Source organism: Vibrio sp. D417a (assembly GCF_030248595.1).
Taxonomy (GTDB): domain Bacteria; phylum Pseudomonadota; class Gammaproteobacteria; order Enterobacterales; family Vibrionaceae; genus Vibrio; species Vibrio alginolyticus.
This window is the reverse complement of the sequence record NZ_JAHGAM010000004.1, coordinates 115344-230686: the sequence shown is the minus strand read 5'-3', so window position 1 is coordinate 230686 and position 115343 is coordinate 115344. Positions and strand designations below refer to the sequence as shown.

The following is a 115343-nucleotide window of genomic DNA, read 5'->3' as shown; positions in this document are numbered from 1 at the left end:
CACGAAGTGGGTGACATTCACTACCACGATTTAGACTACGCACCGTTCTTCCCAATGTTTAACTGTATGCTTATCGATCTTAAAGGCATGCTGACGCATGGTTTTAAAATGGGTAACGCTGAGATTGATACGCCAAAATCAATTTCGACTGCAACAGCGGTAACAGCACAAATCATTGCTCAAGTCGCGAGTCACATTTACGGCGGTACAACCATCAACCGTATTGATGAGGTTCTAGAACCGTACGTAATCACAAGCTACGAGAAACACCTAGAGATTGCAAAAGAGTGGAACATTGCTGAGCCAGAAGAGTTCGCAAAAGCGCGTACTGAGAAAGAGTGTTACGACGCATTTCAATCTCTAGAATACGAAGTAAACACGCTGCATACAGCGAACGGTCAAACCCCATTCGTTACGTTCGGTTTTGGTCTTGGTACAAGCTGGGCATCACGCCTGATCCAGAAATCGATTCTGAAGAATCGTATTGCAGGTCTAGGCAAGAACCGTAAAACAGCGGTATTCCCTAAACTTGTATTCGGCATCAAAGATGGTTTGAACCACAAATCAGAAGATCCAAACTACGACATCAAGCAACTTGCGCTTGAGTGTGCGTCTAAGCGTATGTACCCAGACATTCTTAACTACGACAAAGTAGTGGAAGTAACCGGTTCATTCAAAACGCCAATGGGTTGCCGTAGCTTCCTTGGTACTTACGAAGAAAACGGTGAGCTGATTCACGAAGGTCGTAACAACCTTGGCGTCGTGAGCTTGAACCTTCCTCGTATCGCTATCCGTGCAAACGGAAGCGAAGAGAAATTCTACGAGCTTCTAAATGACCGCCTACGTCTTGCTCGTAAAGCACTAGAGACACGTATCTCTCGCCTTGAAAACGTGAAAGCACGTGTGGCCCCAATCCTATACATGGAAGGCGCATGTGGTGTTCGCTTGAAAGCAGACGACTCAATCGCAGATATCTTCAAGAACGGTCGTGCGTCTATTTCTCTTGGTTACATCGGTGTACACGAGACAATTAACGCGCTATTCGGTACAGAAGCGCACGTTTATGATGACGCTGTTTTGCGTGAAAAAGCGGTCGCGATCATCAAGCATCTAAAAGATGCTGTGAATCAATGGGCTGACGAAACAGGTTATGGCTTCAGCTTATATGCAACGCCAAGTGAAAACCTATGTAGCCGTTTCTGCCGCATCGATGCGAAAGAGTTCGGCGTAATTGAAGGCGTAACAGACAAAGGTTACTACACCAACAGCTTCCACCTAGATGTTGAGAAGAAGGTGAACCCATACGACAAGATTGACTTTGAGATGCCTTACCCAGAAATCTCAAGTGGCGGCTTTATCTGTTACGGCGAGTTCCCGAACATGCAACGCAACGTTGAAGCACTAGAAAACGTATGGGACTACAGTTACACCCGAGTGCCTTACTACGGAACTAACACGCCAATTGATGAGTGTTACGAGTGTGGCTACAACGGCGAGTTTGACTGTACAAGCAAAGGCTTCACTTGCCCAAGCTGTGGTAACCATGACTCAACTAAAGTATCAGTAACACGTCGAGTTTGTGGCTACCTAGGCAGCCCAGATGCACGCCCGTTTAACTTCGGTAAGCAAGAAGAAGTGAAGCGCCGAGTTAAACACCTGTAAGGTTAACTACCACTCGTTTTACACTTTGAAAATCAACTTTAAACAGGTTGATTTTCTCTTTCTCGATAACACAGAGACGCATTATGAATTACCACCAATACTATCCAATTGACGTTGTTAACGGACCGGGTACGCGCTGCACGCTGTTTGTGTCGGGTTGTGTGCATCAGTGCCGTGGCTGTTATAACCAGTCGACGCAACGTTTGGATTCTGGTGTACTTTTCACGCAAGAAGCGGAAGACAAAATCATCGCTGACTTAAACGACACGCGTATCAAACGCCGTGGCTTGTCGTTGTCGGGTGGAGATCCGCTTCACCCTGCTAATGTGCCTCATATTTTGAAGATAGTGAAAAGGGTGAGAGAGGAGTGCCCAGGTAAAGACATTTGGGTTTGGACTGGCTACACGCTGACGGAACTGAATGACGCGCAAAGGGAAGTGGTGCAATACATCGATGTTTTGATTGATGGTAAGTTTGAACAAGACAAGAAAGACCTCAATCTCGAATGGCGTGGCAGTTCAAACCAAATCATTCATCGCTTTACGGACATCTAATCAAGCATTCTCCGCACATAAAAAGGGCTCACGCGTGCATAACGGGTGAGCCCTTTTGGTGTGAGTTCGTTAATGTCTTTTTGGTTACGCTGTCACCGATTGGTCATCTTCAACCATATTATTTATCCAACGTTTAGATTGAATACGGTAAGTCGTCAGTACGCCTTTCACTAACTCTTCCGCGAGCAGAGACATCAAGACAAAATGCAAAGGCAGCCCTAGCACCATGCCTGTGTAATAAGTAAGGGGGATGCCAATAGCCCACTGACCGAACGTGTCGATGAAAATGCTATAGCGAATATCAGCGCCACTCTTTAGTACGCCGCCAATCCCAACCATGTTAAACACCCTCAAAATCATACCTAGCGCCATGACTAAACATACGTTAAGTGCCATGTCTGCATCGGTTAACGGGCTCAGTACCAATAGGTGATGAATCATGGGCGAGCTCAACCACACTAGGAAAAACAGCAAGGTGGCTAAGATTGCGCTGGTTAACACATACCACCACGCCGTTTTCTCGACTCGGTCATAATGTTTTGCACCAATATCATTCCCAAGAAGAACGGATGCAGCGACCGCAAATCCCATAAAGGTTGAAATCAGTACCCCTTCAATCGGTGATAAGAATGAGATGATCGCCAGTTCTGAAACGCCCAATTGCCCATAGATGATGCTGTAAACGATCAATCCACCAGTCCAAAGCGCATCGTGGACCAACATGGGTAAAGAAACCTTAAAGTACTTTTTTCGATACTGTTTTAGGCGGCCTTGTACCCAATCGAACTTAGTCGGAATTAGGTAAGCATATCGTTTGTAGAAAAAATAAATCAAGACGGCGGTTTGGAAAAATCGAGAAACAAAACTACCTACGGCTGCACCAAATACGCCCCATTGAGGGAAACCAAATAAACCAAAAATCAAAACATAATTAAGCGCGACGTTAACGACAATGGCGGAGATACTAACGTTGGTTGCCAGTTTGGTTTGGCCCACGGAGCGCAATACCGCTTCAATCGGTACTACTATCGCCGTAGCAATGAGGCTAAAGCCCGTAACCACAAGATAATCACGTGCATAAGTGACGTATTCAGGATCGTCTGACATAAAAGAGACGATCTCTTCATCAAAAATCGCATAAAGAACGATAAACGGCAGCGTCACCAAAATGGAAATAAACCAAGATTGCGCCAACGTTCTGCGAATTCCGGCTAGGTTTCCTGAGCCGTAGTATTGAGAAGCAAGTATGGTAACTGCACCGCACAGGCCAAAGACAACCGCTAGGTTGAAGAAAAAGATACGATTTCCAACACCAACTGCTGCCGTTGCAGATTCACCGAGTAGGCTTACCATGAAAATATCCACGACGCCGAGCAAAGCAAAAAGCATGGACTGAAGTGAAACAGGTAGGCCAATCGTAATCAGCTTTTGCCAAAATGCTTTATCGATGTATTCGCGTGTTAAGAGCATCGCATTTCTCCTTAAAGATTAATGCGAGTAGTTTATCCTCATGATTTGGCGGTGTATTTTTCAAAGGAATCCAAAACCTTTGTAAAACTCTCTACTAACGCACATGTGAGCCAATAAATCATGGAAGATAAACAAGAACGCTACGCGATTTCAGAAAAAACTTATCAAGAGTTTATTGATCACAGTCGAGTATTAGCACTTGAGGAGAGAGGCATTGTGCAGTGCGGCATTGCCACTTGTCGTGACTTCTTCTCTGTTTATCGTAAAAACCAAAAGAAACACATGCTGCTCTATACGGTGCGTGGTAAAGGGTGGCTAGAGAGTGGGACTTATCGATACGATTTGGAACCGGGCTCGTTGATTACAGTACCCGCAGGTGTTGAAAACGGTTTTGGTATAGAAGAAGAACCTTGGCAGATCGCGTGGCTTTTTCTTGCTCCTGATAGAGAGTGGCCGATATTAGAATGCGATGTTCGCTACCAGCTTTCATCTACACCTGAAGTGATGTATGCATGTATCCAAACGTTACTACGCAGCATTAACCTTCCAATCGATTATGGTGGTGCGGTAGGTGAGCATAGTGTGGCTCAGTTAGAGCTGATGTTAAACATGCCGCCCTCAGAGTCGATATCACGCAGCCAATTGAGGCTTCGGCGTGTATTTGACCTTGTCCAACGTCAGCTCCATAAGGATTGGAGCGTTGAGCAGGTGGCGGCTCTATATCCATGTTCGGAGCCTCATTTGCATCGACTGACTCAAAAGCAGTTTGGTCGAAGCCCAATGGCACATTTAACGCGTATGCGCATGGAATATGCTGCTAGGTTACTTCGTTCAACAGAATGGCCAATTCAGCATATTGGAGAAATAGTCGGATATCCGACCAGCGCTAACTTTAGTACACGTTTTAAAGCGTGGTCGACCATGACACCAAGAGAGTTTAGAAAAAACGGTAGAGTGGATTGGTACAACGAGGAGTGAATCGTTCTTTTTCTGAACGATAGAGCGCACAAAACTCACCGCAATCCAGAATTTTGTTCTCTAATTGATGAAATAAGTGAAAAATCATTTCGTCATTTTTTGCGATGGTGTTAACGTGAGGTTCGGTACTTGAATTTCAAAGGGTTATGACTTTCATGTTTTCTAATCTCCCAACTCCCGTATTAGATCCTATTTTATCTCTATCCGTTGCATACCGTAACGATGAACGTCCAAACAAGGTTGACCTTGGCATTGGCGTATACAAAAACAGCGCAGGCGAAACGCCGATTATGAAAGCCATTCAAATGGCGCAGGATGTCGTTGTTGAAACTCAAAAAACCAAGTCTTATGTTGGTCTTGCAGGTTGCGAAGAATTTAATAAAAGCATGATCAATTTGCTACTGACGGGAACGTCTGCAATGGATCGTGTTGCAGCTATTCAAACGCCAGGTGCAAGTGGTGCGCTGCGTATGCTCGGTGATCTAATGAAGATCGCACAGCCAGATACGACGGTTTGGATTTCCAACCCAAGCTACGTAAACCACAAGCCAGTGATGGAAGCAGCAGGCCTTAAAGTTAAGTTCTACCACTATTTCTCTTCGGAAACGAAACAAGTAGACACCGAAAAAATGATGGATGATCTTGCGAAAGCTGGGCCTTCAGATGTGGTACTTCTTCATGGTTGTTGCCACAACCCAACTGGTGCGGATATTGACTTCTCTGCTTGGCAAGCCATTACAGAATTGTCGCAGAAGAACGGTTTCATCCCATTTGTGGACATTGCTTACCAAGGCTTCGGTGATGGCCTAGAAGAAGACGCAAAAGGCCTTCGTTTTATGGCAGATAACGTTGAAGAGATGTTGATTACTACTTCATGTTCGAAGAACTTTGGTCTGTACCGTGAACGAACTGGTGCAGCGATTGTGGTTGGTAAGAACATGCATGATGTAACCAATGCAAAAGGTAAACTCCTCACTCTAGCTCGCTCGACTTACACGATGCCACCCGACCATGGTGCAGCTTTAGTTAAGACCATTCTGCAAGATGACAATCTCACTTCCGTTTGGAAGCAGGAATTGAGTGAAATGCAACATCGTTTGGTTAGCCTTCGTCAAAGTTTGTGTAACGAGTTGAGAAACAACCATAATACAGATCAATTTGATTTCATTGAGGGTCACAAAGGCATGTTTACTGTGCTAGGCTTTAGTGGAAACCAAATGGCGCAACTGCGTGAAGATTATGGCATTTATGGTGTTGGCGATGGTCGAATTAACATTGCCGGACTTACCGAAACTCATATTCCATACGTAGCGGACGCAATTAAGAAAGTATCTCAAGCTTAATTGGAGTGTGGATGAAAAACTGGAAACTGATTCTGCCGCTTATGATGAGCGGCAGTTTAATTGCTTGTACGTCAACTCAAACGACGCAGGAACCTGTTGAGCCAGAGTCGCCAAAGGTCGAAGAGCCCGTTAAAGTCGAGCCAGAAGTGAAACCTGATGTAGATCCAAAGCCAGAGGTGGAGCCCAAACCAGAAGCGAAACCTGAGAAAAAGCCGGAACCAAAGCCTAAGAAGCCAGTCAAGGTCACAAAAACACCCGATGGCATGTTAATTCTTGGTTCTGAAGAATGGGTTTATGTTCCTGAAATTGACCAGACTTTCAAGGCTAGAGTCGATACAGGTGCGACAACATCATCAATTAGTGCGACTGACATTGTTCCGTTTGAGCGTGATGGTAAAGACTGGGTTAAATTTAAGATAGATTTAGGTGACAAAGACACTAAAGAATTTAAAGTACCCGTTGAGCGCTGGGCTAAAGTTAAGCAGTCTTCGTCAGAAGAGGTGGATAAACGAGCGGTGGTAAAAGCCTACATTACCGTTGGGGATCACAAAGAAAAGACAGAGTTTACGTTAGCGGATCGCGGACATATGACGTTTCCAATTTTGCTTGGTCGAAGCTTTTTTAGAGATATCGCCGTTGTAGATGTATCGAAAAAATATGTGCAAGATAAACCTAAAAAAACCGCTAAAAACTGATGTATTAAAGCTAGTTTCTGCTACAAGCTAATAATTCGTGATTAACAAAAAATGGCCTCCAAAATCGGAGGCTATTTTTATTGAATCATATGCTTGCTTGTGATGCCCTAGTAGTCATGTCCACTAAAATGCAAAACGAGCAGACATTACAATTTGCTGGCCATAGACACCATTATTTTTGAAATCTGCACCAAGCGATAGTTGCTGAGTTGAGTGGAATCGTGCGCCCAGATTGTAAATGGTGTTCGAATCGTCATTATCTATGATTTGGCCGATACGGCCATGTAGCTCAACATTTTGCATAAACCAAATACGAGTGCCAATATTCACTTCCGTGCGCCACTCGTCGCCCACTTTATCACTGCCGTTCTCTTTAATGTTGTGTACCAACATTTGGCCATAAATATCTGCAAATTGGCCTGCTGGCCCATTAAAGCCTATACCACCAGCAATGTCCCAGTCTCCGCTAAACTCACTGTCTGCGCGAGCAATGAAATGGGTATTCTCTGTAAAGTAGGTATTGAACTCGCCACCAAATGTACCAGGGCTAGTACCCATGCGAAATTCCATCGTGTTGTAGTTGAAATTATTTGCATGTGCGGAAAGTGGCAAAATAGCACACAAACCAAAGGCTGCAACCTTTAGAGCTTTACCTAGCATGGTGTCTCCGGGCAAGATGATTAAAATGAACAAAAAAATGGTCTGCAAAAAGCAGACCAAGATTGATAAAGCTATCATTTTAAGTGCTTGCCGTCACTATTTAGCTGTAATCGTCACTACATCATGTTGATATGCACAGCAATCGGGGTTTGTTTTACATGACCACGAGTTGTTCGACTTCAATCTCTGGTTTGTTCCCGCCTTCAAATTCGCCAAACAAACGGACTTTAGTCTTGTGATCAATCGGAGTATTTAGCTGAATATCATCATCGAGTTCGACCATCACTTCACCGGAACCATCGCTAAAGACAAACTTATCCGCGCGAACTTGACGCAATAAGTTACCTTCAACGACCACATCTTTTTCAGTAAACATATTGGAGTCGTTTAGCAAGGCATCCAATTTTTCCACAGTGACAGGACCGTTAAACTGCAAGTTTGATTGGTTTTGAGCGTTATCTTTCGCGAACGCGATAGAAGGAGCAATAGCTAAGGCGGCGATTGTTGCGATAATTGTATTCTTTTTCATGTTACATCCTCATCGGTTTGTTTTGATGGGGCCATTAAAACAGGGCTTGTTTGAACCAATGATGATTTCAACATTCATATTCTATTCATTTGCTTGAGTAAGTGGGGACGATGACGTTATGATTGTTCATCTTCCTCTATTCCTTACAAATGTTCATGAAATCAGCGATCCCATCTTTAATGGTTCAAGGCACCACTTCGGATGCCGGAAAAAGTGTCCTTGTGGCAGGTTTATGCCGTGTATTAGCAAGAAAAGGGATAAATGTTGCCCCATTTAAGCCACAAAACATGGCATTAAATAGTGCGGTAACCAAAGATGGCGGTGAAATAGGTCGAGCACAGGCCGTTCAGGCACAGGCGTGTAATATTGAGCCAACCGTACATATGAATCCGGTTTTAATTAAACCTAACAGTGATACAGGTGCTCAAATCATTTTGCAGGGTAAGGCGATTTCCAATATGGATGCGGCTGGCTTTCATGATTACAAGAAAGTGGCGATGGACACGGTGTTAGATTCCTTCTCTCGTCTGACTCAAGAATTTGATTCGATCATTATCGAGGGCGCGGGGAGTCCTGCTGAAATCAATTTACGAGAAGGCGATATTGCAAACATGGGTTTTGCTGAGGCCGCTGATGTACCAGTGATCATTGTCGCTGATATTGATCGTGGTGGAGTGTTTGCACATTTGTACGGAACACTTGCGTTACTTTCTGAATCTGAACAAGCGCGAGTAAAAGGATTTGTTATCAACCGTTTTCGAGGTGATATTCGTTTATTGCAATCGGGCCTCGATTGGCTAGAAGAAAAAACAGGTAAATCTGTACTTGGTGTACTTCCTTTTCTTCATGGTTTGAATTTAGAAGCAGAAGACGCGATCACTGCACAGCAAGAGTTGCACTCTGAGGTAAAACTGAATGTTGTTGTGCCTGTTTTAACCCGGATTAGTAATCATACTGATTTTGATGTGCTGCGATTGAATCCAGACATCAATCTACGTTATGTAGGTAAAGGCGAAAAAATAGATAAAGCCGACCTGGTTATTTTGCCTGGGACCAAATCGGTCAGAGACGATCTGGAGTATCTAAGAAGCCAGGGGTGGGATAAAGATATCTTGCGTCATATTCGTCTTGGTGGAAAAGTGATTGGTATCTGTGGCGGCTACCAGATGCTTGGAAACTTGATTGATGATCCAAACGGCGTCGAAGGCCAACCAGGTCAAAGCGAAGGACTTGGCTTGCTTGATATCACTACGACGCTAACTAACAGCAAACAGCTTACAAACACACAAGCACAGCTTTCTCTTAACGGCAAAACAGCCAATGTAAAGGGTTATGAAATCCACGTAGGGCGAAGTGAAGTACGGGGCCTGCAACCTCTTACATTCAGTTCCGGTGAAGCGGAGGGGGCGATCAGCGAGTGTGGCCAAATCATGGGAACCTACCTTCACGGGTTCTTTGACGAGGCAGCTGTCTTAAGCCTGGTATCAGAATGGGTAAACGGCACCCAAATCAAACAACAAGACTTTGAAGAGTTAAAGGAGCAAGGCATTAATCGCATCGCAGATGCGATAGAACAACATGTGCGCCTTGATTTTTTGTTTAAATAGCCCATTAACTGATTGAACTTTATATTTAAATAACCTGTTCTTTCGCTTGCCTTGTATTGGAGTATCTCTATGAAAGCATGGAAACAGTATGCTTGCCTTACGGTAGTATTAAGCATTTCATTTTCAGCAAACGCATCAACGAACCTAAAAGTGTATGCAGCCTCTTCTATGACGAATGCGATTAACGAGATCGCGCAAAACTTTGAAGAAAAGTATGACGTTTCTATCACTCCCGTTTATGGTGGTTCTTCTTCTATCGCTCGACAAATTATCAATGGCGCACCAGCGGATGTATTCATTTCTGCGAACACGAAATGGATGGATTATTTGGTCGATAAAGACGTCATTTATCGTGACAATGTCACAAATCTAGTGCGCAATAGCTTAGTGTTGATTGCTCCTCAGTCTTCAGAATTAACCTCATTTAACTTTTCTGATGCAAAGGTATGGGAGAAGGCATTGCATGGAAATCGTCTTGCTTTAGGCAATCCGACGTCAGTACCTGCTGGTATGTACGCGAAAGAGTCATTGACTACACTGGGTGTATGGAAAGCGGTTCAAACTCACGTCGCACCAGCAAAGAATGTGCGCTTAGCTTTGGCGTTGGTTGAACGTGGAGAAGCGCCTTTAGGTGTGGTCTACAAAACCGATGCTCAGTTAACTGATAAAGTCAAAATTGTCGGCGAATTTGCGAGTGATACGCATGCGGCTATTGTTTACCCGGCTGCAATTGTGAATGATTCTACTGAGTCGGAGCAGTTCTTCCAGTACCTAAAATCGGACGAAGCCGCACGCGTTTTTGCTCAATATGGCTTTCAGCAATAAACCGGCCTTCAATTATAGGAACGAAGCGTGACAGAACTGGAATACCAAGCCTTAATGTTAAGCCTCAAAGTAGGCGCGTACGCAGTACTTTGGCTGATTCCTCTCGGCGTTTTTCTTGCTTGGCTACTTTCTCGAAAAACGTTCTTTGGTAAATCGATTCTCGATAGCTTAATTCATTTACCACTGGTATTGCCGCCAGTGGTAATCGGCTATTTGTTGTTGATTTCTTTAGGACGACAAGGGTTCCTTGGAAAGTGGCTCTATGAAAACTTAGGGGTAGTCTTTAGCTTTAATTGGAAAGGGGCAGTAGTCGCTTGTCTTGTCGTGGCTTTGCCTTTGATGGTTCGTTCAGTACGCTTAAGCTTAGATAGCGTCGACCCTAAATTGGAGCACGCAGCCTCTACGTTAGGCGCTTCTCCTTTAAAAGTGTTTCTCACCATCACGTTACCACTGACCATTCCCGGAATTATTACGGGCACGATGCTGTCATTTGCTCGTAGTCTTGGCGAATTCGGGGCGACGATCAGTTTCGTCTCTAACATTCCGAGTGAGACCCAAACGATTCCGCTGGCAATGTACAACTTTATTGAAACGCCAGGTGCAGAAATGCAGGCGGCTCGTCTGTGTATCATTTCTATCGCGTTAGCCTTGTCTACATTAATGATCTCTGAATGGCTAAATCGTAAAGCGGCAAGCAGATTGGGTGCGAAGCAATGACGATTAAAGTCCAATTTAAACAAATGCTTGGTGAGACTGACTTCGACATCAAACTTAAGTTACCCTGTAACGGAATTAGTGCCTTGTTTGGACGATCTGGTGCTGGTAAAACGACGTTGATTAACATCATCAGCGGATTGGTCACTCCAAGGCAAGGGTATGTTGCGGTTGGTGAGCATGTTTTGTTTGACAGTGAACAGGGAATAAACCTACCAACGCACAAGCGTGGCATTGGTTATGTGTTTCAGGATTCACGTTTGTTTCCTCACTATTCGGTTCAAGGCAATTTGTTGTATGGCGTTAAAGAAAAAGATGACGAGTATTTTGATGCAGTCACCGAACTCTTGTCTATCAAACCGTTACTAAAGCGCTTTCCGGTATCACTTTCTGGTGGTGAAAAGCAACGTGTTGCGATTGCGCGCGCATTGCTATCTAAGCCCAATTTGCTTTTGATGGATGAGCCACTTGCCTCACTCGATATGCCAAGAAAGCGTGAGGTAATGCCTTTTCTCGAGGAGTTGTCGGAGAAGGTAAATATCCCTATTATCTATGTCACACACAGTCTCCAGGAAATTTTAAGGCTTGCTCAGCACCTTGCAATTATTGACCAAGGTAAAATTTCGAGTTCAGGTAAGCTCGAAGAGGTGTGGGCTTCTCATGCTATGCGTCCATGGCAATCTTTCTCAGATCAAAGCAGCTTATTTGAAGGCCGGATTGCTGAACATCATGAACGTTATGCACTGACTTGTATCAGCCTTGCACCTAATGTATTCCTGTGGGTGCAAAAGATTGACGGAACACCAGACACGCCAATACGCTTGCAAGTGCGTGCCAACGACGTTTCTATCACGCTCGAGCAGCCCAAGGCGACGTCGATTCGAAATATTCTGCCTGCTATTGTCGATTCCATCGAAGTGTTTAACGCAGCCGATGACAAACAGAGTATTAATGTATCACTCAAGCTAGACGAGAAATGTTATTTGTGGGCAACGATCACACCGTGGGCCCTTGATGATCTCAACCTAAAAGTTGGTAGCCGTGTTTTTGCACAAATTAAAGGTGTCAGTGTGACACAAAAAGATATGGCACTAGCGCCTCATTAACCGTTTAGACTGATTTACGCTTCATGATCAAAAAAGGCCGCAAAGTGCGGCCTTTGTTACTAGAAGAATGTCGGAATTACTTCGCGAATACTTCTTTGAATTCACGCTTAAGAAGTGGGTCACGACGTGCTTTCTTCAGTTGCTTAACCATGTCTTTCACGCAGTTGTGAAGCACATTATCAAGTAGTTGAGCACGGTATTCTTCTTTATCTTCATCTGTCATGTTTTCTGGCAGATTAAGAGTAGGGAACTCTTCCATCACATTAATACCAGCGAATGCTTGGCCTACAGAAACTAGAGCATGAAACTGTTCAAAGTTGTCTAGAATGTTCTGTGCACTTGCTGGCATTTCGTCCCATGATTCACGTACCGCTTCTTCAGACACTTCATGGATAGAGGTAACCATTTCGAACATTTGCTCTGGAACTTCGTCAAATTCGATAACTTTACGTAGCTCTGGAGAAATGCTGGCTAGATCGATTTTTTTGCTTTCGCTGTTAGTTGCTTCTGACATGGTGTGTCTCTCATTACAAAAAGGCGGGAATATTAATACCAAATGCATCAAATAGCTATACCCATTAGTCCGCAAGATGACCAAAGTGAATGAGTTTGTTGAACTTCTGCTCACAGGCCATGATTAGATAGGGTAACGTTCAGTCTAATTGCTTTATGCAATGGATTCCGTGATATTCAAACAAAAATATAGCACTTAATTATGAGTCGAATGCAACAACTCTATGAGTATGGTATATGTTTAATAAAGACATAATTAAAAATGGAACGCGTTATGCAACCGATAGGGACATCGATGCGAATCCTTCTGGTTGACGATGTTCAGCTAGACAGGATGCAGCTGGCTATTCGTCTAAAGCAACTTGGACATATTGTAAAAGCCGTAGGTAGTGGACTAGAGGCGTTAAATACCTATGAGAGTTTTGATCCGGAACTGGTGTTACTCGATATATCAATGCCAGATATGAACGGTTTTGAAGTCTCTCTTCATATAAGAGAAACGTTTCCGGATTGGATCCCAATTATTTTCTTGAGTAGTCACGAAGAGCCAGAAATGATTGCTAAAGCCATAGATGCGGGCGGTGATGACTATTTAATTAAGCCGGTAGATAAACTGGTACTGAACTCTAAACTTATCGCAATGCAGCGTATTGCTCATATGAGACGAGAGCTTAAGCAAGCGACAGCTCAATTGGAGCAGGTTAATCAACTTTTGACTCAGCAAGCGAATGAAGATGGCCTAACCAAACTCTATAACCGCCGTTATATCGACCATAAGTTGGAATCGATGGTTGCATGGCATGGCCGTCACAACATGCCAATGGCTTTGATTCTATTGGACGTCGATTTTTTTAAACCGTTTAATGATAATTACGGTCATATTGAAGGCGATCGTTGCTTGCAAGCGATTGCGAATCAACTCAAGGCTACTTTTTGTCGCTCTGGGGAATATGTAGGTCGATATGGTGGAGAAGAGTTTGTTGTGTTGCTAGGGTGTACCGACACTCAAACAGCAGAAAGAGAAGCCGAGCGTATACAAGAGGCTATGTATTTTCTCGATTACCCACATGATTATTCTAGTGTGTCAAATAGAGTGACAGTGTCACAAGGTGTTTTTGTTTTTCAACCGACAGGGAAAGAAGTGCAATCAGACTTGTATGCAACCGTTGATAAAGCACTATATACCTCGAAGTCTTTGGGAAGAAACACACATACTGTAGTTAATTCTTTTTAAAAACAAAATCTTATGAATGCTACTCTTTTTGTTGCGTTGTCACTTTTTAGTGGTTATTTTAAAGCTAACTCAAAGTAAGATAGGCAAACAGTGCGAACGGAATGTCGCAATCGGGCGTATACCTTATACCTTTGATTAGATAGATGACATCGGGATAGTGGCAACGATGAGTGCAGTTATTATGCTGATGGGGAAGTTCGGTTTTGTTTTAAACCCAGACAAGCTTGTTAACTTTCACGATTGGTTAGGGCCTAACGAAGCTTTATGCAGTTACGTCCCGCCTTTTTCGCTTTGTAAAGTGCTTCGTCCGCTGATTTAACAACGTCCAGAGGAGCTTGCCCATTCCGGCTATCAGCAACTCCGAAACTTGCGGTAACAAAAACCGACTTTCTTTTCGAACTGTTGCTACCACGACGTTTTTGTCCTTGTTTATGGTTCTCAGGGCGAGATTCTTCATCGCGTAATATCATCTCGTATTCTGCAATCGATTTGCGAGCTTCTTCCAAAAAGTTCTTACATTCGTCAGCGTATTTGCCTTTAAAAACGATGGTAAATTCTTCTCCGCCAAATCGATAAACTTTTGCGCCGCCTGGGGTTTTAGTGAGGCGCGAAGCGACCATTTTTAGAACGTCATCACCAGTATCGTGACCGTAGGTGTCGTTAAACTTTTTAAAATGGTCAACATCAAGCATTGCGATCGTGAACTTCTTACCCATGTGTTTTAGATCGAGATCAAGTGCACGTCTGCTCGGAATCAGCGTTAGGCTATCGGTGAAAGCCAGTTGATGGCTAGCGGAAGCGGCATAAATAATGATAAGCAGCCCTGTTAGCGTAAACATGGTGCTTGATATGTACTGCACATCAAAGAAAATGAACGTCGCAGACGCCAATACCATGGCAGAGTAGGTCATCGCATGGATAATTTCATTCTTCTTTAAAACAAGGATTCCAAGAAAACAGACAATACCCACGCAATATAAAACAAGAATTAAAGGCAGTTTAGAGACGGTCGGTACAATAAATAAAATACCGCTTGTCCATTGTTCAAACCCTCCTTCAACGTAATATGCTAGCGTTAGATAAGACCAAAGAACGAACATTGCTAACATCAAGATATAAGTCAACATGGCTCTGGAGTCAAAACCTTCTTTACTAAACAAAAATACCGTAAGAAACGAGACAGGAAGTAACGTGGCTAAAATGGTTAGCTCAAGTAAAGCGGTACCACTTTGAAGCGGGACTTGTAGGCGGTGCTGTATCACGAAGTAGGCTAGCAACATTGCCAAGCACACCATGGACTCTCTGCCTTGCTTAAATGAATAACAAAGGAGTAGCGCACAACCTAATAGTATGTACGGCAAGTTTGCGGCAATGCCCCAGTTTGCCTGAGTCATCTGAATAATGCTGTCCATGCCCGAACTCACTATGCCCAGTAGCAAAAAAGGGAATAAGAATCTGAAGCCTGATGAAGTCATTGACGATGAGGACATCTATTACAAACTGCCTGAAAATAGTTGACTATATAATTGGTTAGGTAAATCGTTTTATCAATATGGATATTTATCCGTTATTGAATTTCGAACTTTGAGAACTAGCAAGAATACGTCTATTTGTTCCTTTTCCCAAGTATTTTGGAAGACATTACGGCAAAAAGAGAGAGATTGATTAAATTAAGAGCAATCAATAAGTTGTTATAAACAAGTCGTTGCTATACTCATTTCATAGGAAAAAGGAGATTTACAGATGCAAATAAGCTCAGATGTGCACAACTACATGGAAACATTAGTAGGCCAGGTTCTCAGTTTGCCCGAATTTTTAGAACAGTATGACAACGAACAGTTAGCCGATATTGCTTGCCTTGCGCTTATCCAGCTCAAGCCTGTCTATATCCGTCATGATATTGATTTTTTGTCTTCACTTCCTGAACAAAAATTAAGCCAGTTTAAGCAAAGCGCGGATATAGCGGTGAAAAACGCCGCAGAAATGGTGAAAGAAGACAGGCGTAAGAACCGAGAGTATGATGTGCCTGTAATTTTTTCCCATACTAGTTATGATGATGACAAAGAGTTGGATTGGTATGAAAAACCGATCCTTAACGTTAATATTAAGTAAGAGTCGCTCAGTTGACTAGTGAGCTGACCCAAGGAGGAATCGTGGGATTTTTTTCGCGTTTGTTTGGTGGTAGTGAGAAAACGGTTGAAGCCAAAAATATCGAACCAGTTGAGTATAAAGGTTTCCTTATTTACCCAGAGAGCCTTTCAGAGGGCGGACAATATCGCATCGCTGGTCGAATAGAAAAGCATGACAATGATGAAGTGAAAACACATCGGTTTATTCGCTCCGATTTGCTTGGCTCAGAGCAAGATGCCAATGACCTTATGTTGAAGAAATCTCAAATGTTTATTGATCAAATGGGCGATAAAATCTTCGACTAGCAATTTACTGCAATTTGATTCCAGTCATCTTAAAAAGAGCCATTAGTGTATATGCTAGTGGCTCTTTCTTTTTAACGCTTAAATCTCTGTTAAGTCAGTATTTAATCGTTACCTGGTTAGACCTCAGTCTAGTACGGTGTTGCGTTGTTATTTTTCGTGCACAGAGCGACAATAATTCATTACTTAGCGTTATATGTAATGAAATTTAGTATTTAAATTACAAAACACTTGAAGTAATGAGACGCGTTCGATACAAACAGAATAATAACAGGGCTGTTAGTCAAGGTGTTATTGTGCAAATGGGTGTCCCCAAACATCATCTTTCGTTTGCAATTGTCTTGCGTGGTAAACAGATAGAAATAAAAAAGAATTAGAGTAGAGCGACGCTCTGTTTTGGGACTAATTTATTGATATGTATACAAGGAGTATGCGTTTTGCAAATCGGTGTACCTAAAGAGATACTCGCGGGTGAATCGCGAGTGGCTGCATCGCCGAAGTCGGTTGAGCAGTTAATAAAATTGGGATTCGATGTCGCGATTGAATCCCAAGCGGGGGTGCTAGCGAGTTTCGATGATGCCGCTTATGAAGCAGCTGGTGCGAAAATCGTTTCTAGTGAAGAAGTTTGGGCATCTGGCCTTATTTTAAAAGTTAATGCGCCAATTGTGGATGATGAGCAAGGCATTGACGAAATTGCGTTACTGCAAGATGGAGCAACACTGGTTAGCTTTATTTGGCCGGCTCAAAATGCTGAGTTGATGGAACAACTTTCCAGTAAGAACATTAACGTTCTTGCCATGGATTCCGTTCCTCGTATCTCACGTGCACAAGCCTTAGACGCGCTATCTTCGATGGCTAATATCGCTGGTTATCGTGCAGTGGTTGAGGCAGCTCATGAGTTTGGTCGTTTCTTTACAGGTCAAATTACGGCTGCCGGTAAAGTACCTCCAGCGAAAGTATTGGTTGCGGGGGCTGGCGTCGCTGGCTTGGCGGCTATCGGTGCTGCAGGTAGCTTAGGTGCCATTGTCCGTGCGTTTGACGTCCGCCCAGAAGTAAAAGAGCAAGTTGAATCGATGGGCGCTGAGTTCCTGACCGTTGACTTTCAAGAAGAGTCAGGCTCTGGGGATGGCTACGCAAAAGAAATGTCTGATGACTTCAACAAAAAAGCGGCAGAGTTATACGCAGAGCAAGCTAAAGATGTTGATATCATTATTACGACCGCGCTCATCCCTGGTAAACCTGCGCCGAAGTTGATCACCAAAGAAATGGTCGACAGCATGAAAGCGGGCAGTGTAGTTGTCGACTTGGCAGCTGCTAATGGCGGTAACTGTGAATATACAGTGAAAGACCAAGTTATCATGACGGATAACGGCGTAAAAATTGTTGGTTACACTGACATGGTTGGTCGTTTGCCAACACAATCTTCTCAGCTTTACGCGACAAACCTTGTCAATCTTCTAAAACTGCTGTGTAAAGAGAAAGATGGCAACATCAATATTGATTTTGAAGATGTTGTTATCCGTGGCGTTACCGTGGTGAAAGCAGGTGAAGTTACTTGGCCAGCGCCACCAATTCAGGTTTCAGCTCAGCCGCAAGTGAAACAAGAACAGCCTGTAAAGCCAGAGCCTAAAGTAGAAGAACCTACGTCTCCAACGAAGAAAATTATTGGTGTGGCAGCGGCTGTTGGAGCCTTTGCATGGGTAGCATCGGTTGCTCCGGCAGCGTTTCTTTCTCACTTTACTGTATTTGTTCTAGCGTGTGTTGTCGGATACTACGTAGTATGGAATGTTACCCATGCACTTCATACTCCACTAATGTCAGTAACGAATGCTATCTCTGGCATTATTGTCGTTGGTGCATTACTGCAAATTGGACAAGGTAATGGCGTCGTTTCATTCCTATCTTTTATTGCCGTATTGATCGCGAGTATCAATATCTTCGGTGGTTTCACCGTCACCAAGCGTATGCTTGAAATGTTCCGCAAAGATAAATAGGAGTCACAATGTCTGCAGGATTAGTACAAGCAGCTTACATTGTTGCTGCATTATTTTTCATCATGAGTTTGGCGGGGCTTTCAAAGCAAGAGTCTGCTCGTAATGGTAACTACTACGGTATCGCTGGTATGACGATCGCGCTAATAGCGACGATCTTTAGCCCAGATGCGCAAGGTTTTGGTTGGATCATTATCGCGATGGCGATAGGTGGTGCGATCGGTATTTTCTATGCGAAGAAAGTAGAAATGACCGAGATGCCAGAACTGGTTGCGATTCTACACAGTTTTGTAGGTTTAGCTGCGGTTTTAGTTGGCTACAACAGCTACCTAGATGCGCCAGAAGCAGCAACACATGCTGAGCATGTTATCCACCTTGTAGAAGTATTCTTGGGTGTGTTCATCGGTGCCGTAACTTTCACCGGTTCAATTGTCGCATTTGGTAAGCTGCGTGGTGTGATTTCTTCGTCGCCACTTAATCTGCCTCATAAGCACAAAATGAACCTCGCAGCGGTTGTTATTTCTACGCTTCTTATGATCTACTTCGTAAAAGCAGATGGCAGCATGTTCGCTCTTATTGTGATGACTTTGATCGCGTTCGCATTCGGCTACCATTTAGTCGCTTCAATCGGTGGTGCAGATATGCCAGTTGTTGTCTCTATGTTGAACTCATACTCAGGTTGGGCAGCAGCGGCAGCAGGTTTCATGCTAGCAAATGATCTATTGATTGTAACAGGTGCTTTGGTAGGTTCATCAGGTGCGATTCTTTCTTACATCATGTGTAAAGCAATGAACCGTTCGTTTATCAGTGTTATTGCCGGTGGTTTTGGTCAAGAGATAGTGATTTCAGGTGACGAAGAGCAGGGCGAATATCGTGAAACAACGGCTGAAGAAGTTGCAGAGATGTTGAAGAACTCAAAATCAGTAATCATCACTCCAGGATATGGCATGGCAGTAGCTCAGGCACAATACCCTGTTCATGAAATTACTGATGTACTTCGTTCACAAGGTATTGAAGTTCGCTTTGGGATTCACCCAGTAGCGGGTCGTCTACCGGGGCATATGAATGTGTTACTCGCTGAAGCAAAAGTACCGTATGATATCGTTCTTGAAATGGATGAAATCAATGATGACTTTGCAGAAACCGATACCGTATTGGTTATCGGTGCTAACGATACGGTCAACCCAGCCGCACTGGAAGATCCGAACAGCCCAATCGCTGGTATGCCCGTATTGGAGGTATGGAACGCGAAAAACGTAGTGGTATTCAAGCGCTCAATGAATACTGGTTACGCAGGAGTACAGAACCCACTGTTCTTCAAAGAAAATACATCAATGCTATTTGGTGATGCGAAAGAAAGTGTTGAGTCTATTTTTAAAGCACTTTAACCATTCTTGATTTAAAACTATACAGGGTCAGCAATCGCTGGCCCTTTTTTGTTCCGTTTCAATGTTATAGTAATGCAAATCCTTCTGTTAGCAGATGTCAATTGCTTGTAGATTGATGTATAGTTTTGGCTAATGTAACAAGTGACGGTAACAGTTTGATTAAAAAGTTTTTGCTCGGTTTTGCAACTGTATTGCCGCTTTTTTCGGCACCTGCATTTTCCGATTCACTACCAGAAAGAATAGATACGTTTACAGAGCTATTTAACTATGAAGTAGCTCTTAAGTCGTACGATATTCGTATTCTGCAATCAAATTATCCTACCAAGTTACTTGCGCCAGATTCGCTTCTGCCGCAAACGTCTGACTATCCGTTAAAAGATATCCAACAGCTTTACAGCTTGGCGAATACTTGTCGTGGCAAATTACCATTAAGTCCTTTAATTACTGAGCCTTTAGTATTTACAAGGGCGATTTGTAAAGGGACGCAGCTGACACCTCGTTGGTTCTCGCGTAGTGGTCTCATTCACCCTGGTGGTGGGACGTATGCGGCACGTTATGTGGATAAGTATCCAGAACTCAAACCCAAACTATCTCAGTACATGCATATAAAAGAGCGTGATAACGAGGAAGGGGATGAGTTGCTAGAAAGCTTGAAAAACATGGATGACGACGCCATTAATGCTTTGATTGCGGGCGCGAGCATGTTTATTGAAGGTAACGAACTTTGGCTAAGACGTGGTGACCGTTACTTTGTTTTCGAGAAAGATATCTGGCAAGAGAACGTAGCGAATGCGGGTCTGTCATACGCTCTAGCCTCTCAAAGCAAAAGTTGCTTTGTTAAACGAGGCAATATTTGTTGGGATGTAGAAGATCACTCGCAAGTTTTGCGGATCAGTATGATCATACTGGTAATCGCCAATATTCTTTTGGTGATTGGTTGGGCGGTGTACCGTTGGAATAGCAAGCGAGAAGAACTACGTAGTAGAATGCTCGTGTTGCAAATTTTAACGCATGAGCTCAGAACACCGATTGCATCTCTGTCACTAACGGTTGAGGGCTTTCGTCGAGAGTTCGAGCATTTGCCTGAAAGTGTGTATGACGAATTCCGCAGATTGTGTGAAGATACGCGCCGCCTGCGTCAATTGGCAGAAGCGAGTAAAGATTATTTGCAATCTGATAACCAAATGCTTGCAACAGACTGGGTACCATCCGTTGCAGATTGGTTAGAATTTAAGATCGAAGAAGAATTTGATAGTGCCGTGCTTTTTAACATCAATGAAGATGTGGCTGCTAAAGTTAATGTGTACTGGTTAGGAACTTGTATCGATAACTTGCTTCGTAATGCGCTTAAGTACGGTGTCGCACCGGTTGAATTAGATGTCTCAACTAGTGAAGAAAAAATAGTATTCCAAGTCCGAGATGCAGGAGGCCTAACGGCTAAAGATTGGGCAAATTTGAAGAAACCGTTCGTAAGTAAGAGCGGGTTAGGACTTGGATTAACAATCGTTGAATCTATGGTAGGCCGCATGGGCGGAAAAATGTCCTTAATGGGACCACCTACAACTTTTATATTGGAGATACCTTGTGAAACAGACACTGCTTCTCGTTGAGGACGATAAAAACTTGGCTGACGGCCTGTTAGTAAGCCTGGAACAAGCAGGATATGAGTGTTTACATGTGGAGCGTATTGCAGACGTAGAGCCACAATGGAAAAAAGCTGACTTGGTAATTCTCGATCGCCAACTCCCAGATGGTGACTCTGTACAATGTCTCCCAGAATGGAAACAGATTAAAGACGTACCAGTTATCTTGTTAACGGCACTTGTTACCGTAAAAGATAAAGTTGCAGGCCTTGATTCCGGCGCGAACGACTACTTAACAAAGCCTTTTGCTGAAGCGGAGCTTTTTGCGAGAATCCGTGCACAGCTACGAGCACCGGATTCAGCAGAACAAAGCAACGCTGATAAAGTGATTACAAAAGACTTAGAGATTGACCGCTCGACTCGTGAAGTGACTTATAAAGACGAGCTAATTACGCTTACTCGAACAGAGTTTGATTTGCTGCTATTTTTGGCGTCAAACTTAGGTCGCGTGTTTACTCGTGATGAGCTACTTGACCACGTTTGGGGTTACAATCACTTCCCGACAACACGTACGGTTGATACACATGTATTACAGCTTCGTCAAAAACTGCCAGGACTGGAAATTGAAACACTTCGTGGTGTTGGCTACAAGATGAAAGCATAAGTCGTAATGAAAATACTACTCCCTGTAGTTGTCTCATTAGCGTTAGTGAAACCAGTCCATGCGATGGACTGGTTTCAAACTAACACGCCTTTAACACAGGCACATCAACACTTACTTGAAGATGATCTTGCGGGTATGTTCAACTCTCTTGTTGAACTCTGGCAAACGGAACCAAGTAAAGATTTGACTCCTCACCTTAATGATCTTCTTGGTCAGTCACTATCTAAAAACTGTGGCAAGGCTCTCACTGGTGTAACGCTGCCTGATTGGATAAGTGGTGTGAACGTTATTCGTCAGACTATTCAAAGCCCTGGGCGAGATACATTTAGATTGGTGATCAAGCTAAGAGCTACAACTGACATCGAAAATATTTCATTTAATCGATGGGTGGATGATTCTATATCCGCGGACAGTTCATTCAGCTATGAACAACAGCCGAACGGGACAGAACTTGCCAACGAGCGTAGTTACTCGAAACGCTATAACTTAACAGGTAAGCTTGAAGCTGGTTTATATCACTTAACCGTTGTTTCTACTGATAAACAAGAGTATCGAACTTGGGTAATACTTGGAGATTCAAACTCTTCTCAATATGTTCGTTGGACATCTAAAGAGAATTGGAAAGTAGAAAAGAGCGCACTTCGTAATCCCCATTGTCCATTACCGCAACTTGAAGTCGGTTTGTATGACTACATTGATGGCCAGTACGAGCAAATGTGGAAAAAGACTTACGAGTCTAATTATCCAAATTCATTGGAGCTAGCGGGTGTCCCAAACGATAGATACGTATTGGCGGTAAGTATCAATAGTCGCCGTTGGCAGGGCGATATAATTGTTGAGCAGGCTCAAACTATTAGCCGAACCTATGATCTTTCCCAGGAAGAATAGTTAAAGAAATACTACTTGTGCCGATAAAGGTTCAGGACGAACTAAAATCACAAGTGTAGTATGAAAAACAAATATAAAATTCTTGCCACTTCTGTTGCTACTATTCTTTTCGCTAATGCTGCCTCTGCTGCTACTTATGCGATAGAGGCTCGTAGTGATGCAATGGGTGGCGTTGGTACCGTATCAGCAACTTATCTAACTGCGTCTTTTTTCAACCCCGCTCTTACTGCGATTTATCGCCGAAATGACGATGCAGGCATGATCGTGCCAAGTTTTGGTGGCAGCTACGATGATCAATATGATCTAGTTGATGAGATCGAACGCATCAGCAAATTGACAGACGTCGATGAAATCAAAAAATCGATGGATGCTATCGATGGGAAAAAGACAGACTTTGATCTTGGTGGTGTCGTTGCCATTGGTATTCCCAACAAATTCTTATCTGCAACTGCATACGGTAAGTTATACACTGAATCATTCGTACAACCAAATGTTGATACCTCAGGTACTAATCCATTAGATGATAGCTATGTACAAGGTGTTTCTATTGGCGTGGCTGAAGCTGGTATTTCACTTGCTAAATACACTAATTTCATGAACCAACACCTTTCTTTTGGTGTTACTCCTAAACTTCAGCGTATATACACATACTCATACGCCACGAGTTTTCAGAATTTTGATACTAAAGACTTACGTGAAAATGAGACCGCGGAAACGATGTTCAACTTAGACGCCGGCGCACTTTGGTTCTTTGGCCCATATCGTCTCGGTATTTCAGCGAAAAATTTGATCGGAAGAGACGTTAAAACAAAATCATTCCAATATGGCAGCGATACGATAAAATCATACGAATATAGCATGCGTCCTGTATACACCGTTGGGGCAGGGATTGTTGCCGATTACTTTACGATGAGTGTTGACTACGATCTTAACGAAGAAAAACGTTTTTCATCCTTTGATGATAATACGCAAATGATTCGAGCTGGTATTGAATTTGATATTTTGCGTCAAATGGCATTACGAGCAGGGTATATGAAGAACTTAGCTCGAAGTAATGACGAAGGAACCATTACTGCTGGTATCGGGTTGTCTCCACTTAAGTTGTTCGAATTGGATATCGCAGCTCAGTACACAAACGAGAACGCTATGGGTGCATCCATTAATTTCCTTGCTACCTATTAATTGAATCGTTATAGTCAGCTCCTCAAAATGAGGAGCTTTTTATGTTTGACGATTTACCCCCTCTATCTCACCAAGAACAACAACAAGCTGTAGAGAGAATTCAAGAATTGATGGCGAAGGGCACAAGTACTGCAGAAGCTATCAAAATTGTTGCCGAACGGATTCGTTCTGAGTACGCAGAAAAACAACAGCAACAAAACTAATCAATTCATGGACAGGGCATACGCCCTGTTTTTTTGCCTTTCTATTTTCTATTCCTTTACACTCCCAAACACCACCCTGGTTACGCTGTAACTAAAATTTACTATACCTCTATGATTTTAATCTTGTTCAATTACCTTTAAAACTAAATAGCGGGTTAGTAAAATTTTACCTCATCATATTAACCTTGGCTTACACAGTGCAGGTAGTTAGGCATTTTTTAAAGAACTTATAAGTTAAACTCTATTATATCAATTGTTTACCTCGGTCTTTTAATCTGCCAACCATATTGGTCGCGATTGATCTTGTAATTTAATTACAAAACCCAAGAGAGCTTCGTTCCCAGGTAGAGGATTATGCTGAAAAAAGAAAAAAGATACACCGTAACTTATAACGGTAATTAAACTAGACTTATTAAATACGCGATATAAGAACAGTAAGCACTCGCAGACATATGTAATAGATGAATCGAAATTCATCTTATTTAGCTGCTTTTTTAGCCGAAATACGTCTCCTGGATTTGAGCGGAGCGTTACATATTGAACACGCTTAACCTAAAGTAGTTTTACTAAACTAGGCGACGTTGAAGTGGGTAATATGAAACCTCAAGAGTAGTAGAAATCAAGAGCAGTAACGCCTATTACAACGTAACGTTTCCTGACGTCCTTCCTGTTAAATAGTCCGATAATTAGAGAAGAAATTGGAAAAACATCGTTGATCTTTGGATGAGAGGAAGCAACAAGGTTGTAATGAAAACTATTTGCCTGTTTTACACTAAACTCCTTTAACTATCATGTAGCAGTAGTTTTGATGTTGTGTTCGCTCTATGTGGACTAGACTTAATATGAGAACAAAAACTAACCAAGGGAGGAATGATGGGTTACAAGCACGTTTTGGTTGCTGTCGACTTATCTAAATCTAGCCAAGCCGTTATCGAAAAAGCAATAATGCAAGCGGATAACTCAAGCAGCAAACTCTCATTTGTTTACGTAGATGTTGATCGCATAGTCATGGAAGCGAAGGAAGAGCAAGAATTGGAAAGAAGGCTGCAAGAGCTCGCTGATAAATGCTTATGCCCAGTAAACGAGACCATGGTAGTAATCGGCGATCTTCATATAAAACTATCGGGAATCGTCAAAAAAGAGGGGATAGATTTAGTTGTCTGTGGTCATCATCACAACTTATTGAGTCGCTTTTTTTCATCGATACCAAAGGTTGTGAACGAAGTTGAAGCTGATTTATTAATCGTCTATTTAGACGAGTGATCGACAACTCTTGTTCGCACTCATCATTTTTTGTCACTAAAAAGCCGAACGTTTATGTTCGGCTTGGTGTATCGGTGATAATAAAAGTTTTTAGCCAGGAATGATTGATGCCTCATGAGATAAAACAGATGCAGACTCCGCGTTTGACTGCAGATCAAAATGTACGTTAACTTGCACGCCTTCTCGCTCAAAAGTGACATCATCAAAATCGGTCATAGCGATTTTGAATCCATTTCTAGCAAAAAAGCCAGTCACCATAGTTCGCTGCTTAATTTCTAATGCAGACGCGAGTAGCTTATCCATGGCATTCTCCTTGGTTATTGTGGGGATATGGGTAGAAGATACACACAGATTGGTATGAAATCAATTTTATATAAAGTTGCTTTTGATGAAAATTTTAATGTAAGTCAATCTATCGTTTACCCCACGTGATTTATTCCACGCAAAACCTTGATAACAAGACGGCAGAGCATCTCACATTGTGATAGCAAGCATAAAGATGGGGGAGTTAATAAATACCGCTGAAACAATATGTTACAAAGATTAGCGTTAGGCCTAGTTGAGTAGACAACGCAAAATTCTAAATCTGAACAACCGCCCTAAAATGACTCACTCTTCAATACTTGTGATAACTCAGACCTAATAAAAGTAGATATCTCGGCTAGCTTTCTTGGCAAAGGGTTTTGATAAGGGTAGGCCATATACATGGAACGTTCTATATCAAAAGTTTGCGATATTCGGATGTTTTTGTCTATATAGTTACTTTTAACAAGATAGTTTGGAATGACACCAACCCCAACTCCCTCAGAAACAAAGTTTATTAAAATAGAGGTGTTATCAACTTCGATAACATCAGTATATTGACTTTTAATTGATTCCTTATTCGAATGATGTTTGTAGATTAATAGTGTTTTGTGGTTGGCATTACTTACCCTAGATATCAAAACATCACTATAATCACCAAGTTTATGTGCAATAAGAGTGTCATCAATAACATTATTAAGCCTAATCGCTAAATCTACATTGCTTTCTAATAAATTTTCTACATTGTTACTTGACGATATTTCAAAATCAACTTTTGGATATCGTTCTTGTAAGTCTTTAAGAACAGAACCAAAAATAGAAGAGGCTATAGAGTTGGGCATTGTGATTTTAAACTTTCCATCAATGCATTCACTCAACGAGCTAGCTCTGTAATTTAACTCGTGCAAACCCTCTAACGTCTTGATAGCAAGCTCTCTAATGCTTTCGCCATGATCAGTTAAAACGAGTTTCCTTGTTGTCCTGTGGACGAGTGTTACACCAAGTTGTTTTTCTAATGCTGCTAGCTGCCTGCTGACTTGAGCTTTCGACTTTCCAAGTTCTTTTGATGCCTCTGTAAGAGAGAGGTGTTTACAAATGGCTGCAAAGCAGATCAGCTCATTGTTCATCAATTCCATGATTGTTACCTTTTTGCAACTCTGAGTCACGTTGTCTTTTAACTGGTGGGAAAGTATAACTTGCTTCATCGGAGGGGGACAATGATATTTAAAAGCCGCCATGAAATAAAGGCAGACTACTATCTTAATAAAATCATATTGGATATTAAGTTAAACCGATATCCTGAAGAAATTAAATCAATCGGATTAAATATAAAAAATAAAGATTTAAAAATAAAAAATTTGTCTCGTGAAATTACTAAGTTGGATCGGGTGATTTAATTCTTGATTGTGCATCATTGATAATGACTCATTCCATATCGGAAAAAGTAATAATAAAAGTTGAAATTGACACTTTAAATTATAAAGTTAAACGTGTGAGGATATTTAAATATGAAGACTGCAATACAAAATTCGAAAAGATCTGTTTATCAGAAAGATACATTGTATAGAATAATAAATAATATTAGTGCTTTGTATACCAAATCACTAGTAAAATTATTTGGTGAAGAGTTGAGAATCCATCATTGCAAACATAAGATTAATGTAAGAACCACTAACGAGTTGAGTGAGCATATGAAGAAAGATCTAGGTATAGATTGAAAAGTAGAGAGTTTACACCTGTTAGATTCCTTGTTCCTATAAAGATAATCTAGTACTTACACGTTTGGGTTAAGCAAATGCGTGTCCATGTTGACTCATATCGAATGAGCAAGATGCAGAACCAACGTGTACAGTGTTGAACGTAACCCAAGATACAATGAAGGAACTTAGTCAGCCACACGGTTTTAAAGTTGATGACTGGTTATTATCAAGTTGTCGCTGTGGTGAAATCGAAGTTCACGGTCCATACAAGACAGCTGATGAGGCTTGCAAAGCAGCTACAGCCAAATACGGTGTAACTAAACTGACTTCACCAATGCTAATCTTCTAACTCTTAAGTTCGCATTATGGGCGCTTATGTTGAATACGATTGCATATGCGTATCCTATAAAATGTCTCTCTTTTGAGGGACAATTCAATGAAGTATCACGAAATGACTAAAAACTATATTTTTCGTGAATTTGAATGTGGTTTAACCGTCGAAGAAGCTGCCAAACTTTGTTTAAAAACTGTGAGAACGGTCAAAGAATGGGATAAAGGAAAATCCATTCCGCCAGAGTGTAAACGCTTGATGAGGATGAATAAGGGTAGGGAATTGAGCTCTTGTGAAGATTGGGAAAACTTCGTAATGAGGCATGATCGATTAGAGCTTCCAACAGGGCAGTTGGTTACTGCGCAGCAAGTATTGATTGGGGTTGCTTTACTTGAGTTAGGTGCATCGAATGATATAAAGGTTGCTCACCAAATATTGAAGTATGCAAGAGTGCTAAAGAAAATAGTGTGATTTAAGGCTCCAGCAGGAGCCTTATTTTGTCTATTCAACCTCTAATGACTCTGGCCAGATAAAGTAAGGACCAAAACGTTTACTGTACTTGAACTCGCCACCCAACGATTTCCCTTCTTCGGTTAAAGAATGTTTTCCATCATCGAAAGATAAGTAGCCTTTGCTTACACACATCTGAAGAAAGTCATCTGTTTTAATTTTGTGCTTCTTGGCTAGCTTGGATGAAGTTAGCTTGGCTTTTTCTGGTTCTGAGTCTTCAATTTTAGAAGGGTCATTGGTAGATGATGTAACCTTCTCTAATGAAATACGAACCTCATCGCTAATACGAATAATACGTTGCGCTTCTTCATAGGAATCTTTGTAGACATTGGGGTCTTCGTCACGGTCAATGAAGATACCCATTTCGTTATTGTTTACTTGGCTGAACTCGTAGAGGTTTAGGCTTGTAATGATACAAGCACTTTCGTTCATGTAACACTTTGCATGGAGGTTTTTGCAAAAACTGGTACGCACAAAGGAGAGACCTTTAAGCCAGTTAATCTCATCGGGTTGTAGCTCGCTTTTCCCATAGACAATTCGAATGTCGATTTTTAATCGGTCTTTGTCTTCCAAAAGCTCTCGAATCCGATCGTTAAGCTTGAGAAAAGGGCTGATGAGAATCAGCCTTTCAGAAGCGTTCTTGATCAGTTCTTCGAGGTAGTAGTTTGTTGCACTTGTGTTTAAAAACTTAGCCATTTCATATCCTTGACATATAAAACCTAGCACATACAGGCTACGACTAAGTACCAGTTGGATCAAGAGCCACAAATACAAAACGCGAAGCATAAACATACTAGCAAGTCTTTACATCGTTTAATAAAAAGCGATAGTAATGCCTTTATGAAAGAGTTTGTGCTAACTCAACATAGTTATAGTAACAATCTATTGTTAGGCACTCATCATGCTCAAGCATATTTGAGGCGTTATCAATGTATGAATTAAAAACAGTACCTATGAAACTTAGTGCCCTAACAGCATCTGTGTATTCGTTAGGCTTATTGCTTTTGAGGTTGCCTATCAATTTTGATTTTTTACGTATACCTTTGCTGTCCGTAAATCCGAAAGCAAACTTCCATGCCACTTCATAATATTCTTGCACTCTAATGGTTAGTTCTGAGTAACCCCATGGATAAACATTCTTATCCTCTATTTGATAAAGACTATCTTCGTTGTTAAGTTTTAAATCTGAATACTTTTTATTTAAAAACGAACAATCTCTAAGTACCCAAGTATGATAGTTTCCATTGTAGTCATAATCTTTTGATACTTTTTTTGTTGCCATCCCATATTTCTTCCTCGCGGAATATACATCATGATATTCATTATTTTCGTATTCGCAGAGTAATTGGATAAGTATATGGGAATCGAAATAACGATTTTCATTCTCCATTTCAAAACTAATTATAGACATGAACTTATGAAAAATCTGTTCTAATCTTCTTAGCGAAAGTGAGTATATTACTGAACATTCAAAAAATACGGCAGTTACAGTATTGGTATTAGACTTAGTGATGTACTTATCTATTAAATTGGCTGATTCAATGAGTTTCTTTGCTTGATTTTTTTCTATTAAATACTGAACAAAGCTAGACTCGGAAACTTTTGGTAGCTCAGCCCTTCGATTAAAAAATCTAGAAAGATATTCATTTCCATCAAATGAGTTTCCATATACAGATTTAATAGAATGGCTCAACTGTTCTGTATCAGTCGCAATGATAAAAATGAAGTTGTCAATATCAAAAAAATGCTTAATAACTTCTAGCATTTCTATAGCATAAGTTGGTCTACATCTATCCAGTTCATCTACGAGGACTATAATATTTCCTTTATTGTTATCGCGTATGTATTCCGAATATCTAGATAGTAGCGCTCTTGTATCTTTAATAGCATTTAACTGCTTTTTATAATTATCAGTTAATGATTTTCCTAATACTGGCTCAGATACTGAACCAATGTGTGTACTATCTTCAACTTTGATATGCTCAATTAACTTTAAAAGACCTGTTGAATCATAATCATCTAATTTCGATGCTGTGTAAACTGCACCTATATCCAATGCTCCATTGTATGTTTTTTTTGTTAACCGCCATAAATTCTTAAATATTTCATTTTTTGTTCTTATTTTATCGAATGAGGATGAGTCTTTTTCAGATATAAATAGCGCTTCTAACTGCTCAAGAAACTCTGAAATAATAACTAAAAGAGGGTCTTTGCTAAAATCAGAGCTCCAAGCATCTATATAAATTGTTGGCAAAGAGTGTGATTTTAAAAATTCAGTATATAACTGCTTAAGAAAGTATGTCTTTCCGGTCCCCCAAGAGCCATTTAAGTTTAAAACCATTGATGTATTTTGCGATCTAACATAAGAAGATAGAAACTTTCCATAATCTCTTCGATTCATTCCGCAATTTATTAAATCCCAGTTATAAGTGTCAAACCAATAACTGTACACGGCATTATTAACATATAACATATTTCAACTTTAAATAAATTTCATTAAATATAGTGTAAAGTGGTTAAAGTGAATAATTTAAATATAAAATCATTCACTTTCATTTTCTTAATCTTCTCCTACATCAAACTACTGAAGGGTAACTCTTTGTGGAGCAGCCTCTATAATATCAATAAGTTCAAACTTTGTTTTGCTCGAACAATTAGTAAGATGTAGTGTACAGCCAGAGCTTATTGACTGGGCTATCTCAACTAACTCAAACTTGTTGTACTTGGAAGCGTCCAACACGAGGCTTGCTCCTGCCTTTGCAATATCAACCAATTCAAACTTATTTTTATTCATTGTTTAACCTTCTGATGTTAATGGACTAATAGCTCAATACCGAGCATGTAAAAATGTTTTAATACTAACAGAGTTGATTATAACTAAAACCCACAACGATCAAACAGATTGCATATTATTTGGGGAGATCTGTCGGAAATAAAAACTAAGAACAGTTTGTCTCAGAGCATGAGGTTAGTACTCAGTGGGAATTTACCCCCGTAATACAGATTCGGGGGTTTGACCTCCCGCCGCACGTCGCGCAATCGTCCTAGCCCGTCCTCACTTGCTCCGCGCGTCCGTCGGAGAGAACCCATAAAAGAAGAGTAAGCATTGCTCGACACTCGCAAAGCTTTGATGTTGTGGGTATGCAGCGTTCCGGTAGGTTAACGCGCCTTTGGTGTGGATAGTCTCTGCGAGGCTGGTCTAGCAGGAAGGAGGGCGGCAGCATCCAAGTAGCTTTGGGCGGCTAACCGCGCCGATTAAGTAATGAGGCTAGGTTTTGCTAAGGTGGGCGGCTTGGTGCCTCGTCGTCGCTCCGCAACTCCTTATCCCTTCGGGGCTGGCACCGTGCCTTTAATTGAAGTAGTCGACCAGTTTCCCTAGGAGGTATCTCGCAAGGTCATACACGAGCACCACAATGACTGCATTCACTATCGAGAGATGATCAAACAGCTCGACGATTTCAACCAGCTGCCCATGCGTTACGTATTCATTCATTAGGTTTCGTCTCCACTAAACAAACCGCCAACGGGTTTGAGTTCAATATCTTGCTCCTGCCGTTGTGCATATTGCTCATACGGCGAACACGTGACATAGAAGTTGGATGCGCCGCGAGACAGCTGGACGAGGCAATCGTCCAGATATTCCATCTTGACGCCCAACTTGTTTAGGAATCCGTCATCGAGGTAAGTCACACCGCGTGGTGTGACAACCTCAAAATGCACGTTGACGTGTATCGAGGTGGCTTTGTGCCAACGTTCCACGGCAGAGACATAGATACTCTCTGAGTTCGCCAGTGGGAACCAAGCCGGAACGGTGCCTACGTCATGATAAGACTCATTCCCGCAACCAGAACCCGTACAGCCAGAACCACTAGAACCCATGACAGAACCAGGCGAACCACTTTGACCAGGACGTGCTTGACCTTGCGAAGTCGAAACGCCACTTTGCTGCGAAGTTTGATGAAGCTGCGTTCCTTCCGCAGTTGTCGTCTCAGAATCAGAAACCATACCAATAAGCGCATAAACTAAGTACCCAAATGAAAGCACGACCAGTGCCATAGCTGCTAAGAATTTCGGGTTAAGAAAGATGTTCTTTCCAAGTCCCGATTTGGTGATTTGCCCCGTGACAGTCGAGGCGTAGAGTAGGTGGACATCAAGCGGCACCTTGAGGTTATAAACCACATCGTCTTTGCTTGGTTTGGTGACCGTTCGCGTCGGGTCATGTTCCAAGATGCGCGGTTTACGGTTGGAAAAGAAGATCCCATCTTTACCCTTATGTTGCTTGGCCAACTCCGCGACACCTTTTAACTCTTTCGGGATTTGAGCAAAGTCAGGCGTGAGCAACACAATGTCCCAGTTGTAGTGCCGGTGCTCCATAAAGGCGTTGTTAAAGTTCTCGGGATAGATGATGCGCCCTTGCTCATCAAAACGTGTGCGTTGGCAATCGTCTATCTCGCCATTGTCCAAGCTGGACGTATCAATCGTTAGCCAACGAGAGTGAAACAGCTCAGAGAATCCTTCCGGTAAGTGAGGCTCAAACTCAGTGAAAGGGCGCTTGTGTATGTTCGCCATTTTGAAACCTGCATTGACCGAGAAGATTTGCTGACACTCATCAATGAGGATGAACGCCCCAATGGGCGCCCAACAGAAAAAGTATTTCCAAAGCTCGAAGCCTTCAGGATTGCGAGAGCTAATGCGAATGAGCCGAGCTGTATCAGGGAACTTCTCACCAAGGCGTTGTTCAATCACTTCAAGTGGCTGCATGCCATGAATGTTGGTAATGCAAATTCGACCTTCACGCAGTGCAGGCAGTAAGTCAAACCACACGGCGCAAGCCGATTTGTAAGAGCCACCGTGACCGTATCGAAATGAAGTAGCCATTCAATCACCAGTTAAAGAAACGCATAACTAAAGACGTAGCGAACGCATCAAAGATGACACGTAGCCCAGAGGTGACGCCGTATTCGGTCAAGATATAACGGACGTCAGAGGGAAGCGCATTAAAGCGGTCTTCGACAAGCGTATAGACGCCATATTCTTCGAGCAGCAGCTGCGCAATCTTGAGTGCGATTTGTATCGAGGCAATCTTGATATCGAGCCATACTGAGATAAGCCACATCGCGCCATATTCAAACGCGTTCTTTATCCATTCAATCGCCACATCAAAGAAGTCGAGAAAGGTTTGCCCAATGTTGGCAATAAACTCTAATGCTGAGTAGATGTATTCCATGTTATTTACTCCGATTACCAAACAGAACCCAAAGGGCGATTAAGGCACAAATGAACAGCACGACAGGGCGCACATAACCCGATACCGCATCAAAACGCTGTAGTCCTGATTCAACGGTTGCGCCTTTGATATTGAAAGACTTGTCGCTTAATGTTCCGTTGTTGAAGTTGGTGCCGATAGTGATTAAGCCTTTGATGTCGTCCACATAGCCTTGAATGGATTCGGCTTTTTCATCTATCGTGGTTTGCAGGTTGGCAAAGTCTTCTGCTGTGAAGATTTCGCCAGTGATAGCGGTGCCCGTAGGTGTACCAAACTCAGAGCCAGTCAATAGACCCTCAATCGCATTTAAGCTGCTATCGAGTTCGCCCACAGAATCACCAAGCCCTTTTAAATCGTTACGAATACCAATGGTGGCGTTGGTATTGTTGTTCACCGCCGTAGTGATATCGCCGTTGGCTTGTTGGATGAGTGCCTTGGTGTTTTTATAAATTTTGTTGTCATTGATTTGCTGCTCTTGAATGGCTTGGGTGTTATCGACCAAAGAGCCTTTCACATCAATCACCGCGTTGGTGATGTCCGCGTGTGACTGGTTGATATCGACGTTAAGATCATGAATGCCTTTGTTCACATCCACGTTAAGCCCTTTAATAGCAGAAAGGACTGCCGTGTCTGTCGATTCATCCGTGTCAGGGTCTTCTACATCCGGCTTATCATCAACGACACCGGGATTAACCGTGTTGGTTGAATCATCGGGTAGGACACTTGGGTCTTCAATCTCGCCTGTTGGGTCGTCAGGGTCATGGGTTGGGTCTTCCGGTTCATCAGGTGGAATGATGGGTTCATCCGGTCCCTTATCGCCCCAAAACAAAGTACCACCTTCACACTGACGACCAGTGAACGCGAACTTGAGAGAACATTGAGAGTCGGGCGTGTACTGTCCATCAGGAACGCCAGTACAAATAATGGTAGATTCGTTTTTGGTCATTTCGCATCGAGTGGCACCGTAGTCACCGTAGCAAGCGCCCGTCACCAGTTCGCCGTAAACCGCAGGGTGCCAATGCAATTTCACCGTATCACCAATGGACTGTTTGAACTGGCAAGCATCCATACATGAGCCGTCAGGGTTTTCGCCAAGTTCACATTCAGGAACGATAGGTTCACAGGTGTAACCATCACCATCCTCTACTTTTTCATGGTCTGCTGGACATTTAGCGGTACGATGAAGAAACGTTGCAGCGTGATACCTCGGGTAACTGGGACTGGTTGTGTTGCAAATAATCATCAAAGAGAATTTACTACTCTCTATAGAGCATGATGTCGTATAGAAGTCTTTGTAGTTAACAAACTTATTTTCATAACAAGAAACATACGAGTAAGGGTTAACCCTTTTACCCAAGGACAAGTTACAGTTAGGATAAGCGGCAACATCGCTAGCGCTGTAAGTTGGTTGAACTGCGCTTGCATTAAGTGATAAGAACAAGCACGAAAACAAAAGTAAAAAGAGTGACTTATTCACATTTTCACCATTAAAAAGGGAGCCGAAGCTCCCTTTATCCGTTGATTAGTGAGTATTGATGCCACTCACAAAGCCGTGGAGGAATGCCCCCGCAAAGGCAACACCTAGAACGATAGCGAGAACATCTCCAAGTAAATTACCCGATAAAGGAGGCATAGAGGTGAGCCGTTATTTACGCAAGAAGCCAACAACCATTGTCACACCAAAGCCCAGTGCAGCCATACCAATCAGACCCGCCACAACCAGTGATACGTTAGCTTGGCCACCGGATACCGCAGAGTTGATTGCGCCCGTGATATCGACTTCAGCGAACGCTGGAGAGACAGACGCAACCATAAGAGCAGCGCCAGCTGCGGTTTTTTTGTTTACGACTGCGTGTTTTACGTTAGTTACAACAAGTTCTAGTTTTTTCATAAGATTTACCTTTTACTCATAAGGCGAACAACACGACCCACCCAGTGACCAACGACCATGTTGATCAAGAGCACGCCACTGACATACAGGAACAAGTCACCGTTGAATAGGACTGGTTCCTTATATTCTTGGTAGTCCACCGCCGAAATCAGCACGTATTCTTGGCAATCCGCAACAGGCGTTTTCGTTGCTTTCAAATTGCCATACTGGTTAACGACGGTGACGCATACAGACATTTTTTAGCCTTGAACGGGTTTCATTGAAGCCTCGAAGTGCTTCTTAATTTCTTGGTCGACTGGAATAAGCTCAGTCACGATAGCGCCTGCCAATGGGTCTTCTGGGTTAATCTCCAAGCGCAATTGGTATTCACGGCGAGGAACGAGAGCACCAGTGCGCTCAAGAAGCAGGGCATATTCATGGTCAATCATCAAAGGTTGATCCCATTGGGGATTCACATCACCGGATTCACCGATAGTGCGGCGTTTGAATTTCTCTGAGTTGATTTCACGTAGAGGACGCGACACGTTCAGTTGAGCACTGTCACCACGTGCTGAGTTCCAAGTGATATCCATGCCAAGTACAAAAACGGATTTAGCCATTTGTTAAGTCTCCAATATGTGAGTCACCAACTTGCCGTAGGTATCGGGGAAGGTGAATTTCGTTCCATCACGGACAAGGGAACCGACCACGGTTTCAATGTCGCCCTCATGGAACTCGATAAGTGAATTAAGGATTTTCCCGTACTGGCGGCGCATCCAATGCGCAGAGGCCAACAGGTCTAACGCCGCGCGTTTGGTCGGGACGGGTTTGGTATTGAATTTCTTTGCAGTAGAAATCGAGGCTGCGAAATCATTGAGCGCGGCATACGCGCCAGCCGGATTCAGCAATACATCAACATTCCATTTTTTAAGCTCGACCTCAGAGCGATACCAGACAAGACCCGTGTTTGCGAGTTTCTGCTCAAGAGCCTTGTTGTAGATACGCCAGTAAATGCGCGAGGTACGCGAACCAATCGAGTATTGCTCTTTGGTGTAAATCGGTTTGCCGTCTTTGCCGATACTGGCAATGGTCATATCTTCATGAAGCACAGGACCACGACCACGTTCAGCCGTTCTGAAACAGTCGTCACGCCACGCCTTGTAAGCGTATTCGCAATCAAAAATCCCGTCGTAATCGTCATAGGCCAAGTCAACACGCGCCAAAGTTTGCACACCAAGCACATTGGTCAGCCAGTCATGCAGCGACCACGTAGGACGACGGGCAAATACATGCTTGCATCCCGTTCCGTTGATTTGGAAATGCACCGTGTCATTGTTACCGCCGATACCAACGAAGCCACAGAAGTCTTCACCATCTGGCGAAGTCAGTTTCATGGATTCGGTGTAGAACTGGAAACCCAAACCGCGAGGCGCAGACAGCGACAAACCAAGCACTTGATTGGTGAAGATACGCAAGCAATCTTCTAAGTAGTTGCGGTAACAGATATCAAAGGCTTTGTTGTACGCTTCAATTTCTTCAGACGTCTTAGCGACGGTCGGATTAAACACAGGTGGAGCAGGGAACTTAGGCGCACGACAGTGACGCTGTAACAATCCCGATTTGGCAAAGCCTTTGTATTCTTCATGCTTGTGCAATCGACGAACCGCATCATGACAATGGCGTAAGTCTTTCACGGCAAACGTAAAACACAGGTAATCAATATGAACGCTTTGCTCATCGAAACTTTTAAGGATGTTAGTTGCAGTAGTCATCAAACACCCCCAAATTGATACGTTGTTCAACGGTCGTGTTGGTGATGGACACCAACTCATAAGAAGCGAACTGAGACGAAGCCCAAGACTCAAGATGAGACATGGATTTAAGCAAATCCCATTCGTCGCAACCTTTGACCAACACAGACACCGTGTAGTCAGGCAGCAAGTCGTAATAGATAATTTGAGCTTCGTTCATGGGTTAAGCCTCTGAACTAGGCTTCGTGACGCTGTCACAGTTTTGATTGTTTTGGTTTTCAATCTGTGAGTTAACTGTGTGAATCAATCGACGAGTCATTTCACAATCAGCCAGTGCACGGTGCGCCGTTAAGTCAGACACATCAACATTCTGTTGAGCGCAAGCGTTGGAAAGTGATTGCCACTTGTAATCTTCATGGTGTTCATTCCAAACACCAAAGAACTCTGCATACCAAAGCATTGCGCACTGAGGAATACAGAACTTGAAAAACAAATCGTGAACGGATTGGACGTAAGCAGCGTTACAGTGCTTATCCAAAGATTGGATAATTAAGCGCGTATCAAAATCTGAGTTGTAGATGATGATTGGGCGACCGTTAAGAAGTGGAAGAAAATGGTTTGAGAAGACTAAGTGAAAGTCGAGCGCATCCTTAACGTCTTCATCGGTGATGCCATGAATAGCCGTTGCTTCAGCAGGAATCGAACAAGTTGGTTTAACAAGTTCGTTCACGATAACTTTGCCAGTGTGAGCACAGATAGCAGTGAACTCAACAATTTCTGCGTCAGCGCCTAAGCCAGTAGTTTCTGTATCGATAATGATCGCATTTTCAGTAGAAAGTTTTTTCATTGCAACACCTTGACTAGTTGAGAGAGCGACCGCCAAAGCCTAGCGCGAAAGCGTCAAGGGCAAACGCCCAAAGCTAAGGCGGTCTGATACAGTAAATTCTGTAGTGATTAAATACAGATATTTCTGTACCGTCAACACAGCAAAATCTGTACTAAAAGACTAAAATCAGTCCAATAGCGTGATTAGAGGAAAAGCAGAAATGTACACAAACAAGCTCATTGATGCTTACAAAGAGCAAATGAACTACATTCAATACAAGCAGATTGCTCATGACCTAGGTGTAAGCCCTCAAATGCTCACAGAAGTAAGAAAAGGTCGAAGTTATCTCAATGAAAATCAGATACTTATGCTTGCTGAAACTATTGGTGAAGACAAAGAAAAGGCTCTGATTGGCTTAGCGATGGATAAAGCAAAAACGCACGAAGCGCAGACACTATGGCAGAACATAGGAAAAAAGTTTAACGGACTTGGATTATCAAGCATTTCAATGGTTTGTGCTGGATTAGCCTTAGTGATTGCAAGTCCACAGGAACCACTATATCAGTGCGCATTATGTATATTATGTTAAATTGTATATCGCCGTACGCTAAATGTTGTCTGAGTATGCTCCTATTCCCCTGCAGATTTTAAATTTAAGGGCCTTACTGTGAGCATTAAACATAATGGTTATTTACCATAAAATAGCTAATGTCGATCTATCAATCTACGATTGCTTGCTCTTCAATTAGCAACTTATAAAAAATGGCGTCTATTTCTTTAGACGCCATTTTTGTTTACTGGAAATATTAAATTAGCCACCGGCTAATTTGACTGTCATGCCTTTCTTTTCAAGATGTGCCTTGATCTTGTCTCTAGCATCACCTTGAATCTCGATATTGCCATCTTTTACAGAGCCACCACAGCCACAGACTTTTTTGAGTTCTGCCGCTAATAACTTTAAAGGTGCATCATCCAAGTCTAAACCTGTAACAATGCATACGCCTTTACCTTTACGGCCTTTCGTTTGGCGCTGAATCCGAACAACACCATCACCTTTAGGGCGAGATACTTTTTCTTCTTTCGGTTTAATTCGACCGGTTTCTGTTGAATATACCAGAGTCATTCTATTGTTTCTTTTGTTGTTGAGCTTGCATCGCTTTTTGCTTTGCAACCAAATAAGCTTCGATATGGCGTTGAATAGCGGCTTTACTGCCCTTAATCAGTTTACCATTAAACATACAGTACCAAGAGTTAGGTTGGCCTGTATCGTTTTGAATAGTATAGCCGTTAAAGACCTCTGATTTTGCAACACCAGTTTGCTGCACTCTTTGTCCGAGTGAAGCAAACTCTTTGGGATCAATAATCGATGCGGTGTCACACCACCAATCAATGCTTTTCTTTACCGCCGTCAAACTGCCCTGTAAGACGTGGTTCTTGATTTTAACCTTCCAAACACTGCCATCTGATCCGACTGACTGCAGGTTAAAACCTCTATAATTTGAAATCGCCATACCACTGAGTCATCTGTTTAATGCTTTGATATAATCATAATTGCTACTGAGCAATATTCAAATACGGCTTGAATAATCCTTGCTCTAGAAAACAACTTGTATCATAAAACGCGTCTCGATAACGTTAATCACTTTGCACTGTTTATACAATCTTCCAAGAACTCATGAAATTTGTGCCCGTTGTTTTGAAGCATTTTAGGGAACATTGAGATCGGAGTCATTCCTGGAAATGTGTTTACTTCGTTTAAGTAAATCTCATCATCTTCCGTTAGGAAAAAGTCGATACGAGATAAATGACGAAGATTCATTTGTTTAAATACCGTCTCTGACGCATGTTGGATGGAATCTAATTGTACTTGAGTTAGATTCTTCGCCTCAACTTCTGTGAGCGAGTGACTTGAACTGCTGTACTTTTCATCGTAAGAGTAAAAAGCACCATCAGGCGCGATGACCTCGCCTGGCTTAGTGATATGTAGTTGGCCATTCATCTCATATACAGCAACTTCAAGTTCTCGAGGTTTTACTGCTTTCTCAACCAACACTTGGTCAGAAAACCCAAAAGCATCATTTACTGCATTAGAAAGCTTGTCTTTTTTTGTGACACTGTAACAGCCAACGGAAGAGCCTTGGCGAGCGGCTTTAACAAAAACTTTTCCCCACTTTTCAAAGGCTTTATGAGCTTGAACGTGAGCTTCTTCATCGTTTCGCGTTAAGAATAAGTATGGCGTATTGGGTATGCCGATAGCGTCGTACCAAAGCTTAGATGTGATTTTATTGAAACTATTGCTACTCGCTTCTGGCCCGCAGCCAAGATAAGGAATACCTGCGATTTCAAACAGAGATTGAATGTCGCCTGTTTCGCCAGGAAAACCATGTATACAAGGCACGATGAAATCAATGGTTTGATTAGATTCACTTGAGCACAACTGCTTGGTATTGAGATCCAAGTAAACCAACTCACCTTGGTTGGTCATCCAACCTTCGTTTTTTATTTCTACGCGTGTAACGTGAACATCTTCAATAAGATTTAGTTGTTGTTCGACAAAGTTTGCAGACAATAATGAAATCTCGTGCTCAGAAGAGCCACCGCCGCATAGTAAAAGAATATTTTTAATCATGAATCCATCTTTCCGTGACCTACAAAAGATACTATTTATTATGATAAACCTTTGAAGTGTGACGTACAGTAATTTTAATGTGAGGAATGTTGTTCGAATAGGATTTGAGCAAATAAATAAGGGAGCTATTCGCTCCCTTATTTGATGTGTTAATTTAATTTGTTAAGCGTTGGGTAAGCTGAGTTTTTGATTGCATCAATGCTTTTAACAAATGGTCTTAACTGCTGAAATTGAGCTGGCAAAGTCGAAATCGCTTGCTTGGCTTCTGCGCTTGTTGCGTAGTCTCCGTATAAAACTGAGAACCACTTAGTACCGTTTACAACTTTGTAGTTTTCCCAAATTGGCTGACCGTTCCGTGGCAGCTTATTTGCAAACTGATCGACTTTAGCTTGGCTACCCACAGCTGCGACTTGAATGGTATAGCCGAATCGTTGAATGCCAGCTTGCTTTTTACTTGGTGGTACGATCTTAACTGGCTTCGCCTGCTCTTTTGGCGTTAGCTTGACTACTTTCTTTTCTTCAGGCTTTGCCGTCATTTTCACAACAGTTGGTTGTACGTCTTTTTCTACTACAGCGTTTTCAGACGCCATAATTGGTTTAGAGATACGATCTGATTTGTAGTCCTCTCGGTAACTTTCTGAGGTCACATCCGTGATGTAAGTTTCAGATGCACAAGCAGAAAGCAGAACTGACAAGCCGATGATTGCGATTTTTTTCATGAAGTAACAAATGCTCTGGATAAATATTACGATAAATCATGCCGATAGCAGGGCCGTTTATCAAGCATCAAATACAATAATCTGTGATTTTGATGTGATGAATAACACAAACTCCATAAGCATCGTACACATTTTCTGCAATGTCTGGTCTGAAGATGTTTTATCAGTAAATTATTCGTTTATGATTGATATGAAACCGAGAAGCCAACGTGACTTACAAACGGCTAGGAGTCAGCATGAATAAACTACATAAACTCTTTAAACCCAACTCTGTGGCCGTTATTGGGGCATCTCAAAAAGCATTGCGAGCAGGACATGTTGTGATGCGCAACCTTCTACAAAGTGGATTTGGTGGCGCGATTATGCCAGTAACACCGCGATATAAAGCCGTATCTGGCGTGATCGCCTACCCTAATGTAGCTTCACTGCCCTATACGCCAGATATTGCAATTTTGTGTACGAACGTTTCACGTAACGAGCAATTGCTTAAAGAGCTAGATGAGAGAGGCACACCGTTTGCGATTGTTATCTCTGATGACCCTAGGCCTTTAGATATCTCATCATTGAACATTCGACTTTTAGGCCCAAACAGCTTAGGTATCATTCTTCCTTGGCACAATTTTAACTGCACGTTTTCCCCTGTTGCAGCTAAACCCGGAAAAATTGCTTTCATCTCACAATCCGCGGCGGTTTGTACCACGGTTTTAGACTGGGCAAATGATAAGAACATTGGTTTTTCTTCGTTCATTTCGATTGGGCGTGGACAGGATATCGATTTTGCAGATTTGCTCGACTATTTGAGTATGGATGGAAACACAGAAGCTATTCTGCTTTATGTTGATAATATCCAAGACGCTCGCCGATTTATGTCTGCTGCGCGCGCCGCTTCACGTAACCGACGTATATTGGTGCTAAAAGCGGGCCGCTCTAAAGAGATGAATACTTTTGAGCAGCAAGACGGAGATACACTTGACGTAATTTACGATTCTGCTATTCGCAGAACTGGTATGTTACGAGTCAGCAATACGCATGAGCTTTTTGCCGCGGTAGAAACACTCACGCATTCTGTGCCACTTCGTGGAGAGCGTTTAGCGATCATCACCAATGGCGGCGGCCCTGCTGTTATGTCCGTTGATACTTTGATTGAACGTGGTGGCCAACTCGCAACGCTTGATGACGCTTCCATTGAGCAATTACAAGCAGTACTTCCATCCAACTGGCGTGCTCGAAATCCAATTGATCTGTCTGGTGACGCAACCCAAAAACGCTATATTGATACCATTAACGCACTGATGAATAACGACTGTGCAGATGCGATATTGATTATGCATAGTCCTTCTGCTGTTTCTGATCCTCTTGAAACTGCTCAAGCCGTTATTAATGCCATCAAATCTCACCCTCGGCATAAGCATTTTAATATCTTGACCAACTGGTCAGGAGAACAAACGTCGAGAGAAGCGCGACTGGCATTTACTCAAGCAGGTATTCCAACCTATAGAACACCTGAAAGTGCGGTTGTAGCATACATGCACTTGGTCGAATACAGACGAAACCAGAAACAACTAATGGAAACGCCAACGACGGCAGAGCCATTACATTCAGGAAGTGTGAGTTCAGCAAAAGAATGGGTAAACGAACGACTACTGGATAAAAACACAGTCACCTTAGATACGCATCAAACTAGCCCATTATTTAAGCTGTTCGGGTTTAACGTTTTGCCGACGTGGATTGCATCTGACGACATTGAAGCCGTTCATATGGCAGAAAATATTGGATATCCTGTTGCGGTTAAATTGCGTTCTCCAGACATTCCTCATAAATCTGATGTTCACGGTGTCGCTCTAAATTTAAGAAACAGTCGAGAAGTTTCCAACGCAGCGCTATCCATTTTAGATACCGTAAAGCTCAGTTACCCTTCCGCCAATGTACATGGGCTGTTGGTACAAGGGATGGCAAAGCTCGGCAGCGCTGAAGAGCTACGGGTTAGTATTGCAGTAGATAAAGTCTTTGGACCAGTGATCTTGCTTGGTCAAGGCGGCTCTGAGTGGAATATCGCCCAAGATGCCGTCGCTGCACTTCCTCCTTTGAACATGACGCTTGCGCGCTACCTTGTCGTTGTTGCCCTAAAGTCTGGAAAGATTCGCCTGCAGAAACACAAAGATGCGCTCGATGTTTCTGAGTTGTCGAAGTTCTTGGTTCGTATCTCCCAAATGGCAGTTGAGTTACCAGAAATACAAAAACTGGATATCCATCCAGTACTAGTGTCCGGAAGCGATTTAACCATCCTTGATGCAGATGTCACACTGTGTAAATACGAAGGAGACGCCCAAAAACGGCTAGCGATTCGCCCTTTCCCGGCAGAGTTTGTCGAAACGGTGACGCTTCGAGATGGCCAACCTATCCTGCTTCGCCCTATCTTGCCTGAGGATGAGCCGCTGCATGCTCAATTCATTAATAGCGTATCGAAAGAAGATCTCTATAAGCGTTTCTTTTCTGAAGTTGGAGAGTTCAACCATGAGGCTTTGGCAAACTTTACTCAAATCGACTACGACCGCGAAATGGCGTTTGTTGCGGTAGCGTTTAATACTGACGGACCGTCTATCATAGGGGTAGCCCGCGCATTGATTACACCAGACAATAGTGACGCTGAGTTTGCTATTTTGGTTCGTTCAGATTTGAAAGGAAAAGGTTTAGGCAAAGTGCTGATGCAGAAAATAATCAGCTATTGCAAAATTAAAGGCACAAAGCAAATGTCTGGAATGACCATGCCAACAAACAGAGGAATGTTGATGTTGGCTCAGAACTTGGGGTTTGAGATCGATGTCCAGTTTGCAGACGGTACGGCAGATATGGTGCTCCCTTTAAATTGAAAAGCGCAGCATTAGCGATGACTTTTACTTCTTACATTCGATAATCAATGGGAATCTAAGAAGTAAAAGTTACGTTGTTACTTTAGTTTCCAATTCTTTTTTAAGTACTGAATACACCAGGATTTTGCCTCACCCATAGTGTTCCGGCGCCATGCCAAAATAATATCCATCGGCTGTTCTTCAGTGCCTTCGATTCGTTTCAATACACCACTATCAATAAGAGGTTGTGCAATTTGGCTTGGTAATGTACCAATACCCAAACCTGCAGTGAGCGCTTCTACTTTTGCCGTAAAGTTGGTGACGGTCAAGCGAGGCTGTTTTTGAATGATATTAATTGAGAGCGCTGGTTGCTCACGTGCGGTATCTGCAATAGCAATAATCCGATACTTTTCTCGCGCTGCTTCATCAAACTTACCACTACGCTTGTGAACATAGTGATCAGCGGAAGCTACCCAATACATACTCATTTTACCAATTTTTTCTGACTTAACTTCTTGAGGAAGCGTATCCAGTGATGGGCAAATCAGTAAATCAGCTCTCCCCGTATTCAACGACTCCCAGCTACCAGCCAGAATCTCCTCTTGCAGCCTGACTCGAGTTGAGCTGACCTCGGCCAGCGCATCAACCATCGGGAAAAAGTTGGATATAGGAATAATGCCATCGAAGGCAATGGTAATATCCAGTTCCCAGCCATTCGCCAATAACGTTGCATCGTTCACTAACTTTTCACTGGCTTGTAAAATGGCTCTTCCTCTTTCAAGAATAAGCTTACCTGCTTCAGTAAAATGGGCTTTGTGACCAGAGCGATCGAAGATAATAATGTCTAAGTCTTGCTCGAGTTTCTGGATTTGATAGCTCAGCGATGACGGGGCTCTGTCTAACTCATTCGCAGCAGCAGCAAAACTCCCTCTTCGATCAATAGCATCTAGAATATGGAGTGCTTCTAACGTAATTGGACTCTGCACACGGCCTCTCTTAATGTGATATCCATCACATTCGTTGTATTTGGATGAACTTATCAAGAACTAACGACAAATAATATAACATATTGATAACTAAAGACTAGGAATGCTCATAGCCAAAGAAGAAGATTCAATACAAACCAATAAATGACAATGGTAATGATAGTAATTACCATTTAGATCCATTAATATCCGCGTGTTGTTACCTATTATGGATCTAAGGTATTGAAGCCAATGTATAAAAAATCAATTTTGTCAGCCTCCATTTTAGTTGCCCTTTCCCATACTGCTTATGCGGAAGAAGCTTCTAAGTTTGAAGAAGTCGTTGTGTCGGCCACCCGTACCAACCAAACCATAAACACTGTTGCTGCTTCTGTTGCTGTTGTATCAGAGAAAGACATCGAAGAAAACATGGTAAAGGACTTGAATGATCTATTCGAGTATACGCCAGGTGTTACTGTTAATGGCACTCAACGCCAAGGCGTCCAAAGTATTAACATTCGCGGGATGGAAGGTAAACGAGTTAAAATCTTAGTAGACGGTGCATCTCAACCAGGTGTATTCAGCGGTGGACCATATTCGTTTATCAATTCTAGTGCCGTTACTGTCGACCCCGATATGCTAAAGAGTGTCGAAATTGTTAAAGGAGCAGCTTCTAGCCTCCATGGTAGTGATGCAATTGGCGGTGTTGTCGCATTCGAAACAAAAGATCCGAAGGATTTCCTCAAAGATGGTAAAGACTTTGGTGGTCAAGCTAAACTCTCTTATTCATCGGAAGATAACTCTTTTAGTGAGCATGTAGCTTTAGCAAAGCGTTTCGGTAATACAGAAGCACTTATAGCCTTTACACGCCGTGATGGTGCAGAGCTACAAAATTTCTCTAAGGCGCCTTACGATAACTATTCTGTGGACAACCAAGATTATTACAAAAACGATCTATTGGTAAAACTTGAATCTCAATTGAATGACGCTCATCGCTTGGAGTTCTTGGGAGAAGTTATTTACAACGAGACTGACTCAGAGATCGCACATAAAAGTTACAAAAACTTCAACGCTGAAGACACAACCAAGCAAAATCGCATTGGGCTCAAGCACATTTGGTTTGCAGATGCAGCTATCTCGGATACGATCACGTCCAAGCTTACATGGATTGGTAAAGAAGAAAACGGCGTCTCTAATCGCTTTATCGAAGCCAGCCCTGGTTACCCACCTTACGTACCGCCTAGTGGTGACAACCAACAGAAAAAAGATTACGAATATACTGAAGACAAATTTGAATTCGAAACTCAGTTAGATAAAGAGATTCAAAATCACTATATTGTTTACGGAATATCGTACAAACATAGTGACATCAGTAATACCAATCGCGAGTTTAATTCCGATCCTGGCACGCCAGATACTGTTTACGTTTACACACCGGATGCAAAAGAAGAAAGCTTTGGTTTATTCTTGCAAGATGAAATTTCGCTTCTTAATGACAAGCTAATTCTGACTCCAGGTGTGCGTTACGATTACTTCTCTACTAATCCTTCAAATACTTCTGAAGAGTCATTCGAGAAGTTTAGCGACTCTGCATTAACTGGTCGTTTAGGAGCGACTTACTCTGTATCGCAACCTGGCACGATCTTCGCGCAAGTGAGCCAAGGGTTCCGAGCGCCATCGTTCGACGAGCTTTACTACACTTACGATAATCCGGCTCATGGCTATACCAACCGCCCTAACCCAAATTTGGGATCTGAAAAGAGTTTGTCTTATGAACTTGGTTACCGTCATAACACTGCAGCGTCTGCAACTGAAGTAGCGTTCTACTACAGTGATTACAGTGACTTTATTGAGCAAACGTCATCAAACAATGGTGGTTTAACTGAATTCACAAATATCAATATTAGTGAAGCAAACATTAAAGGGGTTGAGCTCTCTAACCGTCTTGATTGGCATGCCATTGCTGGTCTTCCATCAGGCGTGACAACTCGCTTTGTTGCAGCATACACAGAAGGTGAAGATGGTGATGGTAATCCTTTGAACAGTGTAAACCCATGGAATGCCGTAGCTGCTGTAAATTACGATTCACCAAATGCACTTTGGGGGACAAGCCTAAAAGTAAACTACACGGCTAAGAAATCGAACAGTGATATCAACTCTGATGGTGATAAAGGCGGAATCAAAGACCAAGTTGCTTTGCCGTCTGCGACAGTCGTTGACTTAACGGCGTACTACAAACCAATGAAAGATATAACCATTCGTGCTGGTGTTATGAATCTAACGAATGAAGAATACCATCTTTGGAACGATGTTCGCGGTAAGACTGAGTTAAGTCGAGACAAAACGCAAGCTGAGCGTAATTATAACATTAGTGTTAAATACGAGTTCTAAACCTTAAAAACACAAAAGCCAGCGTAATGCTGGCTTTTTTTATGGCTTTCATTTCAAAAATGTAAAGAAAAGTATGAAAAATGAAAGTTTACTGTTTTGCCATCTCTTTTTTCACCATTACTGCTGCTGCAATGATGAAAGTGATGATCAGACCGAGTTCCATGAACTACCCCAATAGCTATGAGAAAATTTATAACCCAAATTAAGAGTCGGGCATAGTTTAACAGCTCTATATATACTTGCTACCTTTTAACCAGTAATTTACGATTTTTTCCGATTTGGATCAAAAAAGACGCAATTATGCGCCTTTTTGTTACTATTATGTAAATTAAAGATTAGGCATCTGGATAACCTTGAGGGTTAGTAGACTGCCAGCGCCATGTATCGCCAGTCATTTCTTCTAGAGTGCGAGTTGCTTTCCAACCTAACTCATTCATCGCTTTTGATGGATCCGCCCAACACTCTGCAATATCACCTGGACGACGCTCAACAAGTTGGTATGGGACATCTTTACCACTTGCGGCTTCAAATGCTTTCACCATGTCCAGTACACTGTAGCCGTTACCAGTACCGAGGTTATAGATATGAAGGCCAGCTTTGCTACCTACTTTTTCTAATGCAGCAACGTGACCATCGGATAAGTCCATTACATGAATATAATCACGTACGCCTGTGCCATCTTTGGTCGGATAATCACTACCAAACACAGAAAGGAACTCTCTGCGCCCTACCGCAACTTGAGAAACAAACGGCATTAAGTTGTTGGGAATACCTTGAGGATCTTCACCTAGCTCGCCTGTTGGATGTGAACCTACCGGGTTAAAGTAACGAAGAAGTGTAATGCTCCAGTCAGGGTTCGCATTTTGGAAGTCGGTTAAACACTCTTCTACCATTAATTTGCTGCGCCCATATGGGTTAGTTGCGCTAGTTGGAAAGTCCTCTGTGATGGGTACAGAAGCAGGATCACCGTATACAGTCGCTGATGAACTAAATACCAACGATTTAACTCCGGCTTCACGCATTGCATCAACCAATACTAAAGTGCCATTAACGTTGTTGTCGTAATACTCTAGGGGTTTTGCTACAGACTCACCGACGGCCTTTAAACCTGCAAAATGGATAACAGCTTCAATATTGTGTGACTTTAGTGCTTCTACCATCGCCAATTTATCTCTGATATCGGCTTGAATGAAGGTTGGCTTTACACCACATATCTTTTCAATTCGATCTAATACCGTAGATTTACTGTTGTACAGGTTGTCTAGAATCACTGGCGTCATGCCAGCTTCGATCATTTGAATACACGTATGACTACCGATATAGCCCATACCACCCGTAACGAGTACTTTCATTTTATTATTCCTTCTGACGCGAATTGGGTTAGTTTAAAGCTTTGACGTTACGATTTAAACTGTCTCTTGTAATTCGCATCCCATTAATATTGCTTGGCCTTTTCCGGCTTTCTTTGCTTGATACATTGCCGTATCCGCACTTTTTAAAACTCGAGTAGCATCGCGCTCATTTACGCCGACTAATTTTACGCCGATACTAACGCCAACTTTGAGTAAGTGACCTTTGTACTCAATTGGAGCACATATGCTCTCGAGCAACTGTTCTGCTATTCGGGTGACCACTTTTTGATTGGCGGGATTTACCAACATGACAAATTCATCACCAGAAAGTCTTGCGATTAAATCACTATGTCTCGTCGCAGATGTTAGACGCTCGGAAACTTTTTTCAAAACTTCATCACCTGCATCATGACCGTAGGTATCGTTAACTTCTTTAAATCCATCCAGATCGAGGTACAAAACTGCAAATTCGTCACGCAAGTATCCAGAGCGTTGTACTAGTTGTTCCAACTCTAAATGGAACTTAGATCGATTGGCTAACCCCGTTAAAGCATCGTGATGAGCTAAATGCTCTAATCGTTCCATCTCTTTTGCGCCGGAAAGGTCGGTAAGAACAATAACCAGATCATAGAAACCATAGTCTTCACACTTAACGATACGATTGACTCGAGCAAACATCGGTACAAACTGACCAATATGGTTCTTCTCGATAACTTCACCTTGCCAAACGCCATAATTTTCTATCGACTCGATGATACTAGGCATCATTTCCTGTAACTTGCGCCACTTTAGCGTTTGGATGAATGACTTCCCAATAAGCTGATCCACCTCTAAGCCGACTAACTTAGTGACGGCAGGGTTTACCATCGTAATGACACCGCGATGATTAAGAACAATGAGACCATCTTGGCTGCTTTCAAAAACACGTCCCGCAACACGTTGCCGGTTTATGGCTTCTTCAATTTCGGTGATATCTTGAATCGAAAACAGTAAGTATTCATGTGTCGAGAGGCGACGACTGGTTAGGCTCAACTGCTGTTCATTATCTGCATTTTTGAGGTGAATATCATCGCACTCTAGGCCTCGACTCAGGATCTGACTCAGCTCATTCGGTGTTTTAGTTTTAATTAGATCACGAATATTGGCATGTTTAAGTTCATTTAATTTTTTTTGAAATATTTGCTGGGTCGCCGTATTACAATGAATAACACGTCCGGAATTGTCTGTAATAACTAATGCATGCTGAACAGATTCGATAACCTCTTCTGAAAATGCGCGCTTTTGTTCTAGTGTGTCTAGCGAATGTTGCCGCTGCTTCTCACGTACTGTTAACCTATTCATCATTTGATTGAAAGAGCTCGCGAGGTCTCCAATTTCATCCTTGGCGTAATAGCGAGCTTGATTTTCCGTGTTTCGTCCGTGTGTCACATTCTCTATTACGCGGTTGAGTTCCATCACGGGCTTGAGAACAAGCCTCTCGATACTTATGTAAAAAACAGTGCCACCAGCGATCAGAAACAGAAGAAGTAAAGCGCCATCTTGAAGTAAAGATTGTATGGCTTCTACAATTGGGCGATGAGAAAGCGTAACTCTCATGCTACCAATGACATAGCCATCATGGATAATCGGCTCTAGAACATAAAGAAATTTGGTTGATAAGGCATACCCTAGAGCGTGCAACCTACTTCTTTCGGTTTGACTTGGAACGGGTGCCAGTGCCCCACTTATCTCCATAACAGCGAATGGTTGGTCATCTTGGTCATAAAGTTTGACCCGCGTTACATTTGGCTGGTTTAAAAAGTTGGCGAGAATAGTTTGAGCTTTTTGCTTGTCCTTTGTCGTCAGCGCATCTTTAATTGAGAAAGAAACGTTGTTAATCAACTTTCTTGTCTGCTCGACCAGTTCATGCTTAGACGATTGGTATACAGTATACGAGGTGTAACCTTTTGAGATAACAAAGATAGCCGTTAAAAAGACCAGAAGAGGCCAAATAAGCTTCGCTCGTAATGACATATATATTCCTGTCGCAGACAACCACAAAAATGACAGAAGAACCATTATGCAATCTATCACCCATGAAGGGCGACAAGATTAACACGATGCTAATGCAAAATAACCTTAAATTCTCAAAAATTGGATGGAAAAGAAACGAAATACCTTAAAATTCGGATCAACTCAAATAACGGCAACATCTTTATGGACTAACGTGATCTTTTTCGTCAGCTATCTGCTCAAAAAGCTTCGTTTTCATGATAGAAGAATGAAGTGAGTCACTGAACCTAGATGCATTTTCCTGCATCGTAAACCCATTGCTTGTGTAGAAATAAAACGTATGGCATTGAATAAACAGCAACTTACATTGAACTGTGATATGGGCGAGAGCTTTGGCTCTTGGAGTATGGGCGCAGATGAAGACGTGATGCCCCATGTTGATATGGCGAACATCGCGTGTGGTTTTCATGCCTCCGACCCTAATGTCATGCACGACACCATCACCCTAGCGAATGACAACGATGTTGATATTGGCGCACACCCAGGTTACGCCGACCTACAAGGCTTTGGCAGACGAAGCATAAGCATGACGGGTGATGAAATTACGAACATGGTTATATATCAGGTTGGTGCTTTACAAGCATTATGCCGGGCGCAATACACAGACATCAGTTACATAAAGCCTCATGGTGCTCTATACAACGACATGATGAAAAGTGATGCGATATTTAGAGCGGTAGTAAAGGCGGCAGCACTGTTCAAAGTACCGTTAATGATCCTAGCTTCACAGGAAAACGAAAAATACTTAGAAATCGCAGACGATTATGATGTTCCCTTGCTATTTGAAGCATTTGCAGATCGTTTATACCAAGATGACGGCTTACTGACTCCTAGAACACAGCCCAATGCCGTGTTAAAAAGCGAGCACGCGATACTTGAGCAAGTCCGGACCTTAGCTGACTCTGGGCGTGTCAAAACCGCTTCAGGCGGTTACATATTATTGGAAGCCGACACAATTTGTGTTCATGGTGACAATGAAGAGTCGATCGCGCTGATCCAAAAGATCCGCCAAAGCCTATACGCTGGAGGAAATTAATGCATAAAGAGAAATTTAATATCTCTTTGATCTCCGAGTGCAGTATTTTCATTAAGTTTGATGAGAGTATTTCTGAAAATGCAGTCGGAGAGCTTACTCGCAGCATAAGAGAAACTTTCGCTTCAATTGTTATGAACGTTGTCCCCTCCTATCAAACTATTCTCATTGATTACTTACCTTTTCGAATCAACGAGAAGAACTTAGTCAATGAGCTGCAACAAATCGTGAGCCAGTTTGATACTCAATCACTTAAGCTTTCCCAGCCGAATCACATTACTATCCCTGTATATTACTCTGAAGAAACCGCGTTAGATCTATCTCGTTTTCAAAAGCGAGGTCTGTCATTAGACGATCTTATTACCCTGCATACGAAAACCGAGTACGCGGTTTCTGCAATTGGCTTTGCTCCAGGCTTTGCATTTCTCTCTGACGTTGATACTCAATTGCACATGGCAAGGCTTGCCACACCAAGAATTCAAGTGCCGGCCGGAAGTGTAGGAATCGCAGACTCTAAAACGGCCGTCTATCCATCAGATAGTCCTGGCGGATGGAACATTATTGGTAAAAGCCCGCTTGCGCTCTTCTCCGACTCTCCTCCTTTTATACCGTTTGAAGTGGGTGACAAGGTCACCTTTAATGCTATTTCAAAACAAGAGTTTATCGATTTAGGAGGCGTACTATGAGTTACGGTGGATTACTGGTGGAAAAGCCAGGACCGCTCTCTTTAGTTCAAGACTTTGGTCGTTTTGGCTTAGCGCATGTCGGTGTGACTCAAGGTGGCCCGGTCGACGACTATGCTTACAGTTGGGCCAACCATTTGCTTGGTAACGTAGTCAATTGCGTTGCGATTGAAATTACTCTGGGTAACGCTTGTTTTATTGCATTGCATAACTGCCACCTTGCTATATGTGGCGGTGATTTAAATGCAAAAATAGATGGTGAACCTATTTCAAATTGGTCTGACTTTACGTTGAAAAAAGGACAGAAGCTTCAGTTCGGAGTCGCAAGGAATGGACTTCGCTCCTACCTAGCGGTTAAAGGTGGGTTCAATGTTGCTCAGCACTTAGGAAGCGCATCGACCGTCTTGCGAGAATCTCTAGGTGGTTATGATTCAAATGGTGGCGCTTTGAAAGCTGGCGATATTCTTCCCTTTGTCCCTCATAACTTACCGAAACGTAAACCAAGGCAAATGACGTTTCGCTTTAAGCCAGATTACAACTTACCCATTAAGTTGAGAGTGATTGAAGGCTATCAGAACGAGGACTTTGATGAAGACGCTCGCCAAGCATTTTACAACAAAGCATTCATCATCTCCCCCAATTCGAATCGCATGGGCTACCGTCTTGAGGGCAATAACATTCGTCCACCTTACGAAGGCGTCCTATCAGAGGGAATTGCATTAGGTTCAATTCAAGTACCTAGCGATGGTAACCCTATTGTGCTGCTCAACGATCACCAGACTATTGGCGGGTATCCTAAATTTGGCTGCGTAGCTCGTATTGACTTACCTAGACTGGCACAGGCGAAACCCGGACAAAAAGTCAATTTTGTGAAAGGAGATAGACTAGGCTTGCAAGAAGTATGGTGCCAATGGGCTCAGTTTTTTGGGTATTAATACAACCACTGAGCCCAAACACAGCCGATTATGCAGGCATACCATAACGCACTGCTAAAGCTTGTGGATAGCCTCGCTCTTGAGTGAGTTTAATCGCGTACTGCTCGACCTCTTGTTCAGACCACTTTACAGCGACCGGATGCTGTGTTTCCACATTTTGGTTAGGATCGATATCAAACCAGAATTGAAGCATTTTTTGCGCTGCGAGTAGTGTCGATGACGCTTTTACCACCTCTATTCTCGCGTAGTGGTTATCTTCAAAAGTCACATCTGCCGCTCTGAGTACTGGATCTGTGCCGGGAATTTGCTGAGCGCCAAATAATGCTTTTCCTCCTTTTACAGCAGAGTGATAGTCGGGAATGAACTGTGCCATGTGTTTGATGGCGTTGTTCGTTCGCTCTTCTAACACTTCTTCTCTCCAGCCGTTACGGATCTTCGAGAGTAAAGGCATAGGCAGTTCAGGTTGAGCAGATGAGTTCGTGCTCTCCACTAAACCATCTTCAAACAGCGTGATTCCTTTTGTCATACCATGAAGTTGAAAGTAACCATCGCCATAAGGCGTCAATTGAGCCATTCCTTTATCGGTTCCACGCGGGCCATGAAAAATAACTTCTGGCCATTGTTGTTGACAGTCTGCCCACCTCGTAACGTAAGCGGCTTTAAACTCCACCAACCTGTCTCGCTTGGCACCAACTGTGTTGTCAATTGAGCCTGTTTCAAAGCCACACGCGTTAACCAAGTAGTCGCATGTCATAAGGTAATCGATACCTTCACGTTCATAGCCAAGTTGCCAGTGTTCCCCCATCCAATCGGCTTGCTTGAACGTTGCTTGTGTGAAGACTGAAGCATTAGGAAGCGTATCTAGTGTTAAGTTGGCAATTGCAGCGAGGCGAAAAACACTCCAACCATATTCTTGAACTGCGACAACAGGATACTTTAGCGCTTCAAGATCAGCATGTTGAGCAAAAGGAATACACCACTCATCGAAGTTTGTAGGATGACTTGGTTGAGTACGTTGCGCGAGAGCTTCTAGCTCCGCTTTTGAATACAGTTTGTAGTATTCGCTTGGTTCGCCGAGCACTTTATTACTCTGATCTTTATCAACGAGCGTCTGATAAGCACTTTTCACAACCTCTAATCGCGGAATTAGTGTGGATGGGTCTCCACCATCGGAATGAGGAACCGCGATGATTGTCGGACGAATATTCAGTGAAAGCGGATACAGGCGAACAGTATCAATAGATTGTGCTAACAAGTCTAAGCATTGTTGCTCGGAAATCTCTCGATATAAATTACCACCAGCATGCAAATGACAAATGGGTGGACCATTTACTAGTGATACGCCCTTCTCTATTACGGAAACTTTAAAACCCAGCTCCGCAAAATGAATTGCTGCTGTTGCACCTGCTACACCGCCACCAACAACAGCGATATGCTTATCTTTATAACTTGGAAACTCAGACTTCATTGCTTCACTAAAAATTTTATAAGGAAAATTCTTTACTAACGGTGGATTCTACTCGTGTTTGGACTTGATTAAAATCACAAAAAGTTCATGGGTTTGCGAAATATCCAACAGCGCCTGTAAAGTGCATTAAAGTAGAAAAAATTTGCGAAAAAGTACTTGACTACATGGTTAAGAAGACACTTTTTTGTGTCTATGTGAATAAGAATTTCACTGTAAGACCCATGGCGCAAAGCCTGCAGAAACACCCCACTTTTTACCCCATTTAGTTATCCCAAAAGTTATCCACTGTTTTTGTGGATAACTAAAATAAAAGTGTCATGGAGTGTTCCAAATTTGATAACACTCGCTGCGATTAAGTGTTTACTGGCGTTAACAATCTTTTCAACAAACTCATCACTACAAGTGCTAACGTAACAAATGTTGCAAGCGGTAAAGCTATCCACAATTCGGGGTGAATTTGTGCATTGAGATCGAATCCATATGTCATGACTGCGGCCACACAAACTTCCGCAGCGAATACCGCAACACCACTAGCAATCAACGCCATAATTCCGTACTCGGCCCACAGGGTTGTGTTGATCCGTTTCTTACTTGAACCTAATGTGCGATACAAACGAATCTCTTGTTGACGTTGGGACAAGCTTAACCTCAGTAGAGTAAAGATGAGCAGCAGACCAGCAACAACGCCTAAAAGAGCAAGGATGGTGATTGCTGATACGATTTGCTGAATCAAAGCCTGAATTTTCTCGCCCATAGTTCGGATATCTAAAACAGAGACCGTTGGGTGAGCACGTGACATTGACGTCAACAACGCTTCATTTCCTTCTTCAATCCTATAACTGATGAGGTAAGAACCAGGTAAATTAGCCATCACGTCAGATGAGAAAATAAAATAAAAGTTAGGCTTCATGTCACGCCATTCGACATAACGGATGGTATCCACTACTGCATCGTAATTCTCACTGTTTATTACAAAGCGCAGCGTATCACCGAGTTTGATGCCTAAGTCATTTGCTACATCCGCTTCTACAGATACACTCCCTTTGTTTGTCCATTCACCCGAAAGCACATCATTATATTCTGGTAGGCTGTCTCCCCATGTCAGGTTTAGCTCTCGACGTATCGCGTCAGAACCTTCTCCTTCGTACCCAACCTCTTTGACGTTTTGACCGTTGATCTCTGTTAGTCGTCCACGAATTATTGGATAAGCTTGTGACCGCGTAACTCCATTTTTATCTAGGGTTTCTAGGTAGTTATCGAGCTCATAATCACCAATGTTTAAAGCGAACACATTTGGCGCGTCTGCAGGTAAGGTTCTCTCCCAATCAGCGAGAATATCGCTGCGCACAAGCCAAATGATAGACAGCAACATCAAAGATAATGCCAAAGCACCAAACTGTAGACCGCTGGTTACTGGCGTCCGGTTGATACGACTCAACGCAAGCTTCATTGCAGGATGGGTTGAAACACGTGCAAACAGTTTTGTGAGTATGACGCTAACTGCTGCGAGTACCACAAACAGTACCGCTATACCAGTGAGCACGATCCAAACTAAGGTGTTGTCTGCATACAGTAAAAGCAATGGAACAACGGGAACTAGAACAAGTAACATTCGCTTCCAAGAACGTTGCGCTTTGCCCTGCTGTAGCACTTCTAACGCGGGAGTTTTAATCAAGCCTAACAATGGTATACCGAGAGCGGGAACAGTAATCAAGACTGCAGAGATAAATGCCACCAAAAATGGTGTGACGCCGTAACTAGGGAGTGGATCGGGTAATAAGTCTTTGAGTGGAATGCGTAATAAATACTCCAGCCCACTCCCTAGCAGTAGGCCGACGACACTGGCACTAATGAGAAGGATTGTGACTTGAATAAATAACCACTTTTCAATCCATCGGCGGCTCGCACCAAGACTTTTCAACATCGCAATAGTTTGTGTCCGGCTGTTCACGTAATTTTGACAAGTAAGAACCAATGTTGTCGCCGCCATAATGATGACAATCGCTACGGTCAAAGACAGATACTGCGTCGTACGTTCAAAAACCTCATTACTACGACTGGCAGTATCTTGCGTGCGCCAGCGATCGCTCGGAGAAAGCCGCGTATCATCTTGTAAGCTCTTTAGTGTTTTATCATCGGCTTGTAAAAACAGACGGTATTGAACTCGGCTCCCAACTTGAATTGCTCCTGTTTTATCTACGTCACTTTGATGAATGTATGCAGAAGGCATTTGCTGAAATGGATTAAAGCTCAAGCCAGGTTCCATCAATACTGCGCCTGATACAGTAAACTCGGCATCGCCTATCGTGACACTGTCACCTGACTTTACGCTTAGTTGAGTCATAATCCGCTCATCAAGCCAGAGTTGGTTCTCTTTAACGCGACCGGCTGGATTATTTTCAAGAACGAGCTCCCCCATTAAAGGGTAATTATCATCCACCGCCCTTACAGAAATAAGCTGCATACCATTATCGCTAAATGCCATAGTGGCAAAGCGTGTCATCGTCGAACGGTCAAGGCTTTCTGTCGAGGCTAACAACGTGTCCGGAATGGGATTAGCAGACACAAACACCGCATCTGCCGTTAATGCGTCCTTCCCCTGCTTGACGATCACCTGCTCCATTCGTTCTGCTAATGCAGAAAGCGCAAAGATACTCGCAATCACGAGAATAAGAGCAACGCTAATAGGCCAAAGATTCCCCTGCCTTATTTCGCCGAAACTCCAGCGTATCAAACTTTTATTCGACGAGTGCTGTGTTGTACTGTTTTGCTCTGTGGATGTTGCTTCACTTGATGATACTGCAGACATTATATCTCCTCCTTAAGCTCACCCGCCTCCATACGATAGATACGGTCACATCGGCTTGCTAGATGACCATCGTGTGTTACTAAAATCAGAGTTGTCCCGTGCTGTTCATTAAGATCGAATAGCAGCTCAATCACTTTGTCTGCGGTTTGATGGTCAAGATTGCCGGTAGGCTCGTCTGCGAACAACAGCTCAGGCTGTGTCATAAATGCGCGCGCTAGTGCAACTCGCTGTTGTTCACCACCAGATAACTGGCTTGGTAGATGGTCGACACGTTTTTCCAATCCAACAGCAGCTAATAATTCCGCTGCTCTTGCTTCATCTTCGGCTTCACCACGTAAAAGACAAGGAAGCGTGACATTACGTAATGCACTCAAACTCGGGATTAACAAGAAACTTTGGAAAACGAAACCTAAAGAGTCAGCCCGAATTTTCGCACGTGCTTCATCGTCCAGTTTTGATAATTCATGACCTAATAAAGTAATTTCGCCTGATGTCGGCGTATCAAGACCAGCTAGCAACGTCATCAATGTTGACTTACCTGCACCGGAAGTTCCGACGATGGCGATTTTTTCTCCTTTTCGGATGTCAACATTTACATCTTTGAGGATTGTTAATTGTTCTTGATTAGTAGAGACTTGTTTAGAAACCAAATTGGCTTGAACAATAGGTGCATTAAGTACAGGTGTTTGCATGATTCGTATACTTTCCTTAGTTCTATTTTTTTGTTTTTCCGCTACTGCACATGCGAGCGAAAAGCTACTTGTCTTGGGTGATAGCTTGAGTGCAGGCTATCAAATGCCGATCGAAGAGAGTTGGCCTAGCTTACTCCCTGATGCGTTGTCAGAACATGGTCAAGATGTAACAGTTATTAATGCCAGCATTTCTGGCGATACCACTGGCAATGGCTTAGCACGGTTACCTCAGTTGCTAACTCAGCATAGCCCTGACATGGTACTTATTGAGTTAGGTGCCAACGATGGCCTAAGAGGTTTCCCTCCTAAACTTATTACGTCAAATCTTTCAAAAATGATTACCATGATAAAAGATTCTGGTGCGGACGTTGTCATGATGCAAATTCGGGTTCCGCCTAATTATGGTAAGCGCTATAGCGATATGTTTTACGATATCTACCCTAAGCTTGCACAGCATCAACAAGTTGCCTTGATGCCATTCTTCTTAGAGCATGTTGTCACCAAACCAGAATGGATGATGGATGATGGCCTTCACCCAAAACCAGATGCACAACCTTGGATCGCTGATTTCGTTGCTCAAGAATTAATTAAACATCTCTAATTTTAATGGTCTAGCTCAATAAGTTTTACGTAACTTTACGTTAATCTATTTTCAATTCCACTCATCGAGGATAGATAACAACATGCGAATAGAACCGTTAATTCAAGGTGTTGTTGCTCGCTCTGCGCACCCCAAAGGGTGTCATGCATCTATTAAAGAGCAAATTGAATACGTAAAGCACGCCCCACAGATCAAAAAAGGCCCAAAACGGGTTTTGATTATTGGTGCCTCCTCTGGTTTCGGCCTAGCGGCACGAATAGCCCTAACGTTCGGTGGCGCTAACGCCGATACCATTGGCGTCTCATTTGAGCGTGGACCTTCAGAGAAAGGGGTTGGGAGTGCGGGTTGGTATAACAACGTCTTTTTTAAGCAAGAGGCAAATCAAGCCGGGCGTACCGCAATAAATATTGTTGGCGATGCATTCTCTGGTTCGGTGCGCAATCAAGTGATTGAAGCCATTGAAACGTACTTTGAGGGTGAAGTTGACTTAGTCATCTATAGCTTGGCAACCGGTGTTCGACCTAAACCTGAATCTGATGAGTTTTGGCGCAGTGTCATTAAACCGATTGGTGAGCCTGTCACTGGCGCTTCTATCATGCTGGAGAACGATAAGTGGATAGAAACCACCTTAACGCCTGCAACAGAAGAGGAAGCCAATGCCACCATTAAAGTAATGGGCGGCGAAGACTGGGAAAGCTGGATTGACACACTCATCAATAACGACTCTATCGCAAACGGCTGCAAAACCATCGCCTTTTCTTACATGGGCCCTGACATTACGCACCCAATTTATCTCGATGGTACGTTAGGTCGAGCGAAAATCGATTTACACCAAACCAGTCATTCATTAAACCTCAAACTCGCCAACTTTGACGGCGGTGCTTACGCAACCGTGTGTAAGGCGTTGGTGACGAAAGCCAGTGTATTCATCCCTGCTCTAAGCCCTTACCTGTTAGCGCTTTATCGAGTGATGAAGGAAAAAGGTACTCACGAACGATGTATTGAACAAATGCAGCGACTGTTTACTACGAAGTTATACGATCAAGAGAAAGTGCCAGTTGACGGCGAACGCTTGATTCGAATAGATGACTTGGAACTTGAACCGCAAGTTCAACAAGAAGTCCACGCTCTTTTAGAACAGATGAATGCTGATAACTTTAAAGAGATTGGTGATTACCAAGGTTTTAAAGATGAGTTTATGAAGCTCAATGGCTTTAACTTTGAAGATGTCGACTATTCGCAAGACATTTCTATTGAATCGTTAATGTCGCTTAAGCCTTGATGCTTGTTACCTGTTTCAAGGATGAGATATGTGACAACTATTCCTAGTCCTGAACACTTTTCAGGACTTTTTTTTGTTTCGAGCCCTAGCCACCCTATACTTAATTAAAAAGCGAGAACAAAATAGAGCAGTCTGCATTTTTAATTCACAGGAAGTGAAACCACGTAAAGGATGACCTATATGGGGAGATTGCAAACATTAGACTACGAAATCCCTGAGTCTATGCGAAGAAGTTGGCAGGAAATCGTCAACTTACTGGCTCAAATAACGCACGTACCCACCACATTAATTATGCGTATCCATCCAGATCGCATAGAAGTAAATACATCCAGCGAAACTATAGGTAATCCTTATCGTACTGGCGATACTGAGCTGCTTGGCAACGGTTTGTATTGTGAGCATGTCATAAAACACAAAAGTGAACTTATTGTCCCAAACGCGCTTGAAGATGAAGAGTGGCAAAATAATCCTGATATCAAACTAGGTATGATCTCTTATTGCGGCTTACCGCTATTCTGGCCAAATGGAGAGACGTTTGGAACTATTTGCATGCTTGATTCTAAGGAGAATGAATACTGCGACACTTACCGGCAATTGCTTGGGACTTTTAAAGATTCAATCGAAGCGCAGCTTTCCATCGTGCATCAGCAACACAAACTTCAGCGTCTTAACAACGAACTCAAAAATAGAGTTGAGAATCGCACTACAGATTTGGCGCAGTTAAGTTATTCCCTAACGCAAGAGATTGATCGTCGCAGAGCCGCTGAAAAGCAGGTGAGCTACCAAAAAACACACGATCAAGGAACTGGATTCCTAAACCGAGCAGCACTCGAAAATATAGTCAGTGACACACTCAGAACGTTAGATCACAGTCAGCAATCATTAATCGTAATAAACATTGGTTTTAGCAATGCACGCAGTATCCAAACCCGTTATGGCTTTGAAACTTTCGACGAAATATTGAAAGAGTTTCGGTATCGTCTTGGTAAGCGGGAGTCCAGACATTTTGTTACGGGGAGGCCTAGCTCCAATGACCTCGTATTGCTCGTTTGGGGCACAGACATCGATATAAAATTGCATCAGCTACTGAATGATATTACCGATATTGGTATGGGAAGTTTTTATGTAAAAGACACAGAGGTTCACCTAAACTCTTACATTGGTGTTGTACAAGCTCACCGAACCAGCAATGCTAAACAACTACTCCAGAACGCATGTTATGCCATGCTTTTGTGTAAAGAATCTGGCGAAGCGTATAGTTATTTTTGTGAAAGCCATTCAAATGAACTCAACAACCACAATCAACTGGAAAGCTACTTATTGCAAGCGGTAAGAAACGACGACCTAATGCTCTACTTTCAGCCCAAAGTGCACCCTCAAACCCACAAGTGGATTGGCGCAGAAGCGTTACTACGCTGGAGGCATCCAATACTTGGCGACGTATCCAACGAAGCATTAATACATATGGCTGAACAAAACGGGCTTATCTTTGAAGTTGGCTCTTTTGTTCTTCGAACCGCGATAGACAAAGCAAAACAATGGTCTGAGTTAATCGATAACTTCAAAATGGCCGTCAACGTTTCTCCCATTCAATTACAAAACGTAAATTTTGCAGAACAAGTGCAACACCTACTCGAGTCTTTTCATTTGCCAGCACACTTTCTCGAGCTCGAGATGACCGAAAGCGCCTTAATTGCCGATGAGGTCGTAGCACGCACTACATTAAATAAACTGCACAAACTTGGCGTGACGTTGTCACTTGACGATTTTGGTACAGGATATGCCTCGTTCAGCTATTTAAAGAAATATCCATTTGATGCCATCAAAATTGATAAAAGCTTCGTCCAGCAAATGGAGAAGTCGGACGATGACCGCGCGATCATTTGTTCTATCATACACATTGCGAAAAAACTGGAACTCCAAGTCGTGATCGAAGGCATTGAATCTCCCCAACAAGAACAGTTTCTCATTGGTGAGGGCTGTGATATCGGACAAGGTTTTCTTTATGGTAAACCTATGCCTTGTAATGAATTTGAGCAAAGTTTGTTTAATCAGCGCCTTTCTGGCGGGCAATACGCCTACTCTTCCTAAGCATTCTCTTTACTATGAGGGCGGTGGTTTCTATAATCACCGCCCGCTTCTATTAAAAGGCCAATATCTTCATGGATCAGTTGACTGCCACGCTTAAGAAAATTGAAAAGCAGAACTACCGAGCTTATCAGCAAATCAAAGGTCAATACGACTTCACTGATTTCACTTTGTTTATCGATCATGTACAGGGTGACCCTTATGCATCGGCGTCACGTTTTCGTGCGACTCGCGCATGGTCTTTGACTGGTCTTGAGTGGCTAAGAGACGAGTCTCCTGCATTTCAAAGAGGTGCACGTGATTTTATTGCGCGTAGTTTTGAACAGTTTGCTAAACAAGAAAACTCAGTATCAATTTCACTGACAGGCCAAACTGTACTGGATAGCACCGCGGTGTTGTTTACTGAAGAAGGTATTGAACTGCGTTTTCGAGTTAACTTACCGGCTGAAGGTCGTTCAGTATTGGGGAAAAAAGCCAACAACATACTGACTTTCCACCTGCCTAAGTTTATCCGTCGAGCAACTTTAGAGCGTGAACTCGACAAAGCCGCTTTAATTAAGCACTGCCAAGTTGTTGAAGACCAAGATGCCCTGCGAGAACAGTTAGAGGCCAATAACTTAGTCGCGTTTGTCGCAAACGGCAGTATTCTTCCTCGAATTGCAGGTAATTGCGACCTTCCAATGAAAGAAGCCGTTGAGTTTAAAGCTCCTGAATCTCTACAAATCACTTTACATGCGCCAAACAAGGGCCATGTCACAGGATTAGGAATTCCAAAAGGTATCACACTGATTGTAGGTGGTGGCTTCCACGGTAAATCTACCTTATTAAATGCAATAGAGCGTTCAATTTACGATCATATTCCAGGAGATGGTCGCGAATACATTGTTGCCGATAACAAGGCTATGAAGATTCGTGCCGAAGATGGCCGATGCGTACACCACTTGAACCTCTCGAACTACATCAACCATTTACCGATGGGTAAAGATACGGCGGACTTTTCTACTCAAGACGCATCAGGCTCAACGTCGCAAGCCGCTTGGCTTCAAGAGTCTATTGAAGCGGGTGCAAGCACATTATTGATTGATGAAGATACTTCTGCTACCAACTTCATGATTAGAGATGAGCGTATGCAGGCATTGGTGGCAAAAGGTGATGAGCCAATTACTCCTCTCGTCGACCGCATTGGTCAATTACGAGATGATCTTGATATCTCTACCATTATCGTTATGGGTGGGTCAGGCGACTACTTAGACGTCGCCGATACCGTCATTCAAATGCACGACTACCAAGCCGTTGACGTGACTGAAAAAGCGAAAGAAGTTATCGCTCAGCACCCTACTCAACGTCATAACGAGTCGGAAGAACGTTTACAGACCTTCCCACCTCGAGCACTGAACCGCGTTGCGTTGATGAATATTCTGACTGACGGCAAGTTCCGTGTGAATGCGAAAGGCAAAGAGTCACTTCGATTTGGTAAAGAGTTTACTGATCTTAGCGCTTTGGAACAGATAGAGTCAGCCGATGAAGTCAACACAATTGGCTGGTTATGGTTCCAAATTGCTCAACTTCCAGGTTGGTGTAATCATCCGGCGAAGGAGATTGAAGAAATGCTATCTGGTGAGTGGCATGCCGCTCTTCCTAAGCAAGGCGACTTAGCCAAACCACGCACACTAGACGTTATGGCTGCCCTCAACCGCATGCGAAAATCTCAGTTTAAGTCATCATGCTAGTTTTGATACGCTGACAGAGACAGTTCAATCAAAAGGCAGCTATAGTTAGCTGCCTTCCTTTATCTTTATTCTTAGCGAATCATTCGTTTCTCAGTACATTCCACGCTTCACAAAGAACTCTAAATCTTTCTGCATCGCCATTTTCTCGATCAGGATGCCAACGAAGCGCCAGTTTTCGCCATTGTTTTCTAATTTCCGCAGGCGTAGCGTCAGTGTTAAGTTCAAAGAGTGACAGTGCCTTTGTCTTATCTACGCTGGCTACTGACGAACCACCTATGAACTTTTGATAAGTTGTCCAAAATTCATTCAACAGTCGACGCACTTCATCTTCGTCCGCTTCGTAATTGCGCCAATCTAAGTAATACTCACGCAAAGGATCATGAATATCGATCTTATGCCTCAAAGCTTCCATCGAAGACATGAGCTGAATATCCATGGCTTCGACTTGAAGCCAACTATCCGGATACAGAGTGTCTTGCAGTTGATATAATGCATTCATGATCAGGAAATTTCTTTTGAATAAATCCTTATCGGGAGAGTCGTCCAGCTTTGAAATATAACCTTGTTCACCCAACGAGCTTGCCAAGGTGTGCACTTTCCAATTAGAGGGCTGTTTTCTCAGAATTTCTAGCATTGGCCAAAGCAGCGGATTTTCTATTGCATGAGGCTCAATACTACTGACAGTACGTTGTCCTTCCATTCATCATCTCTGACACGAGTTTAGGGCCCCATTCTCGGCACAAAAAACATAGCTTCCATTTTGTAGCATAAATGCAAAAAGGCCGATAGTCATTCACCATCGGCCTTTGTAAGGAGATCACGTAAAGGTTAAATAACCCCTAGCTCACGTAAACGTTCCATAAGGTAGCTATGTGCAGTGTAGCGCTCAGATAACACCACTTCCGGCTTTGGATGCAGGAACAACGGTAATGAGATACGTGACTTTTCTTGACGGCCACCCGTAGGGTTGATTACACGGTGAGTCGTTGAAGGGAAATAACCACCTGACGCTTCTTGAAGCATATCACCAATGTTGATGATTAAGTTTCCGAAGTCACATGGTACATCGATCCAATCACCCTCTTTACTCTTTACTTGCAGTCCAGGCTCATTGGCAGCAGGCAAAACCGTTAACAGGTTAATGTCTTCATGCGCAGCAGCACGAATAGCGCCTGGCTCTTCTTCGCCTGTCATCGGTGGGTAGTGAAGCACGCGTAGTAATGTTTTGTCACTGTTATTGATCATTTCTGACAACGCGATAGAGAACTTCTCTTGAACGTCCTTAGGTGCGTACGCTTCAACCCAACCTAATAGCTCTTGAGCAAATGCATTGGCACGCTCGTAGTACTCTAAGATTTCAGCTTTAAGCTGCTCTGGGATCTGCCCCCAAGGGTAAACATGAAAGTACTCTTTGATGTCTTTCACTTTGTGCCCTTTCGCCACTTCAGACACAGAAGGTGGGAAGTAGCCATCTTGGGTGTCTACGTTAAAGTGAAAATCATTCTTTTGATCTGAACAGAAAAACTCATGCCAGTTTTTGTAAATTGACTCTACAAGCTCTTGTGGAATCGGGTGGTTTTTCAACACACCGAACCCCGTTTCGCGTAGAGAGGTAACGAACTGTTGAGCAGCATCGTCAGCAAGATAATCGACAGTTTCCAGTTTCATGGCTTTACTTCTTTTTTATTAGACTGAATCATGGATTCTATGGATGGGCATGTTGTAAATCAAACTTTAATGAAAAGTGCACGCGCAAACGTTTTAATGTTGAGCAGTTTGCCAATAAATCAACATTTTCAGTGATCAAAAAACCCATTAAAATATCAATTGCACACTGTTCAATTAAGTGTAATCATTAACACAATCTATGGAGTCCCACTGTAAGATAAATTGAAGGATCAAATAACTCTATGAAAAGCACCTCGACACTCTTAGGATTAACGATTTTTTATGCCATCGTGTTTTTATTTTCTGCGTTGGAACCTAACTCACGTGCAGTTTGGTTTGCGGAGATTATCCCGGCGATTGGTATTCTTGTTGCTATTTGGGCGATTTCGATTCGCTATCAGTTCAGTAATACGGCTTACTTTTTAATGTTCATCTGGCTCTGTTTGCACACTATCGGTGCGAAATATACGTTCTCCGAAGTGCCGTTTGACTGGTTTAACGACATGATTGGTTCAGAGCGAAATAATTTTGATCGCGTTGCGCACTTTTCAATTGGCCTTTACGCATATCCGATCGCTGAATACTTGATAAACAAAAAACGGTTCAACAAAGCGTTCTCTTGCTGGTTTGCTTTGTTTGCTATCATGTCACTTGCTGCTGGCTATGAGATTATCGAATGGTGGTATGCGGAGTTGGCTGGTGGCGATGAGGGAATTGCCTTTCTGGGCTCGCAAGGTGACATATGGGACGCCCAGAAAGATATGTTGTGCGATACCGTTGGTGCAGTGTTGTCGTTATTCTTAATGTCGGCTCAACGTCGATTCTCTCAACCATTCTAAATAAGGGTTAAACCCATCAACAATTGGAACCTGTACGATTTGAGCGACCTCGTATTCGTGCAGGTTTTCTATTTTCTCTTCCACCAATTCATAAAGTTCTCGACGAGTTTTGATGACTAGCAACCATTCGTTGTCAGTACAAACCTCCCCTTTCCAAACGTAGTGGCTTTCAATAGGCATTGTTTGAATACACGCGGCTAATTGGGCATCTAGCAAACCTTTAATGATCTGATCTCGATTTTTTTCATTACTGGTTGTACTTAAAACCATGCAATAGTCATGTTTCATACTCATTTTCTAGCCCTTTATTATTTCATCGTCACTTTGCCGCCAATCATTTTGTAAGCGGGGGTTCCTCTTACTAGGGTATCTCTTGCAAACTCTTGTCCGCAAGCGGGGCAAATACATGGGGTTTGTGTGAAATCGTCAACAATGCGCTCTTTGAAGCATTTAACCAGTGCTCCTTTCCCGCCTTTACGGTACTTAAATAGTTGAGTTTTACATTTAGAGCAAAAGATATCGACGGTTTTCGTCGGTTGTTTTTTATTCGGTTTCGCCATGGTTACTTTCTATATCCGGTTTGACCCATACATTATTAAAATCAAACCAACCTAAGGCATTACACTTTGCATTTTGTAACGCACCGCTGTGGTCTTTATTCACGCCTAGCCAGCAGTGAAACATAGGAATCACCTGACAGCTTTTTACTAACTGTCGTCCTAGCTCACGCGCAGGAAAGTCTGTGTGCATGCCGGCACGCCATTGATCGACAAGTTTAGCCCATTCACTAAAATCGTAACCTGAACTGAACTTCTCAATATCACTGTAATCCAGGAGCCAGCCCGCCAACGCGTCATTTCGGTTCGTTGCAATGCCCATAGCTTTCACCCAGATATCCACTTCCTCCGGTGCGGGCGGTTGAGAATCATAACGAATAAACTCAACCTCTATACCGTGCGGTTTTAAGAGTGTCTTGATGGCCTTGGCAACTACTGGAAACATCGGATGCTTTTTCTGATACGCTACGGAAATTACCTTATTAGCCTGTGGTACGCTGCCCGCTTCTGCTGGCCTAAGATCAATCCAACCGGGCTTAAGGCCAAACGCTTGCAATACTCCCAGTTCCATCACTTTATCTTGTGGGACATGCGCGTAAATCTGGTGACTGTTGAGGGTTTGCGAGAGGAACTCTGCCCAACGTGGATCTTTTGCAATCCCGGTGTTTTTGTTTAGTAATAGGAATGTACAGCCAGGGTCCAGCTCGACTTCATCGGATGAACCTTGTTTATCCATCTTCGGTTTTGACAGGCTTGGATAAACCATTGAGGAATAGGCTTCATCGATTACCCACACCTCCACCTGGTCAAGTAAAGGGCGAAAACCAAAGTAGCCATCAAAAGCAGTCAAAATAAGACGCTTATCATCATTCATTTTAACTTGGAACGGCCCTGTCCCTATCGGTTGTCTATCGAAGCTTTCAGAACGCAAAGCACTCGGTAGCAAAATTTTTGCTTGCGACTCACTCAGAGCCAGAGGAAGGTAGCGATCAGGACGGACGAGCTCAATATCAACGGTCCACTCTTGTGGTGAAGACACCCGCTTTATGTGAGAAAACAAGTTCAAGCCATTTAACGCAAGCACACTCTCAAGAACACAACTGGTTGTTAACGGTTCACCATTATGAAAGCGTACTCCACGACGAAGATAAAAACGCCAATGTGTATCAGAAATTGCTTCCCACGTGTGGGCTAAATCTGGTTGAAGTTGTTCATTTTCATCAAGGCGAGTGAGTCCGCTAAAAATTTGTCTGGCGATGTGCTGTTCAGAACGCCGCATCGGTTTCTGCGGGTTTAACATCGACAATGGTCGATAATAAGGCAAACGCACGACCTGCTCGCCCTGTCGATGCTGAAGCCCTAAATAACCTTGGATAACCTGCGTCAATCGTGCCGCATCGTTATCAAGCGCATCTAGAGCCTGACCGATTTTCCCTTCATCGAGATAACGCCTGGCGAGGTTTTCGCTGACGTCGCTTCGATTACGTTTAAAAACGAGTTTCGAAAGTTTTCCTCGACCCGCTGCCGGATGCCACTCAATCCAGCCCTCTTCTTCAAGTTTATTTAGAACAATACGAGCATTACGACGTGTACAAAACAACGCTTCGGTGATGTCTTCGAGCTGAACGTCCGTATCGTGACCGGAAAATTTTTCAAACAGTGTTTCGAACTGAACACGTAAACGAGGGCTACTCATAAAGAGGAAATTCTTATCTTGTTGTCGATAAGCTAAGTTTCCTCATTTTTTCCAAAAAGTGCAAACATCACACTATAAATTATTGAATATCGATACCAATTTCTCGCGAAAGTTCAGCCAGTTGTACCTCGTTGTCCAGCTTGATAGACCATTTGCACTCTGCTCCATGAGATAAAACAACGTTCGCTCCTCTACCCAGCAACTGAATTGCATCGGTTTGCGCTTGCAAGGTTACCATTGCACTGCCGGAGAGCTTAATCACTATTTCACGCTGGGTTGCAATGATTTTTCCTAATGAAAACTCAATCACCATCTTAGTTTATACCGACTTTGTTTTGTGTTGTTTCACAGCGATGGTCAAGCGACTGGTACACACTAAACGGCCTCGCTCATCAGTGATATCGATTTGCCACACTTGCGTTGAAATACCCAGATGAAGCGGTTTTGCCGTACCAATCACATGACCACTTCGCATGGCTCGCACATGGTTCGCGTTAATATCTAAACCGACGCAGTAGCTGCCCTCATCGACAGAGAAGTTTGCAGCCAATGAGCCTAATGTTTCTGCGAGCACGACTGATGCACCACCGTGAAGCATTCCTAAAGGTTGATGAGTAAAGCTGCATACGGGCATGGTTGCTGTAAGGGAGTCGTCAGTGAAATCTGTATATTTAATTTGTAGGTGCTCGATCAGGGTATTTTTTGACGTGGCATTCAGAATCTCTATGCTTACGGGCTTTTTCCATATACTCATTGTTTTACTCTTAGTTTCACAAACTGGTTTGTTAGGTTGTAACGATGTGCTAGGAAGCTAGCATAGACGCTACTTGGGCATAACTTCAACACGTAACATCTCACCTTCTTTATTAATCAGATGAATAACTTGATCCATGCATCATGTTACTATTTGGGTATATACTATTGCTTCAAAACAAAAAATTAAATGGAGCCTGTTATGAAGGTATGGATGAAAGCCTCTGCTCTTTTAACTATCGCGGGTTTAACAGCGTGTAGCGCATCACCGACGGGTCGCAACCAGATCCTGATGTTTTCAGATCAGGAAATGTCATCGCTTGGCGCTAAATCTTTCGAGCAAATGAAGAAAGATATCCCAATCAGCAAAGATCGCAAAACGAATGCCTACGTTCAATGCGTTGCCAAACACATCACTGACACCATTCCCGCTCAATCTGGATTTAAAGACTGGGAAGTCGTTGTTTTTGATAGTGAACAAGTCAATGCGTTTGCTCTACCAGGTGGGAAGATCGGCGTGTATACCGGGCTTTTAGATGTCGCGAAAAACCAAGATCAGTTGGCAACAGTTATTGGTCACGAAGTCGCTCACGTCCTCGCTGACCACAGTAATGAACGTCTTTCACAAAGTCAGTTAGCAAATGCAGGGTTGTCTCTAGCAAACGTTGCCATTGGAGCTTCCGAGTACAAACAGTATCAACAAATGACGATGGCGGCACTTGGTGTCGGTGTTCAATACGGTGTTATCTTGCCATACGGTCGTACTCAGGAATCCGAGGCTGATATTGTCGGGCTGGAATTCATGGCAAAAGCAGGTTTCGACCCACGTCAAAGTGTCGATTTATGGAAAAATATGAGTGCTGCATCAGGTGGTTCTCAACCACCTGAATTCTTCTCAACCCACCCATCGCACAGTACGCGCATTAAAGATTTACAAGCAACCATAAATAAGCTGCCTGCGTATAACGCGAAAGCACCAAGATGTGGCTAATTCATTGCTACTATCGTCTACTACTTAAGCTTGCCAAATAAAAAAGCTCCCTAGGGAGCTTTTAATGATTCTAATCAAGTGCCCAATATCTGTAGCGGCAAACTTAACAAACTATCTCCGAGAGTGGCAAAATACCAGATGATAGAAACAAAACCTCCGACAGAGACCAAGTACCAAGCCAGTGAGAATAGCTGCCCATAACGGGTTAATGGCAATAAATGGCTTTGATGTCGAGCTCTCCATTCCATCACCACTTCCAACATTCCCATTAACAATAAAAACCCTAGCAACGTCAGACCGAAATAGTAACTGATAAAAATGCCCAATAAAGCGGTCGCAATACTGCCAACTAACCCGACCCAAGTATTCATTGAGAAGGTAATACTTTTGAGCACATGGCCACCATCTAATGGTAAAATAGGCAGCAGATTAAATAGGTTTAGCAAGGCGTTAAACACAGCAAGCCCAGCGAAGATTACCTCACCAGTCATCCAATAAAGCAAAGTAAAAACAATACTAAGTACTAAACCGAAAAATGGTCCCATGATTGAGATAACCACATCCTGCCAGCGCGTGTTTATCTTTTCGTCACTTAGCGCCAAACCACCTAGGAATGGAATCAAATAGATTCCTTTGGTCTTCATTCCAAAATACTTCATCGCTCTAATGTGACCATATTCATGAAAAACCAAGCAAGCGATCAACGCTAGCGCGAACTCGATGGAAAATAGCCAAGAATATGCAGCGAGACTTGCAGACGCTAACGCCACTTTAATAACTTTCGCACTTTTAAGTGCTTTCATCCCAAGAGATACGAGGCCTATTACACTTAAACGCTTTTCGGATGGTGGCGTAACTTCTGGCACTTGGCGCTCGATGTCTTTTTCATTTCGACAACCTTCGTTGACGAGCTCACCGTTAATTGTGACCTTGTAACTCAATTCAAACGGTTGCCATGTTAAAGAACACTCTAAATGACAGTTCAGGATTTCCTCACCCGCAGAGAGCTTAAACTGGTGTAGACAAGTCTCTGCGGTATTGTCACTGGCATCGATTTGAGACACCAACGTATTATCCCAATATAACTGCTGCCACCCAGCCATCGATCCTTCGAGCCTTAGCGAACGACCTAAAAATTCAACATTCAGTAATTCCAATGCGGTTCCTATTGCGTCTATTGAATAACTACATAGCGAGCGCGAATTATGCCTGTGAAGTGAAGAAACAGCAAAGCGAGCTATCTCTTGATTTGATCGTTATTTAACTATAAAGCTCGCAAAACAATTCTGGTCGTACCATTCTCTTCAAAAATATAACGATAATACATGCCCTTACAAGCCATCGTTTGACCTATGCATCATATTTAAAACGCAAAATACGCTCAAACTTTGACAAGTTATTAAACATACAATTAACATTACATTTACATCACCGTTGTATTTCGCGTATTAACAATTGGTGTAAGTACCACACAACAATTACAAGGACTTCGGTCCAGCATTATGACACCCTAGGAGGGTCAAGGATGAACAAGAAGCACTGCTCTCTGCTTACAATTTCAATATTGTTTGCGTGTAATGCCCACTCAGCGGGCTTCCAGGTAGCTGAACATTCGGCATCTGGTCTTGGTCGAGCATTTTCAGGTGAAGGGGCTGTCGCAGATAATGCCAGCGTCCTTGCTCGTAACCCTGCAGCAATGACACTTTTCAAAGAAGCTCAATTTTCGGGCGCGTTATCTATCATCGACCCTGAAGTCGATGTGTACGACACTGTAAACAATGAACACGCGAAAGATGTCGCCCCTTTACAGATCGTGCCAGCAGGTTATTACATCAGCCCTATCAATGATAACTGGGCTTGGGGTATCGGTATGTTCACAACATACGGTGTTGCTACTGACTATCCAAATGATATTTCCGCAGGTGATATGGCGGGTGACACTTCCCTACTTTCAGTAAACATCAACCCTAATGTCGCTTACCGTATCAACGAGTCTTTCAGTGTCGGTGGTGGTATCAACCTCGTATACGCTGAAGCAGAGCTGACTCGCCACAAAGGCGCACTCGCCGGTATTTTAGGTGGTAATAAGTCCGATAACCTTGTCGGCATGGAAGGTGAAACTTTCGCTTGGGGTTGGAATGTCGGCGCTTTATTTGAGCTAAATGAAAACAACCGTTTTGGCTTTGGCTACCGCTCTAAGGTTGATCTAGATTTTGATGACGGTGAGTTTAGTAGTTACGACTCTGGTCGAGCTTCATCACCAAAAGTTGATGGCCGTTTAAAAATCTCTCTCCCTTCAATTATCGAATTATCGGCTTTCCATCAACTGAATGAACAATGGGCTGTACATTACGGCTGGCAACAAACCGACTGGAGCACATTTAAAGAACTAAAAGCGACCAGTAACGAATGTAATGACGGAGTATGTTTCTTTAAACCTGAGAAATATGAAGACAACAATCGCTACTCCATTGGTGCAACTTACATACTTAATACAGACTGGACATTCCGTGCAGGCTTTGCGTACGACGAACAAGCAGGTGAAGCGACATTGAGTATCCCTGACAGTGACCGTTTTTGGTACAGCGCGGGCCTAACTTACGCAATGAATGAGAATTTAACTTTCGATGCAGGCTTTGCACTTGTTAAGAGTAAATCAGGCTCTTTCACTGAGACAAATGCTCTGGGTGAAGAGATTAAGTTTGACTCAGAAGGTACTGCTTACATCAGCGCGGTACAGATGAACTACACCTTCAAATAATGGGATTACGGAGTAAACCAATGAAACACACGTTTAAATTATCAATGCTTTGTTCTGCAATCCTTCTTGCTGGTTGTGGTGATGATACCTCCAGTTCTGGTACTTCCGACAAAGTTCAATTTGAAGATGAAGTCCAAGCATTGCTTGATCGCGAAACATCCATCAGTTTTACGCTTCAAGGAGCGAACGCAGATGTACCGGCACCGTCTTACTTATTAATGGACACAAGCGATGGTACGCTTGGTCTGCCAACTGATGGCGATGATGCTTTAACCAACCCTAGAGCCTCAATGAACACGATGGATGGATGGTCAACGTCTATGCCAATCGTTCTTAACTTCAACGGCGACGGTTTTGCAACGGGCATGCTGTCGTCTGGTGTTAAAGTCATCAAGATTAATCAACGCTTAACCGAGTGGGACCGCAAATCTAACCCAATCGAAGAAGAGCTTGTTCAGAACCAAGACTACGTAGTTCAAGCAAAAGGTAACTCTCTATACATCCAGTTCTTGGCTTCACTTGATGAGTCAAGCGAGTACATTTTTGCGGTTACACAAGATGTTACTGACGTGAATGGTGAGCCAATCGGTACATCAGCCAGTTACGCGACAGGTAAATCGAAAGAAATCGTTTATGAAACTGGTGCTCTTGCTTCTGTTCAAGCGGTGACACAAGCGGTTGAAGGCATTTTTGGTTTAGCTCAAGTTGACCCTAACGACATCGTTTACTCCTCATGGTTCAGTACCCAGTCTGTAGGTGATACGTTAGCGGCAGTCAAAGGAGTAACCGCTACTGGTTTTTCTACCGGCGCAAACACACTAAATACCGTTTACAAAAATGACTCAAACGAAGGTTCAGTTGACTTATCAACGGCCTACACAATAACGCTCGGTGAAACCCAAGACTTTAGCACTGCGCTAGACTCTGACGATGACTTTAGTAAATACATTAGCGATCTAGACGCAGCTAAAACGGCAATTAAAGGCCTTTACATGCAATCAGGTGCCGATGTAAGCGTGACACAAGGTGTGGTAAGACTGCCTCATTATCTGGAAAAAGGCACAAGCTGGAACATGCAACCAATGGTATCTGCGATGCCAAGCCTAGCTAAGCTAAGCGCAGCATTAGCGGATCCGAACGAGCAAGCAAACATGGTTCAGCAGCTATCAACAGGCGTTTTTGCAAATGATCCTGTTGATGTGACAAAGCTTGCTACAGATCCTACAGAGCAGCTAAAACTTGTTGGAGCTAAGCTTACTCTTACCGATGGTACCCAGCTTGATAGTGAGCGTATCATTACTCGCTACTCGCCTGTTCCCGTAGTGAAATCGGTTGAAGATGTCGAAGTACTGGTCTTCACACCTAAATCTGGCGTCGCGACAGACGTTGTGATTTATCAACACGGCATCACCTCAGCGAAAGAGAATGCGTACGCGTTCGCGTTCAATATGGTAAAAGCTGGTGTGGCAGTTATCGCTATTGACTTACCTATTCATGGTACGCGCAGCTTAGATGAACAACGTTCCGCAAATGCGAATGTACTGGCTTATCTAAATCTTTCCAACTTAGCCGTTGCGCGTGACAACCTACGTCAAAGTGTTCTGGATGTGTTAGGTTTGCGCGCTAGCTTGGTAGTATCTGCTCAAGGCGGTCTTTTAGCTGGAGGTCCTCTGCAAGGCTTCAACCCAATGACGGGTTCAAAAGTCAAAATGCTAGGTCATTCACTTGGCGGTATTGTCGCTACATCTGCCGTCGCAGCAGCAAACAATACATTGGGCAGCCCTACTGCGGATGCACTGTACACCTTTAGTTCTGCATCAGTACAGAACTCTGGTGGACAAATTGGTAATTTGTTACTGGGTTCAGACAATTACGGCCCTCAGATCAAACATAACCTCGCTTATGCAGCATCTAAAGACTATGCGACTTACGCTGATGCATCATGTGCGGATCTAGAAGATAAAACATGTTACGAAGCATTTGAGGCTGCGGCAACGGAAGCTCAAGTAGCAGCGCTAGAAGCAGGTTTCTCACAATTTATCTATGCAGCACAGACTACACTAGACACTGTCGATCCGTTCACAAACGCTTCAGATTTAGTGGCATCTGGTTCGCTAACGACACCATTCTTTATGACAGAAGTGGATGGCGATAGCACAGTACCAAACAGCGTTCCAAATGCACCATTCGCGGGTACTGAACCGCTTGCTAATAAGCTAGGGTTGAAGACTGTGAACAGTACGGACACTACTGTGAATGCAACTGCGAGCTTTGTACAGTTTAATGCTACTGCATCGCACAGTACTTTTGCTTCGCCAAATGGCACTTTGTCTGATATTGATCATCATGTAGAGATGCAGATGGAAAACACTGACTTCTTAATGGATGACGCACTAACAGGTGTCACTAACACTTCTGTTTTGAAGTAATCGCAACACCCTTCCTACCAAAGCCCAGTTTCTACTGGGCTTTTTCATTTCAATTGTATTCAAACCCACTCATATTTCCTCTGCTATAGTTAAATCGATGTCTTTGCCTAACTCACTTGTTTAAAAGGAAAACTCTATGCGCGTATTGACTGTTATTGCCACTGTATTACTTCTTGCTGCATGCGGAAGTAGCCAATATCTGATGTCGACAAATGAAGGGAAAATTATTACCTCTTACGGTAAACCAGACCTGAACGAGGAAACGGGTATGTACGAGTATGAAGACATGGATGGTAAAGAAATGAGCATTTCAAAAGAGCAAATTGTCCAGATTGTCGAACGTTAACGACAGGCCCTCTGTAAATTAGAGGGCTATGTTCTAGCCACTCTCTCTCTACATTTACCTCTTTTAGGCTTGCAATCGTTGTAGAAATTGACACAACTAATTCATAAGCCAAAACAATTAATAGTGTCTTTTATACTTCCGTATTATTTATTTAGCGAATATTTTACATCTTCACCTTAATCAGGTTGGAGTATTGTAAAATCTAGTCTTTAATTCGCTAACACCCTTTTATTTCTCAGGATAAAGTGGATAATACCGCCACAAAATAACATTACTAAGGTGAGTCCTTATGTCTATTGAAGCTACTCTGCTTGCGCGCTGCGAGTCAAAATGTGAACTGTGTTCTTCTGAATCTCAACTAACTGCATACGCTGTCCCACCTCACGGTAATGTGACGGTTGATACTGCCATCATGGTTTGTGATAAGTGTCTGGGTGAGATCGATGAGCCAAAAGACATTAACCACTGGCGTTGTCTAAACGAAAGCATGTGGAGCCAGGTTCCTGCTGTACAAGTGACTGCATGGCGCCAACTCACTCGCCTAAACACAGAAAGCTGGGCTCAAGATGCTCTTGACATGATGTACATGGAAGAAGAGCAAATGAACTGGGCAATGAAAGGGATGTCTGCTGACGATAAAACGGTTGACTGTAACGGCACTGAACTTAAGAAAGGTGACGATGTAACAGTAATTAAAGACCTACCAGTAAAAGGCACTAACCAAGTAATCAAACAAGGTACAGTGATTCGTGGTATTAGCCTTGGCGATGATCCAAAGCTAGTTTCGGGTAAGGCAAATGGTGGTCAGTCGATGTACGTGATCGCAGAATACTGCCGCAAGAAGTAATATCGCACTTCAGTCATGTCAAAACGGGGCACCAATGGTGCCCCGTTTTTCTATACAACACTTAATCTACTATCATGTCTACCTCCTCTAGAGTGTTTCTTTTCTAGGGCGTAGGTTGAGTAGGCATGTTTTACAAATAAAAAAAATACCGGCTCATAGGCCGGTATTTCTTACACTATTTCAATATTAACGGTACATACCGATGTCTTTTTGAATATGTGCTGACAAGTCTTCTGCGTAGTAACTGCGTGGCGCAGTGTTATCTACAAATAGAATGTCCAGTAAGTGAGCAATCAGTCCTTTGAAGTTAACCGCGTAGGTTTTCTTATCCATAGAGGTTGGTAAAGCTACATTTGTCATTTGCATTGCTTGTGCCATGATTGCCTCTCTTTAAAAGCAGTAGTCTGTTTAGTTGGTTGTATATTAGTCAGTTTCTTATTGTTTAAGAAATGACAAATTTTACCCATTCAAATTAGAATTTCTAATAAAACAAACTCATTACAAAACTCAAAAATACAAATGAATAATAACGGCATAAATAATCACAATTGCTGTAATTACATTGAATAACTGAACATTACCTGCATAATCGCCCCTTAATCAACAACATATATTTAACAATATTTTTCGTTATTTCTTTTGATTTTAGTGCTTACTTTATATTTTTTGATTAGTAATATTAACGCTAGTTTGACGCTTCGCTTTATTTTTTAGGAGTGATGCCACCACTGCCGATGTCATCACAACAACTAAAAATGTGAGAGACCATGTTGTCGGAATCTCATATTCTGTTCCAACCAATAGCATTTTTACCCCGATAAACATCATGATTACTGATAATGCTGGTTTTAAGTACACAAACTTGTCTAACATTGCTTGAAGAACAAAGTACAGCGATCGCAAACCCAATAATGCAAATACGTTCGCGGCTAAGACTAAAAATGGCTCTCGCGTTACCGCGAATATAGCTGGTATAGAATCCAACGCAAACATAACGTCCATTACTGCAATGACACCGACAACGATCAGCATCGGTGTTGCCACCCACTTACCAGTTTGCTTTAAGATTAAGTAATTTCCTTGGTAGTCATCTGTAACTGGCAATACCTTTCGAATCAACTGCTCAGGATATGGATTAACCTCTTCTGCTTCGCCTTTGTCGCGAGCTAACTTAACACCCGTCCAAATAAGGAAAGCAGCAAATAAGTACAATACCCAGTGATACTGTGCAAGTAACTGAGCACCAACCGCAATCATGACAGCGCGTAAAACTAGCGCACCTATCACCCCCCAAAGCAATGCTCTCGGACGCAAGTGCTCCGGCACACTGTATTGTGCAAAGATGATAGCAAACACAAACAAGTTATCCACGCTTAGCGACTTCTCTAGTAAGTAACCAGTTAAGAATGAAATCGTTGCTTTGTCGTTCGTATAAGCGCTATGTGGCGCGTAAAAGTCCCAGAATAAATAAATAGAACCTGCAAAAACAAAGGCAAGCAAGAACCAAAAAACACTCCAAACGATGGCTTTTTTCATCGTGATAATGCCACCACGTGTTTGATAGATATCAAGCGTAACAAGAACAAGGGTAAATAAACCAAAAGCACCATACATCGCTAATGATTCTTGAAGAGGCACTGATTGGCTCAATTGGGTGGTATTTTCGATAAGAGACATATTTCCTCCCATGGCGGAAGGACTTCGTTTGGTGACCTTCCGCAGACAATAACAACCAACAGTCACATAACGATTATGTGCTGCTAGTCAATGAATGCGTTGGTCTCGTTGAAGTGTTGACGTGAATGAACCACGTAACACCTTTACTTACCGGATAAGCTGATGCTTAACGAGATGACGATAAGTAAACTTGCGCTAACTACTCCCCAAACGCCGACATAATAACGCCGAGCGTCAGGCTTTCCAACAAAAAAGCCTTGTCTTATCGAAATAAAATTCTTATCAAAAATCAGGAAGCACTATAAAAAGAAAGAAATGGATTCAACCACCTGAACTTTAGTAAACAGACAAAAAGCAGCAAATGGCTCAAGACAAACTCTTCATTGGTTAGAACCCTAACGGGGAAGATAGATACAAAAAAGGAGCATTACTGCTCCCTTTTGTAACATCCACATTCTTAGCAATTCAAAAGCCGCTTAGAGGCACAAAGTAGACCAGTGTTGACCAAATTGCGATCCAGGCAACCACGACTGCCGTATCTGCCCAATCTTTATTCCACATACTGCCATCCTCATCAACCCATGTAGTAAGTGGAGAGCAGCAAAATCAATACCAGTATCTATTATCGACGTCGCTTTGTGTAAAGTTTGTGACTTTGATTCAAACAGTTTGGCTCATCGGTCAGGAGTTCAATAAAACAATCAGCCATGGACAAACTGGTCACACGTCCTTCTCCTTTCATCTCCTGCAATGCGTCGTACCCCTCTTTCCCTTTCATCGTATAGGCAGAAGAAGTCCCTCGATACCAAACATCATCTTGAACACCAACCCATTGTTTGCCATCAAAAATCACTAATGATTGAACTCTTTCACCTTTTGGGGCATCTGCGTGGTACTCGAAGTTTAAATTGTAAGTGTACGGATAACTGCCAGATCCAGTGCCTTCTACGCCATTGTTGAGTGCATTATTTATCGCGCCTTCAAGTGCACGGCGAATAGCGCTGCCTTTTACATCGTAAAAGCCGATAGGAACGGCAAAAGGCAACAGTCGTCCGGCAATGTCTGCCACTGTGATGTTGCCAGGGTTCAAAGAGGTTCGCACGCCACCCGCATTATGAATTGCAAATTGAACGTCATATCCACGTTTGTTTAAACAGTGCAGAAATGAGCGGGCAACGGAGGAAGCCAACTCACTCTCACCAAATTCATCGGGAATTCTCACATGACGCTTTTTGGTGTCAACACTAGCAATGACTTGTGACTGTAACTGCCTGACCTGAGGAATATATTTATCGCTCAGGATAGCTTGAGTTTCCGGGTGTTTCTTACAAACCACGACATTCGGTTGACCATGGATGAAGTCGCACGCGGTTTCGAATACACCTTGGTCGAGCTGTTGGTTTAGCGTCGAGTCCCAAAAAATACGCCGGCCAAGCAACAGTTCATTTTGTCCACTCAACATCGTTGCTTTACCGTGTTCATCAAACTCAATGACGCAGTGCCCCATTGTCAAAGCATGGAAACCCGCTTGCACCACATAGGTATCATTAATTTTGATACCGTAGGGATCGTCTTGTCCTAACCCTATTGATGAAAAATCACCTTGCAACCGGTGGCTGTGTCCACCAACAATTATACCAATACCTGCGACTTGCTCAGCTAACTCTAAATCACCTTCATAACCTAAGTGGCTCAGAAGAATAATATTTTTTATACCTGATGAATGGATTTGTTTTACGGTCGCCTTGGCGGTTTCAATTGCTGAGTGAAAAGGCGTGTCTGCATCAGGGTTTGCGATGTCGCTCATTTTATCTATGGATAATCCGAAAATCGCGACCCGCTCACCATGGAATTCTTTAACAATGTATTGAGCGCTCTGTGTATCCGGTTGGTAACTATATATATCCTTGCAATCACTGATACGGTGAGGTTTTTTAAGTGATTCATTGGATAAATCCCAGTTGCCAGCAAGCAATGGGAACTGAGTACGTTGGCAAAACAATGCAACTGGCTCATTCCCCATATCTAATTCATGGTTACCTAACGCCATTGCATCAATCTTTAATGCGTTCAATAAGTCGGCATTGGCTTTGCCTTTAAATAGTGAGAAATACAGCGTGCCTTGGAAGCAATCTCCGGCATGGAGGAACAACATCCCATGACCTTGGCGCTGAGCATCATCTCTTAACTGCTCGACTCGGGTTGCGATACGAGAAAAGCCGCCAGCACTGACATAGGGTTCTAGCGTGAGTTCATTGTTTATCTTAAGCTTTAACTGTAATGACGTTGGTTCAAAGTAGGAATGTGTGTCATTGATGTGTGCCAGTTTGATTCTCACTGGCTTATGATTGTTATTCATCTTCATCTTCTCTTTTTTCATTCCTTATAATAATAAGAAGTGAATCATGACAGAATCATGAATTTTATGAAACTGCGATTTAGGATTTCATGTTTAAGTGATCACGATGCTGTCCCCCAGCTTTGAAAGCAAGCCTCGCTTGTAACGGTCTCTATTCAGTAAGAGGCTCTCGTAATTTTGTGAACTGAGCTTAACTCAAAAATTCCGAATTCATATATGCTTAGGAGTAGCAAAATAACTCTCGATAATTCAAATAATTGCAAGGAGGATTGAGATGAGACTAGAACGCATCGAAATCTCCGGGTTTAGAGGCATCAAACGCCTTTCACTCTCTTTTGACGAACTCACCACGCTTATCGGTGAAAACACGTGGGGCAAATCATCATTGCTCGATGCCCTTTCCATCGCACTACCTGCCAATGGCTCATTGTATCAATTCAAACTGAAAGATTTTCACGTTGACTACTCAATTTCTCATCCACAAACACAACACTTACAGATCATTGTTTGTTTTAAAGCACAGGATAAAAACGAAGTAAAAGCGGGACGCTACAGACGCATAAAGCCTACATGGTGCACCAACGAAGATGGTGAGCAAGTCATTTACTATCGTATTAGTGCGTCTCGCGATGAGCACGACATTAATACAAAGTACGCGTTTTTGGATCATAACGGCAAACCCAAAAAACTTCACCACTCAGAGAAACTCGCTATTGAGTTAATGACACTTCACCCTGTAATCCGACTACGTGACTCCCGACGCTTCCCAGATTTAAACCATGTCAACGGCGATGGTAAAAATGCTCGGATTGAAAAACGAATCAACAACACCTGTCGACGCTTATTGGCTATGCCTGGCCATGTGAATAAAGGTGAGATTCGTAGTAGCCTCGACTCAATGCAAACGCTTGTTGAACACTATTTCGCGTTCAGAAGTGTCAGTAAAGGCAACCCACGCAAACCTCGTGATGGTCTTTTCTATACAAGCCCTTCCTCTGATAAAGGCTTGAGTCAGTTCTTGAAAGAAACCAATGACAAACAAAGCCGCTTGCTTTTAATGGGGTTACTCAATGCCTATCTTCAAGCTAAGGGTCCCACCGATTTAAGGCGCTGTGCGAGACCAATACTGATCATTGAAGATCCAGAAGGTCGACTGCATCCAACTCATCTAGCGAGAGCGTGGTCCTTATTGCAATTGTTGCCAATGCAAAAGATATTAACCACCAACAGTGGCACGTTACTTGGTTCTGTTCCACTGTATTCAATCCGACGTTTAATTCGGTTATCAGACAGAACCATCGCTAAGAGTTTAAACTCAACAAAGTTTGGTCGAGACGAGTTGCGCCGAATTGGTTTCCATATTCGTTTTCATCGTTCAGGAGCATTATTTGCGCGGTGCTGGTTACTTGTTGAAGGCGAAACCGAAGTTTGGCTTTTTCATGAACTGGCTCGTCAATGCGGGTATGACTTGGCTGCCGAAGGGGTTCAAATCGTTGAGTTTGCTCAATCAGGTCTAAAATCACTCATCAAAGTAGCAAAAGAGTTTGGTATTGATTGGCATGTCGTTACCGATGGCGACCCAGCAGGGAAAAAGTACGCGCATGCAGTGCGAGCACAGCTCGACCATGATCAGGAAAGGCATCGACTTACGGAGTTACCCGACCGAGACATCGAGCACTTTCTGTACAACAATGGTTTTGAACTTTTCTTTAAGGACATCATCAAAGTTCCTCATGACCACCCTATCCCTGCTAAAAAAGTCGTAAATCGTGTTTTGAAAAAACATGCAAAACCGGACTTAGCTTTGGCTATTGTTTCTCATTGTGAAGAGAAAGGCATGGAGTGTATTCCTGTTCTTCTGCGCTGGACACTTAAACGCGTTGTTACCATGGCCAACGGCAATACATGAGTTAGGCGTATTTTACACTCAGCGTATTGTCTTGTAATACAAAAAAAGCACACCAATTTGGTGTGCTTGTATCAAACATCATTAATTTTGATTAAGGGTATTGAGAGGGATAAAACTCAATACACAGTGGATACCAATAAGATCGGGGGTTCACTACTGTGCTTGCTCAGCAAGCGAAGAAGAAGTAGCGGTTGATTTCGTATGCAACCATAGCCCTGTCGCTTTCATTAGATAGCCAAACACACCACCTAGCAACAACGATGGAATGACTAGTTGCCAGTTTCCGTCAGCCGCAAATGTTGCGCATGAACCAATAAAAGTACCAGGGATGTACGCGAGCCAAGCCTGTTTAGCTTGAATACACATGAAGAATGCCACAATAGCGGTAATCACATAGCCAATAATTTCCAACCCCACGTAAGTGGAACCGTGAATAATTACCATTGCCCAGAATACGCCTGTCATATTGGTGATTAAGCTGATACCTAGTCCTTTCAATCCGCTCGTTGGCGCTGCAAAGTAGCTCGTGCAACCTAAAAAACCAGCCCAAGAAAGCAAACCTAAAGAGATGGCGATCCAACCCCATACGCCAGATAAAATTCCAGTAGTGATAGAAATAGCTAAAAGTGTCGTCATGGTAGTCATACCTGCTCGGCTATTATCGTACCTATATGGTTCAATAACTGCCTTCATACATTGAAATCAAGGACACATGTTAGATACATCAGCTCAGCTTATCGGTGATATTGATCACAATAAGATATTATTATTTTCACAATTTACATTAAAAGTTTGACGCAACCGATAAATCAACAGATTTAGGGAATAAACCCAACTCATCTCGTAGGCATGTTTAATCAACCTTTAAAGAACTGAAGGCTTCCCTTTCATCATTCGCAGTCCCTCTCTTTTAATGCAGTCGACTAATGGGTTTTCTGCCATATCTGAGCGCCATATAAATGAAAGCGTCCTTTCCATTTTTAACTCAGGTACATTTAATGCCACAAGATGACCTGCTTCTATATATCGCTCTACATCTAAATACGGTAAGCAAGTAAGGTACTGACCATTAGCAACTAAACTACGTAACACCGGAACGTGTTCATACTCGCGCCACACATCCAAATCTTCAATAAGGTGGTGAATGGAACTATCAAATGTTTTTCGTGTGCCAGAGCCATGCTCTCTTAGTACCCACTTCGCTTGCTCTAACTGCGCAAGGCTAACAGACTGATTACGCGCAAAAGGATGATGAGAAGCTGCGACAACAGTAAGATGATCACGACACCATACTTCTTGGTGTAAACGGTTATCATCACAGCGCCCTTCAATAATCCCTAAGTCATACTTGTAATCTAATACCCCATCAATCACCCCTTTTGTACTTTGTACACCGAGGGAAATACGCATTTCTGGAAAGTCATTATCAATGATACTGATAAGGTCGGGAACTAAGTGCTCTGCTGGGGTTTGACTAGCTCCCATACGAATCTCACCGCTCAATAAATGTTGCTCATAGAAGCCCATTTCAATCTGCAATGCATCTTGTAGCAAGCGTTTTGCTTTTGGTCGTAACCACATCCCCCAATGGGTTAACGCCATTTGCTTGCCTTGCCTCTCAAACAACGGCCTGCCAAGCATCTTCTCTAATTGCGCAAGCGACATACTCGTCGCTGATTGTGTTAAAGCCAATTTTTCTGCGGCTTGGCTTACACTGCCGGTATCTGCAACTGCGTCGAAAACCGCTAATTGCTTAAGTGAGTAGCGCAAAGTGTCCTCCATTATTAGTGGGTATTTCCCAATCCCCACAATTGTTAAAGCATGCCCCAATAAGCAATAGAGTTCATTTTACCTAGCCCCGTAAAGTTATCAATTAATTTGATGAGGTTTCTAAATATTATCAATTTTACCTTACTAACCGTTCTCCCTATTCTGAGTACGCGGTTCGGGAACACCGCAAGCCTCAATGGTTTTGAAACCGAAGTCATTGAGGCTCTTAATAAAAACAACAATTTCATTTTTGAGTTAATAACCAAGGATTTTTTATGCGATTACAAATTAAGGAGTCAATATGGCGGTGACCAGTTCTCAAAATCACCAGTATTTTTCTCCAAAAGAGATGATGGTTGAAGCGGAAAAATTTGCGTTAAGTAAGGCAAACAAAACCAGCAGTATGACATTAAGCCTCGCGATTATGGCCGGCGCGTTCATCGGGTTAGCATTCTTGTTTTACATCACGGTGACCACCGGCAGTACGGGCGCTGGTTGGGGCTTGAGCCGCCTAGCTGGTGGACTCGCATTTAGCATGGGATTGATCCTCATAGTGATCTGCGGTGGTGAATTATTTACCAGCTCCGTCCTATCCAGTATTTCTTGGGCCAATAAGCAAATCTCGTTCGGTAAGATGCTTTCGATCTGGGGCAAAGTTTACGTTGGTAACTTTATTGGTGCGATGTTCCTACTTGCGCTGGTTACTGCTGCTGGTCTTTATCAGATGGATAGCGGTCAATGGGGATTAAATGCGCTTAACATCGCACAACACAAACTTCACCACACTCTCATTCAAGCGTTTGCACTCGGCATTCTCTGTAACCTATTGGTCTGCCTAGCGATTTGGCTAACATTTAGTTCTGCAAATGCAATGACAAAAGCAGCAATGACAATTTTGCCTGTGGCAATGTTTGTCAGCAGCGGTTTTGAGCACTGTGTTGCGAACATGTTTATGGTTCCACTTGGTATTGTTATCGCGAATTTTGCACCTGAATCTTTTTGGGCATCTGTCGGTATGCCTGCGTCACAATACGCAGACCTAAACATTAGCCACTTTATTACCGCTAACTTAATTCCTGTCACGCTTGGCAACATCGTCGGCGGAGCGGTATTAGTTGGCCTTTCAAACTGGTGTATTTTTCGCCGACCAGAACTAAAAGCAGCGAATATTTCTTCTATCACTACAACTACAACACTGTCGTCAGTTAAGGATTTCACCATGAAAAATGCCTCTTTTGTTAAAGACATTATGAACCCAAAACCAGTCACCATTCGTGCAGAAACGCCAATTGCAGCCGCGCTGGATGTGTTACTTGATAACAACGTAACTAGCGCACCTGTTGTAGACGTACAAAATCGATTAGTTGGCTTCTTCTCTGCTCACGATGTGATGGTAGAACTATGGTGTGAGGACTACATTCCGGTGAAAGACCAAAAAGTCGTCGACATCATGAGCCGAGATGTGGTCGCAATTGACGCTGGTGATCGCCTCGTTGATGTTGTGGAATTCCTATGTATCGATAAAGAGCAGTTGTACCCAGCGAGCAGTATGGGTATTGCCACTCGCTTGACGTCTTTGTCTCTCGAAGAACGCGCTAAAAGTATCAAAGTAAGTAAGCCACAAGTGCTTCCTGTGCTTGAAAATGGGCAGATGGTCGGGGTGGTTACTCGTACTGAAGTATTAAAAGCACTACGCCCGATTTTTGGTGAGCGTTTAAACCTAGTGGAAAAAAGTGAGTTAGAAACAGCGTAATTCGCTAAACATTTACAACGTCTATTGGCTTTCAATCGCTATCACTGACTGGTTTATCGATGTTAGTGATGTGATTAAGATAATAAAAAAGCGCTCTTCAAGTGAAGAGCGCTTTTAGTGTATCTAAAAGGAACTAATTACTTCTTAATACCTTCGATATGAAGTTCCATATCGACGTAGCTTGAAGCACCCATTACTGGGATGTCAAAGTCAGCAAGCTCTAGGCGAGTGTTGCCAACAAAGCCAGCGCGCTCGCCGCCCCATGGGTCACTGCCAGCACCAACGAATTCAGCCTCAATAGTAATAGGCTTAGTAACACCGTGTAGCGTTAGATCACCAGTTACATCTAGTTTGCCATTGCCTTTATCAACCACTTTTGTGCTCGTAAAGGTTGCTTCACTGTATTTACCAGCATCGATGAAGTCACCACTACGAATGTGTTTGTCACGTTCAGCATGGTTTGAATCTAGGCTGGTTGTATCAACAACAACATTTACTTTTGAGTCAGCAATGTTGTTTTCATCAAAAGAAAAGTCACCAGAAAATGTATTGAAACGACCTTTGATGAAACTGTAACCCAAGTGGCTAACTTTAAAGTTGATTGAAGCGTGAGCACCTTTGGTATCGATGACATAATCTGCAGCTTGCGCACCAAATGGCAGTGCCATAGCGATAGCTAATCCTGTAGCGAAAAGTGACTTTTTCATTTTGAAGCTCCTAACATTTTTCTTAATGTGTTGTCTTTATCGATAAAGTGGTGTTTTAGTGCAGCAATAGCATGTAAGCCTGCAATCAGGATGACTGCCCAAGCTGCATAGAAGTGAATCTCACCTGCAATATCTGATTGGCCTGGGAATAACTCTCCCGCTCCTGGCACGGTGAACCAATTAAACACTTCGATGCCGCGTCCATCAGACGTTGAAATGAGGTAACCTGAAACAAAGATGGTGATCAATAGTAGGTACATGACACCATGCGCTGCTTTAGCAGCAAGCACTTCGTAACGTTTGCCTTCTACCTTTGGTGACGCCGTCACATGTTTCCATACGATGCGTGCCAAAGTTAAAATAGCGAGTAAAATACCGACAGAGCGATGGTAATGCGGCGCAGTTCGATACCATTCGCTGTAATAGCTAAGGTCGACCATCCACAAACCCACTGCAAATAGACCAATAATGCACAGCGCTGATAACCAATGCATCACGCGTGCAGTAAGGTTGTAATTCTTTACCAGTGTATCCATCTCAAGTTCCTAGATATATTCCTAAGTTAATGCTGAGCAAGAAACACTACATTAACCTATTTACGTCATATGAAACAGATTATTTACCATCATTTACATCCAGCCAATGGTACCGTATCTATCAAGTTGTTCGAATTTTTTGAAGGAACTTTAAATCGTTTGTAAAACTGAAACTTACAGCTTAACTTCTTGTTCTATCTCATACAGCTCTTCGGAAACTTCTAACATTCTGCGTTCAACCAGTAACTTAGCATCTTCAACACCCTTGTTATAATAAATTGGCCCTAGTTTTTCTGTAATAAAATCAATTAGAAACTCACTATCGAACTGGCCAATTTCAACATCTAGCTCGTCTTGCATGTAATCTTGAATGGCGGTGGCCAACGCCTCTTTTTGTGCGCGTTCTAGCTTTATCATTTTTTCCCTTTCAAATTTTTGTTCAACTTCTGCTTCTTTCGTGTTGCTCTATTAAAGATTAGACACGGTCATTTGTGAGAAATTTGGTGTTTAGATCAAGAAGTTGCCGAAGTAAATTAGTCTATTCTCAAAAGACTATGCTAACCTTTTGCAGTTCGTTTTGTAATTATTAAGGGATATTCTTTGCTACTCGACCTAGTTATTCAAAGTGTTAATGATTTTCAAGACGACTGTCTTAAGCTGTGTGAAAAGCATTACCCTGCGGTGCATAACCAAGGCATGAGTGAGCATCATCTTGGTCTCGCTTTTTCAAGAAGGATGGAACATACTTTTCGTCACTTTGGATACAACTGCGTGATAAAGCCAATCGAAGTGTTGGATTCTCCAGACCTTCCCCATCACTATCGAATTTCATCCGACATTGGCACTGTCTGGGTTCTGAGTCACCATATGGTCAGTGCCGGAAAATCTTGCCGGGAAAACTTACTCTCATCAATTACGGAATGGCAGAGTGAATATGGTTATGCCTTACAGCCTAATGACCTACTCTTTTTGGTTTGCGATCATTGGATAAGTCGCAGCAAAACGAGCCGAGAATTGCTTCATTGGTGGATGGGGGAACTACCCGATCAGATCAACGAATACACAGAACAAGGAATCACACTGTACACCAGCGAGTCGCAACTCACGCAATCTTTGGACACTCGATTCGGTATTAGCCCTTGTTACATTAAGTTTGGGCATCCTTTACGGCGTTCGAACAAACAGCAGTTAGTCAGAAAATATTTGCAGTTGTATGCCGTACTGCAATGGTAGCATCAAATTGAAGTGCTGAGATTATCAATTATTTCATCAATTTGTTTGATATCACTCGACAAAACTACCCATCCATTACCATCGTTCTTGCTTGAGTTAATGAGCACACTTAGATTCATTGCCAATGAAATAGAAAAATTAGCGCGATAACGCTGATGTTGAGACATTGATTTAGGTTGTGGTAACAATGATGAACATCTCGCAACTACTTAGTTGCATCCGGAAAGAAGCCGACGGGCAGTATATTGCGAAATACGCGAACTTCACTCTCCGCAGTGTCTTTCAACCCATATATAAGAACGATATTTCCATCGTTGGCCTTGAAGCACTGGTAAGAATTAGCAATGCTAATGGCACTATGGTTAGGCCAGATCAGTTTTTCCAATCCAAAGCGACTCCCACTCAAGATTTGCTCAATGTTGAACGCTTAAGTCGCCTAATCCATATCAAAAATTTCTCTCAGTCTCGCTTTCACACAAAACAATTGTTTCTCAATGTATTACCGGTAGCGGCAGAGATACTAGTCAAAGACATCACTTATAACCGACTGCTAAAACAAACCATTTATGAATCGCATTTGATGAATGAACAAATCGTCATGGAGTTACTTGAATTGAAGGTGGAGGATGAACTCTCTTTGTCTCAAGCTGCTCGGGAGTTAAGTCTTGAAGGATTTAAATTAGCGATTGACGATTATGGCGTCAATGCATCGACAACTGAGCGAGTGAGAAGCGTTTGCCCAGATATAATCAAGATGGATCGCTCTTTATTGCTAAGGTATGAAAACGGTGAATTTAAAGCGCTTAACGATGCATTATCACTCGCAAAAGCGTTATGCTCTAAAACCGTTATCGAAGGAATTGAAACCGAGCATCAACTTCGCTTAATGAAAAAGCTCGGTTTCGATATGTATCAAGGGTACCTACTTGCTATCCCCCAAACGTTAGACGTCTATGAAGAGGCAAAAACAGCCTGATTATGTAAGAACAAAAGTTTGCGCGGTTTAGCGAGAGCTACGTGATTTACCACGATTCTTATGAATCGCCAATTTTGCTTTTAGCTTACGCTTCTCTGATGAACGACTACGACGGCGCCCACCCCCATTTTGTTCAGGCTCAACTTCTTCTACAAGACTTGGTTCGAAACCTGCCAGCCATTCTTGGGGTAAGCGTTGATCAAGCAGGTTCTCGATAGCTTGCAACAAGTACTCCTCATCTCTACTCATCAGAGAAACCGCCAAACCTGACTTTCCTGCTCTTCCAGTGCGGCCAATTCGATGGACATAATCTTCTGCTTTGAATGGCATATCAAAGTTCACGACTTGTTCTAGCTCTTGAATATCTAACCCTCGTGCTGCCACATCGGTTGCAATCAAAGCACGCACCTTACCTTGTTTAAATTCATCCAAAGCTCTTTGGCGGGCGCCTTGTGATTTATCGCCGTTGATAGAAACCGCTTTGATGCCATCTAACTTGAGCTCTTTCGCTAACTCATCACTACCTTGCTTCGTTTTTGTAAATACAAGCACTTGCTGCCAATTCCGCGAGCCAATTAAGTACGCTAGCAATTCACGTTTCCGTTTTTTATCCACTGGATAAACCATTTGTGTTACCGTTTCAGCAGTCGTATTTGCTGGTGAAACTTCGACTTCAACTGGCGATTCCATGAGTTTATACGCAATAGTTTTGATTCGCTTCTCAAATGTCGCAGAGAACAATAGGATCTGTTTCTCAGCAGGCAAACGTCGGAAGATGCGCTGCAAGTCAGGCCAAAATCCCATATCTAACATACGGTCGGCTTCGTCTAACACGAGCATACCGGTTTTAGAGATGTTTACGTTACCATTAAACAGGTGATCCAAAAGGCGGCCTGGCGTGGCAATCAAAATATCAGCGCCCTCTTCTAACTTTCTCTTTTGTACGCCAATGCTTGTACCACCATAAACACACACAATGCGAAGTTCTGTTTCTGCCGAGTACTGATTCAAATTATCAAATACCTGCTGTGCAAGCTCGCGTGTTGGAACCAAAATCAATGCTTGAGGTGTGCCATTAAGTTTCTTTTGCTGAACGGTTTGTATGATAGGTAAACCAAACGCAGCCGTTTTTCCCGTACCAGTTTGTGCAGCAGCAAGTAAGTTTTTTCCTGCAAGGACGTGTGGAATTGACTTTTCTTGCACTGGTGTTGGCGTCACGATATTTAGATTGCCTAGCGTCTCGATTAGCTTTTGTTCGATGCCTAAATCAGCAAAATTAACAGACATGTGTAACCTCATTATTTTTGGAGCGCAGAGTTTACCAGAGCCCCTAAAGCCATACTACTTTTCTATCTCATTGAGTTGAGTCATTAAGCTGTTGCTGAAAATCATACGACTGGCGCAAAACATCTCGATAAAGTGACGAGAACTTCTCTTCTAATTCGGTGTAATCACTTTCAATCACTTTAAATGTTGTGGTTAAGTCTGCCATTCTAGGACTTCTTTGCGACATCCGATGTAGTGCAAATTCTATATTGTCTAGATCTTGATAGGATTGAAGCCATCGGCCATGCCACATTCTGCTGTGGAGCACCAAAAAACGTGGCGGCAAATGTTCATGAACCTCTCGGTTTAGTCTCTCGTATGCCGTTTTTACAAAGTGTTCGAGAGGCACGGAATGAAAGTCGTTCCAGTGTTTTGCGAGGCAATGATCCCAAAACATATCCAAAGCGATAGGTGCAAAACGTCTCGCAACACCAGTGAAATGAGGCTTACATTCGTTGACGATTGGATGATGATCGGTAATACGGTCAACAAATCTATGTAATCTGATGCCATTTGAGATATCGCGTTCATACAGCTTGCTTGGATCTCCTTTTACGAAGTCTCCAAGCAAGTTTCCCAACAAATGGCTGTTACTGTGATCTGCGATATGCAGGTGGGCTAGAAAGTTCATTCGACGCCAGTTTTGGCCTCTAGGGCTTGGTGTGACATGAACCTAGTATAACGTCAATTACGACGAGATGAGAGTGTTCCGCTATTCGGCTTCGTTGTCTGAGCCAACGTATTCCGACAAGATAATGCCAATTTCAAGCGCATCTAGCAGCTCTAGGCTCTCATCGTTTTGGTATTGGTCGCTCATTGTGACCTCCTTTATTTTAAGCTCTCTTGCTTTTACTTGCTGACGGCCTGGCTCTTGCCATATCCACATCAGCAACTCCTTTTTATAGTCTTTATATGACACATTCATGACAGCGAGAAGTAAAGATTTGAAAACCTATGAGCACAATCAAAAGTAAACGATTGCAATTAAGTTTCATATCCGCTTAACACTTTAGAGAAATGACTCTTTTATCAACATTCATGTCAATTTAAAGATATAACATACTGTTATAGGCGTCCTTAGATCTCATTTCTTAAACTAAATTTAGTATTCGTTACATATTTTGCTGATTAACTTCGCATATTTTGTTTCGATATAGCAATAGATTTGGTCAATATCTTTTATCTCTAATGGAGCTTTAAATGAGAGAAGTTGAGTTTAGAACGATAGACAGGCTGTTTATCAAGATGTCTATCAACGACAAAATGTGGGTTATATTCCTACTATTTTTAGTAGCCCTCACTTCAGTGGCTGGAAGCCGCTACTTCAATGAAATACAACAATTTGAGCAGCAAGCCATCTCGGCGAGCGAAGCGAAGCTTTCTGGTATCGTTGATGCTCAATCAAACCGCGCTACAGAAATTGACGGCGTATCGAAATCGAACCGCGTAAGCGAGAGTTCTTTTGTCGATGGGTCTGTCACCGCTTATGCCAAGTTGCATTCTGGGGAAGTGATTAAGCTGACTCAAAATGTGTCCACACAATACGAATCGTTAAAATCATCAGCTCTATCGTCACTATTACTCAGCTTCTTATGGGTTATTCCTTTTGCCCTATTCTCTTACTGGGTGGCAACGTTTATCGGAGGAGCTCTGTGGGTTTTATATACAACAACCGAAAAAATTGGTGACGGTGACTTAACCTCTCGTCTTGGTTTCCATCCAGGTCGAGATGAATTCGGTACCATCGGCTGTGCGCTAGACAAGTCTATGGATACCTTAAGTGAACTGGTTAATAGTGTTAAAAATAATGCAACGATGTTGAGCGAGACATCTTCTGCATTCGAAAAAGATATGCAGTTGAGTGAAACCCAGATATCTCATCAATATCAAACGCTTGATTCAGTCGCGACAGCAATGGAAGAAATGACAGCCTCTGCAAAGGAGGTATCAAGTATTTCTCAACAAGCAACGACGCAGTCAGACCAAGATGCCCAGAAGATCGAACTAAGCAGAAGCCGTGTACAAAACGTGATTGGCGAGATAGAGACGTTATCTAGCTATATTGAACAAGCCTCTACGTCAGTAACCAATTTAAACGAGAATACGACGCAGATTAATGACGTGATCACAACGATTAACGCCATTTCAGAACAAACTAATCTGTTGGCACTAAACGCAGCAATCGAAGCAGCCCGTGCTGGTGAACAAGGTCGTGGATTTGCAGTGGTTGCCGATGAAGTACGTACATTAGCAAGCAGAACTCAACAGGCAACAGTAGAGATCCAAGCCATGATTGAGAAGCTTCAAATTGAGAGCCAGAACATTGCTTCAATCACCAACCGAACCGTTCAGCAAGCTCAAACCAGCAGCCAGCTTATTGATGAAATCGGCCATGATGTTACCTCTATTGCCGAGTCAGCACGCTCATTAATGGACATGAGCATTCAGATTTCCACATCTGCTGAAGAACAAAGCGCAGTTGCTAACGATATTGCATCGGAACTTTCAGAAATTCGTAGTCAATCAAGCACAATCAGAGAAGTGGCGGAGCAATCTACCGCTGGCGTCGCTAATCTCACGCAAGCCTCCGTTTCTCTTGGTGAGATATTACAACGCTACCGCACCGCATAAGGTTGTGGAACTTATGATCAACAAGGGCTCCTTAAGGAGCCCTTTTCTTTAAACCGTGTTCAACTATTACCTTCGATATTTTCTACGACATCCAAGTGGATATTTGAAGTGAATCTCAAGTTCTCGCTGTACCGGATGAAATAATGTTCTTAAACAAAGCGTTCCGCTATGCTTGATCTTGCCAATTCCAATTTGCTGCTGGAAAACAATATGAATAATTACAAAGACACAAAAGACATAGAGAACCTGAACTGCCCACTCTGCCAAGGAGATGAATATCTCATTTCATCGGATGGCGAGAAATTCACATGCGCTGCTTGTGGATTTCATACAAAAAACTTCTCATCTATCCAATGTCTACATCAAACGCCTTACCTACAGTCTAAACTTAAGCACATCCACAGCTTGAGTCCGGTTTGCCATTAGTAGGTCAAACAGAGCAGCCACACAGCTGCTCTTTTAATTCATCTAAATGATGGATGCGAATTACACGCTCGTCATCAACACGATTGATAGCTTCACCATTAAATAACTGCACCGTTTTGATACCGGCGTTTAGTCCCGCCTCGACTCCTTTAGGCGTGTCATCAATATAAAGACAGTCACTTGGTAAAAAGCCCATGCTCATAGCACTGTACATGATTAAATCGGGCTCAGGCTTCCAACTATTCGCATCGAATGCCGAGAACACTTTCCCTCGGAAAGCATCGAGTAAACCGGTTAACTCCAAAGCGTATTCAATTTTATCTTTAGGTCCATTAGACGCCACACAATATTCGATATTATGCGAATCCAAAAACTGAATTAATCGTTTTGCGCCATCCATCGGCTGTAAGTGACGCACAAAAAGAGACTGGACTTCTTCTCGGTATTGCGGTTCTAAAACATCAATTGGGACTTTGATATCTTTCAATTCTTTAGTATCTAAAAGGATGTCAGCGAGCTTTCCTCCTTTAAAGTGAGAAACGCACTCTTCCATCGTTAACTCAGCCCCATGCTGGTTAAATACATTGACGAGCGCTTGGCAACACAGTCTTTCGCTGTCGACCAACGTACCATCACAGTCAAATATCACGCACTTAATATTGGTAATTGCCATAGCCATCTCCAGACGTCTTAAAGGCTCAAGCCCAAGCTGATTTTAAGAATGTTTGGATTAATCTTATTTGAGTTTGGGATTGTTGAAACGACGAGCTTGGCATTTCATGGAAATAGAAGGGAGCAATTACAGTTTTTCTAAGCAAGATCACCCAACGTCATCTTGCTTTACTTTTTATGCACATTGATGTGTAAGTTAGTCTTCGATAACCACTGAGTCTAACAGTTTTTGCTCGGTGCTTAGTCTTTTAGCCAGATCAGCCACAAACGAGCTTTTGTATTTTGATTCAGAAACAGCAACATCAGAGATGAGTGTATTTCCTTCGAGATGGCTAACAATAGCAGCACCAATTGGGACTCCTGATTTAAAACCAACATATAATTCAAAATCTGGCGTGAGGATAATCTGTGTCAGATATTCAATGATCATATCTTTATCATACTGCTGTTCCCAGCGCTGAGATTGCAAGATAGAGAACATAATGGTCAGTCGATGAAAATCGACCAGAAAAATGTCGTCGGGGTTAAATTCAGAGTCACTTTCCAGTAGTGTGTCTTTGTCGACTACTTGATACGTTGCTTTTTCTAGCGTTTTGAAATAGACATCGCGCCCTTTCAAACTCTCTGGTGTCGGAAATTCAACTTCGACCAGATCATACAGCCATGTATTTTTACGCTCGATACTGGCTAACTGTTGTTCATTCATCTTGATACCTTCGTTTAGAGCAGTACATTAGCATGAAGCCCGCAACAAACCTAGCGCACATAGACCTTTCCGTGGCTAAATTTTGTTTTAGGTGCAAACCTCTGATAGATTTCATCAATATCTTTCCTAGTTAAGGACAAAAATAATGAAAAAGATGCTGTTAAGTGCATTGCTTGCTACTACTCTAGTTGGTTGTTCAGATAACGATGTTGCTGACGTGGGGCTCGGTTGGTTTACTTTGAAAGACATCAAAGTCGGTGAGTTGAAAGACGAGGTGGTAACAGGTGTCACATGTCACATCGCCTCTATCGAAGCGGATTTCAGCTTAGCAGATCCAAGTGATAGCTCAATATCATGTCGTCAGACTGGCGAAATCACACCGGAAATGATTGCAAAAATAGATAAGAGTAAGTCCGGTGAAATTGTATTTAAGAAGTCAAAAAGCATTTTCTTCAAAACAATGAAGGTTCGCCGTATTTATGATGCCGATAACCAAACCTTACTCTACTTGTCTTATACAACAAAAGAGACCGATGGTAGTTTTAAACATAGCCTTTCGACAGTCCCACTTTGGGGTACCAAGGCTTACGTTGAGCCAACTGAAGTGAAAAAGTAACGCGGGTAAATTTAGTTAGCGCGGAGCAGGCTCTTTCCGGGCGCTGCTGAGCAACAAGTTTAAAAAACAACCCATTGCAATACGACAAGCGTCATAAATTGCAGCTGCTTTGGTTGCTATTTACTCAGCTCGCTGATTTTTTCAGCGAGCAGACTTCTTTGTAATAAATCGCCACGATTTTCATTTTTTTGTGATACAATCCCGCCTCTTTTTTTTCTCACTCAAGAACAAGCATGAAGTTTCCTGGTCAGCGTAAATCTAAACACTACTTCCCAACTCACGCTCGAGATCCATTAGTAAACCAAATCCGACAGGCACCTAAGCTATATCGCCCAACTATTGTTGGTGTCGGTCAAACCATTGTAGATATCGAAGCACGTGTAGATGACGCGTTTTTAGAGAAATACAACCTGAGTAAAGGACATTCGCTCGTTCTTGAAGAAAGCAAAGCAGATGCTCTTTACGAAGAACTGGTTGAGCAAGGCCTGATCACACACCAATACCCAGGTGACACGATTGGCAATACTCTTCACAACTACTCAGTTTTAGCCGATAGCAAATCCGTTTTGCTCGGTGTGATGTCTAAGAACATTCAAGTCGGTTCTTTTGCTTACCGCTACCTTTGCCGTACGTCTTCACGCATGAACCTTAACCATTTACAAACGGTAGATGGCCCTATTGGTCGCTGCTACACCCTAATTTCTCAAGACGGTGAGCGTACATTTGCTATCAACGAAGGTCATATGAATCAACTACTTCCGGAAAGCATTCCTGAAGAGATCTTTGAGAAAGCATCAGCCCTGGTTGTTTCTTCTTACCTAATGCGTGGTAAAGAAGAAGATCCAATGCCTAAAGCGGTACAAAGAGCGATCGACTTTGCTAAGAAGCACGATGTCCCTGTTGTACTTACGTTAGGGACAAAGTACGTTATCGAAGGTAACGCACAGTGGTGGCAAGAATACATTCGCGAAAACATTTCTGTTGTCGCTATGAATGAAGAAGAAGGTGCGGCGCTAACAGGTGAAACAGAGCCGCTAGCTGCTGCTGATAAAGCACTTGAATGGGTTGATCTCGTACTGTGTACGGCAGGACCAAATGGTCTGTACATGGCTGGTTACACCGACGAGAAAGTAAAACGAGAAACCACACACGACATCCTTGAAAGCTCCCTCGAAGCCTTTAACCAGTACGAGTTTAGTCGTGCGATGCGTAAAGAAGACTGTCAAAACCCAATGAAGGTCTACTCTCACATCGGCCCTTACCTTGGTGGACCACTAGAGATTAAGAACACTAACGGTGCAGGTGATGCAGCCCTTTCAGCCTTACTGCATGACATGGCAGCAAACTCTTTCCACCAAAAAGAAGTGCCTAACTCAGAAAAGCACGAAGTACGATGCTTAACCTACTCCTCGCTTTCTCAGATCTGTAAATACGCAAACCGAGTAAGCTATGAAGTGTTGACGCAGCACTCTCCTCGCCTATCGCGAGCGCTTCCTGAACGAGAAGATAGCTTAGAAGAGACTTATTGGGATCGTTAAAACGACAGCTTTAAAGCTAAAAATATATCAAGGTCACCATTTGGTGGCCTTTTTGTTTTTATCTAGCACTATAACGAGTAGATTTCGTTAGTATGTCGCACAATACGAAGCAGTAAACTCTTTACAAGCCTAACCGAAACAGTACCATCACCAAGCAGACCTTTGCCTCACAATAATACTCGTTATAACTTAGGTAGTTTTTCAACGCTACCTGAGTGCCACTTTGGGGATTCTCCATGCAGTCAGATATCGAAATCTGCCGAAACACACCACTTTCTTCTATTGATGTTATCGCGGAAAAAGTAGGACTATCACCCGAAGAGTATGACACTCACGGGAAGCACAAAGCCAAAGTCCACCCAAAATGTTTGGAACGACTCAAAGCAAATGATGACGGTAAACTTGTACTCGTCACTGCGATCACGCCGACTCCTCTTGGCGAAGGAAAAACCGTTACGACGATAGGCCTGGCGCAAGGTTTAGCAAAGCTTAATCAATCTGTTATTGCATGTATAAGGCAACCTTCGATGGGACCCGTCTTCGGTATTAAAGGTGGCGCAGCGGGCGGCGGTTATTCTCAAGTAGCTCCAATGGAAGAGTTAAACTTACACCTTACTGGTGACATTCACGCAGTGACAGCGGCGCACAACCTTGCTTCAGCCGCTCTTGACGCTCGCTTGTTCCATGAACAACGCGAGGGTTATGATGCCTTTGAATCACGCACCGGGTTAAGAGCACTTAAAATCGACACGGCAAGTATTACTTGGAAACGAGTGATGGACCATAATGATCGTGCACTACGTAAAGTCAAAATTGGCCTCAATGATGCAGGAAAAACCATCAATGGTTTCGAGCGTGACGAAGGGTTCGATATTTCAGCGGCTTCCGAGTTGATGGCTATCATTGCACTAGCCAAAGATTTAAAAGATTTACGCCAACGTATCGGGAAAATTGTCGTAGCGTACGATTTGAACGGAAACCCCGTCACTACGGAAGATCTACAAGTTGCAGGAGCAATGGCAGTAACACTAAAGGAGGCGATTGCACCAACACTGATGCAAACTCTAGAAGGTGTTCCTACGTTGATCCATGCAGGTCCATTTGCAAACATCGCCCATGGAAATTCATCCATTATCGCGGACGATATTGCGCTAAAACTGTCAGGTTACACGGTAACTGAAGCCGGTTTTGGTTCGGATATGGGATTTGAGAAAGCGTGTAACATTAAAGCTGCTGCCGCCAACAAAGCCCCGGACTGTGTAGTGATCGTAGCAACATTACGCGGCCTCAAAGCGAATTCCGGACACTACGATTTACGACCAGGTATGGCTATTCCAGATTCCATTTTTAATCCGGACCAAGCAGCATTGGAGGCTGGGTTTGAAAATTTAAAATGGCACATAAATAACGTTCATAAATACGGTTTACCTGCTGTCGTTGCCATTAACCAGTTTCCACAAGATTGTGTGAAAGAGCTTAAAGCTCTTGAAGATCTGATTCACCAATTTAATCCCGAAGTTAAAGTAGCCATCAGCACCGCTTTTTCGCAAGGCGGACAAGGCGCAACGGAACTAGCTCAACATGTTATTGATGCGTGTACCACGCCTGTAGAGTTTTGTCCGTTATACAACAAAGAGCAATCATTACTCGAAAAGCTCATGGCAGTATGTGAAGCGGGCTATGGAGCAACCAATATAGAAATGACTCCTATCGCGACTGAACAGCTCAAACATTTTGAGCAATTAGGCTTTAACAACTTAGCGGTTTGCATCGCGAAGACACCACTATCTATAACCACGGACTCCGCAGTCAAAGGGGCACCAACTGGTTTTACCGTCCCAATCCGCGAGCTGCGCTTGTGTGCGGGCGCAGGATTCGTTTATGCATTATCTGGTACCGTGATGACGATGCCAGGCTTACCTGATAAACCCGCATTTATGAACTTAGATCTTGATGATGAAGGAAATATCGTCGGTCTCTCTTAGTGCAGTGATAACGTATCGCTATCAGTGAAGTGAGCATATTCATTGAGTGAGTGGTCTACTTACCTATCCACTCACTCTCAACAACTGTGAAAAGAGTTGTCTCAGGCCTTCTACTCTTGAATTGTTGATACAAAGCTCTCCTGCCTTACATCAACGCGCCTGTTTTAGACCTTTAGAGTTAAGACGCTAACCCTAAGCCTTGTTTAGCCATAGTTATTAAGCTAGAAAACCCTATTTATCTTCTTGTTTTGTCGCCACTTTACATTGTAAATCCATACTTGTTGACTTCTCCTTTCTACAATTTTGCGCCAATTTGATGCACGGGCTATTTAGCGCTTCACTAATATGGTGCAGTTGTCTTACAGTGAAATTTTAACCTCCTTGATTTTTAAGGAGATATTCTATGGCTCGATTCTTGTAGTAGACTTTTCACTAATAAGCACATTAGCACATGCTTTTCAAAACCTCTGCGTTGCATACCACCTCCTTCAGGTTAGCACCGTTTTGATGCATGTCAGAAAAGGGAAAGGGAATACTATGGAAGACGCACTCGCCGTAATTTTAGCAGGAGGGATGGGGTCTAGACTCAGCCCACTCACCGATGACAGAACCAAGCCAGCCGTACCTTTTGGCGGAAAATATAGAATTATAGATTTCACACTAACCAATTGTTTACATTCGGGTTTACGCAAGATCCTTGTTTTAACCCAATATAAATCTCATTCACTTCAAAAACACTTACGAGACGGCTGGTCGATATTCAATCCAGAGCTAGGCGAGTACATTACTGCTGTTCCACCACAAATGCGCAAAGGTGGTGCATGGTATGAAGGAACCGCCGATGCGATTTATCACAACATGTGGTTGCTATCGCGAAATGATGCAAAGTATGTGGTTGTGTTATCCGGCGATCATATCTATCGAATGGACTACGCTGCAATGCTTGAAGAGCATAAAGAGAAAGGTGCTAAGCTCACCGTTGCCTGTATGGATGTTCCCGTAGAGGATGCTTCAGCATTCGGTGTAATGGGCACCGCAGAAAACGGGCTCGTTACTTCGTTTATAGAGAAACCTGAAACCCCACCTACCCTTCCTGGAAGCGCGACCAGAAGCCTTGTTTCTATGGGAATATATATCTTTGATATGGATGTTTTGAAAGAAGTGCTTGAAGAAGACTCAAAACTCGATTCATCAAGCCATGACTTCGGAAAAGACATCATACCTAAGCTGATTGATACGGAATCCGTTTACGCTTATCAATTCTGTGGTAGTAAAGGGCGCGTCGATAAAGATTGCTATTGGCGCGACGTAGGTACCATTGATTCCTTCTATGAAGCGAATATGGATCTACTAGAACCTGTGCCGCCAATGAATCTTTATCAGTCCAATTGGACGATTCGTACTTACGAGCCGCAGTTTCCACCAGCTCGTACTGTATCGTCGGCTACGGGTAATGAAGGTATTTTTATTAACTCCATCATTGCTACCGGTGTCATCAATTCCGGAGGCTCAGTACAGCACTCCATAATCTCCTCTAACGTACGCATTCAAGATAGTGCAACGGTAGTCGATTCCATCATTTTTGATGACGTAGAAGTCGGTGAAGGAAGTCAGTTGGTCAACTGCATAGTTGATAAACATGTTCGTATTCCGCCACATACTCAAATTGGCATCAACAAACTTGAAGATGCGAAGCGATTTAAAATCTCAGACAAAGGTATTGTCGTCATACCCGAAAGTTACCAATTCGATTAAACGACAAACTATCACAACAAAAAAGCGCACGATAATCATCGTGCGCTTTTGTTTCAGTGCCTGTAAACATTAGGCTATAACAAATAATCCATAATAATTAGATGTTACATACCGTTGACCAGCTACCATCTGTACCCGGTTCAGCCGCTGTCCACCAGTTCGCTTGGTAAACCACACCGTTGTGGATGATCTTATCGCCTTGGTTAGCGTGGCTTGGATTACCTGCCCAATCCGTTTGTGGCAGAGCTGGGTATGTCACTAAACCTGTCGTATCACACGTACCAGGTTCAGTGGTACCACCACCCGTGCCCGCATTGAGATCACCAATTGGTAGATCTGGCTGTTCAAACTTAAACGCAAACTCTTTACCACCAGAAATCACTGAGTAGTTAGCCGGACCAGAGATTGGTAGGTAGTAAACCATATCAAGCTCGTAAGTGCCTCCCGCTGGCAAGTCTTTCCATGCTGGTAGAGAGAACGACACACGGTGCATTACGCCATCTAAGCCACCGATGTTGTTTGCACGAGTATGTCCAGAAGCAATGACTTTCAAACCACCACCTGATTGGTCTTTCGCGTTGTCCGGCGCAGATACTGGGATATCGAATTGGAATTCAGTACCGCCAGGGATCGCTTGACCTGTGTTGTTCGTAAACGTGATTTTCGGGTTAATTGGGTAGTTTTGGTCGCCAACTTTGAAGCCGCCAACACTAACAGTAATGTCTACTGCTTCAGTTGGTGTTGGACCAGTCGCTACTTTGTTACCGTAAGGCGTCGCAGACTTAAACTTGTCGTAGATAGCTTTGGTCATAGTGTTACCTATGTGGTATTCACCATTACCCGCCGCGCAAGCTTGTTCAGTTGCATCTACTGCCGTACGATTACCATTTGCATCCAGTACGTAACAGTTGTAGTCACCGGCTAGTTCCCAGAACATGATACCGCCGATCTCTTTATCGATAACGTAATCGGCTTTCACCTCGATAGAAGCTTTATCTTCCGTAGATAGGAATACGCTCTTCTCTGCGTTCCACAACCAAGGTGCCACAGCAACGCTATCGTAATGACGAGTATAAGTACCAACAAACTTATCTGAAGGATCGTTGACAGGGTCGAGACCGTAAGCAGCTGCGTAAGAGCCCCAAATACCGTTTTCTAGGTTCTTAGCATGCCACATTGGGTTAGAACCAGCGCCCATTTCGTTTCCTTTAGGGTCGGTATCATGCCACATGTTGTCGATACCAATAGCGCCGTGACCACAGTTGTTCTTCTCACCTTCACCTGTGCCCGGTTGGCACTCTGCTTGGTTTGGTAGTGCCGCTCGGCCCCAAAGGCCATTGTCGCCACCAGTAACACCTTGCCAACCACGGGTGTAGTAAGGAACACCAATGTTGATACGACCTGCTGGCATAGAGCCACGGAAGTAATGGTAAGCCCAGTCTGTGTTCAAGTAACCGATACCACCGTATGCAGCAGTGCCGTATACGTTCCACTGCGCTAGCTCAGAGTCTTTACCTGTATCGAATAAAGCCGCGTTATGACCAACGTGATCATTCCAAGCCCCATGCAAGTCGTAAGACATGATGTTTACGTAGTCTAGGTACTTAGTTACATCGAAGGTTTCCATCCCACGTAGCAAGTAACCTGAAGATGGTGCTGCGATAGTCAGCATATAATGAATACCATCTTGCGCGGATGCCGCATCAAGTTTCTCACGCAATACTTTCATCAGCTCTTGGTAAGACGCCCATAAATACTGACGACGTGGTTCCATGAAGTCTTTGTCGTAAGGGTTACCAGCACCAGCCATTGACGTCGGGTATTCATAGTCGATATCCAGACCATCGAACTTGTACTGACGCATCATTTCAACGGCTGAAGTTGCGAACTTCTCAATACCAGCATGATTAATAGAACCGTCCGCATTCGTCGTCATGGTGTAGAAGCCACCATCAGCTACACGATCGCCGTTCGTATCGAAGTGACCGCCCGTTTCAGCCCAACCACCAATCGAGATTAGCGTTTTAACATCATGTTTTTGCTTGTAAGTTGCTAGTGCACCAAAATGACCTTTAAAACCAAGAGCAGGATCTACCTCAACGCCTGGCCAAGTTTTACCTGTAGCAGGGTTGTTAGGATCATTAACGTCGCCAACGTTTACTTTGCCGTCAGAACCAATGCTCACAAACGCGTAGTTAATGTGAGTAAGTTGTTCCCAAGGAATGTCTTTAACAAGGTAAGTCGATTGTGGGTCGTCACCTGCTCGCCAACTGGTGAAGTAGCCGATTACACGACGTGGGTGATCAGCCCCCATTTTCTCACGGCCTTCTTCGTCATAAATAGAACAGTAAGGAACATCTACACCCGTTGTTTGATAAAGACCATCAGGACGACAATTAGATGTCACTGCGCCGCCGTTTACCGTTAACGTTGCAAGTGCAGAATCTGCTGATGCTCCAGCATCATCGGTTGCTTTCGCATAAACACTTAATGAGCCAGCTTGTGAAGGGGTTACATCCAGCGTGTATGGCGCTGTTGTAGCAGTGCCAGCAAGCACACCTGCAACATAAAAATCAACTTTAGCAACAGTACCATCCGCATCCGTAGCATTTGCAGTCAGTGTTACGGAACCACCCAGGTCAATAGAGTTCGCAGAAAGCACGACATCCACTGTCGGCGCTTCATTACCAGGTTGCGCTGATGCCACAGTTAACGTCACAACACTTGCCGTACTAACGGCACCTGCATCGTCATAGGCCTTGGTAGAGAACTCGTGCTGTCCTTCAGTTGCTGTCCACGATGCAGCATACGGCGCAGACGTTGCCTGACCAACTAATACACCATCAACAAAGAACTCTACTTTGCTAACAGTCCCATCAGTATCTGCCGCATCTGCAGCTAGGTTAACAACATCACCCGCAGTCACAGAAGCCGACGCAGAAGGCGATGTCAGAGTAACCGTCGGGACTTCATTCTGAGGTGGATCAACCGGTCCAGTGCCATCACAAGCGCCAAGTGTTTCCCACTCGCCCCACTCACCAGATTGCGCTGGATTGTTGTTTTGCGTCCAGTAACGCGCTTTATAAGCAGTACCTTCATGCTGAACTTGGTCGCCACCGTTATAAACTTTTGATGATTGCCAAGTTTCTAGAGGGGCACAGTCAACTGCTGCGTAGCTATTGAAGGCCATAAGACAAGAAGCGGTGAGTGTGCTCAGTGTGAACACGTTTTTCACTGCGTTGCCGTTGTTAAGGTGCATAATCGCTCTTCCTTAAGTTATTGTTAAAACAATACTAAATGCGCTAAACGAAACGCATCTATACTTTTATTTCGACGTAAAATAACTTAAGTACAAGTTGGTGATTTCACACTATCTATTTACGAGTTTTCCACACCGCCTCGCAACAATCCACTAAATGATTGCAACAACGTACCTATTATTTGGCACCAGTAACTAATTTTATAACTCAAATAAATATGTCACTCGCAAATTAATAAAAAAGGTAAAAAAAGTCGCCATTTTGAAATAAAGATCACTAAGCCTTTGTTGACCTTGGCGTTTCATTAAAATGCCGCTTGTACTCGCGACTAAACTGTGATGGGCTCGTGTACCCGACCATTCTCGCTGCATCATTAACACGTCGCCCCTCTAACTGGATCAATTCGCGCGCTTTGTTAAGTCGAACTTTCTTAATATATTGCAGCGGAGATTCAAGCGTGACATTGCGAAATGCTTGATGGAAAGCAGACACACTCATGTTGGCTTCTTCAGCCAATGCTTGTACGTTCAACTGTTCGTGATACGCTTGATGCACGCGATTTAGTGCTTTAGCGACCCTCGCGTAAGAACCTTCTTGATGTGCTAGGTCAAATAAAACATACCCCTCTTTGCTCACCAAAGTACGATACACAATTTCCTCAAGAAGCAGCTCGCCAAGCATGATAACATCAAGCTCGTCACACATTGCTTTCATTAACCGCTTGCACGCATCCAACATACCTTCATTCATACGTACCGACTTAAGGCCGCAACGGGTAGCATCCAGACACTTATTACTGAATTTCTCACCCTCTAATTTTTTAACGAGTTTATGAAGAAGCGTTGGCGAAATATCTATCGAAATGCCAAGTAAAGGCTCATTGTTTGTCGCAAACGCTTCGCACTCTAGTGGCATGGGAACCCCGACAACAAGGTAATCATCGGGCCCATATTGCACTGGTGTATCACCAATATGAATGTTCTTATGCCCTTGACCCAATACGATGATGCCGGACTGATAGACAAACGGCTGGCGATGATTCCCTTTGCTACTGCGATAAAACCATACGCCATCTATCGCTGTTTTCTTCATACCTTCTAGGTCATGCAGCCCCTGCTTTTCAACATATTGCTGCATGATATTTGCGAGAGTGTGCATTAGAGCGCTCCATCAATGACCAACGAGTTTGGTCTCTATTATCGTTTCGAGCACTATACTTCCTCTCGACTTTAACTTTCTAGCTCAAGAGCATTAATTTTGTAGAAATAGGCAAATTATTTGCAGAAATCGACCTGTTAACCATCATTAATCAGGACTAATATGCATGTATTCAATCTCCTTCACTGGAAGCAAGAGGGCTAATAATGAACTTTTCTTATGTAAACCCAACCAAGATTTTCTTTGGTCAAAAACAAATCGCAGCAATCAAAGAAGCTATCCCATCCGACCAAAAAGTTTTAGTGGTATACGGTGGTGGCTCCATCAAAAAAAATGGCGTGTACGACCAAGTAGCAGAAGCTCTTGAGGGACATGAATGGCTAGAGTTTTCAGGTGTTGAACCAAACCCAACCAAAGAAACACTCGATAAAGCAGTCGCAATGGTAAAAGAGCATGGTGTTTATTTTATTCTAGCGGTAGGTGGTGGTTCAGTCATCGATGGTTCCAAATACGTAGCAGCGGCATCAATGTATGATGGTGATGGTTGGGATATCATGATTGGTAAGCACCAAGTCACTGAAGCGACGCCTCTAGCTGCAATTTTGACATTGCCAGCAACAGGCTCAGAGTCAAACATGGGCGCAGTTATCACTAAAAAAGAAACTCAAGACAAACTTCCGTTCATGTCTCCAGCAGTGCAGCCAAAATTTGCCGTGTTAGACCCAGATGTAATGAAAACACTGCCAGAACGCCAGCTTATCAACGGCATTGTTGACGCATGGGTGCACGTATGTGAGCAATACTTGACGCTTCCTACCGGTGCAATGGTTCAAGATGGTTACGCAGAAACACTGCTGAAAACTTTAAAAACACTCGGAGAACAGTTTGCGGAACGAGACGACGATATGTGGCGCGCAAACTTAATGTGGTCTGCTAACCAAGCATTGAATGGGTTAATTGGTAGTGGCGTTCCACAAGACTGGGCGACACATATGATCGGCCATGAATTAACCGCTCTATGGGGCGTTGATCATGCGCGTTCTCTTGCAATTGTCCAACCATCGTTACTTCGTAACCAAATGCAGTTTAAGCGCCCTAAGTTAGAACAAATGGGTCGCAACGTATTTGCTCTTGAAGCAGGTGAGGATTTAGCAGAGCGCACAATCGAAGCTATCGAAGCGTTTTATCATCAACTTGATGTCGCAACTAAGCTCGAAAACTATGGTGAGAGCCGTGAACAAGCTATCGATGCCATCATTGATCAACTAAACAAACACGGCATGACTGTTTTAGGTGAAAACCAGGCGATCACACTTGAACGTAGCCGAGAAATCTTAGAGTTAGCTGTCTCATAACTGCAACAATTCTTCACTGCCCTTCCTAGGGTTTAACGGTATTGTGACTTAACAGTCACAATACCGTTTTTTTATGCTATTTTGTAAGCCACATCACGTTCAAAACGAGGAGGCCTCTAAAAACAACGATTCCCTCCAGACAAAAAATCGGCCGTGTTGGTTAGTAAAGAGACAACTGTCCAGCTTTACACAAATAAAAATAATTGAGATCAAAGAACGAGTTAACTCGTTAATTAAGTTTTGATTTGTTGTAGTGATGTACTACATAATTTTGTCTGTTCGAGAAAACACTTTATGTGGCTAGTTGTTGTCGTATTAGCATTCATACATATCATCAGTATCCGTAAAGGCTCTAAATGGCTCTTTTACGTTTCTAAACCATTACCAGTGCTCTGTATGCTTGGTATTTTAATTCAGTCCCCGGCTTACCCAATGCCATATGCGCATTGGATTTTGATTGGCTTATCGCTCTCGTTGCTTGGTGACGTGTTATTAATGCTCCCTAGAGACAAGTTCATTACAGGATTAGTGCTCTTTTGCTCTGCCCATCTCTCCTATAGTTATGGTTTTGCCATCATGTCAGCGTGGCATTTTACACCTTGGCTCCCAATTGCCTTGTTCGGACTCGGTATATGCGTCTACTGGTTGTTCCGACCGGATCTCGGTAAAGAAAAACGGCCAGTTGCTAGTTATATATTGGTACTGATGACTATGTGCTGGGCTTCGATCGAGTATTATTTGAGTGGGAAAACACAATCCTCCTCTTTTGCAGTGCTCGGAAGCTTTATCTTTATTATCTCTGGCATCGTATTGGCTTTCGAACGCTTTGGAGGACGGTCAATATTTTCACGACAAGTTGTCATGGTGACCTACTATTCTGCACAGACATTAATGGTTATGTCTGTTGTTGCGATTGTTGTTCGTTATCCGTATCTCGTTGAACTGAGTTAGTCATACTCTAGACTGCACCAACATTAAAGAAACATGGATGTATCTTGTAAGCGATCTGAATAGAGTCTTAAAATCATCGCCTAAACATTAGCTTATTCTTAATGAAATTACGCGCACAACTTGCTATTGTAAAAGGATATTTTTCCGTTATAGCGTGCCCCTTTGAAAGAGAATACTCCCGTCGTTGAGTTTAGCGACGTAAATAAGTGGTATGGCGATTACCACGCTCTAAAAGACATCAACTTCTCCGTGCATTCTGGCGAGATCGTCGTGGTGTGTGGCCCTTCAGGTTCCGGAAAATCAACGCTCATTCGTTGCATCAATCATCTTGAATCGATTCAAGAAGGTCAGCTTCATGTGTTCGACCAGCCTTCTCACGCAAAATCTCTCAAGCCCGGTAAAATCGGCATGGTGTTCCAACACTTTCACCTTTTTCCTCATTTGACTGTACTGGAAAACCTCACCTTAGCGCCGATTCGCACACACAAATTATCAAAACAAGAAGCTGAAAAACGCGCAAGACATTACCTAAAGCGAGTCAATATTGAAGAGCAAGCGAGTAAGTATCCTATCCAGCTTTCTGGCGGTCAGCAGCAACGCGTCGCGATTGCCCGCTCCTTGTGTATGGAACCGGATTTACTCCTGTTTGACGAGCCAACTTCAGCGCTTGATCCGGAAATGATCAACGAAGTGTTGGATGTCATGGTTGAGCTGGCTCAAAGCGGAATGACGATGATTTGCGTCACGCATGAAATGGGATTTGCCAAAAAAGTAGCGAACCGCGTGGTATTTATGGATGAAGGCCAAATCGTGGAAATGAACTCTCCAGTCGCCTTATTTGAGACACCTCAGCATCCACGAACCCAAGCATTTTTGAACAAAATTTTAAGTTACTGATGATAGTTCGCGTAATCAAACCTGTCCTTCAAGCTTTACTGCAAATGACGCTCCTCTTCATCGCGATTGTGTGGGTGTTGGACTCTGGTGCCGACGCTATGGGCTATCAATGGCAATGGGAGCGCGTACCTGATTACATCGCTTTTTATGAAGATGGAGAATGGTGGCCGGCAGAACTTATTGATGGGTTATTGGTCACGCTTAACATCTCTGCTATTAGTCTATTTTTTACCTTAGTGTTGGGGTTGGTTACCGCGTTACTAAGGCTTAGCGATTCGAAAGTCGGCAATGTTATTGGTACCACTTATGTCGAAGTAATACGTAACACGCCGTTGTTGGTGCAAATCTATTTACTCTACTTTGTGTTTGGCCCCGTGATTGGTTTGGACCGATTCAGCACCGCCGTTTTGGCATTATCCCTTTTCCAAGGTGCCTACACCGCGGAAATATTCCGTGCAGGTTTAAACAGTATTCCTAAAGGGCAATTCGAAGCAGCACAAACTCTCGGGCTATCACCGTTTTACACCTACAAAGACGTAATTTTGCCTCAGGTTTTACAGCGCACATTACCGCCATTAACCAATGAAGTGGTTTCTTTGATCAAAAACTCTTCCATTGTAAGCGTGATGGCGATTTTTGATCTAACAACACAGGCACGCAACATCGTCTCAGAGACGGCGATGCCGTTCGAAATTTGGTTTACCGTGGCAGCAATTTATCTTGCTCTCACTCTGTCACTTTCTGGCTTGTCTGCATGGCTAGAACACAAACTCGGAGCCAGTTGGCGCAAATTATAAGGAGATAACATGAAGTTATTCAAAGCGACCATTACTGCATTATTAGGGCTAGCCATCGCTATGCCTACAATCGCGAAAGAAGATGTTGCCACACCCAATGTAGATCAAATCAAAGAACGAGGCACTTTGCGCGTTGGTATGTCAACATTTGTACCTTGGGCAATGCGTAACAAGCAAGGTGAGTTAATCGGTTTTGAAATCGATGTTGCCAAACGCTTAGCACAAGATTCAGGTTTGAAAGTGGAATTCGTACCGACTGCGTGGGATGGCATTATTCCCGCACTACTGGCGAAAAAGTTCGACGTGATCATCGGTGGCATGTCGGTTACGCCTGAGCGTTCCAAAAGCGTCTTGTTTACTGAGCCCTACTCGCACTCAGGCGTTCAAGTAGCAGCAAACAAAGAACTCGCCTCTGGTTTTAGCGAATTTTCGGATTTTGACTCACGACGCGTAAAAATTGCGGCTCGTCGCGGCGCATTCACCGTTCAAGTAGCCAGAGAAACCTTCCCGAAAGCGAAGATCCTGCAATTTGATGACGACGCGCAAGCGTTCCAAGAGGTGCTGAATGGTAACGCCCACGCGGTCATTGCTTCTAGCCCAAAACCAGAACATGAGACAGTGAAACACAGCGACAAACTATTCCTTCCATTTTCTGAGCGACTATCACAAGGTAACGAAGCCTTTGCAGTTCGCTTGGGGGAAGAAGATAAAAAGGCCTTTTTCAATAAATGGATTGAAGCAAGAACCCAAGATGGATGGTTAAAACAGCGTTATGAATACTGGTTCTCGACATTAGATTGGCAAGATCAAGTCGCGCAAGGCCAGTAATCTAAATGGCTCGTGGACGCCGCGAGCCTATACTCTCCAATCATCCATTTTACTTTTCCATAACTTATCGGAGTCAAATTTTTGGGCGAACACACTACCACTCGCACAGCACCCGCGAAATCCAGCACAGGCTACCTTTTACCGCAATTAAACACACTAGACTGGGTACTACTTGTTATGTGCGGTATCGGTGGTGTTTGGCTGTACCATCGGTCCGCTGTTGGTGTGCATTATTTGTGGCAGTGGAAAGAGGCGCTTGAATTACTTTTCACGCCTAGAGCAGATGGTGGTTTGCCCTACTTCTTCCAAGGTTTGATTTCGACGTTAAGGCTCAGTATTTGGGGCATCAGCTTCGCATTAGCGTTTGGCACTTTGTTAGGCTTAGCACGCTTCTCTCGTTCCGTTTGGTTGCGCACACCTGCCAATGCATTTATCCAGTTAGTGAGAAACATCCCTCCGTTGGTGTTTGTTTTTATTTTCTACTTTTTCATATCTAACCAATTGATCCCGTTACTCGGTTTGGAAGATCTTCTACGAAACTACAACGGCGAACCAAATACGCTACAGCACTTTCTGTTTGGGCCTTCGAACCTTTGGGAAAACCTTGCCTCTGGCGTGTTATGTGTCGGCTTACTCTCTTCTGCCTACATTGCAGAAGTTGTGCGCGGTGGTTTACAAAGTATCGACCAAGGTCAGTGGGAAGCGGCTGACTCATTGGGCTTGTCTCGATGGGTGAAATACCGATTTGTTATCGCGCCACAGGTGCTTAAATCAATAACACCTGCACTTGCCGGTCAAACCATCTCTTTGGTGAAAGACACCTCTATTGTTTCACTGATTTCGATACAAGAAATGACGTTTGTTGGGACAGAGATGGCAAATTCATCAGGGTATATATTTGAAATTTGGCTGATTGTCGGCCTTGCTTACTTCTTAATTTGTTTTGGTCTGTCACTTATTTTTCGCCATATTGAAGCAAAATCGGAAGCCATTTCAAATTAACTCAACCGCATATGTAATTAGGCACATTTGATTCTTCAAATCAGAATTGCACCCTGTTACATTGGCAAGATGCTAAATTTTCGGCGTTTTTCATGGAGTTAAAGAATCAATCCGACTACGAGCGATACATAAAACAAGATAATCTTGGTGAATATTACGTAGTTCTCAATCAATTCACTTTTCACAGTGTTTATCAGCCAATTTTTGATAGACGCCAACGTATTATTGGTATGGAAGCCTTACTGCGTATTCGTGGCATTGATGGTTCCCTAATTCGTCCTGACGTGTTTCTGGCCAATAATGGTCTTGATCCCTACTTTCGCTTATGTGTAGAGTTTTTATCCAGAGCAATGCACATTCGAAATTTTGCACGCTATTTCGCGGGGACGCCGATCAAACTGTTTCTTAACGTCATGCCTCAAACGCTACTCACACTAACCAAAGACATGGGCTTTAAAGATAACGGCCTGCTTTACAAACGCCTTTCCGAACTTGGTATGAGCCCATCAGACGTCGTTTTTGAAGTAGTCGAAGAGTCATGCGGAAATACGGATTTATTAATCAAAGCCGTACAGTTAATGAAAGCAAATGGTTTTATCTTTGCTATCGATGATTTTGGCGCCCAACATTCTGATATCGCACGTGTTCAGCAGCTCTGCCCTGACATCATCAAAATCGATCGTTCCTATTTGCTAGACTACTGCGCCGGAGAAACCTTTTCCATACATAGCGCCGTTGATCTAGCGGATCATATGGGAGCAAAAGTCATTATAGAAGGGGTTGAAGAAGACGTGCAGCTACAAGCTATGTATCAACTTAATTTGGATTATTACCAAGGCTTTTACTTAGGAAAGCCTTGTGCCATTCATCACTGGACAGATAGCCTAAACATCGAGACGACAGTGCATTAACACTACCCACTTACAGCACAGTGAAACCAAAAAAGCGCCGATATAATATGCTCGGCGCTTTTTAGTTTTACTCAGATGCCACTTATTTAGTTAAGCGTTCATTTCCCTAGAAAAAATCAATAGAATTACGTCCGCTCTTCGGATCACGAGTGGCTTGCGGTTTGTCTTCTTTTTTGCCTTTCTTAGCAGACTGAGACAACGCTTCTTTCTGCGCTTTACGCTCTTTATGTGCCGCTTTACGGCCTGTTGATTTAGGCCCAGAGGCTTTGGGTGACTTACTTTGACGAGACTTATCTTTACGAGAAGACTGTGCTTCTTTTTTCGCTTTCTTTTCTGCTTTTTGCTCTGCCGTCTCAGGTTCGGTTACTGGCGCATCGCAAACCACAACATAATATTCCTGGTTAAACTCAAAAAAGTCACCATCATACATCTTGCGGCGCTTACGTGTTTCTAGTTCACCATTCACCGCGACGTAGCCTTCCTCGATGATATGTTTTGCTTCGCCGCCACCGCTGACCAAGTTTGCGATTTTAAAAAGCTTGTACAGTTCGATTGGATGCGCATCAACATCGATGCCAATCGCTTCGATCTCAATCTCTTCGCCTTCTAAATACTCTTCGTGGTCGTAATCTTGGGTCATGTTACTTACTCTTACTATTTGATGCCCTGAAGTTTAAACGCAATGCTTAAAAATAGAAACCTCTGCCGATGTTCAATCACCGATTCGCCTTGGCGTTTGAGCACCTCTTAACCCATTTAACTTGTCGCTTGTTAGCTTGTATACCGATGCGTAGCTCAAACGAAGATGCAATTACGCAACCTGAAGGTATATACTCTCTAAGTTATTGTTGAAAAGAGTGAATACTTTGTCTCAACCAAGTAGAATTACCTTTGTCACTGCGAACTTGTTTAATTTTGTCGCACCGCCTAACGCCTACTATGATTTCGAGAACATATACTCGTTAGAGCAATGGCGAGACAAACTTTCGTGGACGCAACGTCAAGTTGAAAAACTGGAAGGCGACGTGATTGGCTTACAAGAAGTATTCAGTATCGAGGAGACCCAGGCATTCTTTTCAACCATCGGCTACCCCTACTTTGCGACCGTTGACACTCCACATGTTGAGGATGAGTACATTTACTCAAGCCCTGTTGTGGCAATCGCATCTCGGTTTCCAATAGAAAAAGTACAAGCGGTAGAGTTTGACTTAGCAACGCTTGAACCTTTTGGAGTAAGTGTTGCTCCAGAGTTCAGTCGCAAACCCATCTATGCCCAAATAATACATCCTGTACTTGGTCATATCGCCGTTTACGTAACGCACCTGAAATCTCAACGCCCGGCCGACTCAGAACAGCCAGAAACGTCTAGCACGATTATTGGGCGCTGGTTATCCACCCAGCAAAGAGGCTGGGAAGCAGCGATGTTAAGAGACGCGATGCAAAAAAGGTATCGAAAAGAACCAATGCCGACAGTGTTAATGGGCGATATGAATCAACCTATCACTCCTATCAGCGTTAACAGCGCATTGGTATCCAATACTGGTGACAGCGTCACTGAATTACAACTCAAAGATGGTTGGTTATTGCAAAGTGACGCTCAGAAGGATGAACGCCCCGCCACGCATTATCATTTTTCCACTGGGAACGTACTCGACTATATCTTGCTCTCACAAGAGTTTGACACCTTATCAGATATATCGGTTGCCGAGGTTGTTGACTATCAGGTGTCTAACCAACATCTGATCAACCCGATTTATGACAGAGATAAAAACGCCAGCGACCACGCATTTGTGGCGCTGACGGCTGAAGTAAAGCTTTGAGCAACCTATTTAGTGACTTAGTGACGTCTCACAATTTTACGCGGGATAAGTTCTACGCCAGGCTTGTAACGCTTAGCGGAAGCGTTGAGTGCTAACTCCATTGCGCTGTCCGCGATCAACTCAAACTGTTGAGGCAAAGAGTTGATTTTCACAGGCAAGAAGTCCAGCAGTCGATTATCACCAAATGTCGCTAAACGCACCTTTCCCATCAGTTCTGGTTTTTCTAGCATTACATCCAACACACCTTCTAACAGTGTGTATGACGTTGTAACAATGGCATCTGGCAATGCGTTCTCTGTTAACCATCTCTCTAAGACTTTCTTGCCTTCTTCCCGGGAGAAGTGTTGTCCATAACCCACTGTTGCCGTTTTACCACCTTGTTGAGAAGCAGATAGAAAACCGAGCTCACGCTCTTTTGAGACTTGAAGATCTTGCAATGCACCGATTAAGCCAATGGACTTAATATCCTCTGACAGTACTGACTGAGTGAGTTCAAGTGCGGCATCAAAATCTTCGCTGATGACACAACAAAAGTGCTCATCATCCATTGGACGGTCTAGCGCGATAACTGGCGTACCAGAAT

At 43.1% G+C, this 115343-nt stretch carries 111 protein-coding genes (2 of these 111 cut by a window edge); 56 read left to right on the top strand and 55 right to left on the bottom strand.

The window, feature by feature from the left end; genetic code table 11:
• Window positions 1-1662: the 3' portion of an anaerobic ribonucleoside-triphosphate reductase gene (gene nrdD, locus KI742_RS04830; RefSeq protein ID WP_005388026.1), read on the top strand. 459 nt of this gene lie to the left of the window's left edge; only the last 1662 of its 2121 coding nucleotides appear in the window; its start codon lies off the left edge, out of view; the stop codon is at window positions 1660-1662.
• Window positions 1663-1745: 83 nt separating this feature from the next.
• Window positions 1746-2216, top strand: a complete 471-nt coding sequence (nrdG, locus tag KI742_RS04825) for an anaerobic ribonucleoside-triphosphate reductase-activating protein (protein ID WP_005376213.1) — start codon at window positions 1746-1748, stop codon at window positions 2214-2216.
• Between the two features lie 84 nt (window positions 2217-2300).
• Here nrdG and KI742_RS04820 read toward each other — a convergent pair whose 3' ends face one another.
• Window positions 2301-3686, bottom strand: coding sequence for an MATE family efflux transporter (locus tag KI742_RS04820; RefSeq protein WP_182016091.1), 1386 nt, complete (start codon window positions 3684-3686; stop codon window positions 2301-2303).
• A gap of 120 nt (window positions 3687-3806) precedes the next feature.
• Here KI742_RS04820 and KI742_RS04815 point away from each other — a divergent pair, with 120 nt between their 5' ends.
• The 3 genes from KI742_RS04815 (at window position 3807) to KI742_RS04805 (ending at window position 6702) form a co-directional block, all read left to right on the top strand.
• Window positions 3807-4664, top strand: a complete 858-nt coding sequence (locus tag KI742_RS04815; RefSeq protein WP_025767758.1) for an AraC family transcriptional regulator — start codon at window positions 3807-3809, stop codon at window positions 4662-4664.
• 155 nt (window positions 4665-4819) lie between these two features.
• Window positions 4820-6007, top strand: a complete 1188-nt coding sequence (locus KI742_RS04810) for an amino acid aminotransferase (protein ID WP_025767759.1) — start codon at window positions 4820-4822, stop codon at window positions 6005-6007.
• An 11-nt stretch (window positions 6008-6018) separates the two neighbouring features.
• Window positions 6019-6702, top strand: coding sequence for an ATP-dependent zinc protease (locus KI742_RS04805; protein WP_005388032.1), 684 nt, complete (start codon window positions 6019-6021; stop codon window positions 6700-6702).
• Between the two features lie 123 nt (window positions 6703-6825).
• Here the strand turns inward: KI742_RS04805 and KI742_RS04800 are convergent, their stop codons facing one another.
• Window positions 6826-7362, bottom strand: coding sequence for a hypothetical protein (locus KI742_RS04800; RefSeq protein ID WP_017634623.1), 537 nt, complete (start codon window positions 7360-7362; stop codon window positions 6826-6828).
• Window positions 7363-7516: 154 nt separating this feature from the next.
• Window positions 7517-7891, bottom strand: coding sequence for a YgiW/YdeI family stress tolerance OB fold protein (locus KI742_RS04795; RefSeq protein WP_170893237.1), 375 nt, complete (start codon window positions 7889-7891; stop codon window positions 7517-7519).
• Between the two features lie 155 nt (window positions 7892-8046).
• On the opposite strand from KI742_RS04795, the gene KI742_RS04790 reads away from it, so the two are divergent.
• The 4 genes from KI742_RS04790 (at window position 8047) to modC (ending at window position 12143) form a co-directional block, all read left to right on the top strand.
• Window positions 8047-9498: a cobyric acid synthase gene (locus KI742_RS04790; protein WP_170893236.1), complete on the top strand. Its 1452-nt coding sequence runs from the start codon at window positions 8047-8049 to the stop codon at window positions 9496-9498.
• A 69-nt stretch (window positions 9499-9567) separates the two neighbouring features.
• Complete coding sequence (gene modA, locus KI742_RS04785) at window positions 9568-10323, top strand: molybdate ABC transporter substrate-binding protein (RefSeq protein ID WP_170890093.1); 756 nt, start codon at window positions 9568-9570, stop codon at window positions 10321-10323.
• A gap of 27 nt (window positions 10324-10350) precedes the next feature.
• The gene (gene modB, locus KI742_RS04780; protein WP_285384875.1) at window positions 10351-11040 is read left to right on the top strand and encodes a molybdate ABC transporter permease subunit; all 690 of its coding nucleotides are present in this window, start codon (window positions 10351-10353) and stop codon (window positions 11038-11040) included.
• Window positions 11037-12143: a molybdenum ABC transporter ATP-binding protein ModC gene (gene modC, locus KI742_RS04775; protein WP_237306153.1), complete on the top strand. Its 1107-nt coding sequence runs from the start codon at window positions 11037-11039 to the stop codon at window positions 12141-12143. Before modB ends, modC begins: the two co-directional genes overlap by 4 nt.
• A 76-nt stretch (window positions 12144-12219) precedes the next feature.
• Here modC and KI742_RS04770 read toward each other — a convergent pair whose 3' ends face one another.
• A complete protein-coding gene (locus KI742_RS04770; protein ID WP_005376232.1) occupies window positions 12220-12657 on the bottom strand; it encodes a DUF3069 domain-containing protein in 438 nt (145 codons plus the stop codon).
• A gap of 273 nt (window positions 12658-12930) precedes the next feature.
• Between KI742_RS04770 and KI742_RS04765 the strand changes: the two genes are divergently transcribed.
• On the top strand, window positions 12931-13890 hold the full coding sequence (locus tag KI742_RS04765) for a diguanylate cyclase (RefSeq protein WP_213899942.1): 960 nt from the start codon (window positions 12931-12933) through the stop codon (window positions 13888-13890).
• Between the two features lie 251 nt (window positions 13891-14141).
• Here the strand turns inward: KI742_RS04765 and KI742_RS04760 are convergent, their stop codons facing one another.
• Complete coding sequence (locus tag KI742_RS04760) at window positions 14142-15380, bottom strand: diguanylate cyclase (RefSeq protein ID WP_258650136.1); 1239 nt, start codon at window positions 15378-15380, stop codon at window positions 14142-14144.
• A gap of 253 nt (window positions 15381-15633) precedes the next feature.
• Here KI742_RS04760 and KI742_RS04755 point away from each other — a divergent pair, with 253 nt between their 5' ends.
• From KI742_RS04755 to KI742_RS04710, 10 genes are all read left to right on the top strand, one after another.
• Window positions 15634-16002, top strand: a complete 369-nt coding sequence (locus KI742_RS04755; RefSeq protein WP_005376241.1) for a late competence development ComFB family protein — start codon at window positions 15634-15636, stop codon at window positions 16000-16002.
• 41 nt (window positions 16003-16043) lie between these two features.
• Window positions 16044-16325, top strand: a complete 282-nt coding sequence (locus tag KI742_RS04750; RefSeq protein WP_005376244.1) for an HlyU family transcriptional regulator — start codon at window positions 16044-16046, stop codon at window positions 16323-16325.
• A 434-nt stretch (window positions 16326-16759) separates the two neighbouring features.
• On the top strand, window positions 16760-18316 hold the full coding sequence (locus tag KI742_RS04745) for a Re/Si-specific NAD(P)(+) transhydrogenase subunit alpha (RefSeq protein ID WP_213971870.1): 1557 nt from the start codon (window positions 16760-16762) through the stop codon (window positions 18314-18316).
• A gap of 8 nt (window positions 18317-18324) precedes the next feature.
• Window positions 18325-19701 (top strand): Re/Si-specific NAD(P)(+) transhydrogenase subunit beta, encoded by a 1377-nt coding sequence (gene pntB / locus KI742_RS04740; RefSeq protein WP_005376248.1) that lies wholly within the window; start codon window positions 18325-18327, stop codon window positions 19699-19701.
• 155 nt (window positions 19702-19856) lie between these two features.
• The gene (gene vxrA / locus KI742_RS04735) at window positions 19857-21311 is read left to right on the top strand and encodes a sensor histidine kinase VxrA (protein ID WP_025767766.1); all 1455 of its coding nucleotides are present in this window, start codon (window positions 19857-19859) and stop codon (window positions 21309-21311) included.
• Window positions 21286-21948, top strand: coding sequence for a response regulator transcription factor VxrB (gene vxrB, locus KI742_RS04730; RefSeq protein WP_005376251.1), 663 nt, complete (start codon window positions 21286-21288; stop codon window positions 21946-21948). Before vxrA ends, vxrB begins: the two co-directional genes overlap by 26 nt.
• Before the next feature lie 6 nt (window positions 21949-21954).
• Window positions 21955-22836 (top strand): DUF2861 family protein, encoded by an 882-nt coding sequence (locus tag KI742_RS04725; protein ID WP_005388048.1) that lies wholly within the window; start codon window positions 21955-21957, stop codon window positions 22834-22836.
• 60 nt (window positions 22837-22896) lie between these two features.
• A complete protein-coding gene (locus KI742_RS04720; RefSeq protein ID WP_132936445.1) occupies window positions 22897-24018 on the top strand; it encodes a conjugal transfer protein TraF in 1122 nt (373 codons plus the stop codon).
• A gap of 41 nt (window positions 24019-24059) precedes the next feature.
• Window positions 24060-24221 carry a YoaH family protein gene (locus tag KI742_RS04715; RefSeq protein ID WP_005376257.1) on the top strand — a complete coding sequence of 54 codons (162 nt, stop codon included), beginning with the start codon at window positions 24060-24062 and terminating at the stop codon, window positions 24219-24221.
• An 873-nt stretch (window positions 24222-25094) separates the two neighbouring features.
• Window positions 25095-25484: a universal stress protein gene (locus tag KI742_RS04710; protein WP_005376258.1), complete on the top strand. Its 390-nt coding sequence runs from the start codon at window positions 25095-25097 to the stop codon at window positions 25482-25484.
• A 90-nt stretch (window positions 25485-25574) separates the two neighbouring features.
• Here KI742_RS04710 and KI742_RS04705 read toward each other — a convergent pair whose 3' ends face one another.
• Both KI742_RS04705 and KI742_RS04700 read right to left on the bottom strand, forming a co-directional pair.
• Window positions 25575-25787, bottom strand: coding sequence for a hypothetical protein (locus KI742_RS04705; protein ID WP_005376260.1), 213 nt, complete (start codon window positions 25785-25787; stop codon window positions 25575-25577).
• A 296-nt stretch (window positions 25788-26083) separates the two neighbouring features.
• On the bottom strand, window positions 26084-26923 hold the full coding sequence (locus KI742_RS04700; protein ID WP_132936446.1) for a LysR family transcriptional regulator: 840 nt from the start codon (window positions 26921-26923) through the stop codon (window positions 26084-26086).
• Between the two features lie 81 nt (window positions 26924-27004).
• Between KI742_RS04700 and KI742_RS04695 the strand changes: the two genes are divergently transcribed.
• The 3 genes from KI742_RS04695 to KI742_RS04685 all read left to right on the top strand — a co-directional run bounded on the left by KI742_RS04695 (window position 27005) and on the right by KI742_RS04685 (window position 28289).
• On the top strand, window positions 27005-27184 hold the full coding sequence (locus tag KI742_RS04695) for a hypothetical protein (protein ID WP_285384873.1): 180 nt from the start codon (window positions 27005-27007) through the stop codon (window positions 27182-27184).
• Window positions 27185-27638: 454 nt separating this feature from the next.
• Complete coding sequence (locus tag KI742_RS04690) at window positions 27639-27836, top strand: hypothetical protein (RefSeq protein ID WP_285384872.1); 198 nt, start codon at window positions 27639-27641, stop codon at window positions 27834-27836.
• 87 nt (window positions 27837-27923) lie between these two features.
• Entirely contained in the window at window positions 27924-28289 is a 366-nt protein-coding gene (locus tag KI742_RS04685) for a phage protein (protein ID WP_045624244.1), read from the top strand.
• A 30-nt stretch (window positions 28290-28319) separates the two neighbouring features.
• Here the strand turns inward: KI742_RS04685 and KI742_RS04680 are convergent, their stop codons facing one another.
• The 13 genes from KI742_RS04680 to KI742_RS04620 form a co-directional block, all read right to left on the bottom strand.
• On the bottom strand, window positions 28320-29024 hold the full coding sequence (locus KI742_RS04680) for a phospholipase D family protein (protein WP_285384871.1): 705 nt from the start codon (window positions 29022-29024) through the stop codon (window positions 28320-28322).
• A gap of 142 nt (window positions 29025-29166) precedes the next feature.
• On the bottom strand, window positions 29167-30801 hold the full coding sequence (locus KI742_RS04675) for a P-loop NTPase fold protein (RefSeq protein ID WP_285384870.1): 1635 nt from the start codon (window positions 30799-30801) through the stop codon (window positions 29167-29169).
• Window positions 30802-30909: 108 nt separating this feature from the next.
• Window positions 30910-31122 (bottom strand): hypothetical protein, encoded by a 213-nt coding sequence (locus KI742_RS04670; protein WP_285384869.1) that lies wholly within the window; start codon window positions 31120-31122, stop codon window positions 30910-30912.
• A gap of 555 nt (window positions 31123-31677) precedes the next feature.
• Entirely contained in the window at window positions 31678-31821 is a 144-nt protein-coding gene (locus KI742_RS04665; RefSeq protein WP_017636214.1) for a hypothetical protein, read from the bottom strand.
• Window positions 31821-33206 (bottom strand): zonular occludens toxin domain-containing protein, encoded by a 1386-nt coding sequence (locus KI742_RS04660; RefSeq protein WP_031419350.1) that lies wholly within the window; start codon window positions 33204-33206, stop codon window positions 31821-31823. Before KI742_RS04660 ends, KI742_RS04665 begins: the two co-directional genes overlap by 1 nt.
• Window positions 33207-33210: 4 nt before the next feature.
• A complete protein-coding gene (locus tag KI742_RS04655; protein WP_005477634.1) occupies window positions 33211-33555 on the bottom strand; it encodes a DUF2523 family protein in 345 nt (114 codons plus the stop codon).
• Between the two features lies 1 nt (window position 33556).
• Window positions 33557-35071: a hypothetical protein gene (locus tag KI742_RS04650; protein WP_285384866.1), complete on the bottom strand. Its 1515-nt coding sequence runs from the start codon at window positions 35069-35071 to the stop codon at window positions 33557-33559.
• A 168-nt stretch (window positions 35072-35239) separates the two neighbouring features.
• Complete coding sequence (locus KI742_RS04645) at window positions 35240-35485, bottom strand: hypothetical protein (protein ID WP_140116215.1); 246 nt, start codon at window positions 35483-35485, stop codon at window positions 35240-35242.
• Between the two features lie 5 nt (window positions 35486-35490).
• Window positions 35491-35721, bottom strand: coding sequence for a hypothetical protein (locus KI742_RS04640; protein WP_005477619.1), 231 nt, complete (start codon window positions 35719-35721; stop codon window positions 35491-35493).
• Window positions 35722-35724: 3 nt separating this feature from the next.
• Complete coding sequence (locus tag KI742_RS04635; RefSeq protein WP_005477647.1) at window positions 35725-36084, bottom strand: DUF1293 family protein; 360 nt, start codon at window positions 36082-36084, stop codon at window positions 35725-35727.
• A gap of 3 nt (window positions 36085-36087) precedes the next feature.
• Window positions 36088-37236, bottom strand: coding sequence for a replication initiation factor domain-containing protein (locus tag KI742_RS04630; protein ID WP_070363890.1), 1149 nt, complete (start codon window positions 37234-37236; stop codon window positions 36088-36090).
• Entirely contained in the window at window positions 37220-37435 is a 216-nt protein-coding gene (locus KI742_RS04625; RefSeq protein WP_029826510.1) for a hypothetical protein, read from the bottom strand. Before KI742_RS04625 ends, KI742_RS04630 begins: the two co-directional genes overlap by 17 nt.
• A 3-nt stretch (window positions 37436-37438) precedes the next feature.
• Complete coding sequence (locus KI742_RS04620) at window positions 37439-38062, bottom strand: 3'-5' exonuclease (RefSeq protein ID WP_285384865.1); 624 nt, start codon at window positions 38060-38062, stop codon at window positions 37439-37441.
• A 199-nt stretch (window positions 38063-38261) separates the two neighbouring features.
• Here KI742_RS04620 and KI742_RS04615 point away from each other — a divergent pair, with 199 nt between their 5' ends.
• Window positions 38262-38630, top strand: coding sequence for a DUF3693 domain-containing protein (locus KI742_RS04615; RefSeq protein WP_025501836.1), 369 nt, complete (start codon window positions 38262-38264; stop codon window positions 38628-38630).
• Between the two features lie 222 nt (window positions 38631-38852).
• On the opposite strand, the gene yciH is transcribed toward KI742_RS04615, so the two are convergent.
• From yciH to KI742_RS04595, 4 genes are all read right to left on the bottom strand, one after another.
• The gene (yciH, locus tag KI742_RS04610; RefSeq protein ID WP_285384864.1) at window positions 38853-39164 is read right to left on the bottom strand and encodes a stress response translation initiation inhibitor YciH; all 312 of its coding nucleotides are present in this window, start codon (window positions 39162-39164) and stop codon (window positions 38853-38855) included.
• Between the two features lies 1 nt (window position 39165).
• Window positions 39166-39552 (bottom strand): DUF3319 domain-containing protein, encoded by a 387-nt coding sequence (locus KI742_RS04605; protein ID WP_005376294.1) that lies wholly within the window; start codon window positions 39550-39552, stop codon window positions 39166-39168.
• 128 nt (window positions 39553-39680) lie between these two features.
• Window positions 39681-40670, bottom strand: coding sequence for a D-alanine--D-alanine ligase (locus KI742_RS04600; protein ID WP_285384863.1), 990 nt, complete (start codon window positions 40668-40670; stop codon window positions 39681-39683).
• Between the two features lie 149 nt (window positions 40671-40819).
• Window positions 40820-41389, bottom strand: a complete 570-nt coding sequence (locus KI742_RS04595) for an SPOR domain-containing protein (protein WP_285384862.1) — start codon at window positions 41387-41389, stop codon at window positions 40820-40822.
• A gap of 236 nt (window positions 41390-41625) precedes the next feature.
• On the opposite strand from KI742_RS04595, the gene KI742_RS04590 reads away from it, so the two are divergent.
• Entirely contained in the window at window positions 41626-44259 is a 2634-nt protein-coding gene (locus KI742_RS04590; RefSeq protein WP_285384861.1) for a bifunctional acetate--CoA ligase family protein/GNAT family N-acetyltransferase, read from the top strand.
• Between the two features lie 77 nt (window positions 44260-44336).
• On the opposite strand, the gene KI742_RS04585 is transcribed toward KI742_RS04590, so the two are convergent.
• Window positions 44337-45224, bottom strand: coding sequence for a LysR family transcriptional regulator (locus KI742_RS04585; protein ID WP_017634152.1), 888 nt, complete (start codon window positions 45222-45224; stop codon window positions 44337-44339).
• A 231-nt stretch (window positions 45225-45455) separates the two neighbouring features.
• Between KI742_RS04585 and KI742_RS04580 the strand changes: the two genes are divergently transcribed.
• Entirely contained in the window at window positions 45456-47594 is a 2139-nt protein-coding gene (locus tag KI742_RS04580; RefSeq protein ID WP_285384860.1) for a TonB-dependent hemoglobin/transferrin/lactoferrin family receptor, read from the top strand.
• Between the two features lie 335 nt (window positions 47595-47929).
• On the opposite strand, the gene galE is transcribed toward KI742_RS04580, so the two are convergent.
• Complete coding sequence (gene galE, locus KI742_RS04575) at window positions 47930-48946, bottom strand: UDP-glucose 4-epimerase GalE (protein ID WP_285384858.1); 1017 nt, start codon at window positions 48944-48946, stop codon at window positions 47930-47932.
• A gap of 54 nt (window positions 48947-49000) precedes the next feature.
• Window positions 49001-50959, bottom strand: coding sequence for a diguanylate cyclase domain-containing protein (locus KI742_RS04570; RefSeq protein WP_285384857.1), 1959 nt, complete (start codon window positions 50957-50959; stop codon window positions 49001-49003).
• A gap of 319 nt (window positions 50960-51278) precedes the next feature.
• Here KI742_RS04570 and KI742_RS04565 point away from each other — a divergent pair, with 319 nt between their 5' ends.
• The 3 genes from KI742_RS04565 to KI742_RS04555 are packed head-to-tail and all read left to right on the top strand — an operon-like array spanning window position 51279 to window position 53649.
• Window positions 51279-52034, top strand: a complete 756-nt coding sequence (locus tag KI742_RS04565; RefSeq protein ID WP_205391175.1) for a 5-oxoprolinase subunit PxpA — start codon at window positions 51279-51281, stop codon at window positions 52032-52034.
• A complete protein-coding gene (locus KI742_RS04560) occupies window positions 52034-52717 on the top strand; it encodes an allophanate hydrolase subunit 1 (protein WP_285384856.1) in 684 nt (227 codons plus the stop codon). Before KI742_RS04565 ends, KI742_RS04560 begins: the two co-directional genes overlap by 1 nt.
• Window positions 52714-53649, top strand: coding sequence for a biotin-dependent carboxyltransferase family protein (locus KI742_RS04555; protein WP_005376316.1), 936 nt, complete (start codon window positions 52714-52716; stop codon window positions 53647-53649). Before KI742_RS04560 ends, KI742_RS04555 begins: the two co-directional genes overlap by 4 nt.
• Before the next feature lie 28 nt (window positions 53650-53677).
• Here KI742_RS04555 and KI742_RS04550 read toward each other — a convergent pair whose 3' ends face one another.
• From KI742_RS04550 to KI742_RS04540, 3 genes are all read right to left on the bottom strand, one after another.
• Entirely contained in the window at window positions 53678-55117 is a 1440-nt protein-coding gene (locus tag KI742_RS04550; RefSeq protein WP_138940264.1) for an FAD-dependent oxidoreductase, read from the bottom strand.
• A 352-nt stretch (window positions 55118-55469) separates the two neighbouring features.
• The gene (locus KI742_RS04545) at window positions 55470-57926 is read right to left on the bottom strand and encodes an ABC transporter permease (protein ID WP_285384855.1); all 2457 of its coding nucleotides are present in this window, start codon (window positions 57924-57926) and stop codon (window positions 55470-55472) included.
• Complete coding sequence (locus tag KI742_RS04540; protein ID WP_005376323.1) at window positions 57926-58618, bottom strand: ABC transporter ATP-binding protein; 693 nt, start codon at window positions 58616-58618, stop codon at window positions 57926-57928. The genes KI742_RS04545 and KI742_RS04540 overlap by 1 nt, the downstream gene beginning before the upstream one ends.
• On the opposite strand from KI742_RS04540, the gene tesA reads away from it, so the two are divergent.
• The 4 genes from tesA to KI742_RS04520 all read left to right on the top strand — a co-directional run bounded on the left by tesA (window position 58617) and on the right by KI742_RS04520 (window position 64319).
• On the top strand, window positions 58617-59219 hold the full coding sequence (tesA, locus tag KI742_RS04535) for a multifunctional acyl-CoA thioesterase I/protease I/lysophospholipase L1 (protein WP_005376324.1): 603 nt from the start codon (window positions 58617-58619) through the stop codon (window positions 59217-59219). The genes KI742_RS04540 and tesA overlap by 2 nt on opposite strands.
• Before the next feature lie 82 nt (window positions 59220-59301).
• Entirely contained in the window at window positions 59302-60501 is a 1200-nt protein-coding gene (fabV, locus tag KI742_RS04530; RefSeq protein WP_137282643.1) for an enoyl-ACP reductase FabV, read from the top strand.
• A 180-nt stretch (window positions 60502-60681) separates the two neighbouring features.
• Entirely contained in the window at window positions 60682-62592 is a 1911-nt protein-coding gene (locus KI742_RS04525; protein WP_213898336.1) for an EAL domain-containing protein, read from the top strand.
• A gap of 71 nt (window positions 62593-62663) precedes the next feature.
• A complete protein-coding gene (locus tag KI742_RS04520; RefSeq protein WP_262656084.1) occupies window positions 62664-64319 on the top strand; it encodes an ABC-ATPase domain-containing protein in 1656 nt (551 codons plus the stop codon).
• 79 nt (window positions 64320-64398) lie between these two features.
• Here the strand turns inward: KI742_RS04520 and KI742_RS04515 are convergent, their stop codons facing one another.
• Together KI742_RS04515 and KI742_RS04510 are read right to left on the bottom strand one after the other, a co-directional pair.
• On the bottom strand, window positions 64399-65019 hold the full coding sequence (locus KI742_RS04515; RefSeq protein ID WP_256902698.1) for a DNA-J related domain-containing protein: 621 nt from the start codon (window positions 65017-65019) through the stop codon (window positions 64399-64401).
• Between the two features lie 128 nt (window positions 65020-65147).
• The gene (locus tag KI742_RS04510) at window positions 65148-65987 is read right to left on the bottom strand and encodes an isopenicillin N synthase family oxygenase (protein WP_005376329.1); all 840 of its coding nucleotides are present in this window, start codon (window positions 65985-65987) and stop codon (window positions 65148-65150) included.
• Window positions 65988-66229: 242 nt separating this feature from the next.
• Here KI742_RS04510 and KI742_RS04505 point away from each other — a divergent pair, with 242 nt between their 5' ends.
• The gene (locus KI742_RS04505; RefSeq protein WP_005376330.1) at window positions 66230-66826 is read left to right on the top strand and encodes a DUF2238 domain-containing protein; all 597 of its coding nucleotides are present in this window, start codon (window positions 66230-66232) and stop codon (window positions 66824-66826) included.
• On the opposite strand, the gene cutA is transcribed toward KI742_RS04505, so the two are convergent.
• The 5 genes from cutA to KI742_RS04480 form a co-directional block, all read right to left on the bottom strand.
• The gene (cutA, locus tag KI742_RS04500; protein ID WP_017634166.1) at window positions 66788-67120 is read right to left on the bottom strand and encodes a divalent-cation tolerance protein CutA; all 333 of its coding nucleotides are present in this window, start codon (window positions 67118-67120) and stop codon (window positions 66788-66790) included. The genes KI742_RS04505 and cutA overlap by 39 nt on opposite strands.
• A gap of 14 nt (window positions 67121-67134) precedes the next feature.
• Window positions 67135-67386, bottom strand: a complete 252-nt coding sequence (locus KI742_RS04495) for a hypothetical protein (RefSeq protein WP_005376334.1) — start codon at window positions 67384-67386, stop codon at window positions 67135-67137.
• Complete coding sequence (locus tag KI742_RS04490) at window positions 67370-69079, bottom strand: SgrR family transcriptional regulator (protein ID WP_005386283.1); 1710 nt, start codon at window positions 69077-69079, stop codon at window positions 67370-67372. Before KI742_RS04490 ends, KI742_RS04495 begins: the two co-directional genes overlap by 17 nt.
• Window positions 69080-69158: 79 nt before the next feature.
• The gene (locus KI742_RS04485) at window positions 69159-69392 is read right to left on the bottom strand and encodes a DUF3389 domain-containing protein (protein WP_005386281.1); all 234 of its coding nucleotides are present in this window, start codon (window positions 69390-69392) and stop codon (window positions 69159-69161) included.
• 6 nt (window positions 69393-69398) lie between these two features.
• Window positions 69399-69833: a hotdog fold thioesterase gene (locus tag KI742_RS04480; protein ID WP_005376340.1), complete on the bottom strand. Its 435-nt coding sequence runs from the start codon at window positions 69831-69833 to the stop codon at window positions 69399-69401.
• Window positions 69834-70034: 201 nt separating this feature from the next.
• Here KI742_RS04480 and KI742_RS04475 point away from each other — a divergent pair, with 201 nt between their 5' ends.
• Window positions 70035-70823 carry a M48 family metallopeptidase gene (locus KI742_RS04475; RefSeq protein ID WP_017634168.1) on the top strand — a complete coding sequence of 263 codons (789 nt, stop codon included), beginning with the start codon at window positions 70035-70037 and terminating at the stop codon, window positions 70821-70823.
• 74 nt (window positions 70824-70897) lie between these two features.
• Here the strand turns inward: KI742_RS04475 and KI742_RS04470 are convergent, their stop codons facing one another.
• Window positions 70898-71926, bottom strand: a complete 1029-nt coding sequence (locus KI742_RS04470; RefSeq protein ID WP_021035977.1) for a site-2 protease family protein — start codon at window positions 71924-71926, stop codon at window positions 70898-70900.
• 422 nt (window positions 71927-72348) lie between these two features.
• Between KI742_RS04470 and KI742_RS04465 the strand changes: the two genes are divergently transcribed.
• From KI742_RS04465 to KI742_RS04450, 4 genes are all read left to right on the top strand, one after another.
• Entirely contained in the window at window positions 72349-73584 is a 1236-nt protein-coding gene (locus KI742_RS04465) for an outer membrane protein transport protein (RefSeq protein WP_031781326.1), read from the top strand.
• A 20-nt stretch (window positions 73585-73604) separates the two neighbouring features.
• Complete coding sequence (locus tag KI742_RS04460; RefSeq protein ID WP_285384853.1) at window positions 73605-76013, top strand: VolA/Pla-1 family phospholipase; 2409 nt, start codon at window positions 73605-73607, stop codon at window positions 76011-76013.
• Between the two features lie 136 nt (window positions 76014-76149).
• Window positions 76150-76359 (top strand): YgdI/YgdR family lipoprotein, encoded by a 210-nt coding sequence (locus tag KI742_RS04455; protein WP_005376349.1) that lies wholly within the window; start codon window positions 76150-76152, stop codon window positions 76357-76359.
• 289 nt (window positions 76360-76648) lie between these two features.
• A complete protein-coding gene (locus tag KI742_RS04450; RefSeq protein WP_005376350.1) occupies window positions 76649-77206 on the top strand; it encodes a PhnA domain-containing protein in 558 nt (185 codons plus the stop codon).
• A gap of 186 nt (window positions 77207-77392) precedes the next feature.
• Here KI742_RS04450 and KI742_RS04445 read toward each other — a convergent pair whose 3' ends face one another.
• The 3 genes from KI742_RS04445 to KI742_RS04435 all read right to left on the bottom strand — a co-directional run bounded on the left by KI742_RS04445 (window position 77393) and on the right by KI742_RS04435 (window position 81248).
• Window positions 77393-77584: a hypothetical protein gene (locus KI742_RS04445; RefSeq protein WP_005376351.1), complete on the bottom strand. Its 192-nt coding sequence runs from the start codon at window positions 77582-77584 to the stop codon at window positions 77393-77395.
• 279 nt (window positions 77585-77863) lie between these two features.
• Window positions 77864-78883 carry a TerC/Alx family metal homeostasis membrane protein gene (locus KI742_RS04440; RefSeq protein WP_154204355.1) on the bottom strand — a complete coding sequence of 340 codons (1020 nt, stop codon included), beginning with the start codon at window positions 78881-78883 and terminating at the stop codon, window positions 77864-77866.
• 622 nt (window positions 78884-79505) lie between these two features.
• A complete protein-coding gene (locus KI742_RS04435) occupies window positions 79506-81248 on the bottom strand; it encodes a bifunctional UDP-sugar hydrolase/5'-nucleotidase (RefSeq protein WP_086013033.1) in 1743 nt (580 codons plus the stop codon).
• 268 nt (window positions 81249-81516) lie between these two features.
• Between KI742_RS04435 and KI742_RS04430 the strand changes: the two genes are divergently transcribed.
• Window positions 81517-83151, top strand: a complete 1635-nt coding sequence (locus KI742_RS04430; protein WP_213987057.1) for an ATP-dependent endonuclease — start codon at window positions 81517-81519, stop codon at window positions 83149-83151.
• Between the two features lie 153 nt (window positions 83152-83304).
• Here KI742_RS04430 and KI742_RS04425 read toward each other — a convergent pair whose 3' ends face one another.
• Together KI742_RS04425 and KI742_RS04420 are read right to left on the bottom strand one after the other, a co-directional pair.
• The gene (locus KI742_RS04425) at window positions 83305-83787 is read right to left on the bottom strand and encodes a DUF1097 domain-containing protein (protein WP_017634175.1); all 483 of its coding nucleotides are present in this window, start codon (window positions 83785-83787) and stop codon (window positions 83305-83307) included.
• 228 nt (window positions 83788-84015) lie between these two features.
• A complete protein-coding gene (locus KI742_RS04420; protein ID WP_005376369.1) occupies window positions 84016-84921 on the bottom strand; it encodes a LysR substrate-binding domain-containing protein in 906 nt (301 codons plus the stop codon).
• 301 nt (window positions 84922-85222) lie between these two features.
• Here KI742_RS04420 and focA point away from each other — a divergent pair, with 301 nt between their 5' ends.
• Window positions 85223-86674: a formate transporter FocA gene (gene focA / locus KI742_RS04415; RefSeq protein WP_285384851.1), complete on the top strand. Its 1452-nt coding sequence runs from the start codon at window positions 85223-85225 to the stop codon at window positions 86672-86674.
• A gap of 137 nt (window positions 86675-86811) precedes the next feature.
• Here focA and KI742_RS04410 read toward each other — a convergent pair whose 3' ends face one another.
• The 3 genes from KI742_RS04410 to KI742_RS04400 form a co-directional block, all read right to left on the bottom strand.
• Complete coding sequence (locus tag KI742_RS04410) at window positions 86812-87381, bottom strand: YceI family protein (RefSeq protein ID WP_017634178.1); 570 nt, start codon at window positions 87379-87381, stop codon at window positions 86812-86814.
• Window positions 87378-87917, bottom strand: coding sequence for a cytochrome b (locus tag KI742_RS04405; RefSeq protein ID WP_025767789.1), 540 nt, complete (start codon window positions 87915-87917; stop codon window positions 87378-87380). The genes KI742_RS04410 and KI742_RS04405 overlap by 4 nt, the downstream gene beginning before the upstream one ends.
• Before the next feature lie 174 nt (window positions 87918-88091).
• Window positions 88092-88334, bottom strand: coding sequence for a DUF2164 domain-containing protein (locus tag KI742_RS04400; protein WP_005390155.1), 243 nt, complete (start codon window positions 88332-88334; stop codon window positions 88092-88094).
• 183 nt (window positions 88335-88517) lie between these two features.
• Between KI742_RS04400 and KI742_RS04395 the strand changes: the two genes are divergently transcribed.
• Entirely contained in the window at window positions 88518-89150 is a 633-nt protein-coding gene (locus tag KI742_RS04395; RefSeq protein WP_005376385.1) for a hypothetical protein, read from the top strand.
• A 187-nt stretch (window positions 89151-89337) separates the two neighbouring features.
• Window positions 89338-90126: an EAL domain-containing protein gene (locus KI742_RS04390; RefSeq protein WP_262606750.1), complete on the top strand. Its 789-nt coding sequence runs from the start codon at window positions 89338-89340 to the stop codon at window positions 90124-90126.
• Window positions 90127-90153: 27 nt separating this feature from the next.
• Here KI742_RS04390 and KI742_RS04385 read toward each other — a convergent pair whose 3' ends face one another.
• From KI742_RS04385 to KI742_RS04375, 3 genes are all read right to left on the bottom strand, one after another.
• Complete coding sequence (locus tag KI742_RS04385; RefSeq protein WP_005376383.1) at window positions 90154-91413, bottom strand: DEAD/DEAH box helicase; 1260 nt, start codon at window positions 91411-91413, stop codon at window positions 90154-90156.
• A 67-nt stretch (window positions 91414-91480) separates the two neighbouring features.
• Entirely contained in the window at window positions 91481-92083 is a 603-nt protein-coding gene (locus KI742_RS04380) for an ACP phosphodiesterase (protein ID WP_285384847.1), read from the bottom strand.
• Between the two features lie 81 nt (window positions 92084-92164).
• A complete protein-coding gene (locus tag KI742_RS04375) occupies window positions 92165-92338 on the bottom strand; it encodes a hypothetical protein (protein WP_017820948.1) in 174 nt (57 codons plus the stop codon).
• A gap of 314 nt (window positions 92339-92652) precedes the next feature.
• On the opposite strand from KI742_RS04375, the gene KI742_RS04370 reads away from it, so the two are divergent.
• Window positions 92653-94083 (top strand): methyl-accepting chemotaxis protein, encoded by a 1431-nt coding sequence (locus tag KI742_RS04370; RefSeq protein WP_005376380.1) that lies wholly within the window; start codon window positions 92653-92655, stop codon window positions 94081-94083.
• 430 nt (window positions 94084-94513) lie between these two features.
• Here the strand turns inward: KI742_RS04370 and KI742_RS04365 are convergent, their stop codons facing one another.
• Together KI742_RS04365 and KI742_RS04360 are read right to left on the bottom strand one after the other, a co-directional pair.
• Complete coding sequence (locus KI742_RS04365) at window positions 94514-95182, bottom strand: HAD-IA family hydrolase (protein WP_047103569.1); 669 nt, start codon at window positions 95180-95182, stop codon at window positions 94514-94516.
• A gap of 195 nt (window positions 95183-95377) precedes the next feature.
• The gene (locus KI742_RS04360) at window positions 95378-95887 is read right to left on the bottom strand and encodes a hypothetical protein (protein ID WP_005386088.1); all 510 of its coding nucleotides are present in this window, start codon (window positions 95885-95887) and stop codon (window positions 95378-95380) included.
• Window positions 95888-96032: 145 nt separating this feature from the next.
• Here KI742_RS04360 and KI742_RS04355 point away from each other — a divergent pair, with 145 nt between their 5' ends.
• The 4 genes from KI742_RS04355 to glgC all read left to right on the top strand — a co-directional run bounded on the left by KI742_RS04355 (window position 96033) and on the right by glgC (window position 101781).
• Complete coding sequence (locus KI742_RS04355; RefSeq protein WP_005397614.1) at window positions 96033-96503, top strand: CreA family protein; 471 nt, start codon at window positions 96033-96035, stop codon at window positions 96501-96503.
• A 233-nt stretch (window positions 96504-96736) separates the two neighbouring features.
• Complete coding sequence (locus KI742_RS04350) at window positions 96737-98041, top strand: inosine/guanosine kinase (protein WP_005376376.1); 1305 nt, start codon at window positions 96737-96739, stop codon at window positions 98039-98041.
• 236 nt (window positions 98042-98277) lie between these two features.
• Entirely contained in the window at window positions 98278-100026 is a 1749-nt protein-coding gene (locus KI742_RS04345) for a formate--tetrahydrofolate ligase (protein WP_285384846.1), read from the top strand.
• Window positions 100027-100563: 537 nt separating this feature from the next.
• Window positions 100564-101781 carry a glucose-1-phosphate adenylyltransferase gene (gene glgC / locus KI742_RS04340; protein WP_047103564.1) on the top strand — a complete coding sequence of 406 codons (1218 nt, stop codon included), beginning with the start codon at window positions 100564-100566 and terminating at the stop codon, window positions 101779-101781.
• A gap of 97 nt (window positions 101782-101878) precedes the next feature.
• Here glgC and KI742_RS04335 read toward each other — a convergent pair whose 3' ends face one another.
• Window positions 101879-105040 carry a chitinase C-terminal domain-containing protein gene (locus KI742_RS04335; RefSeq protein ID WP_285384844.1) on the bottom strand — a complete coding sequence of 1054 codons (3162 nt, stop codon included), beginning with the start codon at window positions 105038-105040 and terminating at the stop codon, window positions 101879-101881.
• 277 nt (window positions 105041-105317) lie between these two features.
• Window positions 105318-106199 (bottom strand): AraC family transcriptional regulator, encoded by an 882-nt coding sequence (locus tag KI742_RS04330; protein WP_130545363.1) that lies wholly within the window; start codon window positions 106197-106199, stop codon window positions 105318-105320.
• A 206-nt stretch (window positions 106200-106405) separates the two neighbouring features.
• On the opposite strand from KI742_RS04330, the gene KI742_RS04325 reads away from it, so the two are divergent.
• From KI742_RS04325 to KI742_RS04295, 7 genes are all read left to right on the top strand, one after another.
• Window positions 106406-107554, top strand: a complete 1149-nt coding sequence (locus tag KI742_RS04325) for an iron-containing alcohol dehydrogenase (protein WP_130545362.1) — start codon at window positions 106406-106408, stop codon at window positions 107552-107554.
• Between the two features lie 294 nt (window positions 107555-107848).
• Window positions 107849-108505: a lysoplasmalogenase gene (locus tag KI742_RS04320; RefSeq protein WP_005376394.1), complete on the top strand. Its 657-nt coding sequence runs from the start codon at window positions 107849-107851 to the stop codon at window positions 108503-108505.
• Window positions 108506-108667: 162 nt separating this feature from the next.
• Window positions 108668-109402, top strand: a complete 735-nt coding sequence (locus KI742_RS04315; RefSeq protein WP_213871096.1) for an amino acid ABC transporter ATP-binding protein — start codon at window positions 108668-108670, stop codon at window positions 109400-109402.
• Window positions 109402-110199 carry an amino acid ABC transporter permease gene (locus KI742_RS04310; protein WP_005376396.1) on the top strand — a complete coding sequence of 266 codons (798 nt, stop codon included), beginning with the start codon at window positions 109402-109404 and terminating at the stop codon, window positions 110197-110199. The genes KI742_RS04315 and KI742_RS04310 overlap by 1 nt, the downstream gene beginning before the upstream one ends.
• 9 nt (window positions 110200-110208) lie before the next feature.
• Entirely contained in the window at window positions 110209-111027 is an 819-nt protein-coding gene (locus KI742_RS04305) for a transporter substrate-binding domain-containing protein (RefSeq protein ID WP_086047417.1), read from the top strand.
• Between the two features lie 81 nt (window positions 111028-111108).
• Complete coding sequence (locus KI742_RS04300) at window positions 111109-112029, top strand: amino acid ABC transporter permease (protein ID WP_213871095.1); 921 nt, start codon at window positions 111109-111111, stop codon at window positions 112027-112029.
• 92 nt (window positions 112030-112121) lie between these two features.
• Window positions 112122-112940 (top strand): EAL domain-containing protein, encoded by an 819-nt coding sequence (locus tag KI742_RS04295; protein WP_005386068.1) that lies wholly within the window; start codon window positions 112122-112124, stop codon window positions 112938-112940.
• 106 nt (window positions 112941-113046) lie between these two features.
• On the opposite strand, the gene KI742_RS04290 is transcribed toward KI742_RS04295, so the two are convergent.
• A complete protein-coding gene (locus KI742_RS04290; protein WP_005376400.1) occupies window positions 113047-113580 on the bottom strand; it encodes an RNA-binding S4 domain-containing protein in 534 nt (177 codons plus the stop codon).
• Window positions 113581-113806: 226 nt separating this feature from the next.
• Between KI742_RS04290 and KI742_RS04285 the strand changes: the two genes are divergently transcribed.
• Window positions 113807-114760, top strand: a complete 954-nt coding sequence (locus KI742_RS04285; RefSeq protein WP_213871094.1) for an endonuclease/exonuclease/phosphatase family protein — start codon at window positions 113807-113809, stop codon at window positions 114758-114760.
• 17 nt (window positions 114761-114777) lie between these two features.
• On the opposite strand, the gene cra is transcribed toward KI742_RS04285, so the two are convergent.
• Window positions 114778-115343, bottom strand: the 3' portion of a protein-coding gene (gene cra / locus KI742_RS04280) for a catabolite repressor/activator (protein ID WP_170893210.1). Its footprint extends 415 nt past the window's final position; 566 of the gene's 981 nt are visible here — the last part of the coding sequence; its start codon lies beyond the right edge, outside the window — the gene reads right to left on this strand; the stop codon is at window positions 114778-114780.

Bases quoted from the DNA above. Each gene is read 5' to 3' on its own strand.
- KI742_RS04325 (WP_130545362.1), top strand. From the start codon at position 106,406: ATGAACTTTTCTTATGTAAACCCAACCAAGATTTTCTTTGGTCAAAAA.
- KI742_RS04755 (WP_005376241.1), top strand. From the start codon at position 15,634: ATGCAAATAAGCTCAGATGTGCACAACTACATGGAAACATTAGTAGGC.
- KI742_RS04665 (WP_017636214.1), bottom strand. From the start codon at position 31,821: ATGAATGAATACGTAACGCATGGGCAGCTGGTTGAAATCGTCGAGCTG.
- focA (WP_285384851.1), top strand. From the start codon at position 85,223: ATGGCGGTGACCAGTTCTCAAAATCACCAGTATTTTTCTCCAAAAGAG.
- yciH (WP_285384864.1), bottom strand. From the start codon at position 39,164: ATGACTCTGGTATATTCAACAGAAACCGGTCGAATTAAACCGAAAGAA.
- KI742_RS04550 (WP_138940264.1), bottom strand. From the start codon at position 55,117: ATGAAGTCTGAGTTTCCAAGTTATAAAGATAAGCATATCGCTGTTGTT.
- KI742_RS04295 (WP_005386068.1), top strand. From the start codon at position 112,122: ATGGAGTTAAAGAATCAATCCGACTACGAGCGATACATAAAACAAGAT.
- KI742_RS04465 (WP_031781326.1), top strand. From the start codon at position 72,349: ATGAACAAGAAGCACTGCTCTCTGCTTACAATTTCAATATTGTTTGCG.
- KI742_RS04490 (WP_005386283.1), bottom strand. From the start codon at position 69,079: ATGAGTAGCCCTCGTTTACGTGTTCAGTTCGAAACACTGTTTGAAAAA.
- KI742_RS04410 (WP_017634178.1), bottom strand. From the start codon at position 87,381: ATGAAAAAGTCACTTTTCGCTACAGGATTAGCTATCGCTATGGCACTG.
- KI742_RS04605 (WP_005376294.1), bottom strand. From the start codon at position 39,552: ATGGCGATTTCAAATTATAGAGGTTTTAACCTGCAGTCAGTCGGATCA.
- KI742_RS04715 (WP_005376257.1), top strand. From the start codon at position 24,060: ATGTTTGACGATTTACCCCCTCTATCTCACCAAGAACAACAACAAGCT.
- KI742_RS04310 (WP_005376396.1), top strand. From the start codon at position 109,402: ATGATAGTTCGCGTAATCAAACCTGTCCTTCAAGCTTTACTGCAAATG.
- KI742_RS04450 (WP_005376350.1), top strand. From the start codon at position 76,649: ATGTCTATTGAAGCTACTCTGCTTGCGCGCTGCGAGTCAAAATGTGAA.
- KI742_RS04645 (WP_140116215.1), bottom strand. From the start codon at position 35,485: ATGAAAAAACTAGAACTTGTTGTAACTAACGTAAAACACGCAGTCGTA.
- KI742_RS04705 (WP_005376260.1), bottom strand. From the start codon at position 25,787: ATGGATAAGCTACTCGCGTCTGCATTAGAAATTAAGCAGCGAACTATG.
- KI742_RS04460 (WP_285384853.1), top strand. From the start codon at position 73,605: ATGAAACACACGTTTAAATTATCAATGCTTTGTTCTGCAATCCTTCTT.
- KI742_RS04725 (WP_005388048.1), top strand. From the start codon at position 21,955: ATGAAAATACTACTCCCTGTAGTTGTCTCATTAGCGTTAGTGAAACCA.
- KI742_RS04290 (WP_005376400.1), bottom strand. From the start codon at position 113,580: ATGACCCAAGATTACGACCACGAAGAGTATTTAGAAGGCGAAGAGATT.
- KI742_RS04595 (WP_285384862.1), bottom strand. From the start codon at position 41,389: ATGAAAAAAATCGCAATCATCGGCTTGTCAGTTCTGCTTTCTGCTTGT.
- KI742_RS04455 (WP_005376349.1), top strand. From the start codon at position 76,150: ATGCGCGTATTGACTGTTATTGCCACTGTATTACTTCTTGCTGCATGC.
- KI742_RS04345 (WP_285384846.1), top strand. From the start codon at position 98,278: ATGCAGTCAGATATCGAAATCTGCCGAAACACACCACTTTCTTCTATT.
- tesA (WP_005376324.1), top strand. From the start codon at position 58,617: ATGATTCGTATACTTTCCTTAGTTCTATTTTTTTGTTTTTCCGCTACT.
- cutA (WP_017634166.1), bottom strand. From the start codon at position 67,120: ATGAGTATGAAACATGACTATTGCATGGTTTTAAGTACAACCAGTAAT.
- KI742_RS04655 (WP_005477634.1), bottom strand. From the start codon at position 33,555: ATGGAATACATCTACTCAGCATTAGAGTTTATTGCCAACATTGGGCAA.
- KI742_RS04680 (WP_285384871.1), bottom strand. From the start codon at position 29,024: ATGGCTAAGTTTTTAAACACAAGTGCAACAAACTACTACCTCGAAGAA.
- glgC (WP_047103564.1), top strand. From the start codon at position 100,564: ATGGAAGACGCACTCGCCGTAATTTTAGCAGGAGGGATGGGGTCTAGA.
- KI742_RS04635 (WP_005477647.1), bottom strand. From the start codon at position 36,084: ATGGCTAAATCCGTTTTTGTACTTGGCATGGATATCACTTGGAACTCA.
- KI742_RS04555 (WP_005376316.1), top strand. From the start codon at position 52,714: ATGAGTTACGGTGGATTACTGGTGGAAAAGCCAGGACCGCTCTCTTTA.
- KI742_RS04525 (WP_213898336.1), top strand. From the start codon at position 60,682: ATGGGGAGATTGCAAACATTAGACTACGAAATCCCTGAGTCTATGCGA.
- modA (WP_170890093.1), top strand. From the start codon at position 9,568: ATGAAAGCATGGAAACAGTATGCTTGCCTTACGGTAGTATTAAGCATT.
- KI742_RS04320 (WP_005376394.1), top strand. From the start codon at position 107,849: ATGTGGCTAGTTGTTGTCGTATTAGCATTCATACATATCATCAGTATC.
- KI742_RS04545 (WP_285384855.1), bottom strand. From the start codon at position 57,926: ATGTCTGCAGTATCATCAAGTGAAGCAACATCCACAGAGCAAAACAGT.
- KI742_RS04365 (WP_047103569.1), bottom strand. From the start codon at position 95,182: ATGGCAATTACCAATATTAAGTGCGTGATATTTGACTGTGATGGTACG.
- KI742_RS04380 (WP_285384847.1), bottom strand. From the start codon at position 92,083: ATGAACTTTCTAGCCCACCTGCATATCGCAGATCACAGTAACAGCCAT.
- KI742_RS04695 (WP_285384873.1), top strand. From the start codon at position 27,005: ATGATATTTAAAAGCCGCCATGAAATAAAGGCAGACTACTATCTTAAT.
- KI742_RS04620 (WP_285384865.1), bottom strand. From the start codon at position 38,062: ATGAAAAAACTTTCTACTGAAAATGCGATCATTATCGATACAGAAACT.
- KI742_RS04425 (WP_017634175.1), bottom strand. From the start codon at position 83,787: ATGACGACACTTTTAGCTATTTCTATCACTACTGGAATTTTATCTGGC.
- KI742_RS04560 (WP_285384856.1), top strand. From the start codon at position 52,034: ATGCATAAAGAGAAATTTAATATCTCTTTGATCTCCGAGTGCAGTATT.
- KI742_RS04590 (WP_285384861.1), top strand. From the start codon at position 41,626: ATGAATAAACTACATAAACTCTTTAAACCCAACTCTGTGGCCGTTATT.
- KI742_RS04820 (WP_182016091.1), bottom strand. From the start codon at position 3,686: ATGCTCTTAACACGCGAATACATCGATAAAGCATTTTGGCAAAAGCTG.
- KI742_RS04570 (WP_285384857.1), bottom strand. From the start codon at position 50,959: ATGTCATTACGAGCGAAGCTTATTTGGCCTCTTCTGGTCTTTTTAACG.
- KI742_RS04660 (WP_031419350.1), bottom strand. From the start codon at position 33,206: ATGGCTACTTCATTTCGATACGGTCACGGTGGCTCTTACAAATCGGCT.
- KI742_RS04350 (WP_005376376.1), top strand. From the start codon at position 96,737: ATGAAGTTTCCTGGTCAGCGTAAATCTAAACACTACTTCCCAACTCAC.
- KI742_RS04440 (WP_154204355.1), bottom strand. From the start codon at position 78,883: ATGTCTCTTATCGAAAATACCACCCAATTGAGCCAATCAGTGCCTCTT.
- KI742_RS04390 (WP_262606750.1), top strand. From the start codon at position 89,338: ATGATGAACATCTCGCAACTACTTAGTTGCATCCGGAAAGAAGCCGAC.
- KI742_RS04330 (WP_130545363.1), bottom strand. From the start codon at position 106,199: ATGCACACTCTCGCAAATATCATGCAGCAATATGTTGAAAAGCAGGGG.
- KI742_RS04470 (WP_021035977.1), bottom strand. From the start codon at position 71,926: ATGGCTGGGTGGCAGCAGTTATATTGGGATAATACGTTGGTGTCTCAA.
- KI742_RS04505 (WP_005376330.1), top strand. From the start codon at position 66,230: ATGAAAAGCACCTCGACACTCTTAGGATTAACGATTTTTTATGCCATC.
- KI742_RS04435 (WP_086013033.1), bottom strand. From the start codon at position 81,248: ATGAAGATGAATAACAATCATAAGCCAGTGAGAATCAAACTGGCACAC.
- KI742_RS04790 (WP_170893236.1), top strand. From the start codon at position 8,047: ATGAAATCAGCGATCCCATCTTTAATGGTTCAAGGCACCACTTCGGAT.
- pntB (WP_005376248.1), top strand. From the start codon at position 18,325: ATGTCTGCAGGATTAGTACAAGCAGCTTACATTGTTGCTGCATTATTT.
- KI742_RS04400 (WP_005390155.1), bottom strand. From the start codon at position 88,334: ATGATAAAGCTAGAACGCGCACAAAAAGAGGCGTTGGCCACCGCCATT.
- fabV (WP_137282643.1), top strand. From the start codon at position 59,302: ATGCGAATAGAACCGTTAATTCAAGGTGTTGTTGCTCGCTCTGCGCAC.
- KI742_RS04510 (WP_005376329.1), bottom strand. From the start codon at position 65,987: ATGAAACTGGAAACTGTCGATTATCTTGCTGACGATGCTGCTCAACAG.
- KI742_RS04355 (WP_005397614.1), top strand. From the start codon at position 96,033: ATGAAAAAGATGCTGTTAAGTGCATTGCTTGCTACTACTCTAGTTGGT.
- KI742_RS04630 (WP_070363890.1), bottom strand. From the start codon at position 37,236: ATGACTACTGCAACTAACATCCTTAAAAGTTTCGATGAGCAAAGCGTT.
- KI742_RS04800 (WP_017634623.1), bottom strand. From the start codon at position 7,362: ATGCTAGGTAAAGCTCTAAAGGTTGCAGCCTTTGGTTTGTGTGCTATT.
- KI742_RS04600 (WP_285384863.1), bottom strand. From the start codon at position 40,670: ATGATTAAAAATATTCTTTTACTATGCGGCGGTGGCTCTTCTGAGCAC.
- KI742_RS04720 (WP_132936445.1), top strand. From the start codon at position 22,897: ATGAAAAACAAATATAAAATTCTTGCCACTTCTGTTGCTACTATTCTT.
- KI742_RS04640 (WP_005477619.1), bottom strand. From the start codon at position 35,721: ATGTCTGTATGCGTCACCGTCGTTAACCAGTATGGCAATTTGAAAGCA.
- KI742_RS04615 (WP_025501836.1), top strand. From the start codon at position 38,262: ATGTACACAAACAAGCTCATTGATGCTTACAAAGAGCAAATGAACTAC.
- KI742_RS04625 (WP_029826510.1), bottom strand. From the start codon at position 37,435: ATGAACGAAGCTCAAATTATCTATTACGACTTGCTGCCTGACTACACG.
- nrdG (WP_005376213.1), top strand. From the start codon at position 1,746: ATGAATTACCACCAATACTATCCAATTGACGTTGTTAACGGACCGGGT.
- KI742_RS04815 (WP_025767758.1), top strand. From the start codon at position 3,807: ATGGAAGATAAACAAGAACGCTACGCGATTTCAGAAAAAACTTATCAA.
- KI742_RS04675 (WP_285384870.1), bottom strand. From the start codon at position 30,801: ATGTTATATGTTAATAATGCCGTGTACAGTTATTGGTTTGACACTTAT.
- galE (WP_285384858.1), bottom strand. From the start codon at position 48,946: ATGAAAGTACTCGTTACGGGTGGTATGGGCTATATCGGTAGTCATACG.
- KI742_RS04475 (WP_017634168.1), top strand. From the start codon at position 70,035: ATGAAGGTATGGATGAAAGCCTCTGCTCTTTTAACTATCGCGGGTTTA.
- KI742_RS04360 (WP_005386088.1), bottom strand. From the start codon at position 95,887: ATGAATGAACAACAGTTAGCCAGTATCGAGCGTAAAAATACATGGCTG.
- KI742_RS04540 (WP_005376323.1), bottom strand. From the start codon at position 58,618: ATGCAAACACCTGTACTTAATGCACCTATTGTTCAAGCCAATTTGGTT.
- KI742_RS04485 (WP_005386281.1), bottom strand. From the start codon at position 69,392: ATGGTGATTGAGTTTTCATTAGGAAAAATCATTGCAACCCAGCGTGAA.
- KI742_RS04515 (WP_256902698.1), bottom strand. From the start codon at position 65,019: ATGGAAGGACAACGTACTGTCAGTAGTATTGAGCCTCATGCAATAGAA.
- KI742_RS04565 (WP_205391175.1), top strand. From the start codon at position 51,279: ATGGCATTGAATAAACAGCAACTTACATTGAACTGTGATATGGGCGAG.
- KI742_RS04370 (WP_005376380.1), top strand. From the start codon at position 92,653: ATGAGAGAAGTTGAGTTTAGAACGATAGACAGGCTGTTTATCAAGATG.
- KI742_RS04770 (WP_005376232.1), bottom strand. From the start codon at position 12,657: ATGTCAGAAGCAACTAACAGCGAAAGCAAAAAAATCGATCTAGCCAGC.
- KI742_RS04405 (WP_025767789.1), bottom strand. From the start codon at position 87,917: ATGGATACACTGGTAAAGAATTACAACCTTACTGCACGCGTGATGCAT.
- KI742_RS04760 (WP_258650136.1), bottom strand. From the start codon at position 15,380: ATGTCCTCATCGTCAATGACTTCATCAGGCTTCAGATTCTTATTCCCT.
- KI742_RS04445 (WP_005376351.1), bottom strand. From the start codon at position 77,584: ATGGCACAAGCAATGCAAATGACAAATGTAGCTTTACCAACCTCTATG.
- KI742_RS04580 (WP_285384860.1), top strand. From the start codon at position 45,456: ATGTATAAAAAATCAATTTTGTCAGCCTCCATTTTAGTTGCCCTTTCC.
- KI742_RS04765 (WP_213899942.1), top strand. From the start codon at position 12,931: ATGCAACCGATAGGGACATCGATGCGAATCCTTCTGGTTGACGATGTT.
- KI742_RS04520 (WP_262656084.1), top strand. From the start codon at position 62,664: ATGGATCAGTTGACTGCCACGCTTAAGAAAATTGAAAAGCAGAACTAC.
- KI742_RS04375 (WP_017820948.1), bottom strand. From the start codon at position 92,338: ATGTGGATATGGCAAGAGCCAGGCCGTCAGCAAGTAAAAGCAAGAGAG.
- modC (WP_237306153.1), top strand. From the start codon at position 11,037: ATGACGATTAAAGTCCAATTTAAACAAATGCTTGGTGAGACTGACTTC.
- KI742_RS04670 (WP_285384869.1), bottom strand. From the start codon at position 31,122: ATGAATAAAAATAAGTTTGAATTGGTTGATATTGCAAAGGCAGGAGCA.
- KI742_RS04795 (WP_170893237.1), bottom strand. From the start codon at position 7,891: ATGAAAAAGAATACAATTATCGCAACAATCGCCGCCTTAGCTATTGCT.
- KI742_RS04430 (WP_213987057.1), top strand. From the start codon at position 81,517: ATGAGACTAGAACGCATCGAAATCTCCGGGTTTAGAGGCATCAAACGC.
- KI742_RS04495 (WP_005376334.1), bottom strand. From the start codon at position 67,386: ATGGCGAAACCGAATAAAAAACAACCGACGAAAACCGTCGATATCTTT.
- KI742_RS04305 (WP_086047417.1), top strand. From the start codon at position 110,209: ATGAAGTTATTCAAAGCGACCATTACTGCATTATTAGGGCTAGCCATC.
- KI742_RS04810 (WP_025767759.1), top strand. From the start codon at position 4,820: ATGTTTTCTAATCTCCCAACTCCCGTATTAGATCCTATTTTATCTCTA.
- KI742_RS04335 (WP_285384844.1), bottom strand. From the start codon at position 105,040: ATGCACCTTAACAACGGCAACGCAGTGAAAAACGTGTTCACACTGAGC.
- KI742_RS04710 (WP_005376258.1), top strand. From the start codon at position 25,095: ATGGGTTACAAGCACGTTTTGGTTGCTGTCGACTTATCTAAATCTAGC.
- KI742_RS04385 (WP_005376383.1), bottom strand. From the start codon at position 91,413: ATGTCTGTTAATTTTGCTGATTTAGGCATCGAACAAAAGCTAATCGAG.
- KI742_RS04685 (WP_045624244.1), top strand. From the start codon at position 27,924: ATGAAGTATCACGAAATGACTAAAAACTATATTTTTCGTGAATTTGAA.
- KI742_RS04700 (WP_132936446.1), bottom strand. From the start codon at position 26,923: ATGGAATTGATGAACAATGAGCTGATCTGCTTTGCAGCCATTTGTAAA.
- KI742_RS04480 (WP_005376340.1), bottom strand. From the start codon at position 69,833: ATGAGTATATGGAAAAAGCCCGTAAGCATAGAGATTCTGAATGCCACG.
- KI742_RS04805 (WP_005388032.1), top strand. From the start codon at position 6,019: ATGAAAAACTGGAAACTGATTCTGCCGCTTATGATGAGCGGCAGTTTA.